Annotated in this window: 104 protein-coding genes, 2 tRNA genes, 2 other RNA genes, 7 pseudogenes, 2 riboswitches and 1 other annotated feature (1 of these 118 cut by a window edge); of the genes and pseudogenes, 98 read left to right on the top strand and 17 right to left on the bottom strand. The window is 36.1% G+C overall.

Going from position 1 to position 115,343, the window contains the following annotated elements; genetic code table 11:
- The 10 genes from FHY60_RS11670 to ssrS (FHY60_RS11625) all read left to right on the top strand — a co-directional run.
- Positions 1 to 151, top strand: the 3' end of a protein-coding gene (locus FHY60_RS11670; protein WP_139905212.1) for a V-type ATP synthase subunit C. Its footprint begins 851 nt before the window's first position; the window shows 151 of its 1,002 coding nt (coding positions 852-1,002); its start codon lies off the left edge, out of view; its stop codon occupies positions 149 to 151.
- Positions 144 to 464: a V-type ATP synthase subunit F gene (locus tag FHY60_RS11665; protein ID WP_139905211.1), complete on the top strand. Its 321-nt coding sequence runs from the start codon at positions 144 to 146 to the stop codon at positions 462 to 464. The genes FHY60_RS11670 and FHY60_RS11665 overlap by 8 nt, the downstream gene beginning before the upstream one ends.
- A gap of 61 nt (positions 465 to 525) precedes the next feature.
- Positions 526 to 2,298 (top strand): V-type ATP synthase subunit A, encoded by a 1,773-nt coding sequence (locus tag FHY60_RS11660; RefSeq protein WP_139905210.1) that lies wholly within the window; start codon positions 526 to 528, stop codon positions 2,296 to 2,298.
- Entirely contained in the window at positions 2,291 to 3,673 is a 1,383-nt protein-coding gene (locus FHY60_RS11655) for a V-type ATP synthase subunit B (RefSeq protein ID WP_139905209.1), read from the top strand. Before FHY60_RS11660 ends, FHY60_RS11655 begins: the two co-directional genes overlap by 8 nt.
- A 2-nt stretch (positions 3,674 to 3,675) precedes the next feature.
- Positions 3,676 to 4,329 (top strand): V-type ATP synthase subunit D, encoded by a 654-nt coding sequence (locus tag FHY60_RS11650; protein ID WP_139905208.1) that lies wholly within the window; start codon positions 3,676 to 3,678, stop codon positions 4,327 to 4,329.
- 189 nt (positions 4,330 to 4,518) lie between these two features.
- Positions 4,519 to 4,986, top strand: coding sequence for a peptide deformylase (gene def, locus FHY60_RS11645; protein WP_139906454.1), 468 nt, complete (start codon positions 4,519 to 4,521; stop codon positions 4,984 to 4,986).
- A 127-nt stretch (positions 4,987 to 5,113) separates the two neighbouring features.
- Positions 5,114 to 5,614, top strand: coding sequence for an ECF transporter S component (locus FHY60_RS11640; RefSeq protein ID WP_139905207.1), 501 nt, complete (start codon positions 5,114 to 5,116; stop codon positions 5,612 to 5,614).
- A 229-nt stretch (positions 5,615 to 5,843) separates the two neighbouring features.
- Positions 5,844 to 6,092, top strand: coding sequence for a DUF1292 domain-containing protein (locus FHY60_RS11635; protein ID WP_139905206.1), 249 nt, complete (start codon positions 5,844 to 5,846; stop codon positions 6,090 to 6,092).
- A gap of 20 nt (positions 6,093 to 6,112) precedes the next feature.
- Positions 6,113 to 6,514 carry a hypothetical protein gene (locus tag FHY60_RS11630; protein WP_139905205.1) on the top strand — a complete coding sequence of 134 codons (402 nt, stop codon included), beginning with the start codon at positions 6,113 to 6,115 and terminating at the stop codon, positions 6,512 to 6,514.
- Between the two features lie 134 nt (positions 6,515 to 6,648).
- A non-coding RNA gene (gene ssrS / locus FHY60_RS11625) (6S RNA) lies at positions 6,649 to 6,877 on the top strand.
- Positions 6,878 to 6,918: 41 nt separating this feature from the next.
- On the opposite strand, the gene FHY60_RS18725 is transcribed toward ssrS (FHY60_RS11625), so the two are convergent.
- Complete coding sequence (locus tag FHY60_RS18725; protein WP_423243591.1) at positions 6,919 to 7,092, bottom strand: Spo0E family sporulation regulatory protein-aspartic acid phosphatase; 174 nt, start codon at positions 7,090 to 7,092, stop codon at positions 6,919 to 6,921.
- Positions 7,093 to 7,446: 354 nt separating this feature from the next.
- Between FHY60_RS18725 and FHY60_RS11615 the strand changes: the two genes are divergently transcribed.
- From FHY60_RS11615 to FHY60_RS11600, 5 genes are read left to right on the top strand one after another with little or no spacing between them, the layout of a single operon-like run.
- Complete coding sequence (locus tag FHY60_RS11615; RefSeq protein WP_243122141.1) at positions 7,447 to 7,641, top strand: DUF896 domain-containing protein; 195 nt, start codon at positions 7,447 to 7,449, stop codon at positions 7,639 to 7,641.
- 34 nt (positions 7,642 to 7,675) lie between these two features.
- The gene (hprK, locus tag FHY60_RS11610) at positions 7,676 to 8,593 is read left to right on the top strand and encodes an HPr(Ser) kinase/phosphatase (protein ID WP_139905202.1); all 918 of its coding nucleotides are present in this window, start codon (positions 7,676 to 7,678) and stop codon (positions 8,591 to 8,593) included.
- Positions 8,586 to 9,134, top strand: coding sequence for a 5-formyltetrahydrofolate cyclo-ligase (locus tag FHY60_RS11605; RefSeq protein WP_139905201.1), 549 nt, complete (start codon positions 8,586 to 8,588; stop codon positions 9,132 to 9,134). Before hprK ends, FHY60_RS11605 begins: the two co-directional genes overlap by 8 nt.
- Complete coding sequence (locus FHY60_RS18505; protein ID WP_279230391.1) at positions 9,131 to 9,415, top strand: CorA family divalent cation transporter; 285 nt, start codon at positions 9,131 to 9,133, stop codon at positions 9,413 to 9,415. The genes FHY60_RS11605 and FHY60_RS18505 overlap by 4 nt, the downstream gene beginning before the upstream one ends.
- A complete protein-coding gene (locus FHY60_RS11600; protein ID WP_279230390.1) occupies positions 9,388 to 9,942 on the top strand; it encodes a magnesium transporter CorA family protein in 555 nt (184 codons plus the stop codon). The genes FHY60_RS18505 and FHY60_RS11600 overlap by 28 nt, the downstream gene beginning before the upstream one ends.
- Positions 9,943 to 9,962: 20 nt before the next feature.
- Here the strand turns inward: FHY60_RS11600 and FHY60_RS11595 are convergent, their stop codons facing one another.
- A complete protein-coding gene (locus FHY60_RS11595; RefSeq protein WP_139905200.1) occupies positions 9,963 to 10,799 on the bottom strand; it encodes a PHP domain-containing protein in 837 nt (278 codons plus the stop codon).
- A gap of 59 nt (positions 10,800 to 10,858) precedes the next feature.
- Positions 10,859 to 11,332 carry a DUF4883 family protein gene (locus FHY60_RS11590; protein WP_139905199.1) on the bottom strand — a complete coding sequence of 158 codons (474 nt, stop codon included), beginning with the start codon at positions 11,330 to 11,332 and terminating at the stop codon, positions 10,859 to 10,861.
- 166 nt (positions 11,333 to 11,498) lie between these two features.
- On the opposite strand from FHY60_RS11590, the gene FHY60_RS11585 reads away from it, so the two are divergent.
- The 8 genes from FHY60_RS11585 to FHY60_RS11550 all read left to right on the top strand — a co-directional run bounded on the left by FHY60_RS11585 (position 11,499) and on the right by FHY60_RS11550 (position 18,159).
- Positions 11,499 to 12,419, top strand: a complete 921-nt coding sequence (locus FHY60_RS11585; RefSeq protein WP_139905198.1) for an acyl-CoA dehydratase activase-related protein — start codon at positions 11,499 to 11,501, stop codon at positions 12,417 to 12,419.
- On the top strand, positions 12,391 to 13,482 hold the full coding sequence (locus FHY60_RS11580) for a 2-hydroxyglutaryl-CoA dehydratase (RefSeq protein ID WP_139905197.1): 1,092 nt from the start codon (positions 12,391 to 12,393) through the stop codon (positions 13,480 to 13,482). The genes FHY60_RS11585 and FHY60_RS11580 overlap by 29 nt, the downstream gene beginning before the upstream one ends.
- A complete protein-coding gene (locus FHY60_RS11575) occupies positions 13,470 to 14,426 on the top strand; it encodes an acyl-CoA dehydratase activase (RefSeq protein ID WP_139905196.1) in 957 nt (318 codons plus the stop codon). Before FHY60_RS11580 ends, FHY60_RS11575 begins: the two co-directional genes overlap by 13 nt.
- 212 nt (positions 14,427 to 14,638) lie before the next feature.
- On the top strand, positions 14,639 to 15,442 hold the full coding sequence (locus FHY60_RS11570; RefSeq protein ID WP_139905195.1) for an amino acid ABC transporter substrate-binding protein: 804 nt from the start codon (positions 14,639 to 14,641) through the stop codon (positions 15,440 to 15,442).
- Positions 15,443 to 15,514: 72 nt separating this feature from the next.
- Positions 15,515 to 16,177: an amino acid ABC transporter permease gene (locus tag FHY60_RS11565; protein WP_139905194.1), complete on the top strand. Its 663-nt coding sequence runs from the start codon at positions 15,515 to 15,517 to the stop codon at positions 16,175 to 16,177.
- Positions 16,178 to 16,189: 12 nt separating this feature from the next.
- A complete protein-coding gene (locus tag FHY60_RS11560; protein ID WP_139905193.1) occupies positions 16,190 to 16,957 on the top strand; it encodes an amino acid ABC transporter ATP-binding protein in 768 nt (255 codons plus the stop codon).
- Between the two features lie 356 nt (positions 16,958 to 17,313).
- Positions 17,314 to 17,661, top strand: coding sequence for a hypothetical protein (locus FHY60_RS11555; protein WP_139905192.1), 348 nt, complete (start codon positions 17,314 to 17,316; stop codon positions 17,659 to 17,661).
- A 96-nt stretch (positions 17,662 to 17,757) separates the two neighbouring features.
- Entirely contained in the window at positions 17,758 to 18,159 is a 402-nt protein-coding gene (locus FHY60_RS11550) for a hypothetical protein (RefSeq protein WP_139905191.1), read from the top strand.
- A gap of 259 nt (positions 18,160 to 18,418) precedes the next feature.
- Here the strand turns inward: FHY60_RS11550 and FHY60_RS11545 are convergent.
- Positions 18,419 to 18,502, bottom strand: a tRNA-Leu gene (locus FHY60_RS11545).
- Positions 18,503 to 18,683: 181 nt separating this feature from the next.
- On the opposite strand from FHY60_RS11545, the gene FHY60_RS11540 reads away from it, so the two are divergent.
- The 26 genes from FHY60_RS11540 (at position 18,684) to FHY60_RS11415 (ending at position 40,883) form a co-directional block, all read left to right on the top strand.
- Complete coding sequence (locus tag FHY60_RS11540; RefSeq protein WP_180375401.1) at positions 18,684 to 19,280, top strand: hypothetical protein; 597 nt, start codon at positions 18,684 to 18,686, stop codon at positions 19,278 to 19,280.
- A gap of 181 nt (positions 19,281 to 19,461) precedes the next feature.
- Positions 19,462 to 20,154: an iron-sulfur cluster assembly scaffold protein gene (locus FHY60_RS11535; protein WP_139905189.1), complete on the top strand. Its 693-nt coding sequence runs from the start codon at positions 19,462 to 19,464 to the stop codon at positions 20,152 to 20,154.
- A 19-nt stretch (positions 20,155 to 20,173) separates the two neighbouring features.
- Positions 20,174 to 21,175, top strand: a complete 1,002-nt coding sequence (locus tag FHY60_RS11530) for a GGGtGRT protein (RefSeq protein WP_139905188.1) — start codon at positions 20,174 to 20,176, stop codon at positions 21,173 to 21,175.
- A 232-nt stretch (positions 21,176 to 21,407) separates the two neighbouring features.
- Positions 21,408 to 22,025 (top strand): hypothetical protein, encoded by a 618-nt coding sequence (locus FHY60_RS11525; protein WP_139905187.1) that lies wholly within the window; start codon positions 21,408 to 21,410, stop codon positions 22,023 to 22,025.
- Positions 22,026 to 22,095: 70 nt separating this feature from the next.
- Positions 22,096 to 24,729, top strand: a complete 2,634-nt coding sequence (polA, locus tag FHY60_RS11520) for a DNA polymerase I (protein ID WP_139905186.1) — start codon at positions 22,096 to 22,098, stop codon at positions 24,727 to 24,729.
- Positions 24,730 to 24,800: 71 nt separating this feature from the next.
- Entirely contained in the window at positions 24,801 to 25,403 is a 603-nt protein-coding gene (gene coaE / locus FHY60_RS11515) for a dephospho-CoA kinase (RefSeq protein ID WP_139905185.1), read from the top strand.
- An 18-nt stretch (positions 25,404 to 25,421) separates the two neighbouring features.
- Positions 25,422 to 26,009: a lytic transglycosylase domain-containing protein gene (locus FHY60_RS11510; protein WP_139905184.1), complete on the top strand. Its 588-nt coding sequence runs from the start codon at positions 25,422 to 25,424 to the stop codon at positions 26,007 to 26,009.
- 150 nt (positions 26,010 to 26,159) lie between these two features.
- Positions 26,160 to 26,242, top strand: a tRNA-Leu gene (locus FHY60_RS11505).
- Between the two features lie 6 nt (positions 26,243 to 26,248).
- Positions 26,249 to 26,440, top strand: a non-coding RNA gene (ssrS, locus tag FHY60_RS11500) — 6S RNA.
- A gap of 143 nt (positions 26,441 to 26,583) precedes the next feature.
- A complete protein-coding gene (locus FHY60_RS11495; protein ID WP_139905183.1) occupies positions 26,584 to 27,108 on the top strand; it encodes a GNAT family N-acetyltransferase in 525 nt (174 codons plus the stop codon).
- Positions 27,109 to 27,213: 105 nt separating this feature from the next.
- Positions 27,214 to 27,353: riboswitch (cyclic di-AMP (ydaO/yuaA leader) on the top strand.
- Positions 27,354 to 27,356: 3 nt separating this feature from the next.
- Positions 27,357 to 27,965, top strand: coding sequence for a C40 family peptidase (locus FHY60_RS11490; RefSeq protein ID WP_243122140.1), 609 nt, complete (start codon positions 27,357 to 27,359; stop codon positions 27,963 to 27,965).
- 92 nt (positions 27,966 to 28,057) lie between these two features.
- Positions 28,058 to 28,780 (top strand): SPOR domain-containing protein, encoded by a 723-nt coding sequence (locus tag FHY60_RS11485; RefSeq protein ID WP_139905181.1) that lies wholly within the window; start codon positions 28,058 to 28,060, stop codon positions 28,778 to 28,780.
- A 148-nt stretch (positions 28,781 to 28,928) separates the two neighbouring features.
- Complete coding sequence (locus FHY60_RS11480; RefSeq protein WP_139905180.1) at positions 28,929 to 29,186, top strand: DUF4321 domain-containing protein; 258 nt, start codon at positions 28,929 to 28,931, stop codon at positions 29,184 to 29,186.
- Between the two features lie 13 nt (positions 29,187 to 29,199).
- Positions 29,200 to 29,775 carry a Maf-like protein gene (locus tag FHY60_RS11475; protein ID WP_139905179.1) on the top strand — a complete coding sequence of 192 codons (576 nt, stop codon included), beginning with the start codon at positions 29,200 to 29,202 and terminating at the stop codon, positions 29,773 to 29,775.
- A gap of 12 nt (positions 29,776 to 29,787) precedes the next feature.
- Complete coding sequence (gene radC, locus FHY60_RS11470; protein ID WP_139905178.1) at positions 29,788 to 30,474, top strand: RadC family protein; 687 nt, start codon at positions 29,788 to 29,790, stop codon at positions 30,472 to 30,474.
- 19 nt (positions 30,475 to 30,493) lie between these two features.
- The gene (locus tag FHY60_RS11465) at positions 30,494 to 31,504 is read left to right on the top strand and encodes a rod shape-determining protein (protein ID WP_139905177.1); all 1,011 of its coding nucleotides are present in this window, start codon (positions 30,494 to 30,496) and stop codon (positions 31,502 to 31,504) included.
- Between the two features lie 2 nt (positions 31,505 to 31,506).
- Positions 31,507 to 32,367: a rod shape-determining protein MreC gene (mreC, locus tag FHY60_RS11460; RefSeq protein WP_139905176.1), complete on the top strand. Its 861-nt coding sequence runs from the start codon at positions 31,507 to 31,509 to the stop codon at positions 32,365 to 32,367.
- A complete protein-coding gene (gene mreD / locus FHY60_RS11455) occupies positions 32,367 to 32,855 on the top strand; it encodes a rod shape-determining protein MreD (RefSeq protein ID WP_139905175.1) in 489 nt (162 codons plus the stop codon). The genes mreC and mreD overlap by 1 nt, the downstream gene beginning before the upstream one ends.
- 12 nt (positions 32,856 to 32,867) lie before the next feature.
- A complete protein-coding gene (locus FHY60_RS11450; RefSeq protein WP_139905174.1) occupies positions 32,868 to 35,714 on the top strand; it encodes a penicillin-binding transpeptidase domain-containing protein in 2,847 nt (948 codons plus the stop codon).
- Positions 35,715 to 35,948: 234 nt separating this feature from the next.
- Entirely contained in the window at positions 35,949 to 36,578 is a 630-nt protein-coding gene (minC, locus tag FHY60_RS11445; RefSeq protein WP_139905173.1) for a septum site-determining protein MinC, read from the top strand.
- A 16-nt stretch (positions 36,579 to 36,594) separates the two neighbouring features.
- Positions 36,595 to 37,395 carry a septum site-determining protein MinD gene (gene minD / locus FHY60_RS11440; protein WP_139905172.1) on the top strand — a complete coding sequence of 267 codons (801 nt, stop codon included), beginning with the start codon at positions 36,595 to 36,597 and terminating at the stop codon, positions 37,393 to 37,395.
- A 5-nt stretch (positions 37,396 to 37,400) separates the two neighbouring features.
- Positions 37,401 to 37,673 (top strand): cell division topological specificity factor MinE, encoded by a 273-nt coding sequence (gene minE / locus FHY60_RS11435; RefSeq protein ID WP_139905171.1) that lies wholly within the window; start codon positions 37,401 to 37,403, stop codon positions 37,671 to 37,673.
- A gap of 110 nt (positions 37,674 to 37,783) precedes the next feature.
- Complete coding sequence (gene rodA, locus FHY60_RS11430) at positions 37,784 to 38,911, top strand: rod shape-determining protein RodA (RefSeq protein ID WP_139905170.1); 1,128 nt, start codon at positions 37,784 to 37,786, stop codon at positions 38,909 to 38,911.
- 26 nt (positions 38,912 to 38,937) lie between these two features.
- Positions 38,938 to 39,306: a methylglyoxal synthase gene (gene mgsA, locus FHY60_RS11425; RefSeq protein WP_139905169.1), complete on the top strand. Its 369-nt coding sequence runs from the start codon at positions 38,938 to 38,940 to the stop codon at positions 39,304 to 39,306.
- Positions 39,307 to 39,603: 297 nt separating this feature from the next.
- Positions 39,604 to 40,029, top strand: a complete 426-nt coding sequence (locus FHY60_RS11420; RefSeq protein ID WP_139905168.1) for a MarR family winged helix-turn-helix transcriptional regulator — start codon at positions 39,604 to 39,606, stop codon at positions 40,027 to 40,029.
- The gene (locus FHY60_RS11415; RefSeq protein WP_180375399.1) at positions 40,029 to 40,883 is read left to right on the top strand and encodes an SDR family oxidoreductase; all 855 of its coding nucleotides are present in this window, start codon (positions 40,029 to 40,031) and stop codon (positions 40,881 to 40,883) included. The genes FHY60_RS11420 and FHY60_RS11415 overlap by 1 nt, the downstream gene beginning before the upstream one ends.
- A gap of 25 nt (positions 40,884 to 40,908) precedes the next feature.
- Here FHY60_RS11415 and FHY60_RS11410 read toward each other — a convergent pair whose 3' ends face one another.
- Complete coding sequence (locus FHY60_RS11410; protein ID WP_139905166.1) at positions 40,909 to 41,445, bottom strand: transposase; 537 nt, start codon at positions 41,443 to 41,445, stop codon at positions 40,909 to 40,911.
- Between the two features lie 88 nt (positions 41,446 to 41,533).
- Here FHY60_RS11410 and FHY60_RS11405 point away from each other — a divergent pair, with 88 nt between their 5' ends.
- From FHY60_RS11405 to FHY60_RS18805, 19 genes and pseudogenes are all read left to right on the top strand, one after another.
- Entirely contained in the window at positions 41,534 to 42,358 is an 825-nt protein-coding gene (locus FHY60_RS11405) for a CPBP family intramembrane glutamic endopeptidase (protein WP_139905165.1), read from the top strand.
- A gap of 810 nt (positions 42,359 to 43,168) precedes the next feature.
- A pseudogene (locus FHY60_RS11400) lies at positions 43,169 to 44,068 on the top strand (methyl-accepting chemotaxis protein); the annotation flags it as partial.
- 535 nt (positions 44,069 to 44,603) lie between these two features.
- Positions 44,604 to 44,969: a DUF134 domain-containing protein gene (locus tag FHY60_RS11395; protein WP_139905164.1), complete on the top strand. Its 366-nt coding sequence runs from the start codon at positions 44,604 to 44,606 to the stop codon at positions 44,967 to 44,969.
- A gap of 236 nt (positions 44,970 to 45,205) precedes the next feature.
- Positions 45,206 to 45,559: a NifB/NifX family molybdenum-iron cluster-binding protein gene (locus FHY60_RS11385; RefSeq protein WP_139906452.1), complete on the top strand. Its 354-nt coding sequence runs from the start codon at positions 45,206 to 45,208 to the stop codon at positions 45,557 to 45,559.
- Positions 45,508 to 46,242 (top strand): annotated as a pseudogene (locus tag FHY60_RS11380) (4Fe-4S binding protein); the annotation flags it as partial. The gene FHY60_RS11385 and the pseudogene FHY60_RS11380, both read left to right, overlap by 52 nt.
- Positions 46,243 to 46,246: 4 nt before the next feature.
- Positions 46,247 to 47,095: an MBL fold metallo-hydrolase gene (locus FHY60_RS11375; protein ID WP_139905163.1), complete on the top strand. Its 849-nt coding sequence runs from the start codon at positions 46,247 to 46,249 to the stop codon at positions 47,093 to 47,095.
- A 10-nt stretch (positions 47,096 to 47,105) separates the two neighbouring features.
- Positions 47,106 to 47,562: pseudogene (locus tag FHY60_RS11370) on the top strand (P-loop NTPase); the annotation flags it as partial.
- A gap of 26 nt (positions 47,563 to 47,588) precedes the next feature.
- A pseudogene (locus FHY60_RS18320) lies at positions 47,589 to 48,032 on the top strand (C-GCAxxG-C-C family protein); the annotation flags it as partial.
- A 21-nt stretch (positions 48,033 to 48,053) separates the two neighbouring features.
- Positions 48,054 to 48,413: a NifB/NifX family molybdenum-iron cluster-binding protein gene (locus tag FHY60_RS18315; protein WP_243122284.1), complete on the top strand. Its 360-nt coding sequence runs from the start codon at positions 48,054 to 48,056 to the stop codon at positions 48,411 to 48,413.
- Positions 48,414 to 48,775: 362 nt separating this feature from the next.
- The gene (locus tag FHY60_RS11360; RefSeq protein WP_243122138.1) at positions 48,776 to 49,765 is read left to right on the top strand and encodes a substrate-binding domain-containing protein; all 990 of its coding nucleotides are present in this window, start codon (positions 48,776 to 48,778) and stop codon (positions 49,763 to 49,765) included.
- Positions 49,752 to 51,233 carry a sensor histidine kinase gene (locus tag FHY60_RS11355; RefSeq protein ID WP_139905161.1) on the top strand — a complete coding sequence of 494 codons (1,482 nt, stop codon included), beginning with the start codon at positions 49,752 to 49,754 and terminating at the stop codon, positions 51,231 to 51,233. Before FHY60_RS11360 ends, FHY60_RS11355 begins: the two co-directional genes overlap by 14 nt.
- Positions 51,227 to 52,528 (top strand): response regulator, encoded by a 1,302-nt coding sequence (locus tag FHY60_RS11350; protein WP_139905160.1) that lies wholly within the window; start codon positions 51,227 to 51,229, stop codon positions 52,526 to 52,528. Before FHY60_RS11355 ends, FHY60_RS11350 begins: the two co-directional genes overlap by 7 nt.
- A 174-nt stretch (positions 52,529 to 52,702) precedes the next feature.
- Positions 52,703 to 53,785: a multiple monosaccharide ABC transporter substrate-binding protein gene (chvE, locus tag FHY60_RS11345; protein ID WP_139905159.1), complete on the top strand. Its 1,083-nt coding sequence runs from the start codon at positions 52,703 to 52,705 to the stop codon at positions 53,783 to 53,785.
- A gap of 243 nt (positions 53,786 to 54,028) precedes the next feature.
- Entirely contained in the window at positions 54,029 to 55,561 is a 1,533-nt protein-coding gene (mmsA, locus tag FHY60_RS11340; RefSeq protein ID WP_139905158.1) for a multiple monosaccharide ABC transporter ATP-binding protein, read from the top strand.
- A complete protein-coding gene (mmsB, locus tag FHY60_RS11335) occupies positions 55,562 to 56,737 on the top strand; it encodes a multiple monosaccharide ABC transporter permease (protein ID WP_139905157.1) in 1,176 nt (391 codons plus the stop codon).
- A 561-nt stretch (positions 56,738 to 57,298) separates the two neighbouring features.
- Positions 57,299 to 57,964 carry an MBL fold metallo-hydrolase gene (locus tag FHY60_RS11330; protein ID WP_139905156.1) on the top strand — a complete coding sequence of 222 codons (666 nt, stop codon included), beginning with the start codon at positions 57,299 to 57,301 and terminating at the stop codon, positions 57,962 to 57,964.
- A 392-nt stretch (positions 57,965 to 58,356) separates the two neighbouring features.
- Positions 58,357 to 58,656, top strand: coding sequence for a hypothetical protein (locus FHY60_RS11325; RefSeq protein WP_139905155.1), 300 nt, complete (start codon positions 58,357 to 58,359; stop codon positions 58,654 to 58,656).
- A gap of 349 nt (positions 58,657 to 59,005) precedes the next feature.
- Positions 59,006 to 61,003 carry a methyl-accepting chemotaxis protein gene (locus tag FHY60_RS11320; RefSeq protein WP_139905154.1) on the top strand — a complete coding sequence of 666 codons (1,998 nt, stop codon included), beginning with the start codon at positions 59,006 to 59,008 and terminating at the stop codon, positions 61,001 to 61,003.
- Between the two features lie 194 nt (positions 61,004 to 61,197).
- Positions 61,198 to 61,541: pseudogene (locus FHY60_RS18805) on the top strand (transposase); the annotation flags it as partial.
- 301 nt (positions 61,542 to 61,842) lie between these two features.
- Here the strand turns inward: FHY60_RS18805 and FHY60_RS11310 are convergent.
- On the bottom strand, positions 61,843 to 62,442 hold the full coding sequence (locus FHY60_RS11310; RefSeq protein ID WP_139905153.1) for a tyrosine-type recombinase/integrase: 600 nt from the start codon (positions 62,440 to 62,442) through the stop codon (positions 61,843 to 61,845).
- Positions 62,443 to 62,811: 369 nt separating this feature from the next.
- Between FHY60_RS11310 and FHY60_RS17950 the strand changes: the two genes are divergently transcribed.
- The 12 genes from FHY60_RS17950 to FHY60_RS11255 all read left to right on the top strand — a co-directional run bounded on the left by FHY60_RS17950 (position 62,812) and on the right by FHY60_RS11255 (position 76,080).
- A complete protein-coding gene (locus FHY60_RS17950; RefSeq protein ID WP_163215744.1) occupies positions 62,812 to 62,985 on the top strand; it encodes a hypothetical protein in 174 nt (57 codons plus the stop codon).
- A gap of 154 nt (positions 62,986 to 63,139) precedes the next feature.
- Positions 63,140 to 64,873, top strand: a complete 1,734-nt coding sequence (locus tag FHY60_RS11305) for a methyl-accepting chemotaxis protein (RefSeq protein ID WP_139905152.1) — start codon at positions 63,140 to 63,142, stop codon at positions 64,871 to 64,873.
- Positions 64,874 to 64,937: 64 nt separating this feature from the next.
- Positions 64,938 to 66,200, top strand: coding sequence for a putative bifunctional diguanylate cyclase/phosphodiesterase (locus tag FHY60_RS11300; protein ID WP_139905151.1), 1,263 nt, complete (start codon positions 64,938 to 64,940; stop codon positions 66,198 to 66,200).
- A 304-nt stretch (positions 66,201 to 66,504) separates the two neighbouring features.
- Positions 66,505 to 67,332, top strand: coding sequence for an exodeoxyribonuclease III (locus tag FHY60_RS11295; protein WP_139905150.1), 828 nt, complete (start codon positions 66,505 to 66,507; stop codon positions 67,330 to 67,332).
- An 84-nt stretch (positions 67,333 to 67,416) separates the two neighbouring features.
- Positions 67,417 to 68,322, top strand: coding sequence for an alpha-hydroxy acid oxidase (locus FHY60_RS11290; protein ID WP_139905149.1), 906 nt, complete (start codon positions 67,417 to 67,419; stop codon positions 68,320 to 68,322).
- 36 nt (positions 68,323 to 68,358) lie between these two features.
- Positions 68,359 to 69,195: a sugar phosphate isomerase/epimerase family protein gene (locus tag FHY60_RS11285; protein ID WP_139905147.1), complete on the top strand. Its 837-nt coding sequence runs from the start codon at positions 68,359 to 68,361 to the stop codon at positions 69,193 to 69,195.
- Between the two features lie 141 nt (positions 69,196 to 69,336).
- On the top strand, positions 69,337 to 70,014 hold the full coding sequence (locus FHY60_RS11280) for a response regulator transcription factor (RefSeq protein WP_139905145.1): 678 nt from the start codon (positions 69,337 to 69,339) through the stop codon (positions 70,012 to 70,014).
- Positions 70,007 to 71,215, top strand: coding sequence for a sensor histidine kinase (locus FHY60_RS11275; RefSeq protein ID WP_139905143.1), 1,209 nt, complete (start codon positions 70,007 to 70,009; stop codon positions 71,213 to 71,215). Before FHY60_RS11280 ends, FHY60_RS11275 begins: the two co-directional genes overlap by 8 nt.
- A 144-nt stretch (positions 71,216 to 71,359) precedes the next feature.
- Positions 71,360 to 72,367, top strand: a complete 1,008-nt coding sequence (locus FHY60_RS11270) for an ABC transporter ATP-binding protein (RefSeq protein ID WP_139905141.1) — start codon at positions 71,360 to 71,362, stop codon at positions 72,365 to 72,367.
- Positions 72,364 to 73,227: an ABC transporter permease gene (locus FHY60_RS11265; protein ID WP_139905140.1), complete on the top strand. Its 864-nt coding sequence runs from the start codon at positions 72,364 to 72,366 to the stop codon at positions 73,225 to 73,227. Before FHY60_RS11270 ends, FHY60_RS11265 begins: the two co-directional genes overlap by 4 nt.
- Positions 73,227 to 74,681 carry a GldG family protein gene (locus FHY60_RS11260; protein ID WP_139905138.1) on the top strand — a complete coding sequence of 485 codons (1,455 nt, stop codon included), beginning with the start codon at positions 73,227 to 73,229 and terminating at the stop codon, positions 74,679 to 74,681. The genes FHY60_RS11265 and FHY60_RS11260 overlap by 1 nt, the downstream gene beginning before the upstream one ends.
- Complete coding sequence (locus FHY60_RS11255) at positions 74,668 to 76,080, top strand: DUF4340 domain-containing protein (RefSeq protein WP_139905136.1); 1,413 nt, start codon at positions 74,668 to 74,670, stop codon at positions 76,078 to 76,080. Before FHY60_RS11260 ends, FHY60_RS11255 begins: the two co-directional genes overlap by 14 nt.
- A 114-nt stretch (positions 76,081 to 76,194) precedes the next feature.
- Here FHY60_RS11255 and FHY60_RS11250 read toward each other — a convergent pair whose 3' ends face one another.
- On the bottom strand, positions 76,195 to 77,481 hold the full coding sequence (locus FHY60_RS11250; RefSeq protein ID WP_139905134.1) for a glycoside hydrolase family 18 protein: 1,287 nt from the start codon (positions 77,479 to 77,481) through the stop codon (positions 76,195 to 76,197).
- Positions 77,482 to 77,664: 183 nt separating this feature from the next.
- Here FHY60_RS11250 and FHY60_RS11245 point away from each other — a divergent pair, with 183 nt between their 5' ends.
- Complete coding sequence (locus FHY60_RS11245; protein ID WP_139905132.1) at positions 77,665 to 77,802, top strand: DUF4886 domain-containing protein; 138 nt, start codon at positions 77,665 to 77,667, stop codon at positions 77,800 to 77,802.
- Positions 77,803 to 78,001: 199 nt separating this feature from the next.
- Here FHY60_RS11245 and FHY60_RS17945 read toward each other — a convergent pair whose 3' ends face one another.
- Entirely contained in the window at positions 78,002 to 78,175 is a 174-nt protein-coding gene (locus FHY60_RS17945) for a hypothetical protein (RefSeq protein WP_180375398.1), read from the bottom strand.
- A gap of 168 nt (positions 78,176 to 78,343) precedes the next feature.
- Here FHY60_RS17945 and FHY60_RS11240 point away from each other — a divergent pair, with 168 nt between their 5' ends.
- The 3 genes from FHY60_RS11240 (at position 78,344) to FHY60_RS11230 (ending at position 80,356) form a co-directional block, all read left to right on the top strand.
- Positions 78,344 to 78,553 (top strand): hypothetical protein, encoded by a 210-nt coding sequence (locus tag FHY60_RS11240; protein WP_139905130.1) that lies wholly within the window; start codon positions 78,344 to 78,346, stop codon positions 78,551 to 78,553.
- Positions 78,554 to 78,774: 221 nt separating this feature from the next.
- The gene (locus FHY60_RS11235; RefSeq protein ID WP_139905128.1) at positions 78,775 to 79,554 is read left to right on the top strand and encodes a DUF2087 domain-containing protein; all 780 of its coding nucleotides are present in this window, start codon (positions 78,775 to 78,777) and stop codon (positions 79,552 to 79,554) included.
- Positions 79,555 to 79,564: 10 nt separating this feature from the next.
- Positions 79,565 to 80,356 (top strand): GNAT family N-acetyltransferase, encoded by a 792-nt coding sequence (locus tag FHY60_RS11230; RefSeq protein ID WP_139905126.1) that lies wholly within the window; start codon positions 79,565 to 79,567, stop codon positions 80,354 to 80,356.
- Positions 80,357 to 80,601: 245 nt separating this feature from the next.
- On the opposite strand, the gene FHY60_RS11225 is transcribed toward FHY60_RS11230, so the two are convergent.
- Both FHY60_RS11225 and FHY60_RS11220 read right to left on the bottom strand, forming a co-directional pair.
- A complete protein-coding gene (locus tag FHY60_RS11225; protein ID WP_243122137.1) occupies positions 80,602 to 81,717 on the bottom strand; it encodes an Ldh family oxidoreductase in 1,116 nt (371 codons plus the stop codon).
- 136 nt (positions 81,718 to 81,853) lie between these two features.
- A pseudogene (locus FHY60_RS11220) lies at positions 81,854 to 82,522 on the bottom strand (alkaline phosphatase family protein); the annotation flags it as partial.
- A gap of 296 nt (positions 82,523 to 82,818) precedes the next feature.
- Here FHY60_RS11220 and FHY60_RS11215 point away from each other — a divergent pair.
- Both FHY60_RS11215 and FHY60_RS11210 read left to right on the top strand, forming a co-directional pair.
- On the top strand, positions 82,819 to 83,697 hold the full coding sequence (locus tag FHY60_RS11215) for an SDR family oxidoreductase (protein WP_139905122.1): 879 nt from the start codon (positions 82,819 to 82,821) through the stop codon (positions 83,695 to 83,697).
- A 26-nt stretch (positions 83,698 to 83,723) separates the two neighbouring features.
- Positions 83,724 to 86,951: an aminotransferase class I/II-fold pyridoxal phosphate-dependent enzyme gene (locus tag FHY60_RS11210; protein ID WP_139905121.1), complete on the top strand. Its 3,228-nt coding sequence runs from the start codon at positions 83,724 to 83,726 to the stop codon at positions 86,949 to 86,951.
- Between the two features lie 49 nt (positions 86,952 to 87,000).
- Here FHY60_RS11210 and rpe read toward each other — a convergent pair whose 3' ends face one another.
- Entirely contained in the window at positions 87,001 to 87,651 is a 651-nt protein-coding gene (rpe, locus tag FHY60_RS11205) for a ribulose-phosphate 3-epimerase (RefSeq protein WP_139905119.1), read from the bottom strand.
- 208 nt (positions 87,652 to 87,859) lie between these two features.
- Between rpe and lepB the strand changes: the two genes are divergently transcribed.
- Complete coding sequence (lepB, locus tag FHY60_RS11200; protein ID WP_139905117.1) at positions 87,860 to 88,387, top strand: signal peptidase I; 528 nt, start codon at positions 87,860 to 87,862, stop codon at positions 88,385 to 88,387.
- A 14-nt stretch (positions 88,388 to 88,401) separates the two neighbouring features.
- Positions 88,402 to 90,557: pseudogene (locus tag FHY60_RS11195) on the top strand (HelD family protein).
- Positions 90,558 to 90,614: 57 nt separating this feature from the next.
- Here the strand turns inward: FHY60_RS11195 and FHY60_RS11190 are convergent.
- The gene (locus tag FHY60_RS11190) at positions 90,615 to 91,217 is read right to left on the bottom strand and encodes a hypothetical protein (protein ID WP_139905115.1); all 603 of its coding nucleotides are present in this window, start codon (positions 91,215 to 91,217) and stop codon (positions 90,615 to 90,617) included.
- Positions 91,218 to 91,430: 213 nt separating this feature from the next.
- On the opposite strand from FHY60_RS11190, the gene mgrA reads away from it, so the two are divergent.
- Positions 91,431 to 92,423: an L-glyceraldehyde 3-phosphate reductase gene (mgrA, locus tag FHY60_RS11185; RefSeq protein ID WP_139905114.1), complete on the top strand. Its 993-nt coding sequence runs from the start codon at positions 91,431 to 91,433 to the stop codon at positions 92,421 to 92,423.
- Between the two features lie 24 nt (positions 92,424 to 92,447).
- On the top strand, positions 92,448 to 93,428 hold the full coding sequence (locus FHY60_RS11180) for a type I phosphomannose isomerase catalytic subunit (RefSeq protein WP_139905112.1): 981 nt from the start codon (positions 92,448 to 92,450) through the stop codon (positions 93,426 to 93,428).
- A 231-nt stretch (positions 93,429 to 93,659) separates the two neighbouring features.
- On the opposite strand, the gene FHY60_RS11175 is transcribed toward FHY60_RS11180, so the two are convergent.
- Positions 93,660 to 94,844 (bottom strand): cation diffusion facilitator family transporter, encoded by a 1,185-nt coding sequence (locus FHY60_RS11175; RefSeq protein WP_139905110.1) that lies wholly within the window; start codon positions 94,842 to 94,844, stop codon positions 93,660 to 93,662.
- Between the two features lie 138 nt (positions 94,845 to 94,982).
- Here FHY60_RS11175 and FHY60_RS11170 point away from each other — a divergent pair, with 138 nt between their 5' ends.
- The 5 genes from FHY60_RS11170 to trpS all read left to right on the top strand — a co-directional run bounded on the left by FHY60_RS11170 (position 94,983) and on the right by trpS (position 108,994).
- Entirely contained in the window at positions 94,983 to 96,281 is a 1,299-nt protein-coding gene (locus FHY60_RS11170) for a M18 family aminopeptidase (protein WP_139905108.1), read from the top strand.
- Between the two features lie 78 nt (positions 96,282 to 96,359).
- Positions 96,360 to 96,533: riboswitch (Lysine riboswitch) on the top strand.
- 396 nt (positions 96,534 to 96,929) lie between these two features.
- The gene (gene lysA / locus FHY60_RS11165; RefSeq protein WP_139905106.1) at positions 96,930 to 98,225 is read left to right on the top strand and encodes a diaminopimelate decarboxylase; all 1,296 of its coding nucleotides are present in this window, start codon (positions 96,930 to 96,932) and stop codon (positions 98,223 to 98,225) included.
- 109 nt (positions 98,226 to 98,334) lie between these two features.
- Positions 98,335 to 107,148 (top strand): glycoside hydrolase family 94 protein, encoded by an 8,814-nt coding sequence (locus FHY60_RS11160; protein WP_139905104.1) that lies wholly within the window; start codon positions 98,335 to 98,337, stop codon positions 107,146 to 107,148.
- 109 nt (positions 107,149 to 107,257) lie between these two features.
- Positions 107,258 to 107,632, top strand: a complete 375-nt coding sequence (locus FHY60_RS11155) for a desulfoferrodoxin (protein ID WP_139905102.1) — start codon at positions 107,258 to 107,260, stop codon at positions 107,630 to 107,632.
- A 68-nt stretch (positions 107,633 to 107,700) separates the two neighbouring features.
- Positions 107,701 to 107,925: a binding site (T-box leader), on the top strand.
- 64 nt (positions 107,926 to 107,989) lie between these two features.
- On the top strand, positions 107,990 to 108,994 hold the full coding sequence (trpS, locus tag FHY60_RS11150) for a tryptophan--tRNA ligase (protein WP_139905100.1): 1,005 nt from the start codon (positions 107,990 to 107,992) through the stop codon (positions 108,992 to 108,994).
- 28 nt (positions 108,995 to 109,022) lie between these two features.
- On the opposite strand, the gene lgt is transcribed toward trpS, so the two are convergent.
- Positions 109,023 to 109,802: a prolipoprotein diacylglyceryl transferase gene (lgt, locus tag FHY60_RS11145; RefSeq protein ID WP_139905098.1), complete on the bottom strand. Its 780-nt coding sequence runs from the start codon at positions 109,800 to 109,802 to the stop codon at positions 109,023 to 109,025.
- A gap of 134 nt (positions 109,803 to 109,936) precedes the next feature.
- Between lgt and FHY60_RS11140 the strand changes: the two genes are divergently transcribed.
- Together FHY60_RS11140 and FHY60_RS11135 are read left to right on the top strand one after the other, a co-directional pair.
- On the top strand, positions 109,937 to 110,641 hold the full coding sequence (locus FHY60_RS11140; protein ID WP_139905096.1) for a response regulator transcription factor: 705 nt from the start codon (positions 109,937 to 109,939) through the stop codon (positions 110,639 to 110,641).
- The gene (locus FHY60_RS11135; protein WP_139905094.1) at positions 110,642 to 112,027 is read left to right on the top strand and encodes a sensor histidine kinase; all 1,386 of its coding nucleotides are present in this window, start codon (positions 110,642 to 110,644) and stop codon (positions 112,025 to 112,027) included.
- Between the two features lie 151 nt (positions 112,028 to 112,178).
- Here the strand turns inward: FHY60_RS11135 and yidA are convergent, their stop codons facing one another.
- Positions 112,179 to 112,991: a sugar-phosphatase gene (gene yidA, locus FHY60_RS11130; RefSeq protein ID WP_139905092.1), complete on the bottom strand. Its 813-nt coding sequence runs from the start codon at positions 112,989 to 112,991 to the stop codon at positions 112,179 to 112,181.
- A 215-nt stretch (positions 112,992 to 113,206) separates the two neighbouring features.
- Here yidA and FHY60_RS11125 point away from each other — a divergent pair, with 215 nt between their 5' ends.
- Positions 113,207 to 114,799, top strand: coding sequence for a peptide chain release factor 3 (locus FHY60_RS11125; protein ID WP_139905090.1), 1,593 nt, complete (start codon positions 113,207 to 113,209; stop codon positions 114,797 to 114,799).
- A 52-nt stretch (positions 114,800 to 114,851) separates the two neighbouring features.
- Here the strand turns inward: FHY60_RS11125 and FHY60_RS17940 are convergent, their stop codons facing one another.
- Entirely contained in the window at positions 114,852 to 115,007 is a 156-nt protein-coding gene (locus tag FHY60_RS17940; RefSeq protein WP_180375397.1) for a DUF5670 family protein, read from the bottom strand.
- 143 nt (positions 115,008 to 115,150) lie between these two features.
- Entirely contained in the window at positions 115,151 to 115,318 is a 168-nt protein-coding gene (locus tag FHY60_RS11120) for a zinc-ribbon domain-containing protein (protein ID WP_139905088.1), read from the bottom strand.
- Between the last annotated feature and the right edge of the window lie 25 nt (positions 115,319 to 115,343).

The following is a 115,343-nucleotide window of genomic DNA, read 5'->3' as shown; positions in this document are numbered from 1 at the left end:
AAAATATGTAAGCTTTGGGCCGGAGCCGGTTATTGCATATCTCTTTGCAAAGGAAAATGAAATAAAGCTTATCAGAATAATTATGGTAGGAAAAATTAATGCAATGGATGCTGAATTGATTAGGGAAAGGCTGCGTGATAACTATGTATAAGATAGCTGTTGTTGGAGATAAGGATTCCGTATTAGCCTTCAAAGCATTAGGAATAGAAGTATTTCCGGTATACGGCGAAGAAGACGCTAGGAAAACCGTAGACCGTTTAGCAGCCAGTAACTATGCAGTAATATTTATAACAGAACAGGCTGCAAAGGATATTGAGGAAACAATAGCAAGATACAATAGATCTATGCTGCCTTCAATAATACTAATTCCAAGTAATCAAGGAAGCCTTAATATTGGATTACAAAGAATAAGAGACAATGTTGAAAAAGCAGTAGGTGTAAATATACTTGACAATAATCAGTAAATTTCAATTGATAATTGAAATTTGACAATTGTCAATTAATAAAGGAAGGTAGGTAGGTAACTTGAAGACAGGGAGAATAGTCAAGGTTTCAGGTCCTCTTGTAGTTGCAGAGGGCATGGAAGATGCAAGTGTATATGACGTTGTCAGAGTAAGTGATAAACGTCTTATTGGTGAAATAATAGAAATGCGAGGCGATAGAGCTTCCATTCAGGTATATGAAGAAACTGTAGGTCTTGGACCTGGAGAACCGGTTTACACTACCGGAGAACCACTAAGTGTGGAACTTGGACCAGGACTTTTAGAAGCTATGTTTGATGGAATACAAAGGCCTCTTAATGCCATAAGAGACCAAAGGGGAGATTGGCTGGACAGAGGTGTTGAGGTTAATCCGTTGGACAGAGAGAAGGTATGGCATTTTACTCCTACAAAAAAGGTGGGAGATAAAGTATCTGCCGGAGATATAATCGGAGTGGTTCAAGAAACAACTGTAATTGAGCATAGAATAATGGTTCCTTACGGTATTGAAGGAGAACTTACTTACATTCAGGAAGGTGACTATACCGTAGTGGATAAGGTCGCGGAAGTAAAAACTTCAAAGGGAGCAAAAGAAATTACTTTGATGCAAAAGTGGCCGGTTAGAAGGGGAAGACCGGTTAAGCAGAAGTTAAATCCGGTAGGTCCTATGGTAACTGGACAGAGAGTAATAGATACCTTTTTCCCAGTAACAAAAGGAGGAACTGCCTGTGTTCCGGGACCCTTCGGAAGCGGTAAGACCGTAGTTCAGCACCAGCTTGCAAAATGGGCTGATGTTGAAATAGTTGTTTACGTTGGCTGCGGTGAACGTGGAAATGAAATGACTGACGTTTTAAATGAATTCCCGGAATTGAAGGACCCAAAGACCGGAGAATCCTTAATGAAGAGGACAGTGCTTATAGCAAACACTTCTAATATGCCGGTGGCAGCTAGAGAAGCCTCAATTTATACAGGTATAACCATAGCTGAGTATTTCAGAGATATGGGATATTCTGTAGCTCTAATGGCAGACTCTACTTCAAGGTGGGCAGAAGCGCTTAGAGAAATGTCCGGAAGACTGGAAGAAATGCCCGGTGAAGAAGGATACCCTGCATATCTTGGTTCACGACTGGCTGAGTTCTATGAAAGAGCAGGTAAGGTTATATGTCTTGGAGAAGATGGAAGAGAAGGAGCACTGACAGCTATAGGCGCAGTATCACCTCCGGGAGGAGACCTATCTGAACCGGTAACTCAGTCAACCTTAAGAATTGTTAAGGTATTCTGGGGCTTGGATTCACAGCTTGCCTACAGAAGACATTTCCCTGCAATCAACTGGCTTAGCTCTTATTCTCTTTATTTAGAAAAAGTAAGCGGTTGGATGGATGAAAATGTCGGAGAAAATTGGACTAAGCTCAGAATAAGAGCTATGGCTATGTTACAAGAGGAAGCTGAGTTACAGGAAATTGTAAGACTTGTAGGTTATGATGCTCTCTCAGAAAGGGATCAGCTGAAGCTTGAAATTGCTAGGTCCATCAGAGAAGATTACCTGCAGCAGAACGCTTTCCACGAAGTAGATTCCTATGCATCCTTTGCAAAGCAGTATAAAATGCTGCAACTTGTTTTAAGCTTTGAGGATGAGGCAAAGAGAGCTCTTGATGCGGGAGTATATTTGAAGAAGATACTTGGATTGGAAGAAAGAGATAAAATAGCCAGAGCAAAATATATCCCTGAAGCTGATATAGCTAGAATGGACGCTATTGCTGAGGAAATCAAGGCAGCTATAGACAGACTAATCAGTGAAGGAGGTATAGTAAATGCTTAAGGAGTACAGAACCATTAAAGAAGTAGTTGGCCCACTGATGGTAGTTGAACAGGTAGAAGGTGCTAAGTACGAGGAATTAGTTGAAATAGAGCTTCTTAACGGAGAAATCCGCCGAGGCAGAGTGCTTGAAATAAATGAAGATAAGGCTGTTGTGCAGCTTTTTGAAGGCCCTGCAGGTATAAATCTAAGGGACAGTAAAGCAAGATTTTTAGGAAGACCTCTTGAAATATCTCTTTCAGAAGATATGCTGGGAAGAGTATTTGACGGATTGGGAAGACCAAAGGACGACGGTCCAATGCTTATACCAGAGACTAAATCAGATATCAACGGTGTACCTATGAATCCTGTTTCAAGAGACTATCCTAATGAGTTTATACAAACAGGAATTTCCGCTATTGACGGACTAAACACATTGGTTAGAGGACAAAAGCTTCCGGTGTTCTCCGGATCCGGACTGCCTCACGCCGAATTAGCAGCACAAATAACAAGACAGGCAAGAGTTCTGAACTCAGATTCAAAGTTCGCCGTTGTGTTTGCTGCCATAGGTATTACGTTTGAAGAAGCCCAGTTCTTTATAGATGACTTCACAAAGACCGGAGCCATTGACAGGACAGTAATGTTTATGAACCTTGCCAATGACCCGGCAGTTGAAAGAATATCAACCCCAAGAATGGCCCTAACTACAGCTGAATTCTTGGCATACCAAAAGGGGATGCATGTTCTGGTTATCATGACAGACATGACTAACTATGCAGAAGCCCTACGACAGGTATCAGCAGCAAGAAAGGAAGTTCCGGGCAGAAGAGGTTACCCTGGATATCTATATACAGACCTTGCTAACCTATACGAAAGAGCAGGACGAATCAGAGGAAAAGAAGGATCTATTACACAGATACCAATCCTGACAATGCCTGAGGACGATAAAACTCATCCTATTCCTGACCTTACCGGTTATATAACTGAAGGACAGATAATCCTAAGCAGAGAACTTTACAGAAAAGGGGTTATGCCTCCAATAGATGTTCTGCCATCCCTATCAAGACTTAAGGACAAAGGTATAGGAAAGGGAAAAACCAGAGAAGATCATGCAGATACTATGAATCAGCTGTTCTCAGCCTATGCTCAAGGTAAGCAGGCAAAGGAATTGGCAGCAATCCTTGGAGAATCAGCACTTTCAGACACTGATAAGCTCTATGCGAAATTTGCCGAAGGTTTTGAAAAGGAATATGTTTCTCAGGGCTTTACAACAAACAGAACCATTGAGGAAACTTTAAATCTTGGATGGAAGCTCCTATCCATACTTCCAAAGACTGAGCTTAAGAGAATCAGAGATGAGTATCTGGAAAAGTACCTGCCCAAGAGAGAGGATGATTAAGCATGGCAAGACTTAATGTCAATCCTACGAGAATGGAGCTTAGCAATCTGAAGAAGAGACTTGTAACCGCCGTAAGAGGCCACAAGCTGCTCAAGGATAAACAGGATGAGCTTATGAGAAGATTCATCGACCTTGTTAAATACAACGATGAGCTTAGAAAAGATGTTGAAAAAGAGCTTGGAAGCTCTCTGAAGGAATTTCTCATGGCCAGAGCAGTAATGTCTTCAGAACTTTTGGAAGAAGCTATTATGTACCCAAAAGAAAAAATTGGTGTAGAAGTAACCAACAGAAACATAATGAGCGTTAACGTTCCTGTAATGAGTTTTAGAAGGCAGATGGGTGAAGACAAGGGAAGCATATACCCCTATGGTTTTGCTTCCACCTCCGGCGAACTGGACTCAGCCATCGATAAGCTCTACGGAATCCTTCCCAAGCTCCTTGAATTGGCGGAAGTAGAAAAGTCCAGCCAGCTCATGGCCGATGAAATAGAGAAGACCCGTAGAAGGGTTAACGCCCTAGAATATGCTACAATACCACAACTCAGAGAGACAATCAGATATATCAAGATGAAGCTGGATGAGGATGAGAGAGGAAATATCACAAGACTTATGAAGGTTAAATCTCTCATGGTGGAACAACAGAATCAATTACAATAAGTCAGTCCCAAAGGACTGGCTTTTTTATAGCTCAAAACTTAAACTATATATGTACCATTGAAAGTATATAAATAATAGATTTTACCATGGACATCTACCATAATAATATATAGAATATAATATATATCATAAAAAAATAAGGAGGAAAAATTTAAATTTCCTGTTTGGGAGATTTAAATTGTGACGAGTATGGCGGTAAGAAAGATATTACAATATGGGGACAAAGCATTAAAGACACCTTGTGAAAAGGTTGAAAAGATAGATAAGCAAATTTTGAAACTCATAAAGGACATGCAGGATACACTGTACAACTGTGATGGCATTGGCTTAGCAGCGCCACAGATTGGAGTTTTAAAAAGAGTTATACTCATAGACATGAGAGACGACGATTTTCAACCTATAATACTGATAAATCCAGAAATAATTGAAGCTGAGGGTAAAGAAATCAGTATAGAAGGCTGTCTAAGCTATGTAGGTTATGAAGGAGAAGTTGAAAGACCCAAAAAGGTGAAGGTAAGGGGCATTACCTCAGAGGGTAGAATCGTAGAGTATACGGCTGAAGGATTATTGGCAAGGGCCTTTTGTCATGAAATAGATCACTTGAATGGCATAATGTATATAGATAGGACCCAAAAAGTTTATAAGATAGAAGACTAATGGTGAGTAATTCACCATTTTTTTATTTATCTTGCATATAAACCTTTACATCAAAAAAAGAGTATTTACAGCTAAACAGTTATGGTATATACTAATGTATATACATTAGTGAATGGAGGATGTAAATATGATAAATGTAAGAAAATTAACAATCACAGCAGTATTAACTTGCTTAGCAATTATTATTCCTTTATATTTTGGTGTACTTAGTGTACAGATTCCACCAGTTTTCTCAGCTACATTGGCTTCTCATGTACCAATGTTTTTAGCAATGTTTTTGGGACCATTCTCAGCAGCCTTCGTTGGAATAGGATCAGCATTAGGCTTTTTGATGACAAAAGGTGCTGTTATTGCTGCAAGAGCTGCAATGCACATTTTTGTTGGAATAGCAGGAGCAGTATTACTTAGAAAGGGAGTATCCTTTACTAAGGTGGTAGCTATAACATCTCCGGTACATGCCATACTTGAGGCTATAGTGGTTATACTGTTGACTGGTCAAATAGAATTTGCCCTCCTCACTGTAGGAGTGGGAACCTTAATTCATCACTTTATCGATGGTGGTTTTACTGCCATCTTTGTAAAATCATTATCAAAAGCAGGAAGAAAAGAATTTGTTGTAAACAAATAAATATTTTCTAGAGGTATTACTCATAGGGGTAGTACCTTTTTTATAGGTTAACTTAAATATTTTTGCACCTCTTGGCTTATTATGGTACAATTAGTCTTGGCATCCATGAAAGTAGGATGATAAAAATTCGTATAAAGGGTAAAGCTATAGGTAGAATCTGAAAAGGAGAGTTACATATGGCTTTACAGAAGAATACTTAAACTAAATAAACGATTGGAGTGAATATATTTTGGAAGAAAGAGAAATAATGGCCTTTAAGGACGAGTCAGGAAATAAGATAGAATGTGAAGTAGTTGCAAGATTACAGGTAGACCAAAAAAACTATATGATTTTGTCACCGGTGGAAGGCGGCGATGAGGATGCTTTCGCCTTTAGGGTGGATGAGGAAGATGGTAATGTAGTTTATAATTTTGTAGAAGATGAAGAAGAGTTTGAAAGAGTACAAAAAAAATATAAAGAATACCTGGAAGAAGAATAATACGTATTTTGGAGGTTATTATGTTAGATAAAAAGCAAATTATTAAATTTCTAGAGGATAATGATTTAACAGACGTAGAGGAGCTGGAGTACAAGGATGATGCTTTAGTTGTTAGATTTTATTATGATTTTGACAGTGACGAATTAGCATCCGCAAGGGCATACGCCAATGATGAGTGCGAAGATGAACAGGAATCAGATGAATGGTACGATGAGTTCTTTTTAACATATTTAAATGAAATTGCAGTTGATAATGCAGGAGAGATTATAGAAGAACTTATGGAGGAGTTTGAACTGCAGGCCCAATATATTACTTACGAAGCTGACAAGGAAAGCTATGACTACTGTGAATTTATAGCTGTTATTTCAGAAGTAGATAAGAACTATAATATAGAGGATGTACTGGACGAATTAGAACTATAATACTAGTGCAATTCAGCTATGAAAAGATTTTCATAGCTATTTAATAGTATCTGACCGAAAAGATAAAAAAGGGTTTAAAACGTGAGTATATCATCGTTGAAAGGTATATTGATTATGATATAATTATATTAAAGTAAATCCTGAGATGTACGAATCGCTTATGATATTCAACCGACATATGATATAAGGGATTTTCAAAATTCTTAATAATGTCAGGCTTCAACAACTTAATGTTTGTATTGATATGAGGTGAATATTAGTTTACTCGTATTCAAACAGAAGAAGACAGAGTTAAGATGCGAAAAACCCACCTGCGAGAAGGCGGGTATGAATAGATAAGCATATCGGCATGTTGGGATCATACTTAGCAGAAACAAATACCTCACAGTAAATGTGAGGTATTTTTATGTACCTTCTATAACTAAACATTTTGATTTTTCGTAAAGTACGATATACTTGTCCAATTCTTGACTTATGTTAACGACTGTGATGTCCGTTGGATCTAAATATGTCAAGGTCTGACAAAGTCTTTCCCTTAGAGCCTCAATATTTTTAATCAAACATACTTTATTAATCACTTTAACCACACCTTATAAAAAAAATTCATATGAAAAAATACTAACATCTTTCTGCGTAAACTATTTTACCAAAATAATGAATAAAAGCAAATAAAATAATATCTTAAAATACGACAAATTTAGGGCCAATGAAGTAAAAATAAAACATTTTCATAGACTTTTAAATGGGACAAAACACTATTGAGTAAGAAGATAAGCTGAATAATGTAAAAACTTTGAAAGGATGATTTGTCGAAAAATATCTAAGATTTATTTTTCATAATGCTTGTTAATATAAAATTCACATTCATATAATACTTTAATTAATCTATATGATATAATAGAGTATATAAAATGCTCAGGAGGATTAACATAATGGGAAAAGAATTTAATATTGAAGAGATTATTAATAGAATTAATGTTTTATATAAAAAGAGTAAGAAAGAAGGATTGACTGTAGAGGAAGCTGAAGAACAGCAAAGACTTCGAAGAATATATATTGATTCCTTTAAAAGTAATTTGAGAGCACAGTTAGAAACTATTGAAAGGAAGACAAGTCGATCTAATTAGGGCTTAACAAGAATGGAAGGAATGATTTTAAATTATGTCTGTTAGTGTATCCAATTTGATTGGGGACTTAAACCTCAAAGTATTAATTAGGAGTAATAGCGATTCAGGAATCAGTGTCAGCGATTTTAATAGACCGGGGTTGCAGTTTTCAGGCTTTTATAATTATTTTGCCAATGAGAGAATTCAAATAATAGGTATGGCTGAATGGAGTTTTTTAGATGCCATGCAGCCTGAAATTAGAAGAAAGAGACTTAAAAAGTTCTTTTCCTTTGACACTCCCTGCATAATAATTACAAGGGGCTTAGAACCTCAGCCGGAAATACTGGAGTATGCAGCTGAGAATAATAGGTGGGTATTACAGACGGATATGACCTCTACAAAATTCATCAGCAAACTCACAAGTTACCTATCTGATAAACTTGCACCCGAGACGAGAATGCATGGTGTATTGGTGGATGTCTACGGTATAGGCATATTAATAACCGGGGAAAGTGGAATCGGCAAAAGTGAGACTGCCCTGGAGTTAATAAAGAGAGGACATCGACTGGTAGCTGATGATGCAGTAGATATAAAGGAAATTGAAGGTACGCTTATGGGAACATCTCCTTACATTACCTCAGGAATGATGGAAGTTAGGGGCATGGGCATAATAGATGTTCCTGCCCTTTATGGCTTGAGTTCCGTGCTTTATTCAAAGACAATTGACTTAGTTGTATGTTTAGAACAGTGGAGATCTGACGAAAATTATGATAGATTAGGCGTAGATAAACAGTATATGGATATACTGAATGTGCCTATAAGAAAGATTATTGTCCCTATAAGACCGGGGAGAAACGTTGCTGTTATAATTGAAGCTGCAGCAGTAAATTATAGATATCACCTTATATCCAAGGAGACACCTATTGATACTATCAGTAAAAGAGTGGAGATTGTAAACAGAAACAATGGATAAGAAAACAATCAGAAGAAACATTAAGGAAAAGCTAAGTAGTTTATCTAAAATAGAAAAGTTAGAAAAAGACAAGATTATTTTTTCTAATCTCACAGGTCATGCAGCCTATGTAAAATGTAATAAGCTTTTTATCTTTGTAAGCTTCGGTAATGAAGTAGATACCCATAGGATTATCATGGATGCCTTATCTAAAGGTAAGACTGTGGCTGTGCCGGTTATATTATCTCTGGAAGAAGGCATGGTAGCCGTTGAGATACATAGCTTAGAAGAGTTAAAAGAAAATAAATATGGTATACTTGAACCCCTTTTGATAGAAAATAGAATTGTAAGTCCATCTGAAATAGACTTGGCCATAATACCAGGTGCCGCCTTTGATAAAAATGGCGGAAGGCTTGGATATGGTGCCGGGATGTATGACAAGTACCTTGTCAATTTAAAGAGTGATGCGAAAAAAATTGCCTTGGGATACGACTTTCAAGTTCTGGAAAAAGTGCCAATGGAAGTGCATGATATAAGGATGGATGAAATAATTACAGATTGACCCTAGAGGAGTGCAAAAATATTAATCAATCTGCAAAGATATGCGTATATGAATCCTATCTGTTTATAATCTTTAACATTTTAGAGCTTAACAATGATGAAATCATTTCTAGAGAGCTCAATATATATCTGGGGAAGGATTATATTATTACTATATACAAGGATCAATCACCAATATTAGAGAATTTACTTCAGGATATAAATCAAGGCAAGTATTGTTTTATATTGAAGGAAAGCCCAGGCCCTGCATTTTATTGTACTATATACTGGACAGGATCATAGTCAGAAATTATAATATAATTTCCGATTTAGAGGCAGAAGAGGATGACATAGAGATAAAAATATTAAAGTCTCCCAATGAGGAGCATGTAAGACGGCTTATAAATTTAAGAAGACAGGTTTATAAGATTAGAAAGTTCTTGAATCCACTTAGATATATTGGAGACAGTCTTAATATAACTGATAATAGGTTCATTGAAGCTGAATATTTAAAGTACTTTGAAAGCATAAATAAGAAAACAGATAAGCTTATGCAGGCACAGGACATGCTGGTTCAGGATTTGGCCTTGGTGCGGGAGGCCTACGAGTCTGAGATTTCCAATAAAACTAATGAGATAATGAAGGTCTTTACTATAGTAACTGCAGTGTTCCTGCCCATTGAAATTATAACTGGCCTGTTTGGTATGAGCTTTAATCATATACCATTAAAAAATGAAGTATATGGTTTTTATTTCATAGTAGCTGTGATGGTTACCCTGGTATTATGTCTGATAAGTGTTTTTAAAAATAAAAATGGTTGTAAAAAATAGTGGGCAAGACTGCATGCCCACTATTTTTTATAAAGGTTTCTTTTGAAGTTTAGGAGGTACTTCTCATCATATTCTACACTGCCAATATACCCGTGTTTGGAATCTCCTGCATCACCGCCGTGAAAGTCGGAGCCGCCGGTGATAATTTTATTATGCTCAAGAGACAAATTTATAAAGTAATCTGTGTCCTTTGGAGTGTTCTGCCAGTAGACTGCTTCTATGCCATCAAAGTCCAAGTTTATTAAATCTTTATAGGGAGTCTTTTTTACCAATATGGGATGAGCCAATACTACCAGGGCGTTGGCTGACCTTAAAAGTTTTATGCCATCTTCAGAAGATAACTTCTTATTAGGCACATAGGCAGGGCTGTTTTTACCAATTATATGATCAAAAATGTACTGCCAGTCATAATTATAGCCTGCATTTATAATTGCTCGGGCTATATGTGGTCTTGCAATAACTCCCTTTGCATCCTCCAAAAGAGCTTCATAATCCAATTCAATGTCAAAATACTGTTTTAAATTTTCTACAATTTTCTTACCTCTCCAAAGCCTGTGAGCTTTCATTTCCTCCAGTTTACCTTGAAACTTTGGATCTTTATAGCTGTCATCCCTAAAATAGCCAAGAATGTGTACAGTTTCACCCTTATGTTGTGTAGAAAGCTCTATACCCGGTATTACATCAAGAGGTAAAGCCTCAGAGGCAGCTAGGGCCTCCTCCACACCGGAAGTAGTATCATGGTCTGTGACAGCCATGATATTTATCCCTACGGAATGGGCTAAGTTTACAAGCTCCTTGGGAGATAACTTCCCGTCAGAAGCAGTGGTATGTAAATGCAAATCAGCTTTTGTACTCAATATCTTCTCCTCCTTTGAAAAAAGTGCGAAGCACTTTATCTAATTATTAATTAAAATACCTAATTCTTATAAAGGTATTTGCAGAGGACATGTAAATTATACAGCCTCTTAACATCGGACATATCTATGTAATCCATGGAATAAGCACCATCCCAAGGGTGGATACCTATGTATTTTTCATTATACACATTCATGACAAATTTTTCATCATCTATAGTTATATAAAATTTAAATTCAGGCTTTTTAGGAAGGTCAGGAGCTTTAGTCAAGAAATTGCTGGTTTTTATAGAGTTTAAAAAGCTAATCAGAATTTTTTTATCATCATCCTTTAAATTAAGTTCTTTATTCAGGTTGGTTTCTAGGACTAGTACGTTTGTTATACCGTGTGCTTTTATTTCTTTAATTAGTTGATCCGTATAGTAAAATGCATTGGGTTTATTTCCTTTAAAGCTATACTTTAGAGCTCCCGAAGAGCAAGCTGAAAGGTTAAGCAAAGCAGATAATAATAAAATTAATGATAAGACTTTTTTCATAGTACCACCTTATTACATTATTCAAACTAGAATATGAATTTTCTAAAAAAATTATTACTATGATCGGAAATTTTGGGAAAGCTATAAAAGCATTTTTTATATAAATGTATATTTTCTATGAAAAGTTGCAAAAATATTAAAATGTGGCAATAGGAGGAGATATATCATGGTAGTAGGTATACCAAAGGGACTCATGTATTGGAAGTATGGATCAACTTTAGAAGTTTTCCTGAAAGAATTGGGTATACAATATATTGTGTCTTCGGATACAAGCAGAGACATATTGGATAGGGGAGTAAACTGCTGTGTAGATGATGCATGTCTACCGATTAAAGTGTTTCATGGACATATTCATTGGCTAAAGGATAGGTGTGATTTGATCATAACACCTAGAATAATGAAGGTTGAACATAGGGAGTACATATGTCCAAAATTTTGTGGATTAATTGAAATGCTTAAAAATAGTATAGAAGGGCTGCCAAGGCTAACGGAGGCACCCTTAAACCTGGTGACAAGGACAGACCGTCTTCAGTGGTTTATGTACTTGGGAAAAATGCTAGACTGCAGTAAAAAACAAATAGTAGATGCTTACAGAAAGGCAGAGGAGTTTTATAATAGTTCGGAGCATGGACATGAGGATAGGAGCTTTAGGCATAAGGTAGCCTTAATGGGCCATACCTATAATGTCTATGACAACTATGTGAATATGAACATAAAAAAGAAGTTAAATAAACTGGGCATAGGAGTTATCACGGAGGAAAGAGTAAACAAAGAAACTATCGAAAGAAAGATAAAGAATCTTTATAAAAAGCCCTTTTGGAGTTTTGCAAAGAATTCTTACGGTGCTTCCGTTTCCCTATATGAGGAAGGCCTGGTCGACGGTATCATTTATATATCTTCCTTTGCCTGCGGTATAGATTCTATAGTAATAGAACTTATAAAGGAGCATATCGGCGATTTTCCCTTTATGGTACTAAAGATAGATGAACATACCGGGGAAGCAGGCATAGATACGAGAATAGAAGCCTTTAGCGACATGCTTGAAAGGAGGAAATTAAGTGAAAATAAGTGTTCCAAACTTGGGTAATACCTCTATAGCAGCAAAAGCACTGTTCGAAGGATTGCAGACAGATTATGTATTACCTCAGGTCAGCAGTAAGAGTACCTTAGAACTTGGAAGTAAATACTCACCGGAGGAAATTTGTCTACCCTTTAAAATTATGGTGGGCAACTATATAGAAGCAATGGAGAAGGGAGCTGATACCTTTATTATTACAGGCAGCTGCGGACCATGCAGATATGGGGAGTACTGTGAGCTTCAAATAAATATTCTAAAAAAGTTGAATCCCAAGGCAGAGTTGATAGTCATTGATGCTCCAGGAGATATAGGAAAAGATGAACTACTGAAGAGAATAGGGAAAATATCAGAGAAAAGCCCCTTGTGCAGACCGGAAAAGATAAAGGCAGTTTATAATGCCCTTAGGGTTATAAATGCTGTAGATGATATTGAGAAAGCATTAAGACTTAAGGCAGGATATGAGATTAATAGAGGACAATGCAAACGGATATTATATGAGTTTAAAAGAAGGATGTTAGAAGCCAAGGGGGTCAATGAGATGCTCAGCTTGATAAAGGAGTATAAAAAAATAGTAGGATCCGTGCCTATAGATAAAAACAGAAGGGTCATAAAAGTGGCAATTATAGGTGAGATTTATACAATTATTGAACCCTTTTCTAACCTCTATATAGAAGATAAGCTTATGGACTATGGGGTAAGCACTATGAGGACCCTATATCCCAGCTGGTGGGTAAAAAATTTGGTTATGTCGCCCTTGAAGCTTCATTCCATTGATATTAGGATGGCATCTAGAAAATATCTGCCTTATTACATAGGTGGCCATGGAAGAGAGTGTATCGGAGAGGCTGTACTGGCACATAAACATGGCTGTGATGGAGCAATTCAAATATTTCCATTTGGCTGTATGCCGGAGATAGTGTCAAAATCCATACTTCCTACCATATCAAAGGATAAGGACTTTCCAATTATGACTTTAGTGGTAGATGAGCTTACCGGTGAGGCTGGCTACGTAACCCGTATAGAGGCCTTTATAGATCTGCTTGAAAGGAGAATTAAGAAATGTATTATTTAGGTGTGGATGTTGGATCTGTCAGTACAGATATAGTAGTACTGGATCAAAATATGTCAGTTGTTGAAAAGTTGTATTTAAGGACAAAAGGAAGACCCATTAAAGCCATACAAGAGGGCTTTGGAATGTTGAAGGATAAATATAAGAATGAAGAAATAGGCGCAGTAGGAACTACAGGCAGCGGCAGAATAATTGCTTCATATATAACCGGTGGGGATGCCGTGAAAAATGAAATAACCGCTCACGCAGTGGCTGCCCTTTCCTTTGATAAGGATGTAAAAACCATCATAGAAATCGGAGGACAAGATTCCAAAATTATAATTCTAAGGGATGGAATCGTAACAGATTTTGCTATGAATACCGTATGTGCAGCGGGGACTGGATCTTTTTTGGATCGACAGGCAGAGCGATTGGCAATCCCCATAGAAGAGTTTGGTGACTATGCCCTAAAGTCCAAGGTATCACTAAGAATAGCTGGCAGATGCGCAGTATTTGCAGAATCGGACATGATACATAAACAACAGCTAGGCTACAATGAAAGTGATATTATAAGAGGACTCTGTGACGCCTTGGTGAGAAACTATCTGAGCAATGTAGCTAAAGGAAAGTCTGTTGAAAATAAGATCTTTTTCCAAGGTGGAGTAGCCGCCAATATAGGTATGAAGAAGGCCTTTGAAGAGGCACTTAATACGGAAATATACGTGCCGGACCACTATAATGTAATGGGGGCAATCGGTGCAGCTATTATTGCTAAAGATACTGTAAAGGAAAAAGGATATACTAATTTTAAAGGCTTTAATATCTCAGACAAAGATTTTCAATCTAGGAGCTTTGAATGTGGAGACTGCAGCAATAAGTGTGAAGTGGTTGGGATTTATGATGGAAATAATTCAGTAGGAGCCTTTGGAGATAGATGTGGAAAATGGAGTGTTAAGAAAGCTGTATGAGGGATGGCAGAGGTCGTCCCTCTAACATTATGGTAGATTTTAGCGAAAAAAGCTGAATGAAAAGGTTTAGAACTAATATTCTCACAAGTATAATAGGAATTATAAGATTTTTTAATTTACCACTTTACTATGATGAAGTTTTAAAGTATAATAGAATCATGATAAATGTACGAGCAATTATGAAGATACATATCTAAAGGGGATGGATGATTATGAAGAAAAAAATATTTACCTTATGCTTGACCGCGGTGCTAGCTTTGGGAACATTAAGTGGATGCAATAATAAAAGCGAGGACTCGTGGAAAAAAATACAGGAGAAAAAGACTTTTGTATTAGGATTGGATGCAAGTTTTCCACCAATGGGATTTACCGATGATGACAACAACATTGTGGGCTTTGATATAGATTTAGCCAAAGAAGTATTTGACAGATTAGGCATAGAATTAAAGCTGCAACCAATTGATTGGAATGCTAAGGAACAGGAATTAAATACCGGTAACATAGATGCTATATGGAATGGATTTACAATAACAGAAGATAGAAAGAAGCAGGTTTTATTCTCAGAACCTTACATGAAAAATAGACAAGTATTAGTGGTAAATAGCAATTCAAGCTTCAGTACGCTTAAAGAGCTTGAAGGTAAAAAGTTAGGATTACAAGCGGGATCAAGTGCTGCAGATGCCCTAGAAAAGTCACAAGATTTTAGAAAGTCTTTAAAGGAAGTTGTAGAGTTTAAAGATAATATGATGGCTCTGATGGACTTGGAAAAGGGTGGAGTAGATGCGGTACTTATGGATGAAATAGTGGCACGTTATTATATTCAAAAGAAGGATAAGAGCTATAAAGTTTTAGATGAGGCTCTGGCAGAAGAGGAATATGGTATTGGCTTTAGAAAGAAGGATAAAGAATTGATGGAGAAGGTCCAAGAGACCTTACAAGCAATGGCTGAGGATGGAAAGGCAGCAGAAATATCTAACAACTGGTTTGGAGAAGATATTACAACGATTAAGAAATAATGATAAATATAAAAGTTCTGCTGGTGAGTCTTCTGCCGGCAGAACTTTTAAAAATTGATAAGGGGAATGATTATGTTTGGAAGTATTGGATGGGACACTTTTGTAAAAATGATAGGAAACCTTATGGAAGGTACCTTAGTAACTCTGGAGGTGTTTGCCTTAACATTGGTAATAGCACTACCCTTGGGCTTACTTGTAGCACTTGGAAGAATGTCTAAAAGAAAGCTTATAAGTGAACCGGTAAAACTGTATATTTTAGTTATGAGGGGTACACCACTGATGCTTCAGATTATGTTCATTTATTTCGCCCCATCCAATATCTTGGGATTAAACATTGATCGTTTTTTGGCCGCTATCATAGCTTTTTCCATTAATTATGCGGCGTATTTTGCTGAAATCTACCGTGGGGGCATTGCATCTATGGAGAGAGAACAGTATGAGGCAGCTTCTGTATTAGGTTTTACAAAAGTTCAGACCTTTTTTAAAATAATATTACCTCAGGCAATAAAAAGAATTTTACCCGCCACAAGCAATGAAGTAATAACCTTAGTAAAGGACACGGTACTTGTTCAGGTAATAGGAATTTCTGAACTATTCAGATTTGCTCAGAATTCTGCCAATAGACATTTTTCAACAACCCCATTGCTGATTGCAGGAATTTTCTATCTTATTATGAATTGGGTTGTGACAAAGATTTTTCACGCTATAGAAAGTAAGTTAAATTATTACAGATAGGGGATGAGCAGCATGGAAATGTTAAGAGTAGAAAATCTTGTTAAAAGTTTTGACGGGAATGAGATATTAAAAGGTGTTTCGTTTGAGGTGAATAAAGGGGAAGTAATATCTGTTATAGGGCCATCAGGGTCCGGTAAGAGTACAATGTTGAGATGCTTAAACCTTCTTGAAACTATAGACAGGGGCAAGTTAATTGTTGAAGGAGATGTACTTATTCAAGCGGATGAAGAAGGAAAACCAATTTATCCAAGCGCTAAGGAGTTAAGAAAAATCAGACTAAAGCTGGGAATGGTATTTCAGAATTTTGTATTATTTCCTCACTATTCTGTGCTGAGAAATATAATTGAGGCACCAATACATGTATTAAACATGAACGCTGATGAGGCTAAAAAATTGGCCTTAGAACTTTTGGATAAGGTGGGCTTGGCAGATAAAGCTGATGCTTATCCCTATCAATTATCCGGTGGACAAAAGCAGAGAGTAGCCATTGCCAGAGCCTTGGCAATGAAACCGGATATATTGCTTATTGATGAACCAACATCTGCCTTGGACCCTGAGCTAACGGGAGAGGTACTAAAGGTTATAAAAGAACTTGCACTTGAAGACATGACCATGATAGTTGTAACTCATGAAATGAGTTTTGCAAAGGATGTTTCTGACAGGGTAATCTTTATGGACCAAGGGATTATTGTAGAAGAGGGAAGTCCTGCAGAGATCTTCCAGGATCCAAGTAACGAAAGAACTAAAGCTTTCTTGAAGAATTTTATTTTGGCTTCATAGTTAAAAACATAAAACAGGCTAGGCTTGCTTAGCCTGTTTTATGTTCTTGTGAATTAGTAGAACAATATCTAGTTATGTAGATATTTGTATTAAAATTAAGAATTTTTATAGCATTTGTTGAATATTAAAGCTAGACGGTATATGGGGCAAAAGACTAAAGATAGAGAGGAGATGCCGATGAGATTATTAATAAAAACCAAAAGACTGTCTTGAAATACATAGACATCGATAGAAGACATATACAACTAATTGATAATTATGTTTTAGAAAGAATAAAATGTGAAGCTTAAATTTATTGAAGTATTTTTTGAAATAGGTGAATATAATAAGAATATAGTAATTAATTGAGGATTGATATGATAATTATACTAGATTTAAGCAATATAAGAAAGGTAACCCAGCATAGGATTGACGATTTAATCTTTAGCTTAAAGATGAGTAATAAGGATTTCAGAAGCTACAAAGAACAGGGGCAAAAGGCATTGATGTGCCTGATTTTTAGTGGACAAATAGCAGCTAATACAAACACAGAATTTGGACAAAGAGCAGTGAATTTTGAAAAGGCCTGTAAATATGTAGAATTGTACAGTATACCTGTTTTATATTCTGTATATGAAGTACTCAAGGCAAAAGATAGTTTTATTCAATCTGTTTCAGAGGTCACAAGAAACAGTAAGAAGTTACTCATAAGAAAAAAGAAATAAAGTTAATTTAATAATGCATATTTATAAGTCTAGAATATTGGTATTATGTGAAAAAAAGTGAATATAATATGTAGAGAGCATTTTCAGAGGTTTGGCATGATTATTACCATTGATTTAAGTGCGCCAAGGAAGAAATACTATGATGCCATCAATAGACTAATATTTGATCTAAAAATGAGAAGACAGCTAGTGAATAAATACAGAAATGCCACTCTGCTGGCCATAATCTCTTTGGCTATAAAAAATGGAGCATTTTTGATTGCGGATACAGCTTTGCTTGGCAGTAAGTTTAATATTTATAATATGGGGAAATTTATAGAGTTGTATGGCATTCCAAACTTCTATTATAGGATTGAACTAATGAAGATAAGGGAAAATATATTTCAGTCCTTAGAAGTTATAAAAATACGAGGGTCAGGTAATTTAAGGGTACTTATTAGTAATAATGAAGGTGAGAAGAAGGAACCTGTATTTCAAGAGAAACAGCCAATGAAATAGGCCTTAATGACTTTGAAAGAATTGAAGAATATTCAAGTATTGTAAAGAAAGGAAACCGTAAAATGATAGCCAATACCTTAATGAGAGAAAAGATTAACATAGAGAAAAGAGGAAAGAAAATGATATTTTAGGGAGAATTATATAGAATTGTTTGTATTAGGTATAATCTTACCTCTATGTTCATTGACTACGTATAATTAAATAATAAAAAGTTTGAGTAAAGAAAAACTCCCAAGCAATTGCCTGGGAGTTTTTAAAGTGCCGAAGGCGGGAATCGAACCCGCACGGTATTGCTACCACTGGATTTTGAGTCCAGCGCGTCTGCCAGTTCCACCACTTCGGCAGGAACAATTGTAATGATACCATGGACAGTTATTGTTGTCAATACATTTTCTCAAGGTATTAAAAATAAATTTGTAAAATAATTTTCACATAGAGGGCAAATACATCTACATTTGTATATTTAATAGGTAAAAAGGTAATGCAAGGAGGATATAAAGATGTCAGTATTTAAAAATATACATATGAAATTTTGGCAAAATGATTTTGTTCTTGGACTTACAGCAGAGGAGAGGTATTTCTATATTTACCTCATTACAAATTCAATGACTAATCAATGTGGCATATATAGGTTCAATAGAAGACTGGCTGAACTGGAAACAGGACTTAGTTGTGATCAAATAGAAGCTTATCTGAAAAAGTTTGAGGAATACGGAAAGATAATAGTCTCCAGAAATACTATAGAGATAATGATAGTGAACTGGTTTAAACATAATTTCAAGGCAAATAAGAAAATGTTACTGAGTATAAACAATGAACTTAAAGATGTTAAAGATAAAGAATTATTAAAGCACTTATATGATTTCTGCTGTAAGAGGCAGTATCCAATAGATGAAATATTTAAAGGTATAATATTCCCTGATAATAATATCAATACCACTCAAGCCGTTACAAAGAGTGAAGAAAAATTTGATGATGAAGTGAGAGTAGAGGGGCCTAGCATCTTTGAACAACAGGTTGAAAGTTTAGATTTAAGTCCAGAGTGTAATGAAAGCATAGCAGAAGAGGATATTGGGGAAGGAACTATTATCGCCTCTTGGAACTTTTTCAATGAGTACTGAGTGACTATTAATTAGCAAAATATCGCTTTTTGTCATAAATCTATTGTTACTTTGATTTATATTTGCTAAAATATATTTGGTCGGTTGTTAAAGAATTGACCCACTGGTGCCAAAAATGTCCCAGTGGTGTACAAGCCGTACTGAGAGTTAGAGGATATAATTAAAGAAGGGAGATTACATTATGATTTATTCACATGAAGTTACGAACATGGTATGCGTAGCTAAGGGACCAAATCATGGACCAGCACCAATTCCTCAAGAGGGAAAATGGGTACAAGCTAAAGAAATCAAAGATATATCAGGTTTAACACACGGGGTGGGCTGGTGTGCTCCACAACAAGGTGCATGTAAACTTACATTGAATGTAAAAGACGGAATAATAGAAGAAGCTCTAGTTGAAACAATCGGATGTTCAGGAATGACTCACTCAGCAGCTATGGCATCAGAAATATTACCAGGAAAGACATTACTAGAGGCATTAAATACAGACTTAGTTTGTGATGCTATAAACACAGCTATGAGAGAACTATTCCTTCAGATAGTATACGGAAGATCTCAAAGTGCTTTCTCAGAGGGTGGACTACCAATAGGAGCAGGTCTTGAAGATCTTGGAAAGGGTCTAAGAAGCCAGGTTGGTACTATGTATGGTACTAAGGCAAAGGGTACAAGATACCTTGAAATGGCAGAAGGCTATGTAACAAGATTAGCTCTTGATGCAGATGATCAAGTTATAGGATATGAGTTCGTATCTCTTGGTAAGATGATGGATGCTATCAAAAAAGGTGTTGATGCTAATGAAGCAATAAAGGCTGCAAAGGGTACTTACGGTAGATTTGCAGAAGCTGCTAAATACATCGACCCAAGACATGAATAAGAGAGGGAGGATGAGTTAGATGCCATTATTTGAAAGTTATGATAGAAGAATTAATCAAATTAACGCAGCATTACAGAAATACGGTATAAATTCTATTGAAGACGCTAAGGCTGTATGTGATGAAGCAGGTATAGATGTTTATAATATGGTTAAGGGAATTCAGCCAATCGCTTTTGAAAATGCATGCTGGGCTTACATAGTAGGTGCTGCTATAGCAATAAAGAAGGGATGCAAAAAAGCTGCAGATGCTGCTGAAGCAATTGGAGAAGGATTACAGTCTTTCTGTATCCCAGGATCTGTTGCAGATGACAGAAAAGTTGGTCTTGGTCATGGAAACTTAGCTGCAATGCTTTTAAGAGAAGAAACTAAGTGCTTTGCTTTCCTTGCCGGACATGAATCCTTCGCTGCTGCTGAAGGTGCTATAGGTATAGCTAAGTCAGCAAACAGAGTTAGAAAAGAACCACTAAGAGTTATACTTAACGGTCTTGGAAAAGACGCTGCTATGATAATATCAAGAATTAACGGTTTTACATATGTTCAGACTAAGTTTGACTACTACACTGGAAAGCTTGAAATTGTTAAGGAAACAGCTTACTCCAACGGAGAAAGAGCTAAAGTAAGATGCTATGGTGCTGACGACGTTAGAGAAGGTGTTGCTATAATGCACAAGGAAGGTGTTGACGTTTCTATCACTGGAAACTCCACTAACCCAACAAGATTCCAGCATCCAGTTGCAGGAACATACAAGAAAGAATGTAATGAACTAGGAAAGAAATACTTCTCAGTTGCATCTGGTGGTGGTACTGGAAGAACCCTTCACCCAGATAACATGGCTGCAGGTCCAGCTTCCTACGGTATGACAGATACAATGGGAAGAATGCACTCAGATGCTCAGTTCGCAGGATCCTCATCCGTTCCAGCTCACGTTGAAATGATGGGTCTTATCGGTATGGGTAACAACCCAATGGTTGGTGCAACTGTTGCTGTAGCTGTTGCTATAGAAGAAGCTTTAAATAAGTAATATTGTAATCTCTAGCAGGATACACGTTTTGTCAGCCAATGCTGATAGAACGTGTATCTTTTTTTAATTTTGGAATTAATGTCTGTTGTTAAAAAGGTGGCAGCTGATGTCGGTGAAAACTAATTTAGTTAAGTCATGAAAACAGTAATTTTACAATTTCATGACTTTTTTTATTTGAATATATTATAATATTGGTATAAAGAAGAAAATAAAAAATAAAAGGTGAAAAAAGATGAAATTTTTCAAGAAAAGTATTTTAAAGCTGAGAAGTGAAATTAAAGAAGGTAAATATAACTACTATATTGACTACAGTAGGTTAAAAGAAGCAGAAATCTTAAAAAAAAGGCTGCTGATGGAGTTTATTGGGGATAATTTATGTCTCATAGTTATGAATACTAAAATGTTTTATAAAAAGGCTGACGTGGATTATCAAAGTATAGGTGACGAACTAATTGCTTTACTGGAGGAGTCTGATATCAGCTATAAAAAGATTACCTATAAAAAGTCCGATGAGGCTACTATTTTAGGCTTAAAGATGAAGGTAAAAGTAAGCGAGAAGCAAAGAGACTATGCTTTAGGTTTTGTGGTAGTGTGGGATAATCTCGAAAAGTTAATGTCTCTAATATCACAGGATAACATGTATTACTGTATAGATAAGTCTGGTGAAAGTGCTGCGGAACTGATAAATAGGTTCCAGAACAAACATGATGATACAGAAGAACTAAAGCAGTCTTTTGCATTCAGTATTTTTGACAACAATTTTGCCGGTCAACTTGCCATTGTTTCAGAAAATGAGGTATCTGATACCATAAAAAAAATTCTGTCAGAGTTTGATGCTTCTATAAGGTAGACTAAAAAGCCAAATATGGGTAGAATATAAGATATACTTCCACAATGAAATAATATACGGAGGAATTAAAATGGAAAAATTGCTGATTTTAGATGGACACAGCTTGATGAATAGAGCTTTTTATGGAGTACCGCCGCTGACAAATGCAGAAGGATTGCATACAAATGCAATTTTTGGATTTACCAATATGCTATTAAAAATAAAAGAAGAAATAAAGCCTGACTACATAGTAACAACTTTTGACAGAAAGGCTCCCACCTTCAGACATAAGGAGTATGAAGATTATAAGGCTGGGAGAAAAAAGATGCCGCCGGAGCTACATGAGCAGTTTGAACCTCTTAAAGAGCTTCTGAAACTAATGAGCATAAACATATTTGAAATAGACGGCTTTGAAGCGGATGACCTTATTGGGACCCTTGCGAAATATGCTGAGTCACAGGACATAGAGGTATTTATCTTAACAGGGGACAGAGATGCCCTGCAGCTAGCCAGTGACAATATCAAGGTTATTATAACCAAAAAGGGTATAACGGATAAAGAAATTTACGATAGAAAAAGGATGATAGAAGACTTTGGCGTTACGCCAACACAGTTTATTGATGTAAAGGGACTTATGGGGGACGCCTCCGACAACATACCTGGAGTACCGGGCATCGGTGAAAAGACTGCCTATAAACTCATTCAAGAATATGGAAGTGTTGAAAATGTGCTTTCCAATATAGAGAAAATATCAGGTAAAAAGATCAAAGAGAGCTTGATGGAAAACACAGAAATGGCCATCTTCAGCAAAAAACTTGCTACCATAATGACGGACGTTCCTATTGAAATTAATTTGGATGAAATAAAGTCTAAGGACAGCTATAATCTTGAGGGCATTAGAAAGTTCTTCTTCAGGATGCAGTTTAAATCCTTGTTGGATAGACTTCCTTCTGAGGATGTCAACGTTGAAGCAAAAGCAGAAGAACAAAGTGCGGTTAATTACAAGCTAGTAGATAATATTTTAGACTTTAAGCAGCTTACACAAAGGCTTCAAGACTATAAGGGGATACTTTATATCACCCCTTATATAGAGAACGAGACAATGTACTCCAAGCTTAATTTGGAGCACTTTATACTGACTTTGGATGATGAAAATAACTACGTAGTTGAGCTGAGTAAGCTGATTGATGAAAATAGAGAAGTGGCCATAAAGTGTTTAGTGGATGTGTTCTCTAAGGCAGGATTAAAAAAAGTTGGCTATGACATGAAAAATTGTTACACCGCCCTGCAAAAATTAGGTGTAGAGGTAGTGGGCTTAGTTTTTGATATAAAGCTGGCGGCATATTTGATAGATGCTTCAAAAGGAGAATATCCACTGATAGGTATAATTCATGACTATATTGGTGTAGAAGTTAAAGGACAAGGTATAGAGTATGAAGTAAGAGAGAATATGCACTTGCCTGTGCTGCACCAGAAGATGTCAGAGAAGCTAAAAGAATTTGATATGGAAAAGCTCTATTATGACGTGGAGCTACCACTGTCAAGGGTACTAGCCAATATGGAGTCAGAAGGCTTCAAGGTTAGTTATGACATGCTGGAAGAACTGTCAGTTAAATTCAAAGCTGAGATTGAGACAACCCAAAAGAAGATTTATGAACTGGCAGACGAAGAATTTAATATAAATTCACCAAAGCAGCTGGGTAAAATTCTCTTTGAAAAGTTAGATTTACCAGCAGTGAAAAAAACTAAAACCGGTTACTCTACTAATGCAGAAGTGCTGGAACAGCTATCAGATAAACATCCTTTAATCGAAAAGATCTTATACTATAGACAGATTACAAAGTTATATTCAACATATATTGAAGGACTAAAGAATGTGTTAGATGAAGACGGCAAGATACACTCAAACTTCAATCAGACAGTAACAACCACAGGAAGACTTTCCAGTACAGAGCCTAATCTGCAAAATATACCAATAAAATATGAAATGGGGAAGGAAATACGAAAGGTCTTCCATGCAAACGATGAGGATTCCGTCATACTGTCTGCAGATTATTCTCAAATTGAATTGAGAGTGCTGGCCCATATTGCTGGGGATGAAAATCTTATAAATGCCTTTTTGGGACATAGTGATATTCATACTAAAACCGCTTCTGAGGTCTTTAAGGTGCCATTGGAAGAAGTTACTCCACTCATGAGAAGCAGAGCAAAAGCCGTAAATTTTGGTATAGTATATGGAATAAGCGATTTTAGTTTGGCTAAGGATTTAAAGATTACCAAAGCTGAGGCAAAAAGCTATATGGACACCTATTTTGAAAGATATCCAGGGGTAAGACGGTACATGGATACCATAATTGAAGAAGCACAGAAAAAGGGATATGTTACTACAGTACTAAATAGGAGAAGATATATTCCCGAAGTCAATGCATCAAACAAGATAATGAAAGCACTTGGGGAAAGATTAGCTATGAATGCTCCTATACAGGGAAGTGCTGCAGATATCATAAAGCTTGCTATGGTAAATGTATATAACAAGCTTAAGGAGGGAAACTACAAGTCTACTCTTATACTGCAGGTTCACGATGAACTCATACTTAATGTCTATAAGGATGAAGAAGAAGAAATCAGAGAGCTTGTAAAGAGAGAGATGGAAGAGGTTATGGATTTATCAGTACCAATGGAAGTGGATATAAGCGTAGGCAAGACATGGTATGATGCCAAATAAGTGGCATAATATTGTGTATTGAGTTATAAATTTATTTTGGAAAGCGTAAATTTAAAGAGAGGGTGACTAGGTTGTTTAAAGTTGGCCTAACTGGAGGAATTGCTTCAGGTAAAAGTACTGTTTCTGCCATTTTTACCGAAAAGGGCATAGAAGTGATCGACGCAGACATTATAGCCCGTGAAGTATTAGTGCTTTATCCTGAAATATCTAAAGCTATTAAGAATACCTTTGGTGAGCACTTTTTTACAGCTGAAGGAAGTCTTAACAGAAAAGCCTTGGGAGAATATATTTTCAAATATCCAGGTGAAAGAAAAAAACTAGATGATATCATGATACCTCCAATTAAGGAAGAGATATTTAAAAGGCTTAAAGCCAAGGAAACAGAAGGCGTTAAAGTATGTGTTCTGGATGCTCCCACCCTTATAGAGCATGGAATTCATGAAAATATGGATTTGAACATATTGGTTTGGGTAGATAAAGATTTACAAGTGGAGAGGCTAAAAATTCGGGATAATTTAACTACTCAACAAGCACTAAATAGAATCAATGCCCAAATGAGCCTTGATGAAAAGAAAAAATATGTGAATTTTATCATTGATAACAGCAAAGACCTTGACTATCTCAAGGAACAGGTGAAAGAGGTTATTGAAGTGTTAAGTATATACTTGAATTAAACTTAGCTGAGGTATGGAATGAAAAAGAAAAAGAAAAGAAATGGTGTAGCTATATTTGTTATATTGACAATTGCCCTATTTGCAGTTTTATTTTATTGGTTGGCTGAAAAAATCTATCCACTTAATTTCACAAACTATATAAATAAATATTCCAAAGAATATAATATAGATCCGTTTTTTGTAGCAGCACTTATTAAAGCGGAAAGCAACTTTAAAGTGGAAGCTAAATCCCATAAGAATGCAAATGGTCTGATGCAGATAACCGGCAGTACCGGAGAATGGATAGCTTCAATGATGAAGATAGACAACTATACCGAGGCGATGTTGTATGATCCTGAAACAAATATTAGGATGGGGTGTTGGTATATCAACGATCTTCGTAAGGAGTTTGGAAATAGAACGGAGCTGATTTTAGCAGCCTATAACGCCGGACGAGGAAATGTTAACAGTTGGCTCCAAAATGAGAAGTATTCCAAGGATGGTAAAAAACTTGATTACATACCCTTCAAGGAAACGGATCAGTATATTAAAAGGATTAAAACAAACTATAATATTTATAAACTCTTATACAAAAAAGAACTTTGTATAACTGAAAACTCAAAGTGAGAGATTTTAGCAATAAAAGATTTTTCGGATTTAGCTTCCGAAAAATCTTTTATTATTTTCCTATTGACGATTTAAAAAATCCGTAGTAGAATGTTATTTGTCGGAAGCGCCTATGGATTACTATAAGTCTGAAGGAAGCTGGATGAGTATGCGAGAGTGGCGGAATTGGCAGACGCGCACGTTTGAGGGGCGTGTGGGAGACCGTACGGGTTCAAGTCCCGTCTTTCGCACCAATTTAATAATTTCTGAAATATGCGTTAAGCTCTTATTTTGAACCTACATTACAACTATGGGAGTTCAACATTCTGATGAGGATATGTACCATCTTGTGAGTCCTTTTACGGCATTGAAGGCGATAGAGACATCTATGAGGACACCCACCTATCGAGAGATAGGTGTCAAAATTGGAGCACCGGTATTTTGGATATTACAGAGAAGATTAGAGAGGTTTTATGCCTCTCTTTTTATTCTGTCCCTTTATATTTCCACTGACAAAGTAAAATTAAAATCCTCCGACAAGAGAGGATTTTTAACTCTAATGTAGAATTATTATTATATAGAGTGAGGTGGAAATATGTTTGATGTAGAATTAGCGTTTGAGGACGTAGAGATTTCCAGCATCTTAAAGGAAGATCTTGCTATGGTTCAAAACTGGATGGGAGAACAGATTAGAAAAACCACGGAAGCTGTATGGACAAACATAGAGGAACTAGGGGATAGATTTTTAGAATATTATATGAGCGAAAATGAAATATTCTTAAAAATAAAAAAAGAGGATAAGCTTATTGGGGTGTTTAAGGGACGGGTAGAATTTAAAGACCCCAATGAAGTGATCATATGGTGTTTTGTTATAGACTGCAACCTAAGGGGACAGGGACTTGGCAGTAAGATACTAAGAGAATTGATAAAACATTTTGAGATTAATTATGATATACACAGTTTTTCTACAGGTATTGTTGCAGGCAGTAACAGTGCGGTAAAGTTTTGGAAGAAGAATAACTTCTTATTGCATCGGGTATCAAAGAATTTCTTTAATGTTGAAGGAGAAGAAAAAGATATGCTGCTATATAAATTCAACGAAAATATTAGAGTAGTATAGGTATAAAAATAAAAACTATTATTATACGTAACAAATAGAAAAAAGTTCTGATAAGTTGATAAATTTGGCTAGAATTTATTGACTTTTTTCTTTGTACAAACTATAATTTATTATGTGCTGAGTCCCAAATGGGTACGGAGGAACCATTCTTTGGGGTTAATCTGGTTATGACCGTGCTCATAATCGGTAGGGAAACCTTCACCCGAACCCGTCAGCTAACTCCGGAAGCAATAAGGAGGTCATTGATAATGAAAAGTTTAAAAACAAAGGTACTGTCAGCAGGTTTTTTCGTTTTTACGCTATGTATAGGTTTACATTTTCAAGGTTTGGAAGCAAAAGCGGACACTGCGGCAGGTGAAGAAACTACTGTGTTAACCGCAACGACTATATCCACAAACAAGACGATTAAAATTCCTAAAAAGCAAGTAACAACATCTTCACAGAAAACCTACTCAAGAGGTTTTAGCGGAGGCTCTACAATTGCAAGTGGCAGCACCGGTAAGTTAGTTCAGTATGCATTCAATTTCCTTGGAAGACCTTATGTGTATGGTGCAAATGGTCCAAGGGCCTTTGATTGCTCAGGTTTTTCCTCATATGTGTATAGGCAATTTGGGGTAAGCCTACCTCGTACTGCAGCGGATCAATCCGGTGTTGGTGCAGCAGTTTCTAAGAGTAACCTGAGAGCTGGGGACTTAGTGTTTTTTAACACTGCGGGATATGTATCACATGTAGGTATATATATTGGTGATGGCCAATTTATTCATGCATCCTCAGGAAGTAAATGCGTAACAGTAAGCGAACTCAGCAGTAGTTACTATACACGCACTTACGTTGGCGGCAGAAGAATATTAAATTAATTAGATAATAAAGAAGATCTGGCAAAGTTTGTCGGGTCTTTTTTAGTATAGTCTATCATTATGCAAAATATAATTGTATCGGGGGTGGTAAAATGAAATACACAAGATACGATTATAAGCGAAAAAAGGAAGATAAGACAGTGGTAATAGTAATGTTAGTCAGCATAGTGCTGGCTGCTGTGCTCTTAGGTACAGCTCTATCTAGTATTTTTATAAAAGATAGAGGTACAAAGGCACCAATAGAAAATAAGAGTGAAGAAGCTGTGACGGATACTGTTCAACAACATAGTGAAAAGGAAAGTAATAATCTGCCGGCCAGATTTATCATTATACAAAGTGGTTATTATGGAGTTAAAGAGAATGCTCAAAACCAGAAGGATAAAGTAAAAACTGTACTGAATCCATTTACCATTGAAGAAGAGGGTAAATTTAGAGTTTTAGCAGGCATATTTAATGAGAATGATTACGATAAGATTTTAAAGAAAATGAATGATAATGGGTTAGACAATACAAAGATTACATATGAGATAAATACTGACGAAGAATCTTCTTATCTGATAGCAGAGATTATGAAGGGACATTTAAAGATCTTGACTACTCTTACAGAAAGTTATGTTACAGCAGTGAAAACCGAGGAATTTAAGACATGGCTTGCACCGCTTTCTTCTGCAAATGAAAAGGATGAGAATTACACTATTCTGCAGGAATATAAGAAATATCTGAGCTCTCTTCCTGATGAAATAGTAAAAGAAAAGGCTGAAGAAAATTATACGTATATATATGAAGTTATAAAAAAAGTAGGAATAAAGAAATAAAAAAAGGCACATATTGAACTGTGCGCTTTTTTGTATTATTTGATAAACAATTTTTTTTAATGCATTATAAACATACTTGTTTATAGCAATATTAAATGATAAACTATAAAAGATGTAATAATGAGGCTGGAAAAAGTGGGGGATGAATTTGAAAGGTTCTGGGAAATCATCGATATTCTTTGTGTTCCTAGTTTTATTAGGGGCCTTGACAGGAAGCCTTTTAGGTGAGATGCTCGGAAATCTGACCGTACTAAAATTCCTGAAACACGTATATACTGTTGGAACCAGTTCACCAGTAACCCTAAATCTTAAAGTGATAACTTTTACTTTTGGGATAAATTTAAATATGAATATAATGTCTATAATTGGTGTAATTGTGGCAATACTACTTTATAGAAAATATTAGGAAGTGATATGTAGTGAAGATAATATTAGCCTCTGCTTCCGAAAGGAGAACGGAACTTCTAAAGAGAATAGTTGATGAGTTTTCAGTAATAGTGAGTAATTTTGATGAGGATAGTGTTCCTTTCAAAGGGAATTTCGGCGACTATGTTATTGAGCTGTCAAAGGGAAAAGCTCTTTCAGTGGCTCAGAGGGTCAAGGAAGAAGCCTTGATTATAGCTTGTGATACAATAGTAGCTGTAGAAAGTGCTGTTTTAGGCAAGCCCTCCAGTAAGGAAGAGGCTATTTTGATGCTTGAAAGACTCAGTGGCCGAACACATCAAGTCTATTCAGGGTTAACGGTCATGAATACTAAGACTCTGGAGATTAAATGTGACTATGTTAAGACAGACGTTAAGTTTTCAATGTTAACAAAGGGTGAAATTAGAAAATATGTAGAAAGCGGGGAACCAATGGACAAAGCCGGAGCCTATGGTATACAAGGCGGCGGTGGTGTATTCGTTGAAGAGATCAATGGATGCTACTATAATGTGGTAGGGCTTCCGCTAAATAGACTTAATCATATATTGAGGGGTATGGGGGTAAATCTATAAAGGAGAAATTTTATGGCAAATACCCTTAAAATTATGGATTTACCTAAAAATGAGAGACCAAGAGAGAGATTATTCAAGTATGGACCAGAAAGTTTATCCAACAGTGAGTTGCTGGCCTTGATTCTGCGCAGCGGTAACAGTGGTGAAAATATTATAAACCTATGTAACCGCATACTTACCGAAGCAGGAGGCTTGAATGGGCTTTTAAATTCAAATGCTGAGGAGTTTATGAAGTTAAAGGGAATCAAGGAAGCAAAAGCAGCCCAACTTTTAGCCTTAGCTGAGATTGCAAAGCGATTTAGAACCTATAAATCCGGCGAGGAGTACATAATAAAATCTCCTGCAGATGCCGCAAATCTTCTTATGGAGACCATGCGGAGTCTAAAACAGGAAGTTCTAAAGATAATACTTGTAAATACAAAAAACAAGGTAATATTGATAAAGGATGTTTCAATGGGAAGCATCAATTCTTCAATAGTGCATCCAAGAGAAGTGTTTATGGAGGCAGTAAGAAGAAGTGCTGCATCCATCATTGTGTGTCACAACCACCCCTCCGGTGACCCTACACCCAGCAGTGAAGATATCAATATCACTCACCGGCTGAAAGAATGTGGGAAATTATTGGGGATTGAGCTATTGGACCACTTAATAATAGGGAATGGAACGTATATAAGTTTGAAAGAAAAAGGAATACTGTAACTGAGAGGAGAAAGAACGAATGGGAATATTTTCAATATCAAAAGATATGGGTATAGATTTAGGTACAGCTAATACTTTGGTTTACGTTAAGGGAAAGGGAATTGTTCTCAGAGAGCCTTCTGTAGTAGCTATCAACAGTGCAAACAAGAAGGTTTTAGCCGTAGGTGAAGAAGCTAAAAAGATGATTGGTAGAACTCCTGGAAACATTGTGGCTATAAGGCCTATGAAGGATGGAGTAATTGCTGATTTTGACGTGACTCAAATGATGCTTAAAAAGTTTATAAGCAAGGTAATTGGAAGAAGCAGCTTTGCAAGTCCCAGAATTATTGTATGTTTCCCTTCTGGTGTTACTGAAGTTGAAAAGAGAGCTATAGATGAAGCAGCTAAGCAAGCGGGAGCAAGAGAAGTTGTGTTGATGGAAGAGCCAATGGCTGCAGCAATTGGAGCAGGTCTTCCGGTAGACGAACCAACAGGAAGCATGATTGTAGATATCGGAGGAGGAACAACAGAGGTTGCTATTATCTCCTTAGAAGGTATAGTTACAAGTAAATCCTTGAGAATAGCTGGAGACGAGCTTGATCAGTCTATTATCAGTTACATAAAGAAGGAATATAATCTAATGATAGGTGAGAGAACTGCAGAAAATGTCAAGATGGAATTAGGATCAGCCTTTAAGATGGATGATGAAAAAAGCATGGATATAAAAGGAAGAGACTTAGTTACAGGCCTTCCCAAAACAGTAACCGTTACTCAGGAACAGATTAGAGAAGCTTTAAAAGAGCCTATTTCAGCAATTATAGATGCTATTAAAACCACATTGGAAAAAACTCCGCCTGAACTGGCTGCGGATATTATGGAAAAAGGTATAATGCTTGCCGGCGGTGGCGCATTATTAAAGGGTCTGGATAAATTGATTAATTATGAAACCCATATGCCAGTCCATATAGCAGAATCACCATTGGACTGTGTTGCCCTTGGTGCAGGTAAGGCTTTAGAGTACTTTGATAGAATTAGTAAGAGAAGAGGCTAGTAATGAAGTTTTTAAAAAATAAACTAGCAGTAGCGATAATAGTACTGTCAGTTACATTTTTAATCTTTATTGCTCAAAGTGCTAAGAGGGAGAATAAAACCTTACTGGAAGGCGGCATTGGAGCTGCTTTCAATAAGGTACAGGGTGTGGTTTATAGCATAAATGATAGTATAAACGGATTCTTTAGCTTTATATTTCACTTTAATGAAGTAAAAAAAGAAAATGAGGAACTTAGGAAGAGAAATGCGGAGCTTGAAGAAAAGGCCCTGATGTATGACTCTGTAAAAAGCGAAAACGACAGATTGACTAAGAACCTGAATTTTATAAAGAGAAACTCTGACTATGATTATGTTATGTGTCAAATTGTAAATGTCAGCGGTAACAGTATCTTAGACGGCTATGTTATTGATAAGGGAACTAAGGACGGAGTTATAAAAGGCAGGGTTGTAGCTACCTCCGAGGGGTTAGTAGGACAGGTAACCACTACCTATGAAACCTGGTCCATAGTTCAAAATATATCAAATGAAAATATAGGCGTTGGGGCAATGATTCAAAGCACTGGTGAAAAAGGTATTATAAGAGGCTATAAGGACAGCAGCAAAAATCCTCTGGCTAAGATGTTCTATGTTCCTATAGAATCTGAAATAAAAGTAGGAGATGTTATAGTTACTTCTGGAGATGGCTATAAGTATCCTAAGGGAGTACGAATAGGTGAGGTTATAGATATAGAAGAAGATAGGGCCAGAGTAATGAAAAATGCTGTAATTAAGCCTTATGTGGACCTTAATAGGCTGGAGGAAGTATTTATAATTCTCCCTAAAGATAGATCTGCAGTAGACTATATAGGGGAGGAAATAAAATAATGAGAAGATTAGTTGTTATTCTAATATGTGTATTTCTATTTATAATAGATAATACACTTCTCCCTTTTTTTGACCTAAAGGGTGTTTATCCCAGTGCACTGTTTATTTTTATTGTATTTTATTCATTAAATACTGATTATACAGAAGCAATAAAGGTTGGAGTACTGGCAGGTTTTTTACAGGACTTATATTTGTGCCAAGCGGTAGGCATTAATCCGCTTTTAAATATGTTTATCTGCCTTGCAGCAGTGATCATAGGTGAGAATATATTTAGAGAAAAGGCACTGATTCCTGTACTATCCTTATTTGCACTTTCGGTGATTAAGGGAGTACTCTTGTTTATAATTTTATATTTGATTGGTTTAAAGACTGACTTTCAAGATACTCTTTACATAGCACTCTATAACATGGTGCTGGCAATTCTTTTATACAAGCCTATATTTAAATTACTGCAGAAACCCTTTATGAAAAAGGAATGGAAATTTTAAGGGGGGGACTCGATGAAAAAGAAAAAAACTTTTAGCAGGTATACCGCATTAGCAATTATAATGCTTGTTATCTTTACATTGATTGGACTTAGGTTATCCATTATGCAGATAGTTAATGCTGAGGATTACATGGACAGGGCCAATACAAACTCAATAAGACAAATATCTGAAGCAGCTCCTAGAGGAAAGATTTTAGACAAAAACGGAAATATATTAGCCACAAATATTCAAAGCTATAACCTTGTTTATATGGAAAATAATGAATATAAGGATAAGGCGCTTGATACCTTTGCTGAGGTCTTCAAACTGTTGAATAGTGCAACTAAAAAGAATGATGATGGAACCCTTAGCAAGGAGCAGCTCTTAGATGAACTGGAACTTAAGGTTAATCCTTATAGATTCGAATTTAGCAGCAATGATCCTGATACAATAAGAGCTATGGAATTGCGCTTTAAAAAGGACAGAGGCTTAAATGATGTAGTCAGACTTAAACTTTACAAAAACACTGCTGAGAATGAACTTACCGATGAGCAGAAGGCAAAGATAGATGAAGAGCTTTTAAAAATAACTCCTCAAGAGGTCTTTAACTATCTGGTTGTTAAGCATGATTTATGGAAGCTGTTAGGGTTAAGTAAAGAGGAAGAGAAGGCTCTATTTGCAAAAAAGAATAATGGTGAGATTGATAACAATGATATAGCCAAGATGTTACTGCAAAAGTATTCAGCTGAGGAAGTTAGAAAATTTATGGTAGTAAAAGATGCGATTTACTTGCAAAGTTTTTCCGGCTATAAGCCCGTTGTTATTGCAGCAAACGTAAGTAAAGAAACTGCCTTCCTTTTTGAACAGGTTAAAAACAGCTTGCCGGGTATTGACGTTACCCTTCAGCCTATAAGATATTACCCCAACAATGAATTGGGCTCAAATTTCTTAGGCTATATTTCAAAAATAAATTCTGCCAATAAAGACAGGTATGAGGAACGGGGTTATGATATAAGCACAGATTATATCGGTACAGCAGGCTTGGAAAGTGCTTTTGAAGACAGATTGAGGGGGTCCAAGGGCGGCACTACCATAAAAATAAATAAAGAAGGTAGAAAAACTGAGGAACTCTTTAAATTGGAACCATATCCTGGACAGGATATGATTCTGACCATAGACAGTAGGCTGCAGGCTATCACAGAAAGAGCTCTGCAGGAAAGGATGACAGCACTGCAGACTACAGAGCGTTTACATAAAGAAGGTACAGGAATAATGGATACGGGAAATGCTACAAGAGGTGCAGCGGTAGTTTTAGATGTAAATACCGGTGGAGTTCTCGCCATGGCAAGTTTACCGGGCTATGATCCAAACCTGTTTTCAGTTCCGGGCAGGTTAACTTCGGAACTCAGTAAGCAATACTTCCAGCCGGATTTAGAAGCTTTTGGAAAACAGTATATAGAAAGAATGGGGCTTGAGCAGTACGGAACTACAATAGATAATTTATTCCAATTAACTGATCCAGATGATAAGAAGAGTGCAAGAAAAGATATTTATGATATTTATCCAAAACCCTTCTACAACTATGCTACCAGTGGGGCAATTCCTCCGGGATCAACCTTTAAGGCTTTGACATCTATAGCAGCACTGGAAGAAGGGGTAGTAACACCTAATGAGATAATCTATGACAAGGTGCATTTTTCATTACCGGGAATGACCAATGTATGGTCTTGCCACTCAGCCCATGGGCCTGTTGACCTTAAAAAAGCCTTGGAGAGATCCTGTAACTATTACTACTATGAGGTGGGGAACAGGCTATACAATAAGAATGGCTTAGACAGTATAGCTCAATATGCCTGGAAGTTTGGTCTTGGATATGATCCAAACTCAAATGCAAAGCAAACTACCGGTATAGAAATTGCAGAAGCTACAGGCCAGGTATACAATAATACTTATAGTAAAAATGAATATGCTTTTTATTCAAAATATGAAATCAGAAACAGGCTTAATGCTGGAGTTTATTATGCAGGAAGTGGTTCTGTGGTAAGGTATACTCCCATTAATATAGACACAAATAAAGCGGACAGTGATGAGTTGAGTGCTGCTAAAGAAGCACTAAAACAGAAGGTAGCGGAATATATAAAGGGAGACTATGATTATAAAAATTCCTATACAATTTATCAAAAGCTGAAAAGTGATTTAGTACCAATATTTCAAAACCTCATAGCAGCTTTACCGGAGGAAGAAAGAAGCAAGTATAAGGAATCTGACCCACAAAACATGGCAGAGGCTATATCCACCTATGTCACCTTTGACGTTATAACTCAAATTACGACACCGGGAAATATATTTAATGCAGCCATAGGACAGGGCTCAAGTACTTTTACTCCTGTTCAGTTGGCAAATTATGTAGCAACCTTAGTTAACGGTGGAACCAGATACAGTGTGCACTTAGTGGATAAGTTTGTAGATGCTTCCGGAAATGTGGTTCAGGAGTATAAACCTCAAATCTTGGATAAGGTTGAGCTAAAACCTGAAACTATTACTGCCGTAAAAGAAGGAATGAGCAAGGTTACTGATGAATTTGGTACAGCGGCAGGGGCTTTCAATGGTTTCCCTATAGCTACTGGTGGTAAGACTGGATCTGCAACTTTTAAAGAAAATGGTGTACAGGAGAAGCTGGGAAGAACCTCCTATGGACTTTATGTTGGCTTTGCACCTTATGACAAGCCGGAAATTGCCGTTTGTGTGGTAATTTATGATGCCGGTCATGGAGGATACGTAGCTGATGTGGCCAGAGCCATATATGAAGCATACTTTAGTGATGACCTAAAACAAATACCTGGATACGTTCCAAAGTTTAACTATACTTTGAATCCATAATTATATATGCATTTTTAAAGGAAATCCAACCTAATTGGGTTTCCTTTAATTTTTACCCGTTATTTGCAAGGGTTTTGAACAAATATGACAATAAGTGGTATGTTTCGATGATAACAGAATAGTTTACTTGACAATATAAGAAATTTATTTGAAAATAAGAAGGAATTTAATCTATGTTTGTTGAAATATTATAGATGTTTGTAGTACAATTTGTACATTTGGAGGTTTTTATCTATGGAGGACAGAATTTTTATTAAAGGCAACAAAGATGGTTTGAACGCAGTAATAGATATGAATAAATTCAATAGTTTTGACGATATGCTGGATGCATTCATAGAAAAGCTGTCCAGAGGTAAAAGATTTTATAAAGATTCTACTATGAAGCTTACTACAGACTTAAAAAGAATAAATGAAAGAGAAGCAAGCAGGCTAAAGGATGTACTTCTAAATGACTTTGAAATCAAGGATTGTATTTTTGAGGAGATAGAAGAAAAGACTTTAAAAGGTTTTAGGGGAGTTACTGAAGGAAAGACTAAGTTTATTAGAAAAACTGTCAGAGGCGGACAGAGAATCGACTATACGGGAAATCTTGTCATTGTGGGCGATGTAAACCCGGGATCAGAGATCTTTGCCGGGGGCAATGTCATAGTATTAGGGCAATTAAGGGGATATGTACATGCTGGATTAGGTGGGGACGAAAGAGCTATAGTTGCAGCCTTTTCACTTCAACCGGAAATACTGCAAATCGGTGACTTGGTAACGAGATCGCCGGAGGATAATTTAAAGCCTCAATTCCCTGAAGTAGCAAAAATCAAGGATGGTTCAATAGTAGTGGAGCCATATTTACCCAATAAATTTATTTAATAACGGAGGTAGAAAAATGGGAGAAGCGATTGTAATAACATCCGGTAAGGGTGGAGTAGGAAAGACAACAACTACTGCAAATATTGGGACTGCATTGGCGTCTATGGGCAAAAAGGTGGTAGTAATAGATGGTGATACAGGTCTGAGAAATTTAGACGTGCTTATGGGACTGGAAAACAGAATAGTCTATACACTGATTGATGTAATTGAAAATAGATGCAGACTGAAACAGGCAATGATAAAGGATAAAAGATTAAACAATTTATTCTTATTGCCAACAGCTCAAACAAGAGACAAGAACGATATAAAATCTCAGGACATGCTTAAATTGGTAAGGGAACTAAAGGAAGAGTTCGACTATGTATTAATAGATTGTCCAGCAGGAATAGAGCAGGGCTTTGAAAATGCCATTGTTGGTGCAGACAGGGCTGTGGTTGTAGTTAATCCGGAAGTTACATCCGTAAGAGATGCCGATAGAGTAATCGGAAAACTGGATGCAAAGGGTATAGAAGACCATCAATTACTTATTAACCGTTTGAATATAGAAATGGTTAAGAAGGGCGACATGTTAAGTATAACTGATATAATTGATACCTTATCAGTAAAGCTTATAGGGGTAGTACCGGATGATAGGAATATAACTATATCCACAAACAAAGGGGAGCCAATCGTTTTAGATGAAAAAGCTTCTTCAGGACAAGCCTTCAAGAATATTGCTAGGAGAATTACGGGAGAAGAAGTTCCTCTTATGAACTTGGAAGGCGAAGGCGGTGGACTACTCAATGCCTTCAAGAAACTCTTTAAAATGGGAGGTTAAGAGTTATGGATTTACTTAAAATATTTAGTATAAATAAATCAGCCTCTAAGGATGTAGCAAAGGATAGATTAAGACTCATACTAATACATGACAGGTCATCCCTTTCTCCTGAAATAATGGATGTAATCAGACAGGAAATATTGGATGTCATTTCAAAGTACGTAGAGATCGATAGCTCAGAAGTTGAAATAGCTCTTACCAGAACTGATGCGGAAGAAGGGAATCTTCCGGCTTTGGTGGCAAACATTCCAATCAGAAAGGCAAGAATTGACAGATAAGTACAGCGTAGGCTGTACTTTTTTTATTAATTCTTAATGAATAGTTAAGATTATTCCGTAGCTTTTTTTCTGCCAAACTGCTATAATCTAAATTGTTGGAGGTTGAGAAAATGCTTGATAAGCTTACAATAGATAGAAAATTAATTAAATACTTTGATTTTGGACTAATTCTTGTAGCTATTTTAATTGTACTCTTTGGAACTATAAATATTTACAATGCCACCATGACAAAATATGGAATCTACTATGCAAAGCTTCAACTCATGTGGCTTGCAGTAGGCCTAGCTGTGCTATATGTGGTTGTAATAGTGGACTATACAATATTGTCCAACTATGCCAGCTTAATTTATTGGGCAGGAGTGCTGCTGCTTTTATATAATGACCTTACCAGTAAGGCAGTAAAAGGAGCCTCAGCATGGATCAGCATAGGAAGCAGAGCTATTCAGCCTTCAGAGTTCGCAAAGCTGGGCATGATAATAATATTGGCAAAAAAGTTAGACGACATGGAAGGCAACATAAACAACATTAAGAACTTTTTTATACTGACCTTTTATGCGGCAGTTCCTATGGCACTGATTGTAATACAACCGGACATGGGGATGACCATGGTTTGCTTCTTTATAGTTTTAGGAATATATTTTGTATCCGGTTTAAATTTAAAGGTGATATTTGGCGGATTAACAGCCATTGTAGTCATGATAGTAAGTGTTTGGAACTCAGGCCTAATGCCCACCTACTGGAAAAAGAGATTGACCATATTCTTGAACCCGGAGTCTGATGAGTTGGGCTATGGCTTACAGCTGATTCAATCTCAGATTGGCATTGGGTCCGGAGGTATATTCGGCAGCGGTGCCAAAGTCGGAGAACGTGCAGGCTCAAGCTTTGTATCCCAATTTGTTCCGGAGGCGTATACAGATTTTATATTCTCCATGGTCGGAGAAAAGTGGGGCTTTATTGGAGCCTTAACCCTGCTGATTTTATACAGTATTTTACTCTATAAAATACTCAAAATTGCAAAGAGAAGTAAGGACCTATTTGGCAGCATAATATGTATAGGAGTATTTTCCTCATTTCTATTCTCAATAATCCAGAATATAGGTATGACTATTGGTATTATGCCTATAACCGGTATTACATTGCCATTTATGAGCTATGGAGGAAGTTCTATGATGACTAATTTTATAGCATTGGGCTTGGTAGTGAACGTAGGGATGAGGAAAAAGAAGATAAACTTTTAAATAATTTTACTTAAGGGGGAGCACTAATGAGGATTGCATTAATTGCCCATGATAAGAAAAAAGATGATATGATTGAGTTTGTAAAAAGGTACAAAGATGTATTTCAAGAGCATCAGCTTTTTGGAACAGGTACTACCGGAAAGTTAATTTCAGAAGCAACAGGTTTGAATGTCCACAGATTCCTATCCGGTCCCTTGGGTGGTGACCAGCAAATAGGAGGGAGACTGGCAGAGGGAGGAATAGACATTGTGATCTTTTTAAGAGACCCTCTCACAGCACAACCACATGAACCTGATGTAACTGCACTTCTAAGGCTTTGTGACGTACACTGCATACCGCTGGCAACCAACATTGGCTCTGCGGAAGTAGTGGTAAAGGCACTGAAATCAAGGTAAGTAAAGACTGAAAGACTGCGTGAGCGGTCTTTTTTTCATAATCCTACTGTAATTTGAAAAACTCTAATAGCAGACCTGCTACAATCTGAAAAAATTTTTAGATTATAGTAAATTTTCTCCTGAAATAATTTTAAAAATGTTACTACTTTATTTTGCAAAATGACAGTAGGGGTGTGTTGATAAGGCAAAAAAAACGTAAAAATATTCCAAATTATTTCATAACGGGGTTGATAATGAGAAGTTTAAGTAGTATAATTTGGTTAGTTAAACTAACTAAATAGATTGAGGGAGGATATAATGCAAGAAAAAATTATTAGAGCAGCCGAAGAAATAGCAATGTTTTGCAGGCTACAAATGTATACAAAAAAAGGGTTACCAATTAAATCAAGTGAGATGGGTGTGTTAATTTATGTGCAAAAACAAAATGAAGGTGTTACCCCGTTAATGATTAGCAATTTCTTTCAAATTGCAAAACCTTCAGTAACCGCTATGGTTAATGAGCTTGTTCGGAAAGGATATTTAGTAAAGATCCCATCTCCTACTGATAGAAGAAGTTATGTTCTTTCTATAACTGATAAAGGAATAGGATTGGTAACATCAACTCATGAGGAATACTTTAAATCAATAGCATTGTTAGAAAAAAAAATGGGAACAAAGGACTTCAGAACATTTATTGATCTTATGGAAAAAGCAAATACAATACTAAGTAAGGAGAGGAAATGATGAAGGTATTAGTAACAGGTGCATTAGGGAATGTAGGTAAGTTTGTAGTAAAAGAGTTAATAGCCAAAGGGGAGCAAGTTGTAGCCGGAGATATTGACATCACTAAAATAAAGAGTCTATTTGGTGATATCGTTAGTGCTGTGAAACTTGATTTTACGGATAAAAAAACATTTGATGAGGCACTAAAAGAAGTAGATAGAGTGTTTTTGATGAGACCCCCACACCTTGGAAATCCAGAGGACCTGTATCCCTTTATCGATGCTATGAGATCTTATGATATTAAACTGGTTTCTTTTTTATCTTTAATGGGTGTTGAAAAAAACCCCCTACCTCCTCATTATAAAATTGAGAAGTATATTGAAAAAGTAGGAATTCCTTATGCTCATGTTCGACCAGGTTTTTTTATGCAGAATTTATCGGGTATTCATTCAGTAGAAATTATTGAAAAAAATGAAATATTTATTCCTGCTGGCAGAAGTAAAACAAGCTTTATTGATGCAGCAGACATAGGACTTTCGATAGCAACGTTATTACATGAACCTGAAAAGTATAAGAACACTGCTCATACTATCACGGGGCCGGAATCTTTAGATTATTATCAAATAGCGGAAATTTTAAGTGATGTTACTGGGAAGAAAATCATTTATAGAAAACCAGGTTTCTTAAAATATAGAAGTTACTATATTAAAAAGAGGGGATTAGACAAAAATTATGTAAATGTAACAGTAGCTCTTTACTTCATGACAAGGATGGGGACTGCGAAAATGGTAACCGACGGATTCTATAAAATCACAGGGAAACAACCTCGAACATTCCGTGAATTTGCAAATGAAAATGTAGATTATTTTATTTAGAGACGAAGCTAATCCTACTATAACCTTATAAATAGTAGCTTTGTGGAGCTTTATAGTTTATTCCTGAATGTATTCTAACAGTATTGTAGTAAGTTATCCAATCACTTACAGCTTCATACCCTTGAACATAGGTTTCAAACTCAAACCTAGACATGCATTCATCAAATCTGTTTCCCAAAGTTGATAGCCCTGTATTTTTATGTGTGTGGTTGTTTGAGGAAAAACATCCACAGCCCATCTGGGGCGGCTTCCGGCGAGCAGGGTTGTATAGACGGAAAAGGCGGCGGTGAAATGAGCTTGCCAATATGGCCATGGCTTTTTTTAATATTTTATTTTCCTCCTCAAGCCTTGCCATCTTCTTTAACATTGCCTGATACTCTGCTGATGTTATAGTTGTATCTTTATCCGCAGTTGTTGATTTAGCGTTTTTAATCCATCCATTGATTGTTGATTTTGATATGCCATATTCGCTGCTAAGCTCTCCCAAACTCTTACCAGAGTTATAGGGTTCTACAATTGTCTTTCTAAATTCTTGTCTATAATACTTTTGCCCTTTTGCCATTGTAGACACTTCCTTCTCTTTTTATATTTTAAGGAGTTCGGCTTTTTGTGTCTACACTAATATACTAACACCATAAGGAGGATATGTAATGAAATTTATAGACAGGCTTAAATCAAAACATGAAGTTATTATGTTTTTTATAACCACTATTTTATTTTCTTGGTTTCTGTGGTTTCCTGCATTGCTGATACAAAATTTTGGTGTTAATTTGGCGCTCCCTTATAATTTCTTTGTAACTGTTGGTACTTTTGTTCCATCTGTGACCGGTTTTATTTTTGCATACATATTCGGCGGGAAAGCGGAAGTGTATTCATTATTTAAATCATTGCTAAATATACATATTAAGGTAAAATGGCTATTATTCGTCTTCTTAGTCCTACCAATAGTATCAGCGGTATCCTGCCTGATTTTTTCTCTTTCAAGAGAAACTCTTCCTCAGATGCAGTTTGCTCCTTGGTTTGTTCCTGTGGCTTTTGCTTACATTTTTATTTTTATGGGGCCGCTGGGCGAAGAGGCGGGGTGGCGGGGCTTTGCGCTTAAGCGACTGCTGTGGAAAGCATCGCCGATGAAATCAGCGGTATTGATTGGGATAATTTGGTCGTTTTGGCATATGCCCTTGTTTTTTATAAATGGAACAACACAAAATATTTTGAATTCCTTCGGAAAAATTCCAGCAATTTTGGGTTATTTACTATATACAGTAATGATATCCATTTTAATAACCTTACTTTATATAATGAGCAATGGTAGCGTGTTTGGTTCTATGTTACTTCATGCAGTGGGAAATTTATCGCTTGGTATTGCTCCATTAATTTTTTCAGAAAAAGGAGCGGTTATTTTACTTGCTACTCTTTTTATTACTGTATCTGTTATAACATACAAGTACAGAAAAATCATGTTTCGTAAAGTATAACGTGGGTTGACATTTTTATCTATGAAATGTGTATCTAGTTTGTTCTAAAAAATGAAGCACCTTACTTTGTAATTTCCGTAGAGTACCTTGGTCATTTTGCCCTTATTCATTTACATTCACTATCACGCCGGACTTGAATTTCACAGATAATTTATCCTCGAAAACGGTGACTTTTTAAATTAGCCGCCGGACAAGTTGCTCATGGTATTCGGTAAGTATCTATGGAAATTAGGAGGGAATAAGCCTGTAGGAGTATCCAATGAATAATTATGTCATCAGGTGAAATAGAATTATTATATTCAAAATTAAATATAATTCTGCAAATTTATTGCTATTTTTATGTTTTTTTATAATAATAGTATACAGTTGTGGAATACATGATAAATTCATGGTATTTATATAAGAACATAATAAAAGAAAGGGGAAAATATTGTGATTTTCAATAAAAGTGTTATTCGAAGATATTTGTTCTTATCAATATTTGTAGGTGTTTTGATGGGAATTATTTTTCCTGTTTTGGCGAGTTTTTTTACTTATTATAAGAAGTCTTCATATTCCATGTATTTTATTTTGATATGTATAGTAGCAGGTGTAATGGTTGGATTTACTTCTTTTTTAATCGGAAAAATTACTTTAATTAATGCTATAAATAAATTGAATATATGCTTTAATTCTATAAATAATGGAGATTTAACTAATAAATGTGAATTTAAAAGTAATGATGAAATAGGTATATTGTATAATAATGTTGCTGAAATGCAGCACTCTTTAAAAACTTTGGTAGGTAATGTGGTAAATGAATATAATAAAATAGAAAATGTTGTAAAAAATATAAATTCAAATGTAACTAATCTAAATAAAAATATAGAGGAAGTATCTGCAACTACAGAGGAACTTTCTGCAAGTATGGAAGAAACAGCAGCTTCTGCTGAAGAAATGACTGCTACATCACAGGAAATAGAAAGAGCAATACATTCCATAGCAGAAAAATCACAGGAAGGTGCTGTGCATGCGGCAGAGATATATAAAAGAGCCTATGAAACAAAAGAAAATGTAGAAAATGCTCAAAAAAGAGCTAATGAAATATTTATTAATACCAAAGCTGGACTTGAAAAGGCAATAGAAGAATCAAAAGTAGTGGAACAGATTAATTTGCTTTCTAATGCTATTATGCAAATAACAGAACAAACAAATCTTTTAGCATTAAATGCTGCAATAGAAGCAGCAAGGGCTGGAGAAGCAGGGCGAGGATTTTCAGTAGTAGCTGAAGAAGTAAGAAAACTTGCAGAACAGTCAAGGGAAACTGTAAATGAAATACAAAACATAACAAGTAAAGTAACAAATGCAGTTAAAAACCTTACAGAAAACTCTAACAATCTTTTAAGCTTTATGTCAGCAGATGTGGATAAGGATTACAAAACTATGCTTGAAGTAGCTAATAAATATAGCGAAGATGCAAAAATTGTAGATAATCTTGTTATGGAGTTCAGCTCAACTTCTGAAGAACTTTTAGGATCTATTAGTGATGTATTAAAAACTATAGATGGAGTAGCACAAGCAGCCAGTGAAGGTGCATCCGGTGCTACGGATATAGCAAGCAAAATATCGGAAGTAAATAATAAATCCAATGAAGTTTTAGAAGAAGTTATAAAGACAAAAGAAAGTGTGGATAAACTAAAGGTTGAAATATCTAAATTTAAAATAACTTAAAAATTATACAGTATTTCATTTTAACGATGAAGAAGATTATAGGCAGCAAATATGATATAAGTATATAGGCTATTCAAAGAGCAATTATAATATATTATTGAAAGTGTCCCATTATAACCTTTTCTAAGGCCATATAGTGAGGACTTTTTTTGGTGAAAATTCCTGCATTGGTTGCAGATGGCTCAGAGTAGGTTATGGGCAGGGTTTCATCAGCCGTAGATATAACTTAAAAAGCTAAATTAAAAAAATAATTATTGACATATGACGGAAATGACATATAATATAAGATATAAACGACATATGTCATAAACTATCATGTGGTGAATGGCATGCCTGGAATAGATGAAACTAACCCATTGGGTACCGGGCTGAAGAGGCCACTGCAAAAATACAAAAAGAATTACTTCAAAACCCAAAAATATTTTAGAAAAGCAATTGAAAACTATTTGCAAACGGTTAGAGGATCTATCTTGGTCATAATGGATAACCGGAGGTCGTTCTAACTATATCTGTTTGGAAATGGGGTGATAATGTTATGCCAAGACCAATGAAATGGAGAAAAGTATGCTGCTTACCTGAAAGAAATAGGTTTGGGCCTCTTGATGCAAATACGGATGAAGAAAATTATTTGAGAATGACAGTTGACGAGTATGAAACAATAAGACTCATCGACTTAGAGGGGTTTACCCAAGAAGAATGTGCAAAACAAATGAATGTTGCCCGAACTACCGTGCAAGGTATTTATGTGGAAGCAAGAAAAAAACTGGCCGAGTCGCTGGTGAACGGTAAGGTTCTTATGATTGAAGGCGGAGAATACCGTCTTTGCGATGGGTCAGGTAACGGGTGTGGAAGAGGCTGTTATAGGTATAGGCGTGGATACTTTGAAGATAACAAGGTTTGAGTTGACTTATTATATATTAAGAAAAAGTAATTGAACATTTTATGTGTTGACAAAATACTTACAGTATGCCGGATGCTGATGGGGTAGGGTGCTTTGGAGATCTTTCATGCGGAGAATTATTGTTGAAACTCTAGATGGGCTTCCTGAGAATAAAAAGCATTGATCAAATTCAGGAGTAAATGCGTTGCGCAATGTAATAAATAATTATCTGAAAGCAAATAGAATGGAGGATTTGTATCAAAATAGCAATTCCGGCAGATGAGAAAAGCCTGGAATCAAACGTATGTGCAGCTTTTGGACGCAGTCCTTATTTTCTCATTTATAATACCGATACCAAGGATAGCATATTTCTTGACAATTGTGCCGCAGCAAGTACAGGCGGAGCAGGAATTAAAGCTGCACAAATGATAGCAGATAACAAAGCAAATATTTTGATCACCCCCCGCCTAGGAGAAAATGCCGCTGACGTGCTTAACGCTGCAGAAATAAAAATCTATAAAACCACAGCTGCTTCAGCCAGGGATAATATTAATAAAAAAGCTCAAAACCAAGGAAAAGTGATTATTATGGCTTGCCGAAAGCGGAGATAAATCCGGAACTTTGCATCCAATGGGATAGCTGTAGACAAAACTGCAGATTTGATGCAATTTTGGCAAATGGGAAATACAAAGTTGAACCTTATGCCTGCGAAGGGTGTGGAGTCTGCGAAGCTGTTTGTCCAATAGGGGCTATAAATCTAAAACCCTCCGTTGCCGGTGAGCTGATGTTATATGCAAACGAAGAAAATACTATTTCTACTGCACAACTTAAAATGGGGAGCGGGAATTCCGGGAAACTTGTGGCCGAAGTCAAAAAGCAGATGAGAACAGCGGCGGCTAATACTGAACTTGCAATTATTGATGGTTCTCCAGGTATAGGCTGTCCTGTTATAGCATCACTTAGCGGAGTGGATATGGTTTTGATAGTGGCCGAACCCTCTATATCGGGTATTAGTGATATGTAACGTATTATCAATACAGCGGCGAAATTGGGAACTAGGATAGCTGTATGTATAAATAAATTTAATACCAATATAAAAAATACAGAAAAGATTGAAGGGTTTTGTAAAAAACAAGGGTTGCCTTTTGTCGGCAGGATACCTTTTGATACCGGCGCAGTAAAAGCGATTAATAACGGACAGATCATCGTAGATATATCCTGTGCATCAGGTGAGGCAGTGACTGGGATTTATAATAAGACAATGGATTTGCTTTTTGAAAAAGGTGGTGGTTGAGACCGTGATTATCAAAACATTAACGGAAAACACATCCTTGTCTGAAAACTTTGGCAGTGAACACGGACTTAGCCTGTATATAGAAACAGTCAGCTTCAAAATTCTTTTTGATGTTGGAGCAAGTGAGCTGTTTCTTGAAAATGCAAAAAAGCTGAACGTAGATATTTCAGATGTAGATTTTTTAATAATTTCACATGGACATTATGATCATGGAGGCGGTGTAAAAGCATTTTTGCGTGAAAACTCAAAAGCTAAGGTATTCCTACACCAATTGGCATTTGAAAAATACTACGCTTTACATCCAAACAATGTACTGAAGTATATTGGTCTGGATGAAGGAGTGAAACAGAACGGGCGAATTGTACTTACATCAGACCGTTTCATTATCAATAAGGGGATTCAGATGTTCTCAAATATCATTCAAAGAGAATCTATTCCACGATCAAATAGTGGTTTACTTATGGTGAACAATGGTCAAATGATGCAGGACACCTTTGCTCACGAACAAAATCTTATAGTGGAAGACAATGAAAAGACGCTTTTGGTAACAGGTTGCGCCCATAATGGTATTGTAAATATTCTTGAACACTTCCGTGATTTAAAAGGATGCATGCCTGATTATGTGGCAGGTGGATTTCATCTTTCCAGCCGTTCTGGTGGGAATGAAAGTGCTGAAGTGATAAATAACATTGGCAAATACCTTATGGATACAAAAGCAAAATACTATACCTGCCATTGTACAGGTATAGAACCCTATAAAAGGCTTAAAGCTGTTATGGGTGATACTATAGATTATCTATCCGCAGGCTGTGAAATAAGAATCCCGCCTGTCGAAGCAATCAAAGATTGTTAACTGGTCACGAAATCCTGTTGAGTGGAGAAGACCTATAATCGGTAATACGGTAAAGCAGTTCTGGACGGATATTATCTGGAGTGATGTGGATTTTATGTTTATCGATATGCCCCCGGGTACCGGGGATATTCCACTAACGGTATTTCAATCCATTGCTGTTGATGGAATTATTGTTGTTACCTCACATCAGGAGCTGGCAGCCATGATTGTATCAAAAGCAGTCAATATGGCTAAATGATGAATATCCCTCTTATTTGACTGGTAGAAAATATGTCTTATTTTAATGCCCGGATTGCGGTATCGAACATAAAATCTTCGGTGACAGCTATATTGATGAGATAGCCCAAAAGCACAAATTAAAGGTGCTGGGTAAACTTCCAATCATCCCCGGAACTTCTGCCGCCTGCCATAAGGGCTTTATAGAACTATTTGACGGTGATTGGTTTGACCATGTATCAAAAATATAGGAAGAAAGAATAGAGGAAGATAATAAATGAGTACACATTCAGATATGGCAACAGAATTGTTTAAAAAAGGTTACAATTGCTCTCAATCTGTTTTTGCTGCTTTTTCCGATGAAACAGGATTGGACTTTAATACGGCGTTAAAAATATCATCTTCTTTCGGAGGAGGTATGGGCAGACTGAGAGAGGTATGCGGGGCAGTCAGCGGAATGTTTATGGTTGTAGGTATAAAATACGGTTATACAGATCCATCTGACAAAAATTTAAAAACAGAACATTACAGGGTTATTCAGAATCTGGCAGGACAGTTTGAAAAAGAAAACGGTTCTATTATATGCAGAGAACTTTTAGGTCTTTCAGTTAAGAATGATAATCCTGTCCCCGAGGACAGAACTGATAGTTATTATAGTAAGCGTCCTTGCGTAGAGCTGGTTGAGCAAGCCGCAAGGATACTTGATGAATATATTCTAAGTAAAAGTATGGAGGGAAAAAACATGATTAAAATTGCAGTAGCAAGTGAAAATGAAATGGTAACAGAGCATTTTGGACATTGCGCAAATTTCAATATTTTTGAAGTTTATAATAATCAGATAGTTAAAAGTGAGTCTATACCTAACCCAGGGCATAAGCCTGGATACCTTCCCAACTTTCTGAATGATATGGGGATAAATGTGATAATCTCAGGCAGCATGGGCGGCGGAGCAGTTGATATATTCAATGAAAAGGGTATAGAGGTTATTGTAGGGGCAAGCGGTAATGCTAAAGCGGCGGTAGAAGCTTACCTGGGGGGGGCATTAAAATCCACAGGTTCTGTTTGCCATGAACATCAGCATCATAATGAGTGCAGTGAATAGTGCAATATTTGGTTGATAAATAAGGGCTGTCGCATTAGCGATTAAAAATCGCTAATGCTCAGCCCTGTTTTTATAGGATTTTCTATGCATAAATATCATATTTTAGCCATGAAAAAGAATGATGAAAAATGGTGCACATTAATAAGCATTCAAATGCATAGGAATCTACTAAATCCATCTCCTCCACAAACTGACTTAGCAAACGCACTGAATCATTTACTGGATTAGACAATCCATATCGAATAGATCGAACAGTTTATAGTATTATGTATTGAAATAAGTTGTCAAAGAACGTAAAATAGATTGTGTAGTTTAGTTATGAGTTGTGTGTAAACGATTAATAGAATACAGGAGGGGAATGGGTGAAAAAGATTTTATTTTCTTCAAGATATATTGTGGTAATTCTAGTGTTTGTAGCCTTTAATTACCTGCTTCTGAATAGCCTGAGAGAAGAAAAAGCCCCTGAAGAACCTATTAAGCCTAAAATAGTGCTTATTTCCCATGTCTGTTCAAATCCCTATTGGCATTATGTGAAATATGGTGCTGAAAAGGCAGCTGCAGAGAGAAATGCCGTCATCGAATACCAAGGTCCAGACAATGCCAGCATTGAGGAAGGTATAAAATTTATTAATATGGCCTATGCTGCAAAGGTCAGTGGAATAATTGCCTACATTCAGGATGAATCCAGCTACCAGCCCGTAATTCAAAAGGTTGTGGACGGCGGAATTCCCTTTGTAACCATTGATTCTGATGCTGAAAATAGTAAAAGATTAGCCTATGTAGGTACCGATAATGTTGCTGCAGGCAGGGTTGGCGGTAAGGAAGTGATAGATGCAATCGGAACAGAGGGGAAAGTAGGTATTATAATGGGGGGAAGGAATGTTAAGAATCAGATAGAGCGGGTGACAGGATTCACTGAATATATTAATGCTAATTCGAATCTTGTTATAGCAGATATCCAGTCCTCGGACTCATATTTACTGGAGGCGGAATTGGCAGCAAAGAAAATTCTCATGAAAAATTGGGATATAAAGGCATTGTTTTGCACTTCTGCTCAGGACGGGGTAGGCGCAGCCAAAGCTGTAACAAGTTTAAACATGACAGGAAAGGTTAAAATAATATGCTTTGACGACTTGCCGGAAACTCTGGAAAGCATAGATAATGGAATTATAACCTCTACAATTGTTCAAAAGCCTTATATGATGGGGTATAATGCGGTAAATATAATTATGGACATTTTGGATGGAAAGGAAACTAAAGGGGTCTTTCTTACAGATGTTATTGTGGTAGGAAAAGAGAACCTTGACAAATATAATAAGATAAAAGGAGAATACAGTGGTGAAACCAGGTAGCTTAAGGAAAAAAATCATACTCTTTGTAATTATCATAATTGTTCCTATTGCTACCAGTAATATATTGTCTCTGGTTATAAGCAGGAAGATAAATACAAATTATAATAATATGCTGAATAAGATGAGTACCACTAATGAAATAAAAAAGGGTCTTGATGAGTCCCTTTTCAATTTCAATAAGTATATACTTTCGAATTCAGAAGATGCCAAGAAATCCTATGAATTAAGTTACAAAAAAGCCATTAATAATGTGGTTATACTTCAACAAAGCTCCCAACTGGAGAGCAGATATATCTTAAGGGATTTGGAAAACTCCTTAAAGAGCTATAAGACCAGTGGAGATAATACAATAAGAATTTATAATGATAAAGCAGGGGCTGATGCATATTACAATGAATATGTTTCTACAAAGGAAATTTCATCCTATTGTTACAATTTCATATCAAAGCTAAGTGACAGCTATCTTGAATACAACAATAGTATCTATAAAACACTTAGGGAAAAAGCTCAGTTCATCTATAAAGTATTGGCAGTTTATATAGTTACAGCATTGCTAATCAGCATATTATATACCTTGTATTTTGTCAGGAATATATTAGATAAGCTCAGAGAATTGGTAGACACATCAAAGAGAGTATCTCAAGGTGATTTCTCATATAATGAAGGTAAGAAGACCTCAATATATGAGGTTGATATACTATCAGAGGCTTTCAGTACAATGATTAAAGATATAAAGAGATATATAAATTCATTAAAAGAAAATGCAGAGTTGGAAAGAAAGCTTAGGGATGAAGAAATGAAGTTGCTGAAATATCAAAATGCTCTTAAATTATCTCAACTTAAGATCTTACAAGCACAAATTAATCCGCATTTTCTGTTTAATACACTTAATTGTATTAATCAGACTGCCATGATTGAAAATGCAGAAAAGACTGAAAGCCTTATAAGAGCTGTTTCTGGTATATTAAGATATAGTCTCAGCATGATGGATAGAAATGCTACCTTGGAAGAAGAGGTAAGCGTAGTTGAGCAGTACATGCATATTCAGAAAATGAGATTTGAGGATAGAGTCAAATTTAATCTGGTCATAGACGCGGATTTAACCAAGATAAAGGTTCCCGGCATGACACTGCAGCCATTTGTTGAAAATGCCTTTATACACGGTATAGAACCAAAAGAGGACGGTGGTGTTATCAATATGAATATATTTGAGGATGAGAATACATGCACAGTTTTAATAGAAGATGACGGCTGTGGTATTGACGAGGAAACTCTGAAGAAGATAACCTCGGAGGAATCAAAGGAGGTTCACATAGGCCATACTACAGGGATGGGAATAAATAGTGTAGTGGAAAGACTTGAATTATTATATGATGCGGAAAATATATTTACTATTGAAAGCCAAAAGGGTGTTGGGACAAGGATTTATCTAAAAATTCCAAAGAAGGAGTTGACTTCTATATGTTAAAGCTGCTTGTAGCAGATGATGAAAAATACGATAGAGACTCCATTATTGCAATGCTTAATGCTGAATTTAAGGACGTGCTTGAAATCTGTGAGGCAAAGAATGGCCGGGAAGCTATTGAGGTTTCTGAACGAATAAGGCCGGATATTGTTATTATGGATATAAAAATGCCAGGAATAAACGGACTGAAGGCCATTCAAGAGATTAAGAAGTTTCTTCCTAATATTTATTGTATAATTGTAACAGCTTATGATTACTTTGATTTTGCCGTAGAGGCAGTAAAGATAAATGTAAAAGAATATATATTAAAGCCCTTTAGCAAGGCAGACATAATAGAAAAAATTCGCGAAGCCATAAATACTGTTAATGTGGAGAAGGAAAAGCGCAGAAGTGAAATTGAAAATCAGGAAAAACTATATAATCTTATACCTGTATTGGAGAATGAATTAAGCTATTCTATTATAAATAATAATCTAAGAGCAATAGATTATGAAACCTACTTAAGATATCTGAATATGGATTTTAAATATGCCTGTGCAATGGTGGTAAGGATTAAAGAAAAACCTGCTTATTTAAATACAGCTGAAACATTGACAGAGGATGTAAAATTCCAGGCAGGTGAGTATATTAAAGAGTATATAACGAGAAGATGTAAGGCTATAGCGAGCTATCGATTTACAAAGGAACTGGTGTATTTTGTTCAGGTTAAAGAATACGAGGATATGGAAGAAACAAAATTCAGCATAGTCAATATGGCAGTTGATATAAGGAGAGAGATAAAGAGAGCCTACGGTTTATCCGTGAGAATAGGAGTAGGACGATGTTACAGTGGATTGAAGCAAATGCACAAATCCTATGAAGAAGCAAGGGCTTCGCTGGAATATAAATCTGAAAACCTTAATGTCATTTATTTTGGAGATATTAACCCTGACTTTCAGGAAAAAGAATCATTTAATGAAAAGATCACAAATGTAGACAAGCAAAAAATTGCTCTATTCCAGGTTGTAGAGCAATATATTACAGATAATCTAAAGGAGGATTTAAAGCTAGAGGATACTGCAGCAAAATTCAATTTAAGCTCCTATTACTTCAGTAGAACATTCAAGGAAGTTGTGGGCTGCAATTTCTCAGACTATATAAACATGGTAAGGATAAATAAAGCTAAGGAAATGCTGCAGCACGATTCCATAAGCATTAAGGAAGTATGCTATTCAGTTGGATACAGTGATCCTAATTATTTCAGCAAAGTGTTTAAAAAGTATGAAGGAGTCAGTCCTACAGAGTTCAAAGGGAAATAAAATATTATGCTGTACAGCAAGAAAAAAATGCTGTATAGCATTTTTTTGCTGTAAAACAGGGCAAGATTTTATTCAGTGTCCGCAAGTTATTACGTTGAGGAAAACGTATTCAAACTGTATGATGTATACAGGGACAAACTTAAACATAAAATTAATCAAGGGGGAATAAAATCTATGAAAAAACAAATTATTTCAGCTTTAATGGCAGGACTTATGCTGCTTGCTGCTGGATGCAGCTCCTCTGGTAAGCAGGGCGGTTCCGGAGGTAAGCAGTCTATAGGTGTAGCAATGCCTACTCAGTCACTTCAACGTTGGAACCAAGACGGTGAAAACATGAAGAAGCAGCTTGAAACTAAGGGTTACAAAGTTGACCTTCAGTACGCAAACAATGACGTAAATACACAAGTTCAGCAGATTGAAAACATGATTACAAAGGGTAATAAAGTTCTTGTAATAGCATCTATAGACGGTTCAGCTCTTACAGACGTTTTAAAGAAGGCTGCTGACAATGGTGTAAAGGTTATCGCTTATGACAGATTAATAATGAATACTGCTAATGTTGACTACTATGCAACCTTCGATAACTTCAAGGTAGGTGTTATCCAGGGTCAGTACATTGAAGAAAAGCTTGGACTTAAAGATGGTAAGGGACCTTTCAATATAGAATTATTTGCAGGCTCACCTGACGATAACAACGCTAAATTCTTCTTTGACGGCGCTATGAGTGTATTACAGCCATATATAGACAACGGTAAGCTTGTTGTTACAAGTAAGCAGACAGATTTTGCTACAATAGCTATTCAAGGCTGGGAATCAGCTAAGGCACAGGCTAGAATGGACAACCTTATAACTGCTAACTACGCTGACGGAAAGAAACTTGATGTAGTTCTTTCACCAAATGACAGCTTAGCAATCGGTATAATTGCATCCCTTACAAATGCTGGTTACGGTTCAGCTGACAAGCCATACCCAATTATAACTGGACAGGATTGTGATAAGCCAAACGTAGCAGCAATGCTTAAAGGACAGCAGTCTATGTCAATATTCAAGGATACAAGAACACTGGCAGCTAAGGTAGTTGAAATGGTTGATTCAGTTCTTCAAGGGAAAGAAGCACCTGTTAACGACACTAAGACTTATAACAACGGAAGCAAGGTAGTTCCATCCTTCTTATGTGATCCAGTATATGCTGACAAAAACAACTACAAAGAAATACTTATTGACAGTGGATACTATAAAGAATCAGATATAAAATAATCGATGAAATAAAGATGCAAAGCTGCACTGTAGCCGGACACCATATTTGGTGTTCGGCTTGCAGGCGGCAAAACTGGTAAGGCTTTGCCCCCTGCAAGCCGAACATAAGGTTAAAATTTAACTTTATAGTAATAGGTATCACCTCAGAAAAATCGTTAAACACAGATATTTCTCTGGTGAATTTTTGAGATTATGATAAAGTTATACGAAAAAAATGAAAAAGTGTAAGGAGATGGAGTAAGAATGAGCAATATTCTTGAAATGAGAGACATTACAAAGCTCTTTCCCGGTGTAAAGGCACTGGATAATGTAAATCTCAAGGTAAAATCCGGCGAAATCCATGCTCTTGTTGGAGAAAATGGAGCAGGGAAATCGACGCTGATGAAAGTACTCAGCGGTGTATACCCTTATGGTACCTACAGCGGAGATATTGTATTTGAGGGAAAAGTATGCACATTTAAAAATATTAGAGATAGTGAAAAAATGGGTATAGCTATAATCCACCAAGAACTGGCCCTTGTACCCTACCTTTCGATAGGGGAAAATGTGTTTTTAGGTAATGAAAGAGCCAGTGCGGGAATTATAGACTGGCACAAAACTCATGTAAAGGCCTCAGAACTTCTTAAAAGAGTAAGACTTAATGAAAATCCTCGCAGACTTGTTAAGGATATTGGTGTTGGTAAACAGCAGCTTGTTGAAATTGCCAAGGCGTTAGCTAAAAATGTAAAGCTTCTTATTTTGGATGAACCTACCGCTGCATTAAATGAAAAGGACTCAGATAACTTATTAGAGCTTCTTTTACAGTTGAAGAAAGAAGGTATTACATCTATACTTATATCACACAAGCTTAATGAAATAATGAAGGTATGTGATTCAATTACTATTATCCGTGATGGTGCAACAATAGAAACAATGGAAAAGAATGAAGATGTTAATGAGGATAGAATTATTAAAGGGATGGTAGGCCGAGACCTGGTAGACCGTTACCCGAAACGTACCCCCAAAATAGGAGAAGTGTATTTTGAAGTTAAGGATTGGAATGTGTACGATCCCATAATTGATGGCAGGAAGGTTATAAACAATGTCAGTATAAAGGTTCATAAAGGCGAAATTGTAGGAATATCAGGCCTTATGGGTTCCGGAAGAACAGAACTTGCCATGAGTATCTTCGGTAAATCCTATGGCAGGCATATTACCGGCAAAGTTATTAAAGATGGAAAAGAACTTACCCTCAATAATGTAAGACAGGCTATAGATCATGGACTTGCTTATGTTACTGAGGACCGTAAGAGTGCAGGACTTGTGCTTATAGATGATATCAAGAGGAATACAACTCTTGCAAAGTTAAGTAAAATCAGTAAATATCAATTTATTGATGAAAATAAGGAGGTACAGGTTGCTACAGATTACAAAAATAAGCTTAAGATAAAGTGCTCTAGTATTTTACAGAAGACAGGAAATCTTTCCGGTGGAAACCAGCAGAAGGTTGTATTGAGTAAGTGGATATTCTCTGATCCTGATGTATTAATTCTTGATGAGCCAACAAGAGGAATAGACGTAGGTGCTAAATATGAAATTTATACAATAATAAATAAGCTGGCGGATGAAGGTAAGGCAGTAATAGTTATATCTTCGGAACTTCCTGAGATATTAGGGATCTCAGATAGAGTATACGTGATGAATGAGGGCAGAATTGTGGGAGAACTTGACCGTAAGGATGCTTCTCAGGAAAGCATAATGAGATGTATAATGCAGAGTAATAGGGAGGTAAAATAAATGGAATCAATTAAGAATATTTTTAAGAATAATATAAGACAGTACGCAATGCTTATTGCTCTCGTAGTAATTATGATATTTTTTCAAATTGCAACGGACGGTATTTTATTGGTGCCGATGAACGTAACTAACCTAGTACTTCAAAATAGCTATGTATTGATTTTAGCAATAGGTATGACACTGTGCATACTGACAGGAGGTAATATTGATCTTTCAGTAGGTTCCGTCTGTGCCTTTATAGGTGCTGTTGTAGGTTCCTTTATAATAGAAAAAGGAATGAATGTAACTACAGTAATAATCCTTGCTCTATTAATAGGAGCAGTAATTGGTATATGGCAGGGGTTTTGGATTGCTTATGTCAGAATACCAGCTTTCATAGTAACACTTGCAGGTATGCTTTTATTTAGGGGCTTAACTATCAAAATGTTAAAGGGATTGACTTTATCACCATTCCCGGAAAGTTTCCAGAATATAAGCAGTGGTTTTGTACCGGATTTCTTTAAGAGCTTTGGTGCTAAACTAAACTTAACTGCTTTATTAGCAGGTATAATTATTTCCGTTATTTACGTAGTAATGGAATTTAAAAAGAGAATTGAAAAGCAGAAGTATGGCTTTGAAGTATCATCCATGGCTTTATTTATAGCTCAGTTAGCGTTGGTTTTAGGAGCGATAAATCTATTCACTTATTGGCTGGCTGCGCATAAGGGTATACCAATAGTGCTTGTTCTGATCGGTATTCTTATTTTAGCATATTCCTTTTTTACAATGAAAACTGTACCCGGTCGTTATATTTACGCTATGGGTGGTAACGAAAAGGCAGCCAAACTTTCAGGTATTAAGACTAACAAGGTGCTTTTCCTTACTTATGTTAATATGTCTGTATTGGCAGCAGTAGCGGGAATTGTATCTACAGCAAGATTCAACGCAGCGTCACCTCAAAATGGTCAAAACTTTGAGCTTGATGCTATAGCAGCCTGCTTTATCGGAGGAGCTTCAGCTTATGGTGGGGTTGGTACAGTTGTTGGAGCTATAATCGGTGCACTGTTTATGGGGGTTCTTAATAATGGTATGTCCATTCTTGGTGTAGGCAGTGATATGCAGATGGCAATTAAAGGATTAGTATTGTTAATGGCAGTAGCCTTTGATGTACTTTCAAAGAATAAGACAAAAGCATAATATAAGGAATGAAACGGCGGAATTAGTATTGCAATTCGGACAGGTATTGGAAATGCCAATTGGTGCGGATTTCTGGCTTGTATTAATAGGTCCTTAAACAATCATCATAATATTTCCCAAAAGTATTACTGGGGGATAACTATGTCTAGAAAATTAAAAAAATGAACAAGCCAGATAACCCAGTATTTATGCAAGAAATATTTATACCTGAAAAAGAACTATCTGAAACAAGAGACTTCCACAAAATGGGCTTATTATTGCCTCTTAATTGGAAGTCTTTTTTTTATGGTTAATTTGAAGAAGCCATTATGATAAAATAACATATAAGATTCTATGAATAGTTTAGACAAAATTTTTCATAAATTGTTGATGAATTTTAAAAAATGAAAAGTCTATCAGGTATATTGTAGAGGACGATAGAATTAGTTCAAAACAGGTATTATCTGATAATAATCTGGAATTAAACAAGAGAAATAATGGAGTTGATAATTAAAATGAATCTTAAAATAATAACTCTTATAGAAGATAATCCTAGTATTAATTTAAATTTATTTAATTAGCATGGATTATCTATATATAGAAGCTGATGGAACAAAATTATTGTTTGATACCTGTAAAACTGGAAATTTTATTAAAAATGCTGAGAAATTAGATGCGGATTTAAACAATTTAAGATATGTTATATTAAGTCATGGCCATTACGATCATAGTGGTGGGTTTGAAAAACTTGTGGATAAAGTTAAAACCTCATATAAATTAATTGTTGGGAAAGGATTTTTTAACAACAAATATAAATTTATAGAAGAAGGAACTTATAAGTATATCGGAAATTCTTTTTATGAGGAATTTGTTAATAAAAATAATATACCAATAAAATATGTTAAAGAAGATATATATTATATTACTAAAAATATAATGATATTTGCTAATTTTAAAAGAAATAATGATTTTGAAATTATAAGTGATAAGTTTAAAATAAAGCAGGATGAAAATTTTGTATTGGATAATTTTTCAGATGAAATAGTTTTGGGAGTAAAAACTGATAAGGGTTTTATGGTTATATTAGGATATTCCCACATAGGAATAATTAATATTTTAGAGACAATTATAGAAAGGACAGGCATCCCAATCTATGGTGTCATAGGGGGAACTCATTTACTTGAAGCTGATGAATTAAGGCTAAGTAAAACAATTGACTTTTTAAAAGAAAAATTTATAGATACATGACCTATAGTATCCATTCCTAGATACTCGTTTAGATGATATTTAGTGGCCTTCTTACCATTTTCAAGTTTAAATTCATAAATATGCCTTGAATATTAAACTCCCCCCATAATAGTTTGCAAACAAGTTTGCTTGCCACCTTTATTCCTATATACTTTTTTTCTCTCTATATCCTTGAATGTCATTCCATTATGGTTTAAACTTAATTCATACATAAATATAACTCCATTCTGTTTAGTTTCGGCAACTTAATTATAATGGATAATTTATGTATATGGCAGTTGCTTTTGCATCTCCTTTATTATTTATCTAGTATTTTTACTATCTCTGCTCACTAAAATTATACACTAACTTTTAAGGAGATTAGCAGAATAACCGGACATGGATATGCAACTGTGCAAAAGTATGTAGATAAGGAAGATTTCAACGATAATCCACAGCGAAGAAGTAAAAATGAATTGAAAATAGATTTTTACAAGGAGCTGATAGATTCATGGCTTGAAGCTGATTTGACCGTACCAAGAAAGCAACTTCACACAGCGAAACGTGTGTATGACAGGTTAGAAGAATTATTTGGCGATGAACTTAACGTGTCACTAAGAACAGTTCAGTTCTATGTTTCTGCAAAGAAGAAAGAGCTGTTTAGTAAAAAGGATGGATGGCTGTTGCTTGACTATCCTGCTGGCGAGGCTTAAGTGGATTTTGGAGAGGCAACCTTTATTGAAAACTGTGATACCATAAAGGCAGAAACCCACCAGAAATTTCTTGCAAAATGCATTGAATTATTTGAGAATACTGAGGTTACAGGAAAGTGATACACAAAATATTTTGGACTTAGTATGGATATGTTTCAAAGAATTTAATGCAATAGATTATTCAAAAGAAGGCATTGAATAATTTGGAAAATTTATATCAAATAAATCTATTATTGAGAAGTTTAATAAGGATCTTCTTTTTTTGTGGATGTATTGTTAACGTTAAGGTGAGCAGAAATACTAAACATCATATTAAAAGGCTAATAAAGTACGAGGGGGATAAAAATTAATGAAGAAGTTTAAAGCAGTTTTTTTAAAAAGAGGTAAGTTAAGACATAAATTATGCCTTATTTTAGTGTTAAGTGCATTAATACCAGCAATAATATCTGTAGCTATTACTTTAAATATCAGCAAAAATATTGTGGAAGAAAAGGTAAATAATCTAACAAAACAAGTAGCAACAGAAAAGATCGCTTTTATAGACAATCTATTGGAAACAGCTAGGTTAAGTGTAGATAATTTCACAAAAGATGATCTGGTTCTTTCAGGAAATAAAGAAGGTATTTTACTTACTGCATCACATCATAGAACATCAAATTCTAATTACTTTCAATATTATGTCGGAAAAGAAAATAAAGAATTTATAATATATCCACAAAAAGAGATGCCGAAGGATTATGACCCCACACAAAGAGGATGGTATAAAGAAGCAAATAATAGCTTTGGGAATATAGTTATTACAAAACCGTATAAATCAAGTTCTACAGGTCTTATGATGGTTACTGTTGCAAAGGCTTTTAAACTAAATGATGGTACTGCAGCAGTTGCTGGTATAGATATAACATTAGAGTCACTTATTGAGAATATATTAAAAACTAAAGTTGGAAATACTGGTTATGCAACATTAATATTAGGGGATGGTACCATAATTGTACACCCAGATAAAGATATGATAATGATTAATATTAGTGAAAAATATAGTTTTGGCAAGGAGGTTATAGCTAAAAAGACTGGTAATTTAAAATATACAATTAATAATGAAGATAAGATAATGGGATTTGAACAATCAAAACATACGGACTGGATTATTATAACGGCAATGAATCAAAATGAATATGCAAAAGAATTTAACAAAAGCATTGTTATAACAATATTAGTTCTTTTCATAATATTAATTTTAGTTGTGTATTTGGGAGTTTATTTTATAAACAGAATAACAAAACCATTAATTGAAATCAGCAAACTTATGAAAAGAGCAGAGGAAGGTGATTATGCAATTGATGTAAATATTACTCGTAATGATGAAATAGGTCAAATACAAGAAAGCTTCAAAAACATGATTTCAGCTCAAAGTAATATTATTAAAAATATATTAGAGAGTTCAAATAATGTAATGGTTAAATCTCAAAATCTTTCATCTGTATCTGAAGAAATGTCATCATCATCCCAAGAAGTTGCTAATACAATGCAACATGTAGCCGCAGCTTCATCATCTCAAGCGAACAATTTGCAAGAAATAGTAGGATTGATGAATGATCTTTCAAGTAAAATAGAAAATGTATATGATGAATTAAAGAATGTAAAATCAGAATCAGATAATGCAATAGAAAAAGCTAACTTAGGTAATTCAGAAATGGACAAGCTTGTTAAGTCAATAACTGAAATTAAAAATGCCTTTGAAGTAGTAATAAGTAAGGTAGGCAACTTATCAGCTACAGTAAAAGAAATAAATAATATAACAGCTGCAATAAATGCTATATCTGAACAAACAAATCTTTTAGCACTGAATGCTGCTATTGAAGCAGCAAGAGCTGGAGAAGCAGGACGCGGATTTGCAGTAGTTGCAGAGGAAGTTAGAAAGCTTGCAGAGGAGTCAAAAAAATCAACATCAGAAATAGCTAAGTTAGTAGAGACAATACAAGGAGATACAGAAGAAGTAATAAGTACTTCAAATGAAGTCCGCGAATTCATAAATGAACAAACAAATATAGTGGAAAATTCAGTTAAAACATTTGAAGAAATACTTGGTTCAGTAGAAAAGATAGCACCAGTAATATCAAAGACATATAAAGAAATGGATGAAATGGAAAAAGCAAAGATAAGTGTAATTGAAAAAGTTGAGGCAGTAAGTGCAGTAACAGAAGAAAATACTGCAGCATCTGAAGAAGTGGCAGCAGCATCTGAAGAGCTATCAGCTTCATCACAGGAAGTTGCCTCAACAGCACAGGAACTAAATTCAATGGCAAATGATTTAGATAATTTAGCTAATAATTTTAAGATTAGTTAACTGAAACTACGTATACTAAAAGTCTTTATCTATAAGGGGGCTGTCGCATTAGCCATTAAGAATCGCTATTGCGCAGCCTTGTTTTTACAGCATTTTCCATGAATGAATATCCCATTTTAGTCATTAAAAAGAAGGATACCTAAAAAATGGTGTACTTTAATAAGCTTTCGAATATAAGGCTTTTTTAAAAGATCATGGAGGATCTTGCTGTTAAGAACGGCTTGATACAAAGACTTTTGGAGAACATTATTCAACAGTTTTTGCAGGCTGAAATGGAAAAATATCTATGAAGAGAAAAGTATGAGAGAAGCGATAGCGCAAATAAAACTATAGAAATGGATATAGTTGCAAGAATATAAAATCATACATAGATGAACTCTACGGAGTAGACATATCCCCTGCCATGATTTCAAAGATTACGGATAATTTAATGGAAACGGCTATGGACTGGCAAAATAGGACGTTAGCCCCGGTTTATCCTATAGTTTATATGGATGCAGTTCACTTTAAAGTTAGACAGGAGCATAAGATTGTTAATATAGAACTAACGCTCTGGAAGGCTTTAATAGACAACTAAGAAAATTCACCAAGGTAAGGACACCATACCCAACATATCACTGGCTTGGAAAGATGCTATATCTAGCTACAGAGAAAATCATTAACAAATGGACTTAGTCAGGTCAGAACATGTCAGGGACACTGGTACAACTAAGTATAATTTTTGAAGATAGGCCTGAACAATATATTTCCTCCTGTGATAACTTTACGAGAGTAACGGCAATATAAAAATAAGCTGGTTGCATACAAAAATATATGTAACCAGCAAAGAAAAAACTTTTTTAGACAATTTCTGATTTACCTTCAAGTTTGGCATATAATTTTTCTTGCTGCTTTGTTGTAAATTGAAAATATATTTCAGTATTTGAAACAGATTTATGTCCTAACCACCATTGTAATTCTTTAATGTCCATATCACATTCTGCCAGATGAACAGCAGTAGTATGCTTTAAAGCATGAAAATGATGTTTTGATTTATCTTCAATTTTTGCTATTGAACAATATTTTTTCATTAAATAATCTAATGTTTGTCTTGATATTGGATTATTTTTCTGACTAGTAAATAGTATCTGGGAACTGGTGGTTATGTTATTTTCTTTAATATATTTATTTAAAATATTTTTTGTTTTTTCGTCAAGACGAAGGGTATTATTGTTACTTCCCTTTAATCTTTTACAATATATTTCACCTTTCAAAAGATTATAGTCCTCTAATTTTAACAGAGGTATCTCTGAAGCTCTAAGACCACATCTATAAGCTAATCTAAATATAGCCAAGTCACGAAGAGAATGAATTGCATTAGAATTTTCGATAGCATTAAACAGTGATTTAGCTTCATTTTGTGTTAAATATTTAATTTTGTAGCTAGACTTTTTCACCATAAGGACATCACCTCCACAAAAAATTAGACAATATGAATATTTTGTACAGTTTAATTATAATATAAATTGAAGATTATGCAAATATTTCATGATATTATGTAATATAATGTAAAAATATGCAAATAATAAAATGACAAATTTCGATTTGTGTAAAAATAGAAGCTTTTAAATATTTTAAGTACAGTTTTAACTGTACAAAATATTCATTACGTCTAATTTATAATATAATGGCAAGTTTATAAAGTCAAAAAAATAAAAACAAAAGCTAATTGTGTGTAAATATTTCCTAAAAACACAAATAAAGGAGGGAATATAATAAATATATTTTAATTTTTAAAAGTAGAATTTAGAAGAATTTAGGAGGAAAATGTGGAAGATACTTTAATCAATATAAGTGACTTAGATTTGAAAATTCAGATAATGAAAGAGTTATTGTATGAAAAAATGGATAAAAATGTTGATAAAGAAGAAATTCAGCAAGTCAGCGAAATATTGGACATGCTTATAGTTAAATATTTAAAAACACAAACAGAAAAATACTAATATAAAATATTTTATGAAGCGGGTGATATATGGATAGTGGGTTAGTATTGTAACAAAAAATTAAAAAATACATAGGAAGAAGATAAATTTATTATTAACTAATTTTAAAATATGGTACATCCAAAAATTGAAATATGAAGGGAGAAACCTAAAAATGACAAAGGACAATTTTATTCAAAAAAACAGCAGAAATTTTATTAAAAATGTAAAGGTAAATTCTTTGTTTATTAGTTTGACTGGATTTATAATTATTTCATTAAGCATTATTTTATACTTATCTTTAACGAATATGAAAGCCTTGAGCAATGATATGAATAACCTTTATAATGACAGGATGATTCCTTCTCTTGAATTAAAAAAAATAGAAACAGAGCTTTATACCATAAGACTTTCAATGACACAAATGGTTTATTCACAAAAATATGATTTAAAAACTGAAAATAATATAATTGCTAAAAAAGAAAATTTAGCAAAAATTTTTGAAAAATATAAAAATTCAAATATGAGTGATGAACAAAAGCAGTTATTTGGTAATATAGAACAAAGTTATAGTGCATATATGGAAAATAGTAATACTTTGATAGGAAAACTTAAAACAAATACACCAATTACTCAGGAAGAAATAGACAAGTTAAGGGAACTAGCATATAACAGTCAAAAAGGTATAGATTCTTTAGTACAGTTAAATGCAAAAACATCAAGTGAAGCAACTAATAGAGCAAATTCAGTTTATTCAAATTCAAAGAACGTATTTATTGCTATTTTTGGTTTTATAGCAGTGATAACAATACTATTATCTTCAATTTTAACAAGATTATTAAAAAAATCCATGAAGCAAATTAACGATGTGACTGAAAAGTTATCTAATTATGATTTTACAGTAGAATTAGAAGCAGAAGGTAAAAATGAGTTTGGCCAGATAAATAGATCTTTAAAAATTGTAATTGAAAATCTAAAAGAGGCATTAAAAGAAATTAAAAATAATGCAGAAACTGTTACTTCAAGTTCTGAAAATTTATCCGCTGTCTCAGAGGAAATGTCATCTTCTTCACAGGAACTTGCTAAAACAATGGAAGAAGTAGCTAATGGAGCAGCTTCTCAAGCTAACGATTTACAGGATATAGTAAATTTAATAGCTGACTTAACAGCAAGTATTGAAAATGTATATAAAGAATTAGAAAATGTAAAAATTGAAACAGATAATACAACAAATAAGTCTAATATAGGAAAACATGAAATGGACAAACTTGTGAAGTCTGTAAGAGAAATTAAAAATGCTTTTGAAATAGTAATTTCTAAAGTAAAAAACCTTACAGCCTCAGTTAAGCAAATAGGTAATGTAAATAATGTAATAACAGCAATTTCAGAACAGACTGACTTACTTGCTTTAAATGCAGCCATAGAAGCAGCAAGAGCAGGCGAGGCAGGGAGAGGCTTTGCAGTAGTTGCGGAAGAAGTTAGAAAACTTGCTGAAGAATCTAAAAAATCAACCTCGGAAATCATTGAATTGGTATCATCCATTCAAGCTGATACTGAAGATGTTATAAAAACATCCAATGAAGTAGAGGAATTGATTAAAACACAGATCAGTGCAGTCGAAAATACCGTTGATTCCTTTGAAGATATATTAGAATCAATTGAAAATATAGCACCCCTCATGGATAAAACCTATACAGGTATGGATGAGATAGTAAAATCAAAAGAAATAGTTTTACAAAGAGTTGAAACAATAAGTGCAGTTGTTGAAGAAAATACTGCGGCTACAGAAGAAACTGCGGCATCATCACAGGAACTTTCAGCATCTTCGGAGGAAGTGGCTTCAGTATCTCAAAATTTAACAGCAATTGCATTAGAACTGTCAAATGCAGCTAATAAATTTAAATTTTAAAATAAATAGTAAAAAGCAATAAGAGGTGAGTTATCTTATTGCTTTCCTAAATGGAGAGGGTTTTATGTATGACAAAAATTATCATTACGTTAAATTAATGGAACAGCCTGATAGAAGATATTTAAATAAATATTACAAAGAGAATAAAAACAAAGAGATTGCTTTGGTTTTTCTGGATATAGATAATTTAAAACTTATTAATGACGCTTACGGTCATATAATAGGAGATGAAGTGTTAATATACATAAGTAAAAAATTAATAAATTCCCTGGATGATAATTCTATGGTTTTTAGGTTTGGCGGAGATGAATTTATATTAATATTTGTGAATAAAACTAAAGAGGATATTCAGAATTGCATAGAGAATATCATGTCAGATGCAAATAAAGTTTTCAGGATAAATAATAAGGAAATTTACACCACTGTCAGTGCCGGAATATATATACCATCAAGGAAAGAAAGTTTGGAAGAAATAATTAGAAAAGCCAATATAGCTATGTATCATTCAAAACAAAAGGGTAAGAATAGATATACTTTCTTTAATGAAGATATGGATTATGCAATTAAGAAAAAAGCTGATTTGATAATAGAACTTAAAAAGGCTGTAGAAGAAGATAAGGAATTTTATGTTGTATATCAACCAATATATAATGTTAAAAGTCGTAAAATTGAAGCAGTTGAAGCACTTGCAAGATGGAACAATAATAAATATAGTGAAATACCACCTTCTGAATTTATTCCACTCTTAGAAGAAACAGGGCTTATAGAAAAGTTTGGCTTAAACATTATAAAAAGAATATTTAGAGATATAGATAGTTTGACTAAAAAGGGATTTGATATTAGATTCAATATAAATGTATCTCCTATACAACTTAGAAACAATGATTTTTTTTATCAAATCAATACTTTGATGAAAAAGTATGGTATAAATATTAAAAACATATTTTTTGAGTTAACTGAAACTCAAATATTAAATTTGAAGGAAGATAAAATAAATGAAGTTATTGAAAGAGGAGCCAAAATAGCTTTAGATGATTTTGGTACAGGTTATTCATCTATAATAAATGTGATGCAATTGCCAATTAGTGAGATAAAGATAAATAAATTCATAATTGATAAAATTGAAGAAGACGAAAAAGCGAGAATTTTAATACAAGCTATAGTTTATATTGCAGGAAAACTAAGAGCAGAAGTGGTTGTAGAAGGGGTTGAAAATAAAAAACAGTATGATATACTAAAAAAATTAGGAATAAAGAATATACAGGGATATTTTATATCAAAACCTAAAAGAGTGGAGGATTTAATTATCGATTTAAAATATACTTAATCTAAAATTTGATTTATGCTAATTAATAGGTGGGGGTACATTTTTACGCAAAATAAATAATGGACCTATGTCAATATAGTAGACACAAAAAAATGGAAATTATTATGAAGACAGCCTGGTCAGATTTTCGCATTTTTGTGTAGTGATGTAGCCAATGCTGTAAAATGATGTTTACCTTACAATTGGATCTTATATTATCAGCTAAAGCTTCTGGGCCAGGGAGAAACCCTATTTCAGCTTTCATACTATATAAGCTTTAAGAAATGAAAAATTTAATAAGTATATTATACGAGGTGGGTAATCAATGAAATTTATTTCATGGAATATTGATTCATTAAATGCAGCACTGACAAGTAGTTCAGAACGGGCTCTATTATCTAAAAATGTATTAAGTTCGCTTGCAGAATATAATCCGGATGTAATTGCCATTCAGGAAACAAAATTACCAAGTGATGGACCTTCTAAAAAGCATTTTGAAATTTTGAAGGAGATGTTTCCAAATTATAAAATTGTTTGGAATAGTTCAGTCGATCCAGCCCGTAAGGGGTATGCGGGTACAATGTTTTTATATAAGGATACTTTAAATCCATCTGTTACCTATCCAGCTATTAGTGCGCCAGGTACCATGGACTATGAGGGCCGAATTATCACATTAGAGTTTGATAAATTTTTCTTAACACAAGTTTATACACCTAACGCAGGGGATGGTTTGAACCGTTTGGAAGAACGTCAGATCTGGGATGAAAAATATGCAGAGTATCTAGCAAGCTTAGATAAAGAGAAGTATGTTATTGCAACAGGGGATTTCAACGTAGCGCATAGGGAAATAGATTTGGCGCATCCTAACAGCAATCACAATTCACCCGGATTTACTGATGAGGAACGTGAAGGGTTCACAAATCTTTTAGCAAAAGGTTTTACAGATACTTTTCGATATATTCACGGTGATGTAACAGGGGCCTATACTTGGTGGGCCCAGCGTGTTAAAACCAGTAAAGTTAATAATTCCGGATGGAGAATTGACTATTGGTTAGTTAGTGATCGCATTGCGGATAAGGTCATTAGATCTGAAATGATTGATTCAGGCCCAAGACAAGATCATACACCAATATTACTTGAAATTGATTTGTAAAAAGTGTTTCAAATGATTGCTTAATAAACCGACAGATAAGGTACAGGTTAAGGAAATTATACTTATAAGTAAGGAGTGTCAAAAATGAAAGATATGGAACGCAGTAAACCCTGGGACTCAGATCAGATTACAAGAGAATACTTTGATTCATTATTAGTTGAAATGAGGCATATAGATGCCGTTATACCTTCAACAAAATTTGAACTATATGGGGAGACATTTGATACGCCTATTATGATGGCGGCTCTGTCACATTTGGACAATATACGAGAAAATGGAATGATTGAAATGGCCAAGGGTGCCCGTGAAGCAAATGCTGTTAACTGGGCAGGTATGGGTGACGAAGCCGAAATATCAGCTATAACGGCTACTGGTGCCCGTACCATAAATATAATTAAACCATATGCTGATAATGACTATATTTTCCGGAGAATTGAGCATGCAGAACGCTGTGGGGTTTTGGCTCTTGGTATGGATGTAGACCATGCTTTTCGAGGAAATGGTAAATATGATGTTGTTTTAGGTGAGAAGATGAAACCTAAGTCTCTTACTGAACTAAAAGAATTTATAAAAGCTACGAAATTGCCTTTTATTATAAAAGGTGTTCTAAGTGAGCAAGATGCCTATAAAGCTTTAGAAGCTGGGGCTAAAGGAATAGTTGTTTCTCATCATCATGGAATTATGAACTATGCAGTGCCTCCGCTATACATATTACCCAAAATAGCTAAAGTAATCAATCACCAAATACCTATCTTCGTTGACTGTGGTATTATGAGTGGAATTGATGTATTTAAAGCTCTTGCCTTGGGCGCAGATGCAGTTTCTGCTGGCAGAGTGATTATGGAGCCATTAAAAAATAATGGTTCTGAGGGAGTAAAAAATCAGATCATAAAAATGACTGAAGAGTTAGCTGGGGTAATGGCAAGAACTTGTTCCCGGGACTTAAAGAACATTGACCCAACAGTAATCTGGCAAAGAAATGGTTGGTAGTTGAAACTAAAATTATAGGCTGAAGGAGAGATGGCTTTGAGAATTGGTGGGGGAATAGAAAAAACTTATAGTAATCCAGAAGAATGGTATAAATTAGTAAGAGAATTGGGATACAGGGCGGTTTTGGCACCAATTGACCATGGTGCAAGTAAGGAAGAGAGACAAGCTTACTTACATTGTGCCAAGGAACATGATCTGGTAATTGGGGAAGTTGGTGTCTGGAAAAATGTTATCTCCATTTATGATGATGAACGAAAAGTAGCGCTGGATTATTGCAAAAACCAACTGGAATTGGCAGACGAACTGGGAGCAAATTGCTGTGTAAACATAACAGGAAGCAGAGGAGAAATTTGGGATGGCTTTTATAGAGAAAATTACTCAAAGGATACCTATGCATTGGTAGTTGATTCTATAAGAGAGATTATTGACGCTGTAAAACCAAAGCGGACCTTTTATACAATAGAGACTATGCCTTGGATGGTACCGGATTCACCGGACGAATATCTTAAATTAATTCAAGATGTAGATAGGAAGGCTTTTGGAGTACATCTAGACTTTGTTAATATGATTAATTGTCCGAAAAGATATCTCTTCTGTGATGAGTTCATTGAGGAATGCTTTACTAAACTTGGCTCACATATTAAGAGCATTCATGGAAAGGATGTAATCATGGAGAATGCCTATACAACAGTAATCCATGAAACCATGCCGGGAAAAGGAATAATAAATTATCAAAAGGTTGCTAGGCTATGTGAGTGGCTGGGGCCGGATACAACATTATTTGTTGAACATTTACCTGATTTTGATAGTTATAAGAAGGCTGCGGCTTATGTAAGAGAACAGGCTGCTTTAGCTGGTGTGAAAACAGATTAAATCCAGAGATGTGGAAACGATGGTGTTGATGTGTCAAGCAAATATAAATAGGTCTTGAATGTGTTGGAATCAAAGGTTTTCAGCTTCAATTCAGCTTAATGTAGTATTATGATAGGATAGGGATATTGGAGGTGAAGCACCTTGAAGATATTAATCATTGAGGATGAAAGCTTACTGGCTGATTCCATTCAATCATTTCTGACGAAAAAAGGTTTTGAGGTTGATGTTGCATACGATGGAGAAGAGGGAAGAGAATATGCAGAATTAGGAATTTACGACCTGGTGATTCTGGATGTGATGCTGCCCAAAATGGACGGGTATGAAATAGCCAGAAGAATTCGTGCCAAGCGTTTAGGTACACCCATATTGATGCTGACCGCAAAATCAGAATTGGAGGATCGTATTGCAGGTTTGAATTCCGGCGCGGATTATTACCTGACCAAGCCTTTTGACACCAGAGAACTTTTGGCCTGTATCAATGCATTATTACGCAGAAAAGGTGACCAGGTAGATGAGATTACATTTGGAAATACATCATTAGGCCTTTCCTCTGCTATGCTGATATGTGGTGAGAACAATGTCCGCCTTTCAGCAAAGGAGTTTGATATAATGCTCCCACTTTTTCAGGCCGGAGAAAAAATTCTATCAAAGGAGATGCTTCTTACCAGAGTCTGGGGATATGACTCCGATGCTGTTGAAAACCATGTGGAGGTCTATATTGGTTTTTTGAGGAAGAAGCTAGCAAGTATCGGATCCAATATTCGGATTGAGGCAATACGAAGGCTAGGGTATCACCTGGAGGTAAGTGAGCATGATTAAAAATCTGCGTTTCAAATTCGTTATGATAAATATGAGTATAGTAACTATAATGCTGTGTGTTATATTTGGATTAGTTTTTCATTTCACAAGGACAAACCTTGAGGCAGAGAGTATCAGAATGATGCAAGGCATTGCCAGCCGCCCATTTCAATTAGAGATACCAAATACATTAGGGAGTGATGTACGGTTACCCTATTTTACCATTCAGCTAGGACTGCGGGGGGAGTTAGTAGCAACCGGAGGAGGATATTATGACCTCTCTGACGAGGATTTCTTAGATAATATTATCGAAGTGACCTTCACATCTCCTAAAAAGTTTGGTGTTATAGAAGAATATAATCTAAGGTATTATCGGTTTGATACACCGATGAACCGATACTTAGTATTTTCAGATATTACTAGTGAACGTGCTACATTGGATAACCTGACAAAAACCAGTTTTATTATTGGTATATTAAGTTTTTTGGTGTTTTTGTGCATAAGCATTTTACTGTCTAAATGGGCCGTAAAACCGGTGGACTTGGCATTGAAACAGCAACGTCAGTTTGTGGCTGATGCCTCTCATGAACTTAAAACACCGCTAACGGTTATTATGACAAATGCAGAACTCGCACAGAGCCGGGAATATGATGAGGAAAGTAAACAGAAATTCATAAGCAGTATCTTAACTATGTCCCGGCAAATGCGTGGCTTAATTGAAAAAATGCTGCAGCTTGCAAGAGCGGATAATGCTGAATCAAAGGAGATTTTAGATATTGTGGATTATAGCAAGCTGGTATCAAACGCACTCCTTCCCTTTGAACCAGTATTTTTCGAGAGAGGACTGACCTTGACAGCACAGATAGATAATGGCATTAAGGTCACAGGTGAAGAGGCTCAGCTCCATCAGCTTATGGATGTTCTGCTTGATAATGCTCAGAAATATTCCAAAGAAGCCGGAACTACATGGGTTACCTTAAATAAGCATGTGAAAGGGCGCTGCTTACTGGTTGTTGCAAATGAAGGTGAGAGTATCTCCCCAGAAGAAGCCCAAAACATATTCAAACGCTTCTACCGAGGTGATCAAGCCAGAAGCAGAAATGGCAGCTTTGGCTTAGGTCTATCCATTGCTGAGAGTATAGTAGTGCGGCATCGAGGTAAGATTTGGGTGGAAAGTAGAAACGGCATTAATTGTTTTTATGTTGACCTGCCATGTTCATAAATCATGTATTAAAAGGATGAAGAACGCATAACTGCGGACATCATCCTTTTGTTATAAATAGCAAAAGTTTTCAGCTTCATTTCAGCTTTCAATGCTATAATCAGTATGCTTACGAAAGAGAGAAGCAAGGGGAGGAGGTAAATTATGATATCGGTTGAACATTTAACAAAATGTTATGGTGATTTTACGGCTGTTGATGATCTTTCTTTTGAGATCAATGAAGGGCATGTATATGGCTTTCTGGGACCCAACGGAGCCGGAAAATCAACAACTATGAACATCATGACAGGATGTCTTTCAGCAACATCAGGGCATGTAAGAATTGACGGCTATGATATTTTTGAAGAACCTGATAAGGCAAAAAAGCTCATTGGCTATCTTCCGGAGCAGCCCCCATTATACATGTCTGAAACACCTTTGGAATATTTAAAATTTGTGGGTGAAGCAAAAGGACTACGGGGAGCAGAGCTTAAGAAACAGATTGAGGAAGTTATACAGCGGACAAAACTTACAGATGTGAAAAACCGCTGTATTTCAGCACTGTCTAAGGGGTATAAGCAGAGAGTGGGAATTGCTCAGGCCCTTCTTGGAAACCCAAAAGTCATCATTCTTGACGAACCAACCGTTGGTCTTGATCCAATTCAGATTATCGAGATCCGTGATCTGATCAAAGAACTAGGAAAAACACACACGGTGATATTCAGCTCTCATATTCTTTCAGAAGTACAGGCAATTTGTGATCAGGTACTTATAATTTCTAAAGGAAAGCTGGTTGCTTTTGATGAGCCATCAAAGCTTGAGAAGTTGTTGATGACACCAAATGAGATAATCATCACTTCCGATGCTACTAGAGAAGAAATTAAGGAGACATTGGCAGATGTCAACCATATTACCGATATGAGCTTTGACGAAAGAAATACAGAATATGCTGTTGCTCATATAAGAACAGATCATGATAATATCTATGATATTTCAGGTGCCATTTTTTCAGCTTTTGCTGCAAAGGGTAAGGTACTTTTGGAAATGACATTGAAAAAGGCAAACCTGGAAGATGTATTTATTGAGCTTACAGAAAACAATAACAAAGATAATGCTTCTTTAGGAAGCGAGACTGACATGGAAATAACGGAAAGTGAGGAGGTTGCCAGATGATAGCGGTTTTGAAACATGAGTTGCGAATTTATTTTCATTCGCTGACAGCATATGTTTTTGGAGCATTCCTATTAGCATTTGTCGGAATAGGATCAGTACTCTATAACATACAGGCAGCAGTCAGCAATTTTGAATTTGTTCTAAGCTTTGGCAGCCTTATATTTGTAGTCATCGTGCCAATATTAACAATGCGTATAATCTCAGAGGAAAGGAAACAAAAGACTGATCAGCTTCTTTATTCCTTGCCAATCACCACAACAGAAGTGATTGTTGGCAAATTTATTGCCCTGCTGACGGTTTATTTAATTCCACTATGCATTGTCTGCATATACCCATTAATCTTTTCAAAGTTTGGTGATGTGTATCTATTGACATCCTACGGCTCTATTTTAGCTTTCTTTATCATGGGTAGTGCTTTGATTGCAGTGGGAATATTTATATCTTCCCTCACGGAAAATCAGGGATTTGCAGCTGGTATTGGTATTGCTGTAATTTTACTCAACTACTATAGCGTCAGTCTATCGGAATATGTATCCTCTACAGCTATGGGGGCACTTGCAGCCACGTGCGTAATTATCCTGGTCCTAGGGGTTGTCATCCGAAACTTGACAAAAAATTCGAACCTTGCCTATGGATTTTGCATATTAGCTGTAGTGGGAACTATGATTGCTTACCTCATAGATGCAACTAAATTTGAAGGCTTGTTGCCAAGTATTATGGCGAAGCTGTCACTGTTTGAAAGGTTTAATGTTATAGTAAATGGGGTTTTTGACATGACTGCCATCATGTATTATATAACAATTATTGTATTCTTTTTGTTCCTGTCTGTGCAGTCACTGGAGAAGAGGAGGTATAACTGATGAAAAAAATAGAACTTCCAAAGTTTTCATGGCTTACAGAAAAAAATCGAATTGCTTCCCGTGGTGGATCTTATTCTCTGATCATGACCGCAGTAGTGTTAGCTATTATGATCGTAGCAAATCTTTTTGTTTCTTCTTTGCCAACAAACCTAACCAAATATGACATCAGCTCCTCAAAGCTATATTCCATCACTAGCAACACTAAAGTGGTGGTAAATGCTCTGAAAAAGGATGTAACCATCTATTGGATTGTACAATCCGGTAAAGAAGATGATGTTATAGAAAACCTCTTGAGCAAATATGATAGTCTTTCTGACCATATTAAAGTAGTTAAAAAGAATCCGGATGTATTTCCTACATTTGTAAAACAGTATACGGATGAAACAGTTAAAAACAATAGTCTGGTTGTAGAAAGCGGAGACCGTAATAGGTTTATAAGCTACGATGATATTTATCTTAAGGAAAACGATGTTTATACCTATTCCACAAAAACCTCCTTTGACGGAGAAGGGGCTATTACCTCTGCTATAGACTATGTGGTTAGTGAAGAATTTCCTCAGTTATATCTGCTGGAGGGACATGGGGAAGCAGAACTTCCAGCTAGCTTTAAAGACCAGATTGAAAAAGATAATATTGAGATAAAAAAATTATCTCTGTTGAAGGTGGATTCCATTCCTGAGGATGCAGATAGCATAATGATCTATGCACCGGAAAGCGACATTTCCGAAGAGGAAAAGAAAATGTTGGAGGGCTATGTGAAAGATGGCGGAAAGTTGCTTGTAATGGCAGGACCAACGAAGGACGGAATTCTGAAGAATCTGTACAGCCTACTTTCAGTCTATGGGGTAGAGACCTATGAAGGTATTGTAGTTGAGAAAGACAGAATGCATTATGCATTCCAGTCACCTTATGTACTGCTGCCGGATATTGCCAGCCATGAAATTACAGACTCTCTGATTGAAGAAAAGTATTTTGCAATCATGCCCATATCTCAAGGGCTTAAAATAAAGGAAACATCAAGCATTGGAGAAGTAACTGCCCTGCTTAACACCTCAGATACCGCTTTTAGCAAGACAGCAGGATTCAATATAAGCAACTATGAGAAAGAAGAAGGAGATATCGATGGACCGTTTACTTTAGCAGTTTCTATTACAAGCACCAACAACGGCAGGATTGTATGGTTTGCATCTTCTGTCTTCCTAGATGAGATGTATAATACCTACTCATCCGGAGCTAACGTGGATCTGGGAATGAATGCAGTATCTTCATTGATTGGACAGAGTGAAGCAATAGCAATCCGCAGTAAGTCACTGGATTATAACTATTTGACCATCAGCGACTCCACTTCCTCTATGTTGAAAGTGATAATGATCGGTGTATTTCCACTGCTTTATCTGACTGTTGGCATTTGTGTAGTTCTGAGAAGAAGGAGGATGCAAAATGAAACGGTCTAAAAGAATCTATTTATTATTGGGAATTTTAGTTGTTGCCTGCATTGCAACAATTATAGTGAGAAGGGTCGAAGAGCATAAAGAAAAGATTAAAAACAGCGATGAGATTATTCTAAAGATTCCCAGTGAGTCTGTGAAGACCCTATCTTGGGAATATGAATCAAATACCCTTTCCTTCCATAAGGATGAAAAATGGATTTATGACGAGGATGAGGACTTTCCTGTAGATGAAGAAAAAATCAATGAGCTTTTGGCACAGTTTAAGGAATTCGGGGTATCTTTTATTATTGAAGATGTAGAGGACTATGGTCAGTATGGTTTGGCTGACCCGACTTGTACCATCAAATTCTCAACAGATGAAAAGACTTATGAAGTTAAGCTAGGGGATTTCAGCACCATGGATTCACAACGATATGTGTCCATTGGAGATGGAAATGTTTATCTGGTAAAAAATGATCCTCTTGATCATTTTGATGCAACTCTCAGCGATGTGATCCACCATGATGAAACCCTACAATTTGATAAGGTTACAGAAATTAAATTTACAGGAACTGAAAATTATAATGTTGTATATGAAGAAGGAAGCACTAACACTTATAACGACGATGATGTATATTTTGCACAACAAGATGGAAAAAAACTACCCCTTGATACTACAAAAGTGAAAAGTTATCTGTACAACATAAGCAGCTTAAGTCTGCTTAACTATACAACATATAATGTGTCAGATGAGGAACTGAAGAAATATGGCTTGGATGCACCTGAATTGACTGTAACTGTAAATTATACTAAAAAGAATGATGACGGTGAAGAAATCTCAGATACCTATGTATTAAATGTAAGCCGTGATCCGGAAGAAAAGAAAGCTGCCGAGGCCTCTGAAAAAGAAGACAGTAATAGCTCGGAAGAGAAAGAGATTACTGCATACGCAAGAGTGGGGGAATCAAAGATTGTATATAAAATTACTTCTGCTGAGTATAAGAACTTGATGGCAGCATCTTATAATTCATTAAGACATAAGGAAGTATTTGCCGGAGATTTTGCGGATATAAATAAAATTGATATTTCTTTGGAAGGTACAGACTATACCATCACTACCGAGAAAAAGGATGACAAGCGTACTTACTATTATAAGGAGGAAGAGCTGACAATTACTAATCTCAAGAGTGCTCTGCAGGCACTAGAGGCAGAAAGCTTTACCGATGAACAACCGAAGCAAAAGAAGGAAATCAGTCTGACACTCTATTTGGATAACGAAAACTTCTCGAAAATCCAGATTGATTTGTACAGATATGACGGAACAAATTGCCTTGCAGTGGTCGATGGCAAACCAGTATCATTGATCAAGCGATCCAATGTGGTTGATTTGATTGAGGCTGTTCATGCAATTGTATTAGACTAAGGTGCAATGATGTCTATCGTTGATTATATTAATGGTAGACATCATTTTGACGTTACAGATCTTGAAGTAATTAGCCCCAGTAGGATAATTAATATCTATCCTACTGGGGGAATATTATCGTTTAACTACCTCAAAGTTATCTTCTATCAGCAGCCAGTTTTGAGGGAAGGGAAGTCCTAATTTCCAGTAGCTTACTCCACGTAAGCCAAGTTCCTTTACAAGGTCAAATTTAGCTTGAATTGACCTAGCATCCTCAAACCATACTTCATGCTGTCTTCCTTGATCATCTGTATAATAAAAGTAAGTGGCCTGAGCCTTGGTGTCATAACTGATGTCCACATTATTTTCTGCTGCTATCTCAATGGCCCGCTGAGGACTTACAGCTTTGGCATATTCTCCTCCAGGTACAAAAGGAAGTGTCCAATCATATCCGTACAAATTCTGCCCCATCATTATTTTTGACGCAGGCATTTCAGTCAAAGCATATTCAACAACTTCTCTCACCGGTCCAATTGGGGAAACTGCCATTGGTGGGCCACCGCTATAGCCCCACTCATAGGTCATTAGCACAACAAAGTCTGCTATTTCTCCATGTGCTCTATAGTCATGAGCTTCATACCATTCACCGGCCTGAGTAGCACTGGTTTTAGGCGCCAGGGCCGTTGACATTAGGAAACCTTCAGCAGATAATCGCCTCTTAGCTTTCCTTAAAAAGTTATTATAATTTTCTCTTAATTCTGGAGGCAAAAACTCCATATCAAAATGTACATCTCTAAAATTATACTGTCCTGCTGCAGCTATGATATTATCCAGCAGACGGTTCTGAACTTCATCATTTGTTAGAATTATTCTTCCAAGTTCTGCACTGAATTGCCCTTCCTCAAGATTTGTAACCACTAACATCAGTGTGGCTCCATTTGCTCTAGCAATGTTTGGCAAATTACCCAATGGGGGTGCCTTTAGGCTTCCATCTCTTTGAATCTGAAAGCTAAAGGGTGCCAGATATGTCAAATGTGGTGCTGCATTTCTGGCTGATTGCTGCAATTCGGCGCTGACTGTGCCACCTAAGGGTTCAATATAAGCGTTTATTTCTGCCTCTCTTCGAGGGGTTGGTGGTATATACAATCTTTGACCAACTTGCAGAGGCTGAGTTGTTGAAATTCTATTGACCTGTGCGAGAGCCTGATAGTTTAAGCCAAATTTTCGGGCAATGGTGTATAAACTATCTCCAGGTTGAACCCAATAAAAGCTGCCTACGATGGGTACTACCAATGTCTGGCCAACCACTAATTGATTGGGATTTTCCAACTCATTGGCTCCTACGATAGCGGCAATTGTGGAGTTATATAATCTAGCTATTTGAAGTATTGTCTGTCCAGGTTGAACTACGTGAATCTGCATGGTATCTCCTTCTTTAAACAAACTTACCTATACTATTATATGATGATGGGGTAGAAGTGTACTTAAGTATAGTTTCTGTGTATATAAAATGTCTTGGACTTTTTATTGCAATATTGGTAAGCTTTGCTTAAAATCAAGTTAGAGAAATAAATTTTGCAAAAATAATAAAAGGAGATTCAGGAGATGGGACAAGTTAAGATTTTGGCCATAGGAAATAGTTTTTCTGAAGATGCAACTCACTATCTGCATCAAATTGCAGCAGCTGATGGCATTGACACAAAAGTAGTAAATCTCTATATAGGTGGATGTTCCTTCTACTGAATTTGCGCCGGGTGAAGTTGTTGATCTGAATGCTTTAAGGGTTATCAAGGAATGTGTTCATGAGGTGGCTAACAGTAACAACTATAAACTTTGATAACAGCTGTTTTTTATGCAAAGGGAGCTGTGGTATTAGCAAATTTTAAATTGCTAATACCACAGCTCCTTTGTTTTTACATTTTGAACATACTTAATAGAGAGATTAATCCTGATAACCGGATAATTGCTGCTTAGCGTTATTAAGAGCGTTAATAGCTCCTTGTATTTTATTTTTGTTTTCCGGTTTTTCTGCAGAGTTTAGTGCTTGTTGTAGTGTGCCAACTGCGTTTTGTACAGTTGAAATGCATTGATCAACATAATCTTTTGCTTTTGGCATAGAGAACCCTCCTTAAAAGTAATTTACTAACTTAGTTTGCTTCAAGTTTTAGAAGATATACTTATAAATATTTGCATTTTTTATGGGGGCTAAAATATTACAACATAATACTTGAGGTTTATAAGAATAATAATAAGGAAATATCTTTATAAGGAGGAGTGTTACTTAATGGAAAGAAGTCATGTAGACCCGGAAAAGCTGGAAAAAGTACCTTCTGGAAAACCCTTTGAATATAAGGATGTAGTGGAGGATAGCTTCGAAGAAGAAGAACATACGGAAGACGGAAAGAGATTTAAAGCAGAAGTGTTGAACGGAGTATATCCGGATGTGAAAATTGAAAAGGATAATGGAAGCCGTCTTGTATATAGAAAAGAATAATTTAAATTGACATTTAAGATGCAGTAGGTGAATTTTGTCCTTCGCCCTGCATCTTTTATTTATCAATTTAATAAAGGAAAGCTCATCGTGTTTAATCCGGAAACTAAAGTTTTTTACAAAATAAAATTTTAAAAGTTTAGAAATAATATATTGAAATTCAATAAACAAAAAGATATTATGTTTATATGATATATAAATATAATAAGTAGGTGTTCGAAATAATGAATGAATTACTTTGGAAAAGCAGTGTGGAAGATATCAAAAGGGGGTATGCCTATCAGGAAGACAAAGAGAAATATATATGCCTAATGTGTGGAGAAAGCTTTGAGGAAGGATACATTTATCAAGCTGATGATGAGCTTATGGAAGCTAAAAAGGCTATCGTAAAGCATATTGGGAAGAACCATGGATCAGTATTTGAGTATCTTATTAACATGGACAGAAGATATACCGGTCTGACAGATATCCAAAAAGAGCTGGTTGAAAGCTTCTATAAGGGTATCTCTGATAAAGAAATTACAAAATTACATGGAAACAGTGCTGCAACAATTAGGACTCAGAGGTTTGCCTTAAGAGAAAAGGCCAAACAAGCAAAGATATATCTATCTATAATTGAGCTGATGAATGAAAGTATGGAGGTTTCAGGTAAAAATGCTGAAAATGAGACAAAAAATCAACTTATTGAGATTCATTCAGGGGCTACAATGATTGATGATAGATATGCAATTACTGAGGAAGAAAGAGAAAATACCTTAAAGATATACTTTTTACCACAGGAGAACTTAAAACTCAAAAAGTTTCCTGCCCGTGAGAAGAAAAAGGTAATAGTGCTTAAGAAAATAGCAGGGGCTTTTATTCCCAAGAAAAGGTATACTGAACAGGAGGTTAATGATATTTTGAAATCTATATATGATGACTTTGTCACATTGAGAAGATACCTCATAGAATATGGTTTCATGGAAAGAACCAAGGACTGCAAAGAATATTGGATAAAAGAATAGGAGGGGCAGTATGGGGACGCTTCACAACTATTTAGATAGTAAAGGAATTATAAAGGTTTGGCCATCTAAGCGTACGGATAAGATAACAGTATTAAATCATCTAGTAAAAAGCTTTCAGTATAATAAATTCTATACTGAAAAAGAGTTAAACAAAATAATTGATGATAACCATAGTTTCAATGATTATTTTATTTTACGAAGAGAGCTAATAGATAACAAACTTATATGCAGAACTAGGGATGGTGCTAAATATTGGAGAGGAGATTTTCTTTCCACAATAGGTATAGAGACACCAAGGGCTACACTAAAATATTATGATAATGAAGTTATTGGAGACCTTAAGGAAGTATATCTTTCTTGTGGTTATATGATTGAATATTGTGGGGTTGAGCATAGGGAGGAATACATTGAACAGTGCTTAAGGGAACCGGAACTTCCTCCTGGGGGTAGTAAAGAATTTATTAAATTTAGAAGCATAAAAAGTAAAGACACTGGGAAGGTTATTGGTTTTTTAGAATATTATATGGGTTACCCTAACAGCAACACTATCTGGATAGGAGGTTTGTTTATTCACAAGGACTTCCAAAGAATGGGATATGGTGAAGAAGTTGTTGGTGAATTTATAAAGAAGTCAAAAGAGGCTGGTTTTAATACAGCTGGGCTTGGAGTACACTTAAAGAATTGGCAGGCACTAAGATTTTGGACGAAACAAGGGTTTAATACTATTGGAGGTATCTATGGTGATGAACACTATGGGCTTAACACTTTTTCTACAATGAAGCTGACAATGAAATTATATTAGACTTATTCTTGCAGAAGGAACTTTTAACAGTGGAAAATGATTGAATAAAAAAAGTAGTAGCAGAATAGAAGGAAATTGCGAATCAGTGACAAGTGAAAAGTGGCAAGTGACAAGTTATGGATGAAATTCAGCTTGGCTGAATTTCTTATATTTTAAGCTTATCTCAGCTTTGCTGAGAAAAGATATCCTAAACTTGTCACTCTTAATTTGTCACTATAGAAACATCCCTTTGTAAGAAAACTATATTATTCCTCAAAAGGAAACACATATTGTTGAAGGTTGAATTCTTTTTTTAGAGATAAGATGTCTTTCTGTAGCGCTAAATTTACCGGCACTCCTTTATCCTTTCTATAAAGCCATGTTTCATATTCTTTCTCGCCGGGGGTATAGATTCTATCTTGTCCCGGCGCTTTCTTTGAGTTTCTCAAGGATCTCAAAATATCTCCGGCAATCTTTTTAAACTTGTCAAGTTCAATAAAATGTTCAATGTTTATAGCTATGAAAAAGTGGCCAAGATGATAGGGCCTCTTTGCACCATCAGCGTCGATGCCGTTCAATGCCTTTAAGAAGCTTCCCGCCTGGAGGGCTGCTGACAGTATTTCCACTACCGTGGCATAACCATAGCCCTTATAGCCGCCGGTTTCTTCACCAATTCCGCCTAAGGGGGCTAAGGCCGCTGTTCCCTTTACTAGGTCTTCCAATACCTGGTGGGTATCCGTTCTGGCATTTCCGTGCTCATCTATTATCCAGCCTACAGGGAGTTCTTTTCCCAGACGGTCATATACTTCTATTTTACCTCGTTGGGTAATTGAGGTTGCACAGTCTAAGAAGAAGGGAAACTCTTCGTCTGTAGGCATTGAAAAGGTCAAAGGATTAGTACCCAGCATATTTTCTACACCAAAGGTTGGAGCAATTGAGGGCCTTGCATTGGTACCGGTGATACCTATCATGCCTTTTTCTGCTGCCATTAAGGTATAATAGCCGGCGATTCCGTAGTGTGAAGAATTTCTTACTGCAACCATGCCTAGGCCAAATTTCTCAGCCTTTTCTATGGCCATACTCATGGCCTTATTTGCAATAACATGACCCATGCCATCGTGGCCATCTATAACTGAGGTGGCCATATTGTCCTTCACTATTTCTATATTGGTAATGGGATTCAAAATACCTTCACGGATCCTATCGATGTAAATAGGCTTAAGTCTTCCTATACCATGGGAATCAATACCTCTTTTGTCTGCGGCAATCAATACATCAGAGCAAATTGCTGCATCCTCTTCCCGTAATCCTGCTGACATGAACACATCCTTCATAAAATTATACATAGTATCAAAATCGATCCAATAAATTCTGTCTTCCAAAGCTCCACCGCCTTCCTTAAAATTTAAATAAGTATCAAATGATGATTTAATTCTATGAATTTTTTTCAGGAACCTTAGTTAATATAAGACCACCTAGTACGAATAATAAAATTATACTGAAGACACCGTTATTTGTTATTTCTCCTAGTCTTGTATCATGACGGATTAAAGCTTCCTTTGCTTCTTTAGAATAGAAGCCGTGTTTGTGCCTTTGCCAATCCAAGTCCGTATAGTGAATCAGCATGAGATTTGGGCTGTAATGCTTTATTGTGTAAAGAGCATTTTCATGAACGAAATCATCTAAGTATGGTTCCTGAAAGCCTCTTCTAAGGTGTCCCAACTTCTGATTTAAGATAAACTGATACCAAGGACTGCCGCTGAGTATGGAAACAATTATCTGATTGGTCCAAGGACGGTTTGCAAATATTTCTGGCATACTATATTGTATGCGGGAACGTCCGGTAACAGGCCATAATAGTGCTGCTACTTTTAAACCCTTATCAATAGCTTTATCATATAGGGTAGGTCTACTTATGTACTTTCTGTACCAATACCAATCGGGTTTGTCCCTTCCCGGCTGCAGCAGGGTATTGTTTATTACACCATGATTTTTAGGATATTTCCCTGTTACTATTGTTGCAAGTGCTGGATAGGTGAGAGAGGGATATATAGATTTAACTCTTTTGCAATAAGAGGAATTTCTTAAAAATTGACTAAAGTTTGGCAGGCTGTTTATTGTTTCAAAGTCCAGGGTTGACAATGCATCAAAGGAGATAACTATTAAAAGCTGTGGAATTTCGAACAAATTATCAGCTCCTATGGTATTTATAAAAATGTATACGTTTTGATTATATTCTATCATAATAACATAATTTTATATAGAGAGGGACGGTTCGCAACTTTTATCATTTTGGCGCCACAATTACACTTTAATAGTGAAGCATATCAAAATAAAAAAAGCATAGAATTATTACAAGGAAATGCTGTATAATATAATGATTGGAAGTAAAAAAAGATATTTGAATATTCAAAAAAATATATAAAGTATCTAATTATTTAGTATAATAGGTTTTATTAAAATATTTAGAGGGGCGTTGATGTATGGATAAGACCAGAAAGGTGATTTTCATCACCGGGGCCTCCTCAGGCATCGGTAAAGCTACTGCGCTGTATCTTGCAAAAGAGGGGGCAATAGTGTACGGAACAAGCAGGAGTCCAAAAATAGATAAAGATATGGACAAGTGGAACATAAGGATGATAACAATGGACTTGACTGATGAGGCTTCAGTTAAAGCTGCGGTGAAGGGGGTGATGGATAGAGAGGGAAGGATAGATGTGTTATTTAATAATGCTGGGTCAGGAATTTCAGGGGCACTGGAAGATACAAATGTTGAAGAAATTAAAGAACTTTTTGAGACTAACTTCTTTGGCATGGTGAGAGTTATAAATGAAGTGCTGCCGCATATGAGAAAGCTAGGTACAGGAATTATCATTAACAGCTCTTCTATTGGGGGAGTAATAGGCCTGCCTTATCAAGGGGTATACAGCAGTACAAAGTTTGCGGTAGAAGGGTACAGCGAAGCACTTAGCAAGGAAGTGAGAAGATTTGGAATAAAAGTATGTATCCTTGAGCCGGGGGATTTTAAAACTGGATTTACAAGCAGAAGAAAATTTTCTGCAGCTACCAGCAAAAAATCCTGTTATTATGAAGATTTTTTGAAGACTGTTTCTGTCTTTGAAAGTGACGAAATTAATGGATGTAATCCGGAAATTATAGGTAAGCTTATAAATAAGATTATACATACCTCAAATCCCAAACTCAGATATGTGGTGGGAAACTTTGAGCAAAAGCTTTCTGTACTGGTTAAAAAGTTCTTGCCGGGTAGGGTCTTTGAAAAGATAATAATTAATTATTATATGGGTAAAGGTATAAAAACAAATGATGAACTGGAAAGAGTAGATAAAAGGTTTAATCTATAAAGATTATTATATGGAGATGAAAAATTATGAGAGATTCAGTTAAAAATCTTGATGCTCTGAAAAAGTCCTCTATGGATTTTAAAAGTATTTTTGAGATCATGATGAGCAATCAAGGTGCTGCTTGTGAATTTATTGAAGAAGATAAAATTATTAAATGGACTTATACTGATTATAAAAATAAAATTTATAAAACCGCTGGTAAGCTGGAAAAGCTAACCTCAGAAATAAATAAAGGTTCTTATATAGCCCTAAAGATGGCAAATTCTCCTTGGTGGCCTATTATGTTTTGGGCTATTTTGATGACCGGCTACAAGCCTTTATTGATAGATGCCTCTTTGAATGATGAGATGACTTCATACTTAGTAAAGCAGGCTGATGCTAAGATGATTATTACAGAAAAAATAGAAGCTGATGAGGAAGATACTGACTTTAAACCTAATTGGGACAAAGAGTTCGCTCTTTGTACATCCGGAACTACTTCCTCCAGCAAAGTATATTATTATACCGGCGAGTCTGTTTGCTATCAAGTGTGTAATACTGAGAGATTTATAATAGAGAGTGAACGTATAGCACCCAAGCCTGGAGATAAGATACTGGCTTTTTTGCCCCTTCATCATATATTTGGCTTTATGGCATCATATATATGGTATTGCTTTCATGGGGCTACGTTAGTTTACATAAAGGATAGGTCACCGGAAACTATTCTGCAAGCCTGCAGGAAACATGGAGTTACTCATATAACTACAGTGCCACTGCTGCCAAATAATATAGCAAAATCAGTGTTAAGAAAAGTAGAGCAGGCTTCCTTTGGAAAGCAGCTGTTGTTTAAGACAATGCTCAACACAAGCATTCTGCTTCAAAGAATCAATGCTAAATTTGGACTATCGGTGGCTCAGAAGATGTTCAAGAGTGCACTGAACAATTTGATGGGACCTCAGATAAAGTGCATAATCAGCGGCGGCAGCCATATACCCTATGAAACCTTAAAATTGATTAATGGTATTGGTTATTACCTAACCAGCGGCTTTGGCATGACAGAAGTTGGTATAACCTCCTGCGAATCAAGCGAAAGTCTAAGCAAGAGACTCAATGGCTCAGTGGGTACCGCTTTGGAATACGTTGAGTATAAGGTTGAGGGTAAGGACAATGTTGGTGAGCTTTTTGTAAGAGGTAAAGCAATACACAGCGGAAGGCTTATAGATGGTAAACATATACCGGCAGAGCTTGATGAACAAGGATGGTTTAGTACCGGAGATATCGGTAGAATAAAGGGTGACAGGCTTTGGATTGAAGGTAGGGTAAAGGACATCATAGTGAACGAGTCCGGAGAAAATGTATATCCTGACGAATTGGAGGATTATTTCGACAAGCTTCCCTTTCATAATCAATTGTCAGTGCTGGGAACTAAAAAGGATGAAAATTATGAATATATAACCTTGGTACTCAGCATGCAGAAAAGCATGTTGACAGAAGAAAACTACGATAAGTTAAGAAACTCTATAAACAGAATAAATGGGACCCTTCCTGTTATGAAGAGGGTAAATAAGGCTTATTTAACCAGCGATCCTCTGCCGGTGGTAAACGGAATAAAGGTAAAGAGGGGACAGCTTAAAAAGTTTATAGAGAATAAGGAGATCAACCTGGTAGAACTAGATCTTAAAGGTAATGGATTTGAGGTGATGGAGGCTTCAAAGAAGACTATGAAAATAGAGGAAAGATATAAAAAAGACTTTGAAAATATTAAGGATGAAATAAGAAAAGCCTTCAGTGAGGTGCTCCACTTATCCGAGGAAAGTGTCAAAGACGATGCTCATTTCATTGATGACTTAGGCGGAGACAGTCTATCAAGTATAAGTCTTCTTGTTAAGGTTGAAGAAAAGTTCAATATAGTGATACCGGATTCTGAATACTATAATTGTACAAATGTAAATAATCTTTCTCTATTGATATTAAAGAAAATAATGGGCATACAAGACTACTCGGAATCAACGTCAGACTCTGAGGGGGGAGCTGTAACACCCATTACTAATTTCGAAGATTCCAGGGAGTATCAACAATTCCTTGTAAGACAGAAGGAAGCAGAGAAAGTGGGGAATCCATATTTTATCTGCCATGACTCAACTATAAGAGATGTATCCATGCTTAACGGAGAAAAAGAAATCTTGAATTTTGGATCTTATAACTATGTTGGAATGTCAGGTCACCCTGAAACTGTTCAGGCTGCAAAGGAGGCAGCGGAAAAGTACGGTACTTCCGCCAGTGGAAGCAGAATCCTTGCAGGGGAGAAGCATCTATATCAAGAATTGGAAGCACGAATTGCAAAGTGGAAACATGCAGAAGATGCTATTGTATTGGTAGGAGGCCACTCCACAAATGTAACCTTTGTAGGTAACTTTTGTAACGAAAGGGACATTATACTTTATGATGCCTTATCCCACAACTCCATAGTTCAGGGTACGCAGTTGTCAAGAAGTGATGCCAAGGCCTTTCCGCATAATGATTTCGCAGCTCTTGAAAGTATTCTTAAGAATGTTCGAAACATGTATGAAAAGATATTAGTTGTAGTTGAAGGCGTTTATTCAATGGATGGAGATATTGCCCCAATTCCTGAATTTGTAAGACTTAAAAAGAAGTATGGCTTCTTCTTGATGGTAGATGAAGCACATTCAGCCTGTGTAATAGGTGAGCATGGAGGTGGGGTAGACGAATACTTCAAGCTGGATCCATATGACATAGATATCAAAATGGGTACAATTTCTAAGGGCTTAGGAACCTGCGGAGGTTATTTGGCAGGAAAGAAGAGTCTCATAACTTACTTGAAATATAATGTTCCGGGCTTTGTGTTCTCCGTTGGAATAAATCCCCCTTCAGCAGCTGCCACTTTAAAAGCTATTGAAATTTTAGAGCGTGATAATTCAGCGGTTAAGAGATTGCACAGAAACATAGAAATATTTGTATCCGAAGCTCATAAGAGAGGGTTGGATACATGTCTTGCAGGCAAAACAGCAATCATACCTATTATGGTAGGAGATGACAATGATGCCTTCCTTTTAAGCAATTTACTGTTGGAAAGAGGGGTCTTTGTACCTCCGGCAGTATATCCTGCAGTGCCAAAGGGACAGTCAAGACTTAGATTCTGTGTAACCAGTGAGCATAAAGAACATCAGATAATCAGGGCGCTTGATTTGCTGATTGACATAGCTAAGGAATATAAGATAGACATGTTTAAGGAAGAGGAAGAAGCAGCAGTTTAATAACAGAAAAGACGGGGAAGGTCCCCGTCTTTTAATGTTCACTGCATAATTATGTTAAGGCTCTAAATTCTTTAACGTTGTCCTCAATGGCATTATTCTTAAAAATGCTTGAACCGGATACCAGGATATCAGCACCACAGGCTGCAATTCTCTGGCAGTTTTCAAGGGTAACGCCGCCATCAATACTTATTTCATAGCTGTAGTTGTGCTTTTCCCTGATTTCCTTTAAGGCCTTTACTTTATCAAGAGTATACTCGATTAAGGACTGGCCTCCGAAGCCTGGGTTAACACTCATAATAAGGACTAAATCCACCTTTGGAAGCAAATGCTCCAAAACAGAAACCGGCGTAGCGGGATTGATAGAAACACCGGCCTTGACCTTGAAGCTCTTAATGAGGTCTATTAGGCGGTCGATATGTATCTCACTTTCCTGATGAACTGTTATATAGTCAGCTCCGGCTTTAGCGAAATCTTCTATGTAACGGGAAGGCTTTTCAATCATAAGATGTACATCAAAAGGCAGCTTAGTATAAGGTCTTAGTGATTTTATAACCGGCAGGCCTATAGAAATATTGGGCACAAAGTTTCCGTCCATTACATCTATATGAAGCAGGTCAACCTTGGCTTTTTCCAAAAGTGCTACCTGTTCTCCAAGCTTTGCAAAGTCCGCGGATAAAATGGATGGTGCAAGTTTAATCATAACTAAATCCTCCAAATAAAATATAGTGTATACAATATTCTAGTAAGATTATAGTATATTATTCTTTTACAGTACAGTATTTTAATATATAATTAAATATGTGACTGTGAAGGTTGTAAATACAAAGCAACATATGAAATATATGAGAGGGAATTGGGGACAATATTAATTAAAGCGTAAATATAGAAAAAGAAAGTTGGTGTTTTATTTGAGTAATGCTGAAAGCAAAAAAAAGAGTTTTGTGAGCGATTTCCTTGTCCCAATATTGGTGGCATTAGTACTGGCTTTTATAATCAATAAGTTCATAGTATTTAAAATATATATACCTTCAGAATCTATGTCTCCTACCTTAGAGGTTGGTGATAACTGTTTTGCCACGGTGGTATACAATAAAGATAATATAAAAAGAGGCGATATAATCGTTTTTTATTCAGAGGAGTTAGACTCCTTGCTTATTAAAAGAGTGATAGGCTTACCCGGTGAAAAGGTGGAAATTGATGACACAGGAACCGTATATATCAACGGTGAAAAGTATGAGGAGCCCTATGTTGTTAATCAGAGCGATATGATGGGAAGTTTTGAAGTACCGGAAGATCACTATCTATTCTTAGGAGATAACAGAGCCAATTCTAAGGATGCAAGGTTCTGGCAAAATAAGTACATACATAAGGACAATATAAAGGGAAAGGCAAGAGTCACGGTATTCCCCTTTAATAGATTTAGAATATTAAAGTAACTGGGGGTATAAACATGGATAATAAGGATTTCCATATAGATAAAGAAGAAGTGATCAGTGAAAGCATAAAAGAGGCTTTTGAAAGAAACCTTGAGGAGGAAAGATTAGAGTATACCAAAAATGTTATTAAAGCTGAGATACTAAAATATATTTCAAAGAGAAAAGAGTTTGGACAGTATATCTTGGAATATAGGAAGAATGTTCTGGACGAGTATAGGGAAGATGAAGATAAAATCACAGAGTATTTTGATCATGAAAGGTTTGTGAAAGAAGAAGCTTTTAAAACCATAGACAGAAGATTAAAGGAACTGGTTATCTTAGAAAATGCCCCTTACTTCGGTAGGGTTGATTTTACTGAATTAGATTCCGAAGACGAGGAAACTGTTTATATTGGAAGATTCGGACTTACACCTGAGGGAACCTATGAACCCCTGGTAGTAGACTGGAGGGCGCCTATAGCAGCTCTTTTTTACAGCGGAAAGCTTGGAAAGGCAACCTATAAGGCACCGGTAGGAGAAATAGAAGCAGATGTTTTGTTAAAAAGACAGTTTATAATAAAACGTGGCCAACTTACCGGAATGTTTGATAGTGCTGCTGAAGTAAAAGATGATATATTACAGCTTGTATTAAGTGAAAATAGTTCACAGAAACTGAAAGATATCGTAATGACTATTCAGGAGGAACAGGATAACATTATAAGGCAGCCAAGGACTAAGACCGTAGTGGTAAATGGGGTTGCTGGAAGTGGTAAGACTACCATCGCTCTCCATCGGGTGGCCTATCTGTTATATAACTATAGGGATATTTTGCAGGACAAAGTATTGATTCTTGGACCTAACAGTATTTTTATGGAGTACATCTCCATGGTATTACCAAGCCTGGGTGAGGTGGGGGTAAAGCAGAGAACTTTTAAGGATTATGCAATGGAGCTTCTGAATATCGAACATATTATGCCTTTTAAGGAATATATGGAAAAAGTGCTGGCGGGCGATAAAGAACTCCTAGAAGATATAGGCCTGAAAAATTCACCTCATTTCATAGAAATCTTAGATGAAAAGCTAATGGAACTGGATACAGACTACTTTAAGGCTAAGGATGTGTATCTGGAAGATATATTAATTATCAGTGCTAAGGAAATTGAGGAGTTATTTACTGTTCATTATCATAACTTGCCCTTATTCAGAAGAACCAGAAAGGCAAGAAGAATAATCTTTAGCAAGATTAAAGACGTAAGAGATGACCTAATAAGAAAAGTCAAAGAGAGTATAAGCAAAAAATTGCCTCTATGAGTCCTGAACAGCTTAACGCCCAGGGAAGCCAGCTTGAATTTATGAGACGCAGTAAAATTAGAGAAATATTGAGGGCATCTTTAAATACAAAGGAAGCTCTGAGCTGGCTTGATAATCCCTCCGTAATGGAGATCTATGATAAAATGAATGGCGGCAGAGAATTGATTTATGATGACTTGGCGCCACTACTTTATATCAGCTTAAAGCTTAAGGGAAGACTTAGTAAGGAAGATATAAGACATGTAGTTATAGACGAAGCTCAAGATTATAGTATTTTACAGTTTAGAGTGATTAAAGAAATAACAAATTGCTCTTCCATGACCATAGTAGGTGATGTGAATCAAAGACTGCTTCCTTATGCAGAGGCCGTGCCAATGACTGAACTCTCCTCTGCTTATAAGGAATTTGGCATTGAGTATTTTACTTTGGAAAAAAGCTATAGGTCTACAAGAGAAATAATGGAGTATGCTAACAGATATCTTAAGGATTCAAAAATAGTTCCTCTTGTAAGGAGCGGTGAAGAGGTAAAAGAAGTGGGCTACAAAGAAGAAGAGGAGTTAAAGGAATTAATAAGAGAATGCCTTGAGCAATATAAGAACCGTGGCTATGAAAATATAGCAGTTATAGTACGGGATTTAACACAGTTAAATTATTTGAGGGCTCTTACAAAAGGGGAAATTCCTATTAGAGTTGTGGATGATGAAGACCTGATTTTTGCTGGTGGTACAGTGCTTATGCCATCTTATTATGCTAAGGGCTTAGAGTTTGATGCAGTTGTTATTGTTGATGTGATGCAAAGTAACAATAGCATAGATAATAATATAAATTACGTTATGTGTTCCAGAGCTCTTCATGAGCTTACTGTGATTAAGAAAAGCTAATAATATAAACAAATAAAAACACAGTTTATGCGTTTAAACTGTGTTTTTATATTGAAACTAATCTCCAGCGTTGACTTTGTAAAAGTTGTCAAGACATTTTCTCTCCGATACTTTTAACCGTTGATCTGACAGTTCTAAAAGCCTGCAGCCGATTATAAGAGAACATATATATACTGTTATTGCATCCATTGCCTTGAATTGTGCTTCTTGCTCTGACTGAGCCCTTGAGTTTAGGATGTAGATTTGGCTTAAAGCTTCTACAATAGCTTTTGGAAGGAAATCATAATTTTCAAGTTTTTTTATTAAATTTCCAAAGGAAAGCAACCTAAATTTAAACTTCATAACAGGATGAAGCATTGAAAGAAAATATTTGATAATTTCTTCTAAATACTTTGAACAATACAATATAACATATGTACTGTTATAATTTATATTACATATTTCTATTTCGTCTTTAGCACACTGAATTGGTGTCATAAAGCTCTTAATACTGTGATGGGGATGATATGGAATTAATTGTGCTTGTAAATTCCAAAGAATACTGACATCGTAATTAATATTTTTTTCAATTCCATTAGCAATGTTATTGAGAGTATCCAAAGAGTGCTTGTCTAAAATTAGGAAAGCTATGAGTTTAGTTTCGGGATAACATTTCGGCATAATTATACCCCCTTGCAGTTAAGGTTGATATGAAATTTAATAAGATTAAAAAATGCATTAAATATATTTCACAATATATATTTTACTATAAACCAAAAGTTTTTCAATAGAAATTGTACAAAGCGCTTTATTTATTGTTAAAATAAACAATATAATATATACTAGATATTATAAATAAAATAAATTTAAAATAACATTAAAGGAGGACTTGTAATGAGATATACACCAGCAGCAAACAGATACGAATCTATGAAGTATAATCGATGCGGAAAAAGTGGATTACTTCTGCCGGCTGTCTCCTTAGGATTATGGCATAATTTTGGAGGTATTAACACTTTTGAGAATATGAGAGATATGTCGAAGACTGCCTTTGATTGTGGTATAACTCACTTTGATTTAGCTAATAATTATGGACCACCACCAGGATCAGCAGAAGAAAACTTTGGAAGAATTCTAAAAGAAGATTTTAGAAATTACAGAGACGAGTTAATTATATCCACTAAGGCCGGTTATGGCATGTGGCCGGGACCATATGGCGACTGGGGATCAAGAAAATATTTAATTTCTAGTCTGGATCAAAGCTTAAAAAGACTTCAATTGGATTATGTTGATATATTCTATCATCACCGTCCGGATCCTAACACTCCATTAGAGGAAACCATGACTGCTCTTCATGATATTGTTAAACAGGGAAAGGCCTTGTATGTTGGCATATCAAATTACAATGCAGAAGATACGAAAAAAGCAGCACAGATAATGAGAGAGTTAGGTACTCCATTACTTATTCATCAACCAAACTACTCTATGCTTAACAGATGGATTGAAGACGGGTTGCAAGAAATTCTGGAAGAAGAGGGGATGGGTTGCATAGCCTTTAGTCCACTGGCACAGGGAAAGCTTACCACCAAGTATATTAATGGAATTCCAGAGGACTCAAGAGCTGCTGGGGCTTCTGTATTCCTGACAAAGGAAGCAATCACAGAGGATTTATTGACAAAGGTTAGGGCCTTAAACAAAGTTGCAGAGGAAAGGGGCCAGACTCTTGCTCAAATGGCTCTAGCTTGGGTGCTTAGAAAAAATAAAGTAACTTCTGTGCTTATTGGCGCAAGTAAGTCCTCTCAGATATTAGAGAATGTTAGAATAGTTGAAAAGCTTGAATTTACAGAGGATGAGCTGACAAGAATCGATGAGATATTAAATAAATAGTTTTAGTAGAGTGAGGGGCTATAAATGTATCCATTAAAGTTTGAAAGCATCTATTTTGAAAAGATCTGGGGAGGAAGAGAGCTTGAAACCTTAAAGGTGGATTTACCTGAAGGTGATATTGGAGAAAGCTGGGACGTCGCCTGCCATGAGGATGGTACAAGTAAAGTAGCCAACGGCGAATTAAAAGGTATGTCCCTAGATAAGCTCATTGTAGCTAAAGGTGATCAATTAGTTGGAACCAAAATTAGTAAAGACAGATTTCCATTATTATTAAAGCTGATTAATTCCAATGATAAATTGTCCATACAGGTTCACCCTGATGATGAATATGGTTTCAGGGTTGAAAATGGGCCTGGAAAGACAGAGGCATGGTATGTAGTGGATGCAAAAGAAGGTGCTGAGCTCATAGTTGGAGTTAAGGAAGGCTGTACAAAGGAACAATTCAGAAAGGCTATAGAAGAAGGAACACTGGAGCAGTATATGAATAAGGTTAAAATAAAGAAGGGCGAGACCTACTTCATCAGGAGCGGTTTGATGCATGCAATTTGCGAAGGTGCCATAATAGCAGAAATACAGCAGAACTCTAATACTACCTACAGGGTTTATGACTATAACAGAGGCAGAGAAGTACATATAGACAAAGCCATGGAAGTAGTTAATTTAAACCTTAAGGGTAAAAAGAGTGAAGGATTAAAGATAGAGAAGGATGGCTATACTAAAACCTATCTATGTCTGGCAAAAGAATTTTCTTTGGAGAAGTACGATGTGGAGAAAGAACTCACAGAATACAGCGACCCTGAGAGATTCTTTATCTTCACCTGCGTTGAGGGCAGCGGAGTAATAGAATATAACAATGGGAGTGAAACCATCACCAGAGGTGAAAGTGTTCTCATACCTGCAGCCTTAGGAAAGTATATCTTTAAAGGCAAGATGGTTGTCCTAAAGAGCTACGTTCCTGATGTAAGCAAAGTAGAAAAGGAAATACTTGAAGTGATTAAAGGCTAGAAAGAAAGTGCATAGCACTTTCTTTAACAATGAGTAATGAGCAATGAGTAATTAAGGAGGGTTTTTCTCCGCTTTACTACGAAAAATCTTTAATTTTATAATTTTTATAGGCATGCCATAGCATGCCAAATTTTTTAAGAAACAGTAGATGAATAAGTTTTAATTAGCAACACTTTTCTAAAACAGAGCATCATATAGTAAGAAACTCATTACTCGTTACTAATTACAAAACTACCAATCAGAGAAGTCTTTGTCTACGGTGATAATGCAATTATATTGTGGATGGAGCTTTCTAACCTTATTATTTATGGCTTCTTTAAGTTTACTTACATGGTCTGAGGATATCTTTCCGGAGGTTCCTATAACAATATCAAAGATAATGTTCTTATGCTCTCCTTCACCTACAATTCTAAAGTCATGCATGGACTTGACTTGTTGAAATTGTAATAAGATCTCTTCAATCTGTCTTCTTGTCTCGTGAATTTCCTCATCATCGACATTGATGGGATCCATATGGATTAGTAAAATTATATTCAGTCTTTCTGAAATTTCTCTTTCTGCATCATCAATTACGTTATGAATTTTTACTATATTTATATTAGCCGGGACTTCAGCGTGGATAGAAGCAATACACCTACCTGGGCCATAGTTGTGTATTATAAGATCATGCACCCCGCTGATATATTCATAGGACATGACAGCCTCCCTAATGGCCTTTACCAGTTCTGCATCAGGGGCTTCTCCCAGCAGCGGATTTAGTGTTTCCTTTACCAGTTTAAAGCCATTGTAGAGGATAAGCAGTGCTACTGCAATACCAATATAACCATCAAGAGGAAAAGATGTCCACAATGACATCAACAGTGAAAAAGCCACAACACTGGAGGTAATTACGTCACCTAAAGCATCAAAGGAAGAAGCTTTTAAAGCGGAAGAGTCAATCCTTTTACCAATGAGACTATTAAAGCGAGAAATCCAAATCTTTGTCAATATAGATATCAGCATCAATACAAAGGGTATGGTTTCAAACTCAACCGGTGATGGATTAAGGATCCTATCAAAGGAGGATTTAACAAACTGCAGCCCAACGAACATTACCATGAAGGCTACTATCAAGGCAGAGATGTATTCATATCTTCCATGGCCAAAGGGATGCTCTTCATCTGCAGGCACATTAGATAACTTAAAGCCAATGATGGTCACCAAGGATGAGGCACTGTCGGTAAAATTATTGAAGGCATCAGCTGTTACAGCTATACTTTGGGTAAAAAGGCCCACCAGAAGCTTCATGACAAAGAGCAGCAGGTTTACAATAATACCAACAACACCGGCCAGCAGACCATAGGCAGAGCGAACCTTTCCGCTTTTTAAATTATCACTATCTTTTATAAAAATCTTTATTAATAATTTCCATAACATAAATAACACCCCATTTTGAGCAAAAGTATAAAGTACAAAATACAAAATCATAGGTATTGCCTATAAGCATAATAATAGTATATCATAAAAAGCATAATATTACATATTAAAAAGCCTAGATTATTTTGGAGGTGCGAGATGAAAGACAATAGAAAATATGCAGAGGAGCTTTTAGCTTTTATAAATGAAAGTCCTACCGCCTATCATGCGGTTTTAACTACAGAGGGAATTTTAAAGAATAAGGGATATGAAGAGCTTAAGGCTGAGGATAAATGGAATATTGTGGCCGGAGGAAAGTATTATACTAAAATAAATGATTCTGCCATTTTTGCTTTTAATGTAGGACTTGGAAACATAGAGGAACATGGTTTTAAAATAATTGGAGCCCATACGGATTCACCGGGGTTCAAAATAAAGCCTAACCCGGAAATCTGTGCAGAAGGCAAGTACATATCACTGAATACAGAGGTATATGGGGGACCTATAATGAATACCTGGTTGGATAGACCTCTTTCTGTGGCAGGAAGAGTTGCTGTCAGAACAAATGGTTTACTCCCTAAGACACTTTTTGTTAATATAAAAAGGCCAATTATGGTAATACCAAACCTGGCCATACATTTTAATAGACAAGCAAATGAAGGAGTTCCGGTAAATCCGCAAAAGCATACCCTTCCCTTACTGGCAGTTATCAAAGACACAGCAGAGAAGAATGAGTATTTAATTAAACTGCTTTCCAAGGAACTTAAGGTTGAAAAAGAAGAGATTTTAGACTTTGACCTATATTTGTATGAATACGGGAAAGGCTCCATTGTTGGCTCTGAAGAGGATTTTATCTCATCCGGAAGACTGGATAATTTGGCTATGGTTCATGCAGGCTTGGAAGCGCTAATAAATACGAATAACCAAGGCGGAGTAAATCTGTTAGCATGCTTTGACAATGAGGAAGTGGGAAGCTCTACAAGGCAGGGGGCAGATTCAGAAGTTCTTCCGCACATATTGGAGAGAATTTTATTATCCTTAGGAAAAGGAAGAGAGGAATTATTTAGGGCTTATGCTCAATCCTTTATGATTTCAGCTGATTTGGCTCATGCTATACATCCTAATTCCACTGAAAAATACGATCCAATAAATAGGGCTGTAATTAATGGCGGACCGGTGATTAAGGTAAGTGCAGCCCAAAAGTACACTTCAGACAGCGTAACTGCAGGAGTTTATGAAATGATATGCAAGAGGGCAGGGGTGCCAGTACAAAGATTTGTAAACCGATCAGATGAAAGAGGCGGATCAACCATAGGGCCGATATCTTCAACTCACTTGCCCATAAGATCTGTAGACATAGGAACACCAATACTTGCAATGCACTCTGTAAGAGAACTTGGTGGTGTGGACGATCATGGCTATGTAATTAAGTCCTTCATAGAATTCTTCAGCAATTAGTCATTACTCATTAACTATAAAATAGTGTTGCATATTGTGTATATTTATGCTAATATTAAGCTAATTTAATAAAGAGATACCTATGTTAGAGGTGCTGGAATTAATAGTATTCATGAAGAGCCGGCAGGCATTGACGCATGAAGAAAGGAATTCCAGCCGAAGAAAATGTTTTGGCAGAGGCGTTTTCTGGCTTTGCATAGAAGATATGCAAGGTTGTCACCGATTATGATGAGGTGGAGAGCTACAAGGTGCACAAAGTTGTATTTAGATCCCTATATCTATACAGCAAAGGTGTTCCTTTGCTGTATTTTTATTATCTAAATATTATTTTTATGAGTCAGATCCACGGATAAACTTTACAATACTAAAATATTATTTTGGTGAATTTATAGAAATGCTCACATCCTTTACTTTTATGGATAAAATAGTAATAGATGAAATTATTACTAGGTCATCTGTAGTGTAATTAGGAATGAAGAATACCTCTAGGGGGCCGATAGAATGTCTGAAATATTTAGTATAAACAATAATGATAACTTTTATGAAATACATAAAATCTGTGCCCTTAAGAGGGAAAATAAATTAAGAGCCATAGAAGTAGTTGAAAGTGCCCTTTGAGCTTAAAAATTGAGGATGGAGGGATAAAAAATGAGGTTGTTTGGTAGTATGAATATAATAGATAATGAACTCACAGTAGGTGGTGTAAAGTGTACAGATATGGTAAAGGAGTTTGGTACACCCCTGTATGTTTATGACGAGGAGCTATTAAGAGACAACTGCAGGAGATACATCAAAGCTTTCAAAGTGAATGAAAATAAAAATAGAGTTGCATATGCAGGAAAGGCGTTTCTTACATTGACAATGTGTAACATAATAAAAGAGGAAGGTCTATGTTTGGATGTGGTATCCGGAGGAGAACTATATACGGCATACAAAAGTGGATTTCCCATGGAAAGGGTTTATTTTCATGGAAATAATAAGACTGTGGAAGAAATTGAGATGGGTGTTAAGCTGGGAGTAGGCAGGTTTGTAGTGGATAATTTCTCAGAAATAGAAATTATCAGTGCAGTTGCAGGTGAATACAAGGTAAATCAGAACATTCTGCTTCGTCTTACACCAGGCATAGAAGCACATACCCATGATTATATAAAGACTGGGCAGGTAGATTCCAAGTTTGGCTTTACCCTGCTGAATAATAACACTTTAAAGGCTGTGAAAAGTGCAATTGAAAAGGAAAATGTAGAACTGGTGGGAATACACTGCCATATTGGGTCTCAGATTTTTGAAACAGAGCCCTATAAGGATGCTACAAATATAATGTTGACTTTAATGCAGAATATCTATGATGAGACAGGATATATGCTTTCTGAACTGGACTTAGGCGGTGGTTTTGGTATCTACTATAAAGAAGGGGATAAGCCTTACAGTATTGAAGAGTATTGCAGTAAAATAATTGAGACTTATGAAGAAAAGTGCAAGGAGCTCACCATTGTGCCGCCGATGCTGACCATTGAACCTGGCAGATCCATAGTCGGTAATGCCGGTATTACACTATATACTGTAGGGGCTATAAAGGAAATTCCGGAAATAAGAAAGTATGTGGCTGTGGATGGAGGAATGACTGACAATATAAGACCAGCCCTATATAGAGCCCAATATGAATGTGTTATAGCCAACAAAGTCAAAGGTGGAGAAAGTGAGCAGGTTACCATCTCAGGGAAATGCTGTGAATCTGGAGATATACTATTGACTGATATAACTATACCTGAAGTTAAAAGTGGAGATATACTGGCAGTGCTTTCCACAGGAGCATATGGATATTCTATGGCAAGTAACTATAATAAAATACCTAAGGCTGCAGTTGTGATGGCGTCAAAGGGTACAACAAGACTTATTTGCAGGAGAGAGACCTACGAGGACGTTATAAAAAATGAAATAATGTAACATCTATGAAAGAAGTGGCGAAGGCCACTTTTTTTTATATTTTCCTGTTTTTTAGGTAATAATAATTTAAGGCACATAAAAAGTTACTGGTTTTGGAGGGAGATATGGGATGATATATATATACTTATCAATTTTGACTGCAGCCTTATTCTGGATAATCCATATTGCTTTAGAGGACTATGAATATATTGATGAAAATATAATGGAGGACGTTCCCAACATATATGTAAACAATGAAGACCTGGAAAAACACGCAGTACAGATTTCAACTCACTTTTCTGAAACAAAAAAAATGAACTCAAAGAGAAGGCTTATAAAAAGCCTTGACAAGAGTTTTCAAAATATATTGAAGGGTTATGACTATATTGATAAGGAAGCTGATAGCAAGAGAGAGATGGTTCCGGCAGCGGAGTGGCTGTTAGACAATCTGTATTTGATTCAAAAAGAATATAAAGATATAAAGTCAAATATGCCTGAAAGCTACTATAAAAACCTTCCGGTTATTAGTAAAGGAATAATGAAGGGATATCCGAGAGTTTATCAGATTGCTGTAGAAATAATATCACATACGGACGGTTTGGTAGATGAAGTAAGAATAGAGAGATTTATAAATGCTTATCAGAAGAATACCATTTTAACCAGCGGTGAACTATGGGCGCTGCCCATTATGCTTAGAATCGCATTGATTCAAAACATAAGCCATATCGTAGAAAAGATAGTTTATGCCTTAAAGGAAAAAAGGCAGGGGGAGATTGTTGCAGACAGAGTAATTAATGCCTATGCCGATAAGAAACTAAAGCAGGAAATTGAGATATTGAAGAATACAAAGTTCAATTTTTCCTCTCATTTCGTGGAAAGGATTATAAAAGTAATCAGAGATAATGGAGTTGACAGTGACGAAGTTTACACATGGTTGAATGAGAATTTGGAAGCTAACCAATCCAATATAGAAAAGACTGTCAGCAGAGAACATAGAAAACAGGCCAATTACCAGATTTCTCTTGGAAATAGTATAAATTCTATAAGGGTTTTGGGGGCATTAGATTGGAAGCACTCCTTTGAAAAGTTAAGTTATGTGGAGCAAATCCTAAAGGATGACCCGGCACAGATTTATTCAAAGATGGATTTTGAGTCCAGAGATAATTATAGACACAGTTTGGAGGTATTGGCCAGAAAAGCTAGGATTGGAGAAGCCCTCGTAGCAAAAAAGGTCATAGAATGTGCAAAAAGCGAGGATAAAGAGGAGTCAGAGCTGTATAAGAAGCATATTGGGTACTACCTAATAGATGATGGAATAAATATTTTAAAGAAGAAGATAAAGTATAAGCCGGGAATTCCCGACAGGCTGGCTGATACAATAAAAAATCATCCTCTGTTTTTCTATCTGGGGATATTAATTTGCGGCATGGGCCTTATAGGAACTGCTACACTGTTAATAAGCTTATCAAGAGATAATAATGTTGTCTTGTGGAGATATATTATTGGAGGGGTAGCTATACTTATTCCCTGCAGTGAAATTGTAATCTCTATACTGAATCGGAGCATAAACTCTCTGGCCAATCCGAAATTTGTACCGAAATTATCCTTAGAAGACGGAATACCGGTGGAAAGTTCCACTGTAGTAGTAATACCTACTTTAGTCAATAGTGAAAAGCGGGCAAAGGAACTCATTGATGACTTGGAGGTATATTACCTAGCAAACTCGGAGAAAAATCTGTATTTTGCATTATTAGCAGACTTTCCGGACAGTAAGGAAGAACATTCAAAAAATGATGAAGCTATTGTCAATTATGCACTAAAGCACATTAGACAATTGAATGAAAAGTATTGTCAAGAAAATAATGATATCTTCTATTTTCTCTGCAGATACAGAAAGTATAATGACAAACAGGGAGTATGGATGGGATGGGAAAGAAAAAGGGGAAAGCTCATGGAGTTTAATGCCCTGCTTAGAGGTGATAAGAATACCACCTACAATGTTATCAGCAGTGATTTAAGCCAACTTAAAGCTGTTAAATATGTAATTACTCTGGATGCGGATACCATTTTGCCTAGGGACGCTGCAAAGCGGTTAATTGGAGCTATGAGCCATGTTTTGAACCGTGCCGTGATTGACAAAAATAAAAAGAAAGTAATTCGAGGATATGGAATTATGCAGCCTAGGGTTAGTGTAGCAACATTGGTAGCAAACAAGACTCCTTTTTCTAGAATATTCTCCGGCGAAACAGGATTGGATATGTATACCTCTGCGGTGTCTGATGTTTATCAGGATCTCTTTGGAGAGGGTATTTTTACCGGAAAAGGCATATATGATATAGATGTGTTTGAAACGGTATTAAAGGGAGAAATACCTGAAAATGCGGTTTTAAGCCACGATCTTTTAGAGGGCAATTATGCCAGAACAGCATTGGTTACAGATATTGAACTCATTGATGGATATCCGGCATATTATAATTCAAGTAGTAAAAGGCTGCATAGATGGGTTAGAGGAGATTGGCAGCTATTACCGTGGCTTTTTAAAAAAAGTTCCTTAAGTGGCTTGTCTAAGTGGAAGATATTTGATAACTTGAGAAGAAGCCTTATAACTCCTTCTATTGTCATACTTATACTACTTGCACTGAGTATATTGCCCACAGAGGAACCTTGGATAATAGTGGCTTTTCTTTCTATAATATGTCCCGTATTTTTTGATGTATCTGACGCTGTTGTAGCACCAAGCAAAGGTCTTAACCTTACCGGCCGTTTTAGGAATGTCATAATGGCGGCTGAACAGATTTTCTTGTTATTTTGCTTTATTCCTTACATGGCATATTTGATGTGTGATGCTATAATAAGAACACTTTACAGGCTTTTCATAAGCAAAAGAAATCTCTTAGAATGGCAGACTGCTGCTGATGCAGAAGCAACCAGCGGAAAGGATTTTAAATCATATATAAGCCGAATGTGGCCCGCAAGCGTACTGGCTGCACTTATTGGAGTTCTAGCTTTTAATAGCTACTTATATTTTGGGTTAATCTTGTTGCCTTCTACCATATTGTGGTTTGTAAGTCCGTATATTGCCTACTATATAAGTAAGGAATACTCACCAAAGGAGTATACTTATAGCAAGGAGGATAGAGAATTACTCAGAAGGCTAAGCAGAGAGATCTGGGCTTATTTTGAGGACTTTGTAAACAGCGGGAATAATTGGCTGGCACCGGATAACTATCAAGAAAGTCCACCTAATGGGGTTGCCCATAGGACCTCACCAACAAATATAGGTATGGGGCTTACAAGTAATATCTGTGCCCATGATTTGGGCTATATCGGTATAAACGAAACCATTGACAGAATCGATAAGACCATGATTACTATTGAAGGTCTCATAGGTTATAAAGGCCATCTTTTCAACTGGTATGATACAGTAACAAAAGAACCCCTATATCCAAGATACATATCTACCGTTGATAGTGGAAATATGGTTGCTTATATGTGGCTGGCAGCCCGTTGTCTAGAGATATATTTAGATGAACCGCTATTAAGTAAAAATTATATTGCGGGAATAGAGGATACCATAAGGTTAGCAGCTAAGGAGATTGAGGAAAAGACAACTTTAAAAGCACCCTATGAAGCTATCATGAAAAAGATACCTGGTCTTTCTATGGACTTAGTATCCTGGAAGAACTTCTTGATGGAACTTTGGAGCAAGGTTATTGAAATAGAGAAGAATGTAGAAGGAAAAAACTTGTATTGGAATTCTAAGCTGAAGAATAGCTGCAGCAAATTCCTTAGTGAATTCCAAAGATATGTTCCTTGGGTGGATATAGTCTGCTGCGAAAATCATATCCCGCAGGAAATTAAAAATGAGTTTATAAGTATAGTAAACAATAGTGCATTCAAGGATATTACAGTGCTGCTGGATAGAGCTTTGCAAAAGTTTAGGAAGTTAAACAATGATAATTTCGAAAACAATGATTTTGAGAGCTTTTCTGAGCTTATTGCAAATGGTAATAAGGAAATTATGCAGCATATAAATAGAGCATCCAAATTGATAAGGAGGCTTGTAAAGTTTGTTGAGAACACAGATTTTAGGGTGGTTTATGATAGAAAGAGACAGCTCTTCTCAATTGGATATGATATGGAAAAGGATGCTCTGAATAATAGTTATTACGACTTGCTTGCTTCTGAGGCAAGATGTGCCAGCTTTATGGCAATAGCAAAGGGAGATGTGGAACAGAAACATTGGTTTAAACTTGGCCGTGCAATGACTTTTATGGGAAAGTCCAAAGGCTTAGTGTCCTGGAGTGGAACTATGTTTGAATACTTTATGCCCTTGCTTATTATGAAGACCTATCCTGATACCTTGATTGATGAAACCTACAAGGCGGTAATTGAAGGACAAAAGATATACTGCAGGGAGAGAAATGTGCCTTGGGGAATATCAGAGTCAGCATTTTATTATTTTGACAATGCTATGAACTATCAATATAAGGCTTTTGGTATACCCGGTATTGGACTAAAGAGAGGGTTATCAAATGAATTGGTAGTCTCACCTTATGCCACCGTTATTTCTCTTCAGAAGGGACTAAAAGGAGGCGTAGAGAATATCAAAAGACTTATCAAGGAAGGTATGGAAGGCAAATATGGCCTATATGAGGCAGCGGACTATACTAGGGAAAGGCTGCCAAAAGGTAAAAATAAGGCTGTTGTAAAGTGCTTTATGGTACATCACCAGGGTATGAGCCTTATGGCACTGAATAATGTGCTAAATAGGGATGCCCTTGTTGAACGTTTCCATAGTATTCCTGAAGTTAAGGCAACTGAACTGCTATTGCAGGAAAAGGTACCAAGAAATGTAGTTTACGATAGAGAAGTGACCTTTAAGGTTCATGAGGGAGTGAATGAAAAGTATAGTTTATTTGTAAGAGCCTATAACACAGCGCTGACAGAGGTACCGGAAACCAATATACTATCCAATGGAACCTATAGCATGATGATTTCAAACAGTGGAAGCGGCTATGCTAAAAAAGAAGATATGACCTTGTATAGGTGGAGGGAAGACGCTACCGATGACAGCAGCGGTATGTTCTTTTATATAAAAAACTTGAATGAAAATACGTACTGGAGCTCAACCTATGAACCATGTAAAAATGAAGGCACTGATTATCAGGTTATCTTTTCAATGGATAAGGTTGAATTTAAGAGAAGAGACGGAAATATTTCTTCACATACAGAGATTACAGTAAGCGGAGAAGATAATGCAGAGATAAGAAGAATAAATCTTACCAACCATGGTACAGAAGAAGTTATATTGGAGATCACATCTTATTGTGAGGTTACCTTGGCTCCTTATAACGCAGACCTTGTTCATCCTGCTTTTAGTAATTTGTTTATAGGGACAGAGTATGTGGAAGCTACAGGCTGCATATTAGCCAATAGACGACCTCGGGCAAAAGGACAAAAGAAGCCTTGGTTAATGCAAACAATAGCATTACAGGGTGAGGCTATTGGAAATCTACAATATGAAACCAGCAGATTGAATTTTATAGGTAGAGGAAGAACTCTGTATAATCCTGTGGCAATGGATAAAGATGCCCCTCTGCAAAATACCGTAGGCGCAGTATTAGATCCAATCATAAGCATGAGAAGAAGAATAAGATTAAGGAGCGGAGAGAGCTGCAAAATTGCATTTACAATTGCAGTTGCAGATTCAAAGGAAGAAGCAACAGAATTATCTAAGAAGTACAGGGAATTCCAGAATATTAATAGAGCCTTTGAGCTCTCTTGGACTGAAAGCCAGGTAGAAATGAAGTACATGGGTATAAAATCTACCCAGGCAAATCTTTACCAAATTATGGCCTCTAAAATACTGTTTATAAATGAGCAGCTTATGCAAAGAGGGCACTATATTAGAAATATTAAAAAACATCAAAGAGATTTGTGGGCCTATGGAATATCCGGAGATTTACCTATTGTCCTTCTTATTATAAGACATGAGAATGATTTGGATTATGTGAGACAGCTGATGAGTGCCCATGAGTACTGGGGCTTAAAGGGCTTAAAAGTAGACTTGATTATATTGAATCTGGAAGAAGTGTCTTACGCTCAGCCACTACAAAATTCAGTAAGAGATATGCTGGCAATGAGAAAAGGAGGAGGTGGAAACAAAGGAAATATTTTTGTTCATAACAGAACAACCATGGATGAAGGTACTATAGAACTATTAATGGCCATTGCAAGACTAGTAATAGATTCAGAAAACGGAAACTTTATGGAGCAAATAAATGGAAATAACCAAGAAACCGTTAACTTAATACGAATCCAAAACCTAAATGATAACGAACTTGATAAAGATGCAGTAAGCTATATAAGAACAAAGACCAGGGAAAATCAAGTTATCAATATGTATAAAAATAGGAATAAATCAAGCTCCAATAGAAAGGAAACCATTTTAGATAAGTTTAGGTGGAGGGCTAAGTCTGCTTATTCTGTAGAATTCAGCAGCGAGATAGCAGCATTGAGCAGAAAGATAATGAAGACCTACTACGACCCTTCAGATCTATATTTCTTTAATGGTTATGGTGGCTTTAGTAAGCATAATAATGCCTACGTAATTATATTAGAAAACTTCAAAATAACACCTGCTCCGTGGATAAATGTAATCTCCAACGATAAATTTGGTTTTCATATTTCTGAAAGTGGAAGTGCTTATACTTGGGCAAGGAACAGTAGGGAGAACAAGATTACACCTTGGACAAATGATCCTGTTTGCGATTTACCCGGAGAAGCCTTATTCATAAGAGACGAAGAAAGTGGCGACTTCTGGAGTATTACTCCTAAACCCATGAGAGACAATGGTACCTATATAATAGAGCATGGTTTTGGATATTCCAGATTTATTCATGAAGCCTACGGAATTGAAGGTCAAGAGACAATGTTTGTACCCTCCAAGGAAAGCTGTAAGGTATTCATTGTATCTTTGAAAAACAGAACCGAAAGGAGAAGAACACTTTCCGCAACTTATTATGCTCACTTAGTTTTGGGAGTTACTCCCCAGAGTACAGCCCAATATATTACAACTGAAATAGATGAGGTTAATAAGTACATTACCGGCCAAAATCCTTATAGTGAGCATTTTGGCACATTAAAGACATATCTTCACATAGCCGGAGGAAAGGAAGAGAACTTCACAGGTTCAAGAAAAGAATTTTTAGGCAGAGGTAAGAGCATATTCTCTCCTCAAGGAATGCGAAAAGACAGACTGTCCAATATATGTGGTGCCGGAATTGATCCATGTCTTTGCGAAAATGTAAAGCTGGATTTAGAGCCTGGTGAAGAAAAGACACTGATAGTGATTCTTGGCCAGTGTGAAAGTACAGAAGAACTTCAGAACTGTATAAGAAGATATGGTAACCTTGCCGGTGCAAGAAGTGCTTTTGAAGAGTCGGTAGAGTATTGGAATAACATATTGGGTCGTATAAAAGTTACCACACCGGACAAATCCATGGATTTGCTCCTTAATGGATGGCTTATGTATCAAACCTTGGCCTGCAGATACTGGTCAAGAACGGCATTCTACCAATCCGGCGGAGCCTACGGCTATAGAGACCAGCTACAGGATTCAATGAATATAGGATTGATTGAAAAGGAGATAACAAGAGAGCAAATAAAGAGAAGTGCTGAAAGACAATTTTTGGAGGGAGATGTTCAGCATTGGTGGCATCCTGTAGTAGACAGCGGTATAAGAACAAGATTCTCCGATGACCTGTTGTGGCTTCCATACGTTACTGCAGAATATGTAAAGAGCACCGGCGACTATTCTATATTGGAAGAGCGAGCAGGCTATCTGGAAGATGAACCACTAAAGGATGGAGAAGACGAAAGATACACTGTAGCCAGAAAAAGTGAAGTTACCGGAACTGTATATGAGCACTGCATAAAGGCAATAGAGAGGGCCTTGAAGTTTGGTGTTCATAATATTCCTTTAATGGGCAGCGGTGACTGGAACGATGGAATGAGTACAGTGGGCAACGAAGGAAAAGGTGAAAGTGTATGGATGGGCTGGTTCCTATACAGCGTTTTAACAAGCTTTAAAGATATTTGTAACAAGCTAGGGGACATTGAAAAGGTTGAAAAATATATTGAAAAGGCTGAGTTTATAAAGGAGAATCTTGAGAAGTATGCTTGGGATGGTAGTTGGTACAGAAGGGCATACTTTGACGATGGAACTCCTTTGGGCTCCATACAAAATGATGAGTGTCAAATTGACTCACTAACCCAATCTTGGTCAATAATCAGCGGCGCAGGGGATAAGGAAAGAGCAAAGCAGGCTATGGCATCCCTGGAAAAATATCTGGTTAAATATGACTTGGGAATTATCTTACTACTAACTCCGGCCTTTGACAATTCTAAATTGGAACCTGGATATATCAAAGGATATGTGCCTGGGGTTAGGGAGAACGGTGCTCAGTATACCCATGCAGCTATATGGGTAATATTAGCTGAAGCCATGCTTGGAAATGGTGATAAAGCCTGGAAGTATTTTAATATGATAAATCCTGTTAATCATTCAGAAACAACCTTGGAATGTGAGAGATATAAGGTAGAGCCCTACGTTATGGCAGCAGATGTATATATGAGAGAACCACATGGAGGAAGAGGTGGTTGGAGCTGGTACACCGGTGCAGCCGGTTGGATGTACAGAGTGGGCATAGAGGCAATACTTGGCCTCAGGTATAAGGGCGAAAATGGCTTTACAATTGAACCGGCAATACCAAACAGCTGGGAGGAATATAAGATAGAATTCAGAAGAGGAAACAGTAAATACAATATAACTGTGAGAAGAGGTGCTGAAAAATCCATTTCTTTAAATGGAGTTAGACTGGAGAATGGTATTGTACCTTGGCAGGAGGCCGGAGAACATGAAGTAGAAGTAACCTTATAAAATTATTTAAAAAATATTATTAAAAATTTATCACATGGCAAGGATATAAAGATAAAATGTAGAATAATTATTATTGTTAACTATTTTAATGTTAGAGGGAGGAATAATAATGTCAGCTAAACATGAAATTTATAAATGCGAGGTTTGCAGGAATCTTATTGAAGTGATCAATAATGGTGATGGTCCATTACATTGCTGCGATCAGCCAATGAAGGCTTTAAAGGAAAATACAGTGGATGCAGCCAAGGAAAAGCATATACCTGTGGTAGAAAAAGTAGATGGTGGAGTACAGGTAACTGTTGGCTCAGTTGAGCATCCAATGACGGAAGAACATTACATTATGTGGATAGAAGTTATCACAGATACAAAGACCTTCAGAAAGGACTTAAAGCCAGGTGATAAGCCACAGGCCTTCTTCGAAATTGATGAAGATGTAAGAACTGTCAGAGAATACTGCAATCTTCACGGACTTTGGAAAGCTTGATCAATTAAATATTCAATATATTGACAGATTTACTTAATAGTTATACTATTTTAATAAAGAGAATATTTTTATAATCATTGAAGAGAAGCAAGTAGGTTCATAAACAGGTTCAAAGAGAGCCGCAGTGGGTGGGAAGCGGCAGCCATGTATGAATTGAATGGGTCTTGGAGATTAAAGATGAAACTATAGTAGTCTTTTACGGACCTCCCGTTACAGAGGCTGAGATTTATATCTCGTGGAGGAGAAGCAACAGCTTCTCGAATTAGGTGGTACCGCGGTTTAACGCCCTATGGTTTTGTCCATAGGGTGTTTTATTTTAAAATTATAGTTTTATTTTATATTTTTGGAGGGATTTAAATGGACAAAAGAAAAAAGGTCATATTCAGTGGAATAAAGCCTTCCGGCGACCTTACACTGGGAAATTATATAGGAGCCATAAAAAATTGGGTCAAGCTTCAGGACGACTATGAATGCCTATACTGCGTTGTAGACTTGCATGCAATAACAGTAAGACAGGAACCTAAAGAGCTTAGACAAAGGACCTTGGAAGTATTGGCAATCTATATCGCTTCCGGAATAGATCCGCAGAAGAGTACTTTGTTTATCCAATCTCATGTACCTGCTCACAGTGAGGGAGGATGGCTATTAAACTGCTATACCTATATGGGTGAGCTTAGCAGAATGACTCAATATAAAGATAAGGCTCAAAGGTATGGTGACAGTATCAGTGCAGGATTATTCAATTACCCTGTGCTTATGGCTGCAGATATACTCATATATAATACAGACCTGGTTCCGGTTGGAAAGGATCAAAAACAGCATGTGGAATTAGCCAGAGATATAGCAAACAGATTTAACAACTTATACAGCCCAACATTTACTATACCGGAACCATATATAGCAACTACCGGACAAAAGATTATGGATCTTCAGGATCCCAGCAAGAAGATGTCTAAATCTGATGAAAATCCTAACGGATATATATTAATTATGGATCCGCCTGAGGTTATCCGTAAAAAGATAAACAGGGCAGTAACAGACAGTGTTGGTGAAGTACACTATAGTGATGAGCAGCCCGGAGTAAAAAATCTTATGAATATATTGATTTCCTTATCCGGTACTACTGCAGAGGAAATAGAAAAGAAATATGCAGGAAAAGGCTATGCAGAGTTTAAAAAGGATGTAGCAGATGCAATTATTGCTGAACTGGAACCCATTCAAAAGAGGGTTAAAGAAATTCTTGCAGACAAGGACTATCTTGAGAGTGTTTACAAGGCAGGTGCAGAAAAGGCTCAATATATGGCACTTAAGACTCTGAGAAAGATGCAGAAGAAGATAGGTTTTATACCTCCGGCTAAATAATGAAATTGCGTCCAACAAAAAGCAGCGTTTACTCCGCTGCTTTTGTTTTTGATTTACTTGTTACCTTTGTGTAAATTAGGAAGCCAATCCATAAAGCAATGCCTGCAATGCTCACTAATTGAGCTACTCTGAAGGGACCAACCATTAGACTGTCTGTTCTTAAGCCTTCAATAAAATATCTACCAATAGAGTATAAACCCATATATGAGAATATACCTATCCCCTTAGTTTTATTGTTCTTTAGCAATAGCAGCAATACAGCACAAACTGCAATATTCCAAAGAGATTCATATAAGAAAGTTGGATGATAATAGGCACCGTTTATGTACATGCCCTTTTGAATGAATTCCGGGAATTTACTTATAAATTCCTTGCTTACCTCACCGCCGTGAGCTTCACTGTTGAAGAAGTTACCCCAACGGCCTATAGCCTGAGCAGCAATTATACAGGGCGCTGCCACATCTGCCATTGAAACGAAATCGTATTTTTTACGGCGTGTGTAGAGATAAGCAGCCAGCATGGCTAGCATAACACCGCCGTGTATAGCTAATCCGCCACCACGTAGATTAAAAACTTCCCATAGGTTATCTTTGTATTGGTCAAATTCCATGATAACATAGTAAAGTCTGGCACCAACAATACCAAAGGGAATAGCAATGAGAGCCACATCCAACAATGGATCAAACTCTACATCCCTCCATTTGCACACTAGAGAAGATAAGAATACAGCCATAATCATTCCCAGAGAAATTAATATTCCATACCATCTCACTTCAAAGCCGAAGAGAGTAAAGGCCACAGGATTCATAAATATCAGCTCCTTATATTTTATTGCTTTATATATCATAATAAACTATTATGGAGAAGAAATGAAGATTTCTTTATAAAATTTTCATAATTTAATGATAATATCTTTATAGTTGATGGTTAAGGGGTGATTTGATGTTAAATTCAGTAAAAAAGAAGATTCTGATTATAGAAGACGAGGAGAAAATTACTGAAGTTATACAATCTTATCTGGAGAAAGAGGAGTTTGAAGTACATATATGCACAGACGGAAGTGCAGCCTTTGAGTTGTTTGAACAAATTAATCCCACTCTGGTAATTTTAGATTTAATGTTACCCGGTGTCAATGGAGAAGAAATTTGCATGCGATTAAGGAGTATTTCAAGAGTTCCTATTATAATACTGACAGCAAAGGCAGATGAACAGAGTATCCTGCACTGTTTTAACATCGGAGCTGATGACTATGTCACTAAACCCTTCAGCCCAAGGCAGCTTGTTGCAAGAGTAATGGCCCTTTTGAGAAGGACTGAGGAAGATGTAAGATTGTTATCAAATATATATTCCTTTAATGATGGAGACCTAATAGTAGATGATTTGAAGCATGAGGTAAAGAAACAGGGGGAGGTTGTTAGCCTTACCAACTCTGAATATAAAATACTGGTCAGCATGATACAGTATCCCAAAAAGGCTTTTTCAAGAGAAGAGCTGGTTTGCAGAGCGCTGGGATATGACTATGAAGGGATTGACAGAGTTATTGACACTCATGTTAAGAATCTAAGACAAAAAATAGAAAGTAATCCAAAAGAGCCAAAATACATTTTAACTGTGCATGGCGTTGGATATAAATTTGGCGGTGAATAAATGTCAAAAAGTTTAAGCGGAAAGCTAATTTTCTCATACATTTTTATAGCGTCCTTAAGTGTACTTCTCATCAGTATAATGAGTAATATGTTTCTGGTAAGACTTTTTAATAACTATATAATGGATGAGCATCAGAGAAAGAGTAAGGATGTTGTTCATGCTGTCAATGAGCAATACAACAATGACGGAAGCTGGAATATAAGCATCATTGAAAGAATCGGCATTGATGCCTTGGAAAATGGCTTAATTTTAAAAATAACTGATGCCTCCGGAGAATTTTTATGGGATGCAGAACAGCATAACCACGGCAGATGCGAAGCTTTGATAGCACACTTTTCAAAAAATATGATGTCAAGATACCCTGATTGGCAAGGCGGTTTTGTTAAAGAAACTTACACAATGGAATATAAAGGCTCCTTTATCGGTAACGTTGAGATAGGATATTATGGCCCTTTTTATTATACAGATCATGATTTGATTTTCCTGGAAACCCTTAATAAGATTTTTATAACCGTAGGAGGCATTTCGCTATTACTATCAATTATCGCCGGCATTATAATGGCGCAGGGCCTCAGTAAGCCTATCGAAAAGGTTATAAAGTCTGCTGAAGCTGTAACGAAAGGGAACTATAAAAACAGAATAACAGAGAAAAGCAGTACAACTGAAATAATAAATCTTATCCATTCTGTAAATAAGATGGCAGATTACCTTGAAAAACAGGAACTTCTCAGAAAGAGACTTACAGCTGATGTAGCCCATGAACTTAGAACCCCTTTGGCAACCCTTCAAAGTCATATGGAAGCTATGATTGATGGGGTATGGGACCCAACAGCAGACAGATTGAAAAGCTGTCATGAGGAAATAATGAGAATTAATAGAATGGTTGGAGACCTTGAAAAGCTGGCTCAGTATGAAAATGATAATTTAAACATTACCAAAAGTAGATTTGATTTAGCAGAATTAGTGCAGAGCATTCTGTTGAACTTTGAAGCGGATTATATGAACAAAGGGATAGAAATTGTCTTCAAAAGAAAAGATGTCTGGATTAACGCAGACCGGGATAAGCTTAGTCAGGTTATCATCAATCTGCTTTCTAATGCACTAAAATATACACCGGAAAAGGGTAAGGTTGAGATAGAAATTAAAAAGGAGGGAAAAACCGCCTTACTGTATGTAAAGGATAATGGAGTAGGTATTTCCAAAGAGGATTTGCCGCATATATTCGAAAGATTCTACAGAGTAGATAAGTCCAGAAGCCGAATTACCGGTGGAGCAGGGATTGGTTTAACCATATCAAAGGCTATAGTTGAGGCTCATGGCGGATGTATAGGAGTAGAAAGCACCATTGGAGAGGGAACAGCCTTTACCGTTGCATTACCGGATTAAAAAGTGCGAAGTATCTTTTTAATGAATAATGAGTAATGAATAATTATGGTGGAAATTCAGCAGTGCTGAATTTCCACCATAATTATTCATATATAAAAATACTCTTCCGCGTCTTCAGTGTTCTCTCTGAGGATTCCGTGTTAAATATTTATTATGCTTGGTTTAATATGAATTTTTCGATTACTTCTGCTACGCCATCCTCGTCATTTGTCACTGTAACATAATCAGCTATTTCCTTTACTTCCGGAAAGGCATTGCCCATGGCTACCCCAAGACCGGCGTACTTTATCATAGCAATATCGTTACCCGCATCTCCTACAGCAATGACTTCGTCTTTGCTTATGCCCAGTTCTTTGCTTAATACTGATAGGCCTAATCCTTTATTGGTTTCAGGGTTTAAGAATTCAAGAAAAATTGGTGCGCTTCTCATTATGGAAAACTTAGTGAAAAGCTCTTTTGGAAGCTTGCTATATACCAGGTCTAACTTTTCAGGTTCATCCACCAGCATGACCTTTATTATCTTATCCTCAGGTTTAATTTCTTTAAAGTCTTTTACGTGGATATCTATATCGTTAATTTCAGATTCAACACCGGTATACTTATTTAGCACCGGAGTAATAAGCTGGCCTTTTTCGGTAAAGGCGTGGATATGTACTCCGTGCTGGAGACTTAATTCATAAACTTGATGTAGGTCTGCTCCGGTAATAAATTTTTCGAAAAGCATGTTGCCGGACTTACCTGTTTGAACAGCGGAACCATTAAAGGTTACGGCGTATTCATCATCTCTATCAAGTCCCAAATAAGCAAGATACTTTTTTATACCTCTAACAGGCCTTCCAGTGGCAAGAACAACTTTTACTCCTTTTTTTCTGGCAGCAGAAAGTGCCTTTAGAGTTCTATCAGAAATAGTTTTATCTTTTCTGAGCAGGGTTCCATCCATATCTAGAGCAAGTAACTTGTACATAATTTATCCTCCTAAATTTAAGGTTGTATAATTGCTATGAAACTGTTATAATTTATAAAGTTTATAAGAACTTCAAATATTGATATAATCACTGTACATTGGGATTATATCAAATAAGGTCGAACAATGAAATAGTTTTAGGTGAAAATATGTAATTTATAATTATAACATATTAATTATAAATTTATAAATTGGATAGAAAGAGGAGAGAAAACGTGACGGATTTGATAAGAGAAATAGAGAGAAGAAGAACCTTTGCCATAATATCACATCCCGACGCCGGTAAGACGACACTTACAGAAAAGCTTCTTCTATACGGAGGTGCCATAAGACTGGCGGGTTCTGTTAAGGCTAGAAAGGCTTCAAGACATGCGGTTTCAGATTGGATGGAAATAGAAAAACAAAGAGGTATATCTGTTACCTCATCTGTAATGCAGTTTAACTATGACGGTTATTGCATAAATATATTGGATACTCCCGGTCACCAGGACTTTAGTGAGGATACCTACAGAACTCTAATGGCTGCAGACAGCGCCGTAATGGTGATAGATGCTGCAAAGGGTGTGGAAGAGCAGACTAAAAAACTGTTCCATGTATGCAGTTTAAGAGGTATACCTGTGTTTACCTTTATCAATAAAATGGATAGAGAAAGCAGAGACCCTTTTGAATTGATGGAGGAGATTGAAAGTGTTCTTGGAATAAAGTCCTATCCAATGAATTGGCCAATCGGTTCCGGGGCTGACTTCAAAGGAGTTTATGAAAGACATGAAAATACAATACAGGTTTTTAATGGTGGAAATCATGGTCAAACAGCAGTTGAGGCTGTTCAGGGAAATGTAAAAGATGAAATATTTAAAGATTTACTTGGAAGTTCCCTTCATGAGAAGCTTATGGAGGACATTGAACTGTTAGATATAGCCGGAGATGAATTTGATTTGGAAAAGGTAAGGGCAGGAGAACTTACACCGGTATTCTTTGGCAGTGCTTTGACTAACTTTGGTGTTGAGCCCTTTTTACGTCACTTTTTGAAGATGACTCAATTACCGCTGCCAAGAAATACTGCAGAAGGTGAAGTGGATGTATTCAGTGAAAATTTCTCAGCCTTTGTATTCAAAATACAGGCAAATATGAATCCTGCACACCGTGATAGAATTGCTTTTATGAGGATTTGTTCCGGTAAATTTACTAAAGGGATGGAAGTATATCATGTACAGGGGGGGAATAAAATAAAACTGGCTCAACCTCAGCAGTTTATGGCTCAGGAAAGAGAAATTGTAGAGGAAGCTTATGCCGGTGATATCATTGGTGTATTTGATCCGGGAATATTCAGCATAGGAGATACATTATGCCAAGGGCCTAAGATTAAGTTTGAAGGTATTCCAACTTTTGCTCCGGAGCACTTTGCAAGGGTAAGACCCATGGACACAATGAAGAGAAAGCAGTTTGTCAAAGGCGTTACCCAGATTTCCCAGGAAGGTGCTATACAAGTCTTTAAGGAATTGTATATTGGTATGGAAGAAGTTATAGTTGGAGTAGTAGGTGTACTTCAGTTTGAAGTTTTAGAATATCGATTAAAGAATGAATATGGTGTTGATATTAGAATTGATAGACTGCCATACAGATATATCAGATGGATAGAAAATGAAGACATCGATGTAGAAAAACTTAATATTACCAGTGACACTAAACCAGTAAAGGACTTAAAGGAAAGAAATCTTTTAATATTCCAAAACGAATGGGGGATAAACTGGGTTTTAGACCACAATAAAGGGGTAATACTATCAGATATCGGTAAAAATAACGATTAAGGTATAAATTAAAAAGCTTGCAGATTATACTGGTCTGCAAGCTTTTTAATATTTATTTAGCTTTGTTTTTTCCAAATATAACATCTATTATAAATATAATAGCAGCTACCACCAACAGTATATTAATTAAGGAGCCACCAATTCTGAATAATAAACCAAGAATCCAGAAGAATACTACAAAACCGCCTAACCATCTTAGAAACGTCATAACTTTCCCTCCTTATGTTTTATAACCGTAATAATTTTAATAATTGTCATTTTATTAATAGTATCTTCGCTTATGGGAAAATTATTTATACTGTTAATAATTATTAACTAAAAAAGAGAGGTTTATACCTCTCTTAAAATTCATTAAAATCTTTTTTCTCTGTTATTTCTTTCAGCTTTTCTAGCTTTTCTGCATTCAGGACATCTTACAGGATCATTTTCGAAGCCTTTTTCTTTATAAAATGCTTGCTCTCCTTCTGTGAATACAAATTCCTTTCCACAGTCCTTACATACAATATTTTTGTCAGCCATGGTTATACCTCCTCAAAATCTTAGG

Origin of the sequence: Clostridium thermarum (assembly GCF_006351925.1) — a bacterium.
GTDB classification, from domain to species: domain Bacteria; phylum Bacillota; class Clostridia; order Clostridiales; family Clostridiaceae; genus Clostridium_AU; species Clostridium_AU thermarum.
This window is presented reverse-complemented; position numbering and strand designations above follow the sequence as displayed.

What these genes read in the sequence shown, in the direction of transcription:
- FHY60_RS11405 (WP_139905165.1), top strand. Translation starts at nt 41,534, where the DNA reads ATGAAATTTATAGACAGGCTTAAATCAAAACATGAAGTTATTATGTTT.
- FHY60_RS11270 (WP_139905141.1), top strand. Translation starts at nt 71,360, where the DNA reads ATGATATCGGTTGAACATTTAACAAAATGTTATGGTGATTTTACGGCT.
- FHY60_RS11540 (WP_180375401.1), top strand. Translation starts at nt 18,684, where the DNA reads ATGAAATTTTGGCAAAATGATTTTGTTCTTGGACTTACAGCAGAGGAG.
- def (WP_139906454.1), top strand. Translation starts at nt 4,519, where the DNA reads ATGGCGGTAAGAAAGATATTACAATATGGGGACAAAGCATTAAAGACA.
- polA (WP_139905186.1), top strand. Translation starts at nt 22,096, where the DNA reads ATGGAAAAATTGCTGATTTTAGATGGACACAGCTTGATGAATAGAGCT.
- mmsA (WP_139905158.1), top strand. Translation starts at nt 54,029, where the DNA reads ATGAGCAATATTCTTGAAATGAGAGACATTACAAAGCTCTTTCCCGGT.
- FHY60_RS11420 (WP_139905168.1), top strand. Translation starts at nt 39,604, where the DNA reads ATGCAAGAAAAAATTATTAGAGCAGCCGAAGAAATAGCAATGTTTTGC.
- FHY60_RS11465 (WP_139905177.1), top strand. Translation starts at nt 30,494, where the DNA reads ATGGGAATATTTTCAATATCAAAAGATATGGGTATAGATTTAGGTACA.
- mgsA (WP_139905169.1), top strand. Translation starts at nt 38,938, where the DNA reads ATGAGGATTGCATTAATTGCCCATGATAAGAAAAAAGATGATATGATT.
- FHY60_RS11495 (WP_139905183.1), top strand. Translation starts at nt 26,584, where the DNA reads ATGTTTGATGTAGAATTAGCGTTTGAGGACGTAGAGATTTCCAGCATC.
- FHY60_RS11240 (WP_139905130.1), top strand. Translation starts at nt 78,344, where the DNA reads ATGGAAAGAAGTCATGTAGACCCGGAAAAGCTGGAAAAAGTACCTTCT.
- FHY60_RS11305 (WP_139905152.1), top strand. Translation starts at nt 63,140, where the DNA reads ATGACAAAGGACAATTTTATTCAAAAAAACAGCAGAAATTTTATTAAA.
- FHY60_RS11530 (WP_139905188.1), top strand. Translation starts at nt 20,174, where the DNA reads ATGCCATTATTTGAAAGTTATGATAGAAGAATTAATCAAATTAACGCA.
- yidA (WP_139905092.1), bottom strand. Translation starts at nt 112,991, where the DNA reads ATGTACAAGTTACTTGCTCTAGATATGGATGGAACCCTGCTCAGAAAA.
- trpS (WP_139905100.1), top strand. Translation starts at nt 107,990, where the DNA reads ATGGACAAAAGAAAAAAGGTCATATTCAGTGGAATAAAGCCTTCCGGC.
- FHY60_RS11450 (WP_139905174.1), top strand. Translation starts at nt 32,868, where the DNA reads ATGAAAAAGAAAAAAACTTTTAGCAGGTATACCGCATTAGCAATTATA.
- FHY60_RS11320 (WP_139905154.1), top strand. Translation starts at nt 59,006, where the DNA reads ATGAAGAAGTTTAAAGCAGTTTTTTTAAAAAGAGGTAAGTTAAGACAT.
- FHY60_RS11265 (WP_139905140.1), top strand. Translation starts at nt 72,364, where the DNA reads ATGATAGCGGTTTTGAAACATGAGTTGCGAATTTATTTTCATTCGCTG.
- FHY60_RS11255 (WP_139905136.1), top strand. Translation starts at nt 74,668, where the DNA reads ATGAAACGGTCTAAAAGAATCTATTTATTATTGGGAATTTTAGTTGTT.
- FHY60_RS11260 (WP_139905138.1), top strand. Translation starts at nt 73,227, where the DNA reads ATGAAAAAAATAGAACTTCCAAAGTTTTCATGGCTTACAGAAAAAAAT.
- FHY60_RS11605 (WP_139905201.1), top strand. Translation starts at nt 8,586, where the DNA reads ATGGATAAGAAAACAATCAGAAGAAACATTAAGGAAAAGCTAAGTAGT.
- FHY60_RS11250 (WP_139905134.1), bottom strand. Translation starts at nt 77,481, where the DNA reads ATGCAGATTCACGTAGTTCAACCTGGACAGACAATACTTCAAATAGCT.
- FHY60_RS11300 (WP_139905151.1), top strand. Translation starts at nt 64,938, where the DNA reads ATGTATGACAAAAATTATCATTACGTTAAATTAATGGAACAGCCTGAT.
- FHY60_RS11245 (WP_139905132.1), top strand. Translation starts at nt 77,665, where the DNA reads ATGGGACAAGTTAAGATTTTGGCCATAGGAAATAGTTTTTCTGAAGAT.
- FHY60_RS11630 (WP_139905205.1), top strand. Translation starts at nt 6,113, where the DNA reads ATGTTAGATAAAAAGCAAATTATTAAATTTCTAGAGGATAATGATTTA.
- FHY60_RS11575 (WP_139905196.1), top strand. Translation starts at nt 13,470, where the DNA reads ATGTATTATTTAGGTGTGGATGTTGGATCTGTCAGTACAGATATAGTA.
- FHY60_RS11550 (WP_139905191.1), top strand. Translation starts at nt 17,758, where the DNA reads ATGATTATTACCATTGATTTAAGTGCGCCAAGGAAGAAATACTATGAT.
- mgrA (WP_139905114.1), top strand. Translation starts at nt 91,431, where the DNA reads ATGAGATATACACCAGCAGCAAACAGATACGAATCTATGAAGTATAAT.
- FHY60_RS11175 (WP_139905110.1), bottom strand. Translation starts at nt 94,844, where the DNA reads ATGTTATGGAAATTATTAATAAAGATTTTTATAAAAGATAGTGATAAT.
- radC (WP_139905178.1), top strand. Translation starts at nt 29,788, where the DNA reads ATGGCAAATACCCTTAAAATTATGGATTTACCTAAAAATGAGAGACCA.
- FHY60_RS11650 (WP_139905208.1), top strand. Translation starts at nt 3,676, where the DNA reads ATGGCAAGACTTAATGTCAATCCTACGAGAATGGAGCTTAGCAATCTG.
- FHY60_RS11415 (WP_180375399.1), top strand. Translation starts at nt 40,029, where the DNA reads ATGAAGGTATTAGTAACAGGTGCATTAGGGAATGTAGGTAAGTTTGTA.
- FHY60_RS11525 (WP_139905187.1), top strand. Translation starts at nt 21,408, where the DNA reads ATGAAATTTTTCAAGAAAAGTATTTTAAAGCTGAGAAGTGAAATTAAA.
- FHY60_RS11190 (WP_139905115.1), bottom strand. Translation starts at nt 91,217, where the DNA reads ATGCCGAAATGTTATCCCGAAACTAAACTCATAGCTTTCCTAATTTTA.
- FHY60_RS11170 (WP_139905108.1), top strand. Translation starts at nt 94,983, where the DNA reads ATGAAAGACAATAGAAAATATGCAGAGGAGCTTTTAGCTTTTATAAAT.
- mreD (WP_139905175.1), top strand. Translation starts at nt 32,367, where the DNA reads ATGAGAAGATTAGTTGTTATTCTAATATGTGTATTTCTATTTATAATA.
- chvE (WP_139905159.1), top strand. Translation starts at nt 52,703, where the DNA reads ATGAAAAAACAAATTATTTCAGCTTTAATGGCAGGACTTATGCTGCTT.
- FHY60_RS11275 (WP_139905143.1), top strand. Translation starts at nt 70,007, where the DNA reads ATGATTAAAAATCTGCGTTTCAAATTCGTTATGATAAATATGAGTATA.
- mreC (WP_139905176.1), top strand. Translation starts at nt 31,507, where the DNA reads ATGAAGTTTTTAAAAAATAAACTAGCAGTAGCGATAATAGTACTGTCA.
- FHY60_RS11235 (WP_139905128.1), top strand. Translation starts at nt 78,775, where the DNA reads ATGAATGAATTACTTTGGAAAAGCAGTGTGGAAGATATCAAAAGGGGG.
- FHY60_RS11140 (WP_139905096.1), top strand. Translation starts at nt 109,937, where the DNA reads ATGTTAAATTCAGTAAAAAAGAAGATTCTGATTATAGAAGACGAGGAG.
- FHY60_RS11565 (WP_139905194.1), top strand. Translation starts at nt 15,515, where the DNA reads ATGTTTGGAAGTATTGGATGGGACACTTTTGTAAAAATGATAGGAAAC.
- FHY60_RS11180 (WP_139905112.1), top strand. Translation starts at nt 92,448, where the DNA reads ATGTATCCATTAAAGTTTGAAAGCATCTATTTTGAAAAGATCTGGGGA.
- FHY60_RS11215 (WP_139905122.1), top strand. Translation starts at nt 82,819, where the DNA reads ATGGATAAGACCAGAAAGGTGATTTTCATCACCGGGGCCTCCTCAGGC.
- FHY60_RS18315 (WP_243122284.1), top strand. Translation starts at nt 48,054, where the DNA reads ATGATTAAAATTGCAGTAGCAAGTGAAAATGAAATGGTAACAGAGCAT.
- mmsB (WP_139905157.1), top strand. Translation starts at nt 55,562, where the DNA reads ATGGAATCAATTAAGAATATTTTTAAGAATAATATAAGACAGTACGCA.
- FHY60_RS11350 (WP_139905160.1), top strand. Translation starts at nt 51,227, where the DNA reads ATGTTAAAGCTGCTTGTAGCAGATGATGAAAAATACGATAGAGACTCC.
- rpe (WP_139905119.1), bottom strand. Translation starts at nt 87,651, where the DNA reads ATGATTAAACTTGCACCATCCATTTTATCCGCGGACTTTGCAAAGCTT.
- FHY60_RS11485 (WP_139905181.1), top strand. Translation starts at nt 28,058, where the DNA reads ATGAAATACACAAGATACGATTATAAGCGAAAAAAGGAAGATAAGACA.
- FHY60_RS17945 (WP_180375398.1), bottom strand. Translation starts at nt 78,175, where the DNA reads ATGCCAAAAGCAAAAGATTATGTTGATCAATGCATTTCAACTGTACAA.
- rodA (WP_139905170.1), top strand. Translation starts at nt 37,784, where the DNA reads ATGCTTGATAAGCTTACAATAGATAGAAAATTAATTAAATACTTTGAT.
- FHY60_RS11310 (WP_139905153.1), bottom strand. Translation starts at nt 62,442, where the DNA reads ATGGTGAAAAAGTCTAGCTACAAAATTAAATATTTAACACAAAATGAA.
- FHY60_RS11295 (WP_139905150.1), top strand. Translation starts at nt 66,505, where the DNA reads ATGAAATTTATTTCATGGAATATTGATTCATTAAATGCAGCACTGACA.
- FHY60_RS11330 (WP_139905156.1), top strand. Translation starts at nt 57,299, where the DNA reads ATGGATTATCTATATATAGAAGCTGATGGAACAAAATTATTGTTTGAT.
- FHY60_RS11590 (WP_139905199.1), bottom strand. Translation starts at nt 11,332, where the DNA reads ATGAAAAAAGTCTTATCATTAATTTTATTATTATCTGCTTTGCTTAAC.
- minD (WP_139905172.1), top strand. Translation starts at nt 36,595, where the DNA reads ATGGGAGAAGCGATTGTAATAACATCCGGTAAGGGTGGAGTAGGAAAG.
- FHY60_RS11135 (WP_139905094.1), top strand. Translation starts at nt 110,642, where the DNA reads ATGTCAAAAAGTTTAAGCGGAAAGCTAATTTTCTCATACATTTTTATA.
- FHY60_RS17940 (WP_180375397.1), bottom strand. Translation starts at nt 115,007, where the DNA reads ATGACGTTTCTAAGATGGTTAGGCGGTTTTGTAGTATTCTTCTGGATT.
- FHY60_RS11640 (WP_139905207.1), top strand. Translation starts at nt 5,114, where the DNA reads ATGATAAATGTAAGAAAATTAACAATCACAGCAGTATTAACTTGCTTA.
- FHY60_RS11655 (WP_139905209.1), top strand. Translation starts at nt 2,291, where the DNA reads ATGCTTAAGGAGTACAGAACCATTAAAGAAGTAGTTGGCCCACTGATG.
- FHY60_RS11510 (WP_139905184.1), top strand. Translation starts at nt 25,422, where the DNA reads ATGAAAAAGAAAAAGAAAAGAAATGGTGTAGCTATATTTGTTATATTG.
- FHY60_RS11155 (WP_139905102.1), top strand. Translation starts at nt 107,258, where the DNA reads ATGTCAGCTAAACATGAAATTTATAAATGCGAGGTTTGCAGGAATCTT.
- FHY60_RS11490 (WP_243122140.1), top strand. Translation starts at nt 27,357, where the DNA reads ATGAAAAGTTTAAAAACAAAGGTACTGTCAGCAGGTTTTTTCGTTTTT.
- FHY60_RS11230 (WP_139905126.1), top strand. Translation starts at nt 79,565, where the DNA reads ATGGGGACGCTTCACAACTATTTAGATAGTAAAGGAATTATAAAGGTT.
- lgt (WP_139905098.1), bottom strand. Translation starts at nt 109,802, where the DNA reads ATGAATCCTGTGGCCTTTACTCTCTTCGGCTTTGAAGTGAGATGGTAT.
- FHY60_RS11585 (WP_139905198.1), top strand. Translation starts at nt 11,499, where the DNA reads ATGGTAGTAGGTATACCAAAGGGACTCATGTATTGGAAGTATGGATCA.
- minC (WP_139905173.1), top strand. Translation starts at nt 35,949, where the DNA reads ATGGAGGACAGAATTTTTATTAAAGGCAACAAAGATGGTTTGAACGCA.
- FHY60_RS11210 (WP_139905121.1), top strand. Translation starts at nt 83,724, where the DNA reads ATGAGAGATTCAGTTAAAAATCTTGATGCTCTGAAAAAGTCCTCTATG.
- FHY60_RS11560 (WP_139905193.1), top strand. Translation starts at nt 16,190, where the DNA reads ATGGAAATGTTAAGAGTAGAAAATCTTGTTAAAAGTTTTGACGGGAAT.
- FHY60_RS11570 (WP_139905195.1), top strand. Translation starts at nt 14,639, where the DNA reads ATGAAGAAAAAAATATTTACCTTATGCTTGACCGCGGTGCTAGCTTTG.
- FHY60_RS11120 (WP_139905088.1), bottom strand. Translation starts at nt 115,318, where the DNA reads ATGGCTGACAAAAATATTGTATGTAAGGACTGTGGAAAGGAATTTGTA.
- minE (WP_139905171.1), top strand. Translation starts at nt 37,401, where the DNA reads ATGGATTTACTTAAAATATTTAGTATAAATAAATCAGCCTCTAAGGAT.
- FHY60_RS11615 (WP_243122141.1), top strand. Translation starts at nt 7,447, where the DNA reads ATGGGAAAAGAATTTAATATTGAAGAGATTATTAATAGAATTAATGTT.
- FHY60_RS11535 (WP_139905189.1), top strand. Translation starts at nt 19,462, where the DNA reads ATGATTTATTCACATGAAGTTACGAACATGGTATGCGTAGCTAAGGGA.
- FHY60_RS11410 (WP_139905166.1), bottom strand. Translation starts at nt 41,445, where the DNA reads ATGGCAAAAGGGCAAAAGTATTATAGACAAGAATTTAGAAAGACAATT.
- FHY60_RS11555 (WP_139905192.1), top strand. Translation starts at nt 17,314, where the DNA reads ATGATAATTATACTAGATTTAAGCAATATAAGAAAGGTAACCCAGCAT.
- FHY60_RS11290 (WP_139905149.1), top strand. Translation starts at nt 67,417, where the DNA reads ATGAAAGATATGGAACGCAGTAAACCCTGGGACTCAGATCAGATTACA.
- lysA (WP_139905106.1), top strand. Translation starts at nt 96,930, where the DNA reads ATGAGGTTGTTTGGTAGTATGAATATAATAGATAATGAACTCACAGTA.
- FHY60_RS11395 (WP_139905164.1), top strand. Translation starts at nt 44,604, where the DNA reads ATGCCAAGACCAATGAAATGGAGAAAAGTATGCTGCTTACCTGAAAGA.
- hprK (WP_139905202.1), top strand. Translation starts at nt 7,676, where the DNA reads ATGTCTGTTAGTGTATCCAATTTGATTGGGGACTTAAACCTCAAAGTA.
- FHY60_RS11160 (WP_139905104.1), top strand. Translation starts at nt 98,335, where the DNA reads ATGATATATATATACTTATCAATTTTGACTGCAGCCTTATTCTGGATA.
- FHY60_RS11665 (WP_139905211.1), top strand. Translation starts at nt 144, where the DNA reads ATGTATAAGATAGCTGTTGTTGGAGATAAGGATTCCGTATTAGCCTTC.